116 protein-coding genes and 3 pseudogenes (2 of these 119 cut by a window edge) are annotated in these 110208 nt (G+C 67.1%); 63 read left to right on the plus strand and 56 right to left on the minus strand.

Annotation, left to right across the window (positions count from 1 at the left end):
- The 3 genes from BM066_RS00265 to BM066_RS00275 form a co-directional block, all read right to left on the minus strand.
- Positions 1-423: the 5' portion of a winged helix-turn-helix domain-containing protein gene (locus BM066_RS00265; RefSeq protein WP_218150877.1), read on the minus strand. 276 nt of this gene lie to the left of the window's left edge; the window shows 423 of its 699 coding nt (coding positions 1-423); the start codon lies at positions 421-423; its stop codon lies beyond the left edge, outside the window.
- Positions 424-653: 230 nt separating this feature from the next.
- On the minus strand, positions 654-1634 hold the full coding sequence (locus tag BM066_RS00270) for a FecR family protein (RefSeq protein WP_089923338.1): 981 nt from the start codon (positions 1632-1634) through the stop codon (positions 654-656).
- On the minus strand, positions 1631-2095 hold the full coding sequence (locus BM066_RS00275; RefSeq protein WP_177218333.1) for an RNA polymerase sigma factor: 465 nt from the start codon (positions 2093-2095) through the stop codon (positions 1631-1633). The genes BM066_RS00270 and BM066_RS00275 overlap by 4 nt, the downstream gene beginning before the upstream one ends.
- Positions 2096-2547: 452 nt before the next feature.
- On the opposite strand from BM066_RS00275, the gene trbB (BM066_RS00280) reads away from it, so the two are divergent.
- The 12 genes from trbB (BM066_RS00280) (at position 2548) to BM066_RS00335 (ending at position 12408) form a co-directional block, all read left to right on the plus strand.
- A complete protein-coding gene (gene trbB, locus BM066_RS00280) occupies positions 2548-3456 on the plus strand; it encodes a P-type conjugative transfer ATPase TrbB (protein WP_089923681.1) in 909 nt (302 codons plus the stop codon).
- A gap of 50 nt (positions 3457-3506) precedes the next feature.
- On the plus strand, positions 3507-3863 hold the full coding sequence (locus tag BM066_RS00285) for a TrbC/VirB2 family type IV secretion system protein (protein ID WP_089923686.1): 357 nt from the start codon (positions 3507-3509) through the stop codon (positions 3861-3863).
- The gene (locus BM066_RS00290; RefSeq protein WP_089923346.1) at positions 3863-4129 is read left to right on the plus strand and encodes a VirB3 family type IV secretion system protein; all 267 of its coding nucleotides are present in this window, start codon (positions 3863-3865) and stop codon (positions 4127-4129) included. The genes BM066_RS00285 and BM066_RS00290 overlap by 1 nt, the downstream gene beginning before the upstream one ends.
- 3 nt (positions 4130-4132) lie before the next feature.
- The gene (gene trbE / locus BM066_RS00295) at positions 4133-6580 is read left to right on the plus strand and encodes a conjugal transfer protein TrbE (RefSeq protein ID WP_089923348.1); all 2448 of its coding nucleotides are present in this window, start codon (positions 4133-4135) and stop codon (positions 6578-6580) included.
- A 1-nt stretch (position 6581) separates the two neighbouring features.
- Positions 6582-7280 carry a P-type conjugative transfer protein TrbJ gene (gene trbJ, locus BM066_RS00300; protein WP_089923351.1) on the plus strand — a complete coding sequence of 233 codons (699 nt, stop codon included), beginning with the start codon at positions 6582-6584 and terminating at the stop codon, positions 7278-7280.
- Positions 7277-7510, plus strand: a complete 234-nt coding sequence (gene trbK-alt / locus BM066_RS00305; RefSeq protein WP_089923354.1) for a putative entry exclusion protein TrbK-alt — start codon at positions 7277-7279, stop codon at positions 7508-7510. Before trbJ (BM066_RS00300) ends, trbK-alt (BM066_RS00305) begins: the two co-directional genes overlap by 4 nt.
- Complete coding sequence (trbL, locus tag BM066_RS00310) at positions 7507-8796, plus strand: P-type conjugative transfer protein TrbL (RefSeq protein ID WP_089923357.1); 1290 nt, start codon at positions 7507-7509, stop codon at positions 8794-8796. Before trbK-alt (BM066_RS00305) ends, trbL (BM066_RS00310) begins: the two co-directional genes overlap by 4 nt.
- A gap of 3 nt (positions 8797-8799) precedes the next feature.
- Entirely contained in the window at positions 8800-9486 is a 687-nt protein-coding gene (trbF, locus tag BM066_RS00315) for a conjugal transfer protein TrbF (protein WP_089923360.1), read from the plus strand.
- The gene (locus BM066_RS00320; RefSeq protein WP_255367428.1) at positions 9483-10271 is read left to right on the plus strand and encodes a TrbG/VirB9 family P-type conjugative transfer protein; all 789 of its coding nucleotides are present in this window, start codon (positions 9483-9485) and stop codon (positions 10269-10271) included. The genes trbF (BM066_RS00315) and BM066_RS00320 overlap by 4 nt, the downstream gene beginning before the upstream one ends.
- The gene (locus BM066_RS00325; protein ID WP_089923365.1) at positions 10268-11389 is read left to right on the plus strand and encodes a TraB/TrbI/VirB10 family type IV secretion system protein; all 1122 of its coding nucleotides are present in this window, start codon (positions 10268-10270) and stop codon (positions 11387-11389) included. Before BM066_RS00320 ends, BM066_RS00325 begins: the two co-directional genes overlap by 4 nt.
- Positions 11386-11607 carry a DUF2274 domain-containing protein gene (locus tag BM066_RS00330; protein ID WP_089923367.1) on the plus strand — a complete coding sequence of 74 codons (222 nt, stop codon included), beginning with the start codon at positions 11386-11388 and terminating at the stop codon, positions 11605-11607. The genes BM066_RS00325 and BM066_RS00330 overlap by 4 nt, the downstream gene beginning before the upstream one ends.
- Positions 11608-11775: 168 nt before the next feature.
- Positions 11776-12408 (plus strand): LysE family translocator, encoded by a 633-nt coding sequence (locus BM066_RS00335; RefSeq protein ID WP_089923370.1) that lies wholly within the window; start codon positions 11776-11778, stop codon positions 12406-12408.
- Positions 12409-12425: 17 nt separating this feature from the next.
- On the opposite strand, the gene BM066_RS00340 is transcribed toward BM066_RS00335, so the two are convergent.
- Positions 12426-12896: a cupin domain-containing protein gene (locus BM066_RS00340; RefSeq protein ID WP_177218334.1), complete on the minus strand. Its 471-nt coding sequence runs from the start codon at positions 12894-12896 to the stop codon at positions 12426-12428.
- 52 nt (positions 12897-12948) lie between these two features.
- Entirely contained in the window at positions 12949-13287 is a 339-nt protein-coding gene (locus tag BM066_RS00345; RefSeq protein WP_089923378.1) for a P-II family nitrogen regulator, read from the minus strand.
- Positions 13288-13597: 310 nt separating this feature from the next.
- Between BM066_RS00345 and BM066_RS00350 the strand changes: the two genes are divergently transcribed.
- The 6 genes from BM066_RS00350 (at position 13598) to BM066_RS00375 (ending at position 21193) form a co-directional block, all read left to right on the plus strand.
- Positions 13598-13879 (plus strand): hypothetical protein, encoded by a 282-nt coding sequence (locus BM066_RS00350; protein ID WP_089923381.1) that lies wholly within the window; start codon positions 13598-13600, stop codon positions 13877-13879.
- Between the two features lie 200 nt (positions 13880-14079).
- Positions 14080-16140 (plus strand): carbon starvation CstA family protein, encoded by a 2061-nt coding sequence (locus BM066_RS00355; RefSeq protein ID WP_089923386.1) that lies wholly within the window; start codon positions 14080-14082, stop codon positions 16138-16140.
- Entirely contained in the window at positions 16140-16355 is a 216-nt protein-coding gene (locus BM066_RS00360) for a YbdD/YjiX family protein (RefSeq protein ID WP_089923389.1), read from the plus strand. The genes BM066_RS00355 and BM066_RS00360 overlap by 1 nt, the downstream gene beginning before the upstream one ends.
- A gap of 721 nt (positions 16356-17076) precedes the next feature.
- The gene (locus tag BM066_RS00365; RefSeq protein WP_089923391.1) at positions 17077-17823 is read left to right on the plus strand and encodes a response regulator; all 747 of its coding nucleotides are present in this window, start codon (positions 17077-17079) and stop codon (positions 17821-17823) included.
- Positions 17820-18767 carry a cytochrome-c peroxidase gene (locus tag BM066_RS00370; protein WP_255367429.1) on the plus strand — a complete coding sequence of 316 codons (948 nt, stop codon included), beginning with the start codon at positions 17820-17822 and terminating at the stop codon, positions 18765-18767. The genes BM066_RS00365 and BM066_RS00370 overlap by 4 nt, the downstream gene beginning before the upstream one ends.
- Positions 18764-21193, plus strand: coding sequence for a two-component system VirA-like sensor kinase (locus tag BM066_RS00375; RefSeq protein ID WP_089923394.1), 2430 nt, complete (start codon positions 18764-18766; stop codon positions 21191-21193). Before BM066_RS00370 ends, BM066_RS00375 begins: the two co-directional genes overlap by 4 nt.
- A 370-nt stretch (positions 21194-21563) precedes the next feature.
- Here the strand turns inward: BM066_RS00375 and BM066_RS00380 are convergent, their stop codons facing one another.
- A complete protein-coding gene (locus BM066_RS00380; RefSeq protein WP_089923397.1) occupies positions 21564-22001 on the minus strand; it encodes a helix-turn-helix domain-containing protein in 438 nt (145 codons plus the stop codon).
- Positions 22002-22316: 315 nt separating this feature from the next.
- Here BM066_RS00380 and BM066_RS00385 point away from each other — a divergent pair, with 315 nt between their 5' ends.
- The 5 genes from BM066_RS00385 to BM066_RS00405 all read left to right on the plus strand — a co-directional run bounded on the left by BM066_RS00385 (position 22317) and on the right by BM066_RS00405 (position 26867).
- A complete protein-coding gene (locus BM066_RS00385; RefSeq protein WP_089923400.1) occupies positions 22317-22592 on the plus strand; it encodes a DUF1427 family protein in 276 nt (91 codons plus the stop codon).
- Between the two features lie 101 nt (positions 22593-22693).
- On the plus strand, positions 22694-24544 hold the full coding sequence (locus BM066_RS00390; RefSeq protein ID WP_177218336.1) for an amidohydrolase: 1851 nt from the start codon (positions 22694-22696) through the stop codon (positions 24542-24544).
- Positions 24545-24546: 2 nt separating this feature from the next.
- Entirely contained in the window at positions 24547-24975 is a 429-nt protein-coding gene (locus tag BM066_RS00395; RefSeq protein ID WP_089923694.1) for a DoxX family protein, read from the plus strand.
- Positions 24972-25673, plus strand: coding sequence for a YoaK family protein (locus tag BM066_RS00400; RefSeq protein ID WP_089923405.1), 702 nt, complete (start codon positions 24972-24974; stop codon positions 25671-25673). The genes BM066_RS00395 and BM066_RS00400 overlap by 4 nt, the downstream gene beginning before the upstream one ends.
- Before the next feature lie 225 nt (positions 25674-25898).
- Positions 25899-26867: a proline iminopeptidase-family hydrolase gene (locus BM066_RS00405; protein WP_089923407.1), complete on the plus strand. Its 969-nt coding sequence runs from the start codon at positions 25899-25901 to the stop codon at positions 26865-26867.
- A 47-nt stretch (positions 26868-26914) separates the two neighbouring features.
- On the opposite strand, the gene BM066_RS00410 is transcribed toward BM066_RS00405, so the two are convergent.
- Positions 26915-27559 (minus strand): response regulator transcription factor, encoded by a 645-nt coding sequence (locus tag BM066_RS00410; RefSeq protein WP_089923410.1) that lies wholly within the window; start codon positions 27557-27559, stop codon positions 26915-26917.
- Entirely contained in the window at positions 27543-29126 is a 1584-nt protein-coding gene (locus tag BM066_RS00415) for a PAS domain-containing sensor histidine kinase (protein WP_089923412.1), read from the minus strand. Before BM066_RS00415 ends, BM066_RS00410 begins: the two co-directional genes overlap by 17 nt.
- 352 nt (positions 29127-29478) lie before the next feature.
- On the opposite strand from BM066_RS00415, the gene BM066_RS00420 reads away from it, so the two are divergent.
- Complete coding sequence (locus BM066_RS00420; protein WP_089923415.1) at positions 29479-30078, plus strand: winged helix-turn-helix domain-containing protein; 600 nt, start codon at positions 29479-29481, stop codon at positions 30076-30078.
- A gap of 34 nt (positions 30079-30112) precedes the next feature.
- On the opposite strand, the gene BM066_RS00425 is transcribed toward BM066_RS00420, so the two are convergent.
- From BM066_RS00425 to BM066_RS00435, 3 genes are all read right to left on the minus strand, one after another.
- Complete coding sequence (locus BM066_RS00425; protein WP_089923418.1) at positions 30113-30919, minus strand: hypothetical protein; 807 nt, start codon at positions 30917-30919, stop codon at positions 30113-30115.
- Positions 30920-31129: 210 nt separating this feature from the next.
- Positions 31130-32116: an alpha/beta fold hydrolase gene (locus tag BM066_RS00430; protein WP_089923421.1), complete on the minus strand. Its 987-nt coding sequence runs from the start codon at positions 32114-32116 to the stop codon at positions 31130-31132.
- Positions 32117-32192: 76 nt separating this feature from the next.
- Complete coding sequence (locus BM066_RS00435; RefSeq protein ID WP_089923424.1) at positions 32193-32951, minus strand: alpha/beta fold hydrolase; 759 nt, start codon at positions 32949-32951, stop codon at positions 32193-32195.
- Between the two features lie 312 nt (positions 32952-33263).
- Between BM066_RS00435 and BM066_RS00440 the strand changes: the two genes are divergently transcribed.
- Both BM066_RS00440 and BM066_RS00445 read left to right on the plus strand, forming a co-directional pair.
- On the plus strand, positions 33264-33944 hold the full coding sequence (locus tag BM066_RS00440; RefSeq protein WP_089923427.1) for an isochorismatase family protein: 681 nt from the start codon (positions 33264-33266) through the stop codon (positions 33942-33944).
- 84 nt (positions 33945-34028) lie between these two features.
- Positions 34029-34355: a FecR/PupR family sigma factor regulator gene (locus tag BM066_RS00445; protein WP_089923430.1), complete on the plus strand. Its 327-nt coding sequence runs from the start codon at positions 34029-34031 to the stop codon at positions 34353-34355.
- On the opposite strand, the gene BM066_RS00450 is transcribed toward BM066_RS00445, so the two are convergent.
- The 4 genes from BM066_RS00450 to BM066_RS00465 form a co-directional block, all read right to left on the minus strand.
- On the minus strand, positions 34352-35131 hold the full coding sequence (locus tag BM066_RS00450) for a DUF6454 family protein (RefSeq protein WP_089923434.1): 780 nt from the start codon (positions 35129-35131) through the stop codon (positions 34352-34354). The two genes, BM066_RS00445 and BM066_RS00450, sit on opposite strands and share 4 nt — an antisense overlap.
- A 59-nt stretch (positions 35132-35190) precedes the next feature.
- The gene (locus BM066_RS00455) at positions 35191-38046 is read right to left on the minus strand and encodes a TonB-dependent receptor (protein WP_089923437.1); all 2856 of its coding nucleotides are present in this window, start codon (positions 38044-38046) and stop codon (positions 35191-35193) included.
- An 83-nt stretch (positions 38047-38129) separates the two neighbouring features.
- Positions 38130-39032, minus strand: coding sequence for a FecR family protein (locus tag BM066_RS00460; RefSeq protein ID WP_177218338.1), 903 nt, complete (start codon positions 39030-39032; stop codon positions 38130-38132).
- 111 nt (positions 39033-39143) lie between these two features.
- Entirely contained in the window at positions 39144-39731 is a 588-nt protein-coding gene (locus BM066_RS00465) for an RNA polymerase sigma factor (protein WP_177218339.1), read from the minus strand.
- Between the two features lie 190 nt (positions 39732-39921).
- Here BM066_RS00465 and BM066_RS00470 point away from each other — a divergent pair, with 190 nt between their 5' ends.
- Positions 39922-40809 (plus strand): alpha/beta fold hydrolase, encoded by an 888-nt coding sequence (locus BM066_RS00470; protein ID WP_089923445.1) that lies wholly within the window; start codon positions 39922-39924, stop codon positions 40807-40809.
- 9 nt (positions 40810-40818) lie between these two features.
- On the opposite strand, the gene BM066_RS00475 is transcribed toward BM066_RS00470, so the two are convergent.
- From BM066_RS00475 to BM066_RS00495, 5 genes are all read right to left on the minus strand, one after another.
- Complete coding sequence (locus BM066_RS00475) at positions 40819-41142, minus strand: hypothetical protein (RefSeq protein ID WP_089923448.1); 324 nt, start codon at positions 41140-41142, stop codon at positions 40819-40821.
- A 116-nt stretch (positions 41143-41258) separates the two neighbouring features.
- Entirely contained in the window at positions 41259-41843 is a 585-nt protein-coding gene (locus BM066_RS00480; RefSeq protein ID WP_255367430.1) for a pyridoxamine 5'-phosphate oxidase family protein, read from the minus strand.
- A gap of 73 nt (positions 41844-41916) precedes the next feature.
- Complete coding sequence (locus BM066_RS00485; RefSeq protein ID WP_089923697.1) at positions 41917-42348, minus strand: OsmC family protein; 432 nt, start codon at positions 42346-42348, stop codon at positions 41917-41919.
- Between the two features lie 94 nt (positions 42349-42442).
- Positions 42443-42907: a nuclear transport factor 2 family protein gene (locus BM066_RS00490; RefSeq protein WP_089923454.1), complete on the minus strand. Its 465-nt coding sequence runs from the start codon at positions 42905-42907 to the stop codon at positions 42443-42445.
- Positions 42908-43033: 126 nt separating this feature from the next.
- On the minus strand, positions 43034-45055 hold the full coding sequence (locus tag BM066_RS00495) for a M13 family metallopeptidase (protein ID WP_089923457.1): 2022 nt from the start codon (positions 45053-45055) through the stop codon (positions 43034-43036).
- Positions 45056-45329: 274 nt separating this feature from the next.
- Between BM066_RS00495 and BM066_RS00500 the strand changes: the two genes are divergently transcribed.
- Entirely contained in the window at positions 45330-45536 is a 207-nt protein-coding gene (locus BM066_RS00500; RefSeq protein WP_089923460.1) for a hypothetical protein, read from the plus strand.
- 263 nt (positions 45537-45799) lie between these two features.
- On the opposite strand, the gene BM066_RS00505 is transcribed toward BM066_RS00500, so the two are convergent.
- The 3 genes from BM066_RS00505 to BM066_RS25740 all read right to left on the minus strand — a co-directional run bounded on the left by BM066_RS00505 (position 45800) and on the right by BM066_RS25740 (position 48500).
- Positions 45800-46372 carry an OsmC family protein gene (locus tag BM066_RS00505; RefSeq protein WP_255367431.1) on the minus strand — a complete coding sequence of 191 codons (573 nt, stop codon included), beginning with the start codon at positions 46370-46372 and terminating at the stop codon, positions 45800-45802.
- A 150-nt stretch (positions 46373-46522) separates the two neighbouring features.
- Complete coding sequence (locus BM066_RS00510; RefSeq protein WP_089923465.1) at positions 46523-48268, minus strand: recombinase family protein; 1746 nt, start codon at positions 48266-48268, stop codon at positions 46523-46525.
- A 16-nt stretch (positions 48269-48284) separates the two neighbouring features.
- Positions 48285-48500, minus strand: coding sequence for a hypothetical protein (locus BM066_RS25740; RefSeq protein WP_143093611.1), 216 nt, complete (start codon positions 48498-48500; stop codon positions 48285-48287).
- 198 nt (positions 48501-48698) lie between these two features.
- On the opposite strand from BM066_RS25740, the gene BM066_RS00515 reads away from it, so the two are divergent.
- Positions 48699-49640 carry a glycosyl hydrolase gene (locus BM066_RS00515; protein WP_255367436.1) on the plus strand — a complete coding sequence of 314 codons (942 nt, stop codon included), beginning with the start codon at positions 48699-48701 and terminating at the stop codon, positions 49638-49640.
- On the opposite strand, the gene BM066_RS00520 is transcribed toward BM066_RS00515, so the two are convergent.
- From BM066_RS00520 to BM066_RS00525, 3 genes are all read right to left on the minus strand, one after another.
- The gene (locus BM066_RS00520; protein ID WP_089923470.1) at positions 49637-50230 is read right to left on the minus strand and encodes a hypothetical protein; all 594 of its coding nucleotides are present in this window, start codon (positions 50228-50230) and stop codon (positions 49637-49639) included. The two genes, BM066_RS00515 and BM066_RS00520, sit on opposite strands and share 4 nt — an antisense overlap.
- Before the next feature lie 31 nt (positions 50231-50261).
- A complete protein-coding gene (locus tag BM066_RS25745) occupies positions 50262-50450 on the minus strand; it encodes a hypothetical protein (RefSeq protein ID WP_143093612.1) in 189 nt (62 codons plus the stop codon).
- Between the two features lie 274 nt (positions 50451-50724).
- Entirely contained in the window at positions 50725-52299 is a 1575-nt protein-coding gene (locus tag BM066_RS00525) for an endonuclease NucS domain-containing protein (protein WP_089923474.1), read from the minus strand.
- Between the two features lie 140 nt (positions 52300-52439).
- On the opposite strand from BM066_RS00525, the gene BM066_RS00530 reads away from it, so the two are divergent.
- Entirely contained in the window at positions 52440-53465 is a 1026-nt protein-coding gene (locus BM066_RS00530) for a hypothetical protein (protein WP_089923477.1), read from the plus strand.
- A gap of 2 nt (positions 53466-53467) precedes the next feature.
- Here BM066_RS00530 and BM066_RS00535 read toward each other — a convergent pair whose 3' ends face one another.
- From BM066_RS00535 to BM066_RS00550, 4 genes are all read right to left on the minus strand, one after another.
- Complete coding sequence (locus BM066_RS00535; protein ID WP_089923480.1) at positions 53468-53680, minus strand: hypothetical protein; 213 nt, start codon at positions 53678-53680, stop codon at positions 53468-53470.
- A gap of 2 nt (positions 53681-53682) precedes the next feature.
- The gene (locus tag BM066_RS00540) at positions 53683-54054 is read right to left on the minus strand and encodes a hypothetical protein (protein WP_089923483.1); all 372 of its coding nucleotides are present in this window, start codon (positions 54052-54054) and stop codon (positions 53683-53685) included.
- Positions 54047-54334, minus strand: coding sequence for a hypothetical protein (locus BM066_RS00545; protein WP_089923487.1), 288 nt, complete (start codon positions 54332-54334; stop codon positions 54047-54049). The genes BM066_RS00540 and BM066_RS00545 overlap by 8 nt, the downstream gene beginning before the upstream one ends.
- A 182-nt stretch (positions 54335-54516) precedes the next feature.
- Positions 54517-54849 carry a hypothetical protein gene (locus tag BM066_RS00550; RefSeq protein ID WP_089923491.1) on the minus strand — a complete coding sequence of 111 codons (333 nt, stop codon included), beginning with the start codon at positions 54847-54849 and terminating at the stop codon, positions 54517-54519.
- Positions 54850-55157: 308 nt separating this feature from the next.
- On the opposite strand from BM066_RS00550, the gene BM066_RS00555 reads away from it, so the two are divergent.
- The 8 genes from BM066_RS00555 (at position 55158) to BM066_RS00590 (ending at position 60102) form a co-directional block, all read left to right on the plus strand.
- A complete protein-coding gene (locus tag BM066_RS00555; RefSeq protein WP_143093613.1) occupies positions 55158-55496 on the plus strand; it encodes a hypothetical protein in 339 nt (112 codons plus the stop codon).
- Positions 55465-57024 (plus strand): adenine nucleotide alpha hydrolase family protein, encoded by a 1560-nt coding sequence (locus BM066_RS00560; RefSeq protein WP_089923497.1) that lies wholly within the window; start codon positions 55465-55467, stop codon positions 57022-57024. Before BM066_RS00555 ends, BM066_RS00560 begins: the two co-directional genes overlap by 32 nt.
- A gap of 105 nt (positions 57025-57129) precedes the next feature.
- Positions 57130-57492: an MmcQ/YjbR family DNA-binding protein gene (locus tag BM066_RS00565; RefSeq protein ID WP_089923499.1), complete on the plus strand. Its 363-nt coding sequence runs from the start codon at positions 57130-57132 to the stop codon at positions 57490-57492.
- Between the two features lie 13 nt (positions 57493-57505).
- Entirely contained in the window at positions 57506-58174 is a 669-nt protein-coding gene (locus tag BM066_RS00570; RefSeq protein ID WP_089923502.1) for a hypothetical protein, read from the plus strand.
- A 232-nt stretch (positions 58175-58406) separates the two neighbouring features.
- A complete protein-coding gene (locus BM066_RS00575) occupies positions 58407-58730 on the plus strand; it encodes a hypothetical protein (RefSeq protein ID WP_143093614.1) in 324 nt (107 codons plus the stop codon).
- A gap of 110 nt (positions 58731-58840) precedes the next feature.
- Entirely contained in the window at positions 58841-59266 is a 426-nt protein-coding gene (locus BM066_RS00580) for a nuclear transport factor 2 family protein (protein ID WP_089923507.1), read from the plus strand.
- Positions 59267-59365: 99 nt separating this feature from the next.
- Entirely contained in the window at positions 59366-59629 is a 264-nt protein-coding gene (locus BM066_RS00585; protein WP_089923510.1) for an ECs_2282 family putative zinc-binding protein, read from the plus strand.
- Between the two features lie 5 nt (positions 59630-59634).
- Positions 59635-60102: a hypothetical protein gene (locus BM066_RS00590; RefSeq protein ID WP_089923512.1), complete on the plus strand. Its 468-nt coding sequence runs from the start codon at positions 59635-59637 to the stop codon at positions 60100-60102.
- A gap of 14 nt (positions 60103-60116) precedes the next feature.
- On the opposite strand, the gene BM066_RS00595 is transcribed toward BM066_RS00590, so the two are convergent.
- Both BM066_RS00595 and BM066_RS00600 read right to left on the minus strand, forming a co-directional pair.
- Entirely contained in the window at positions 60117-61565 is a 1449-nt protein-coding gene (locus BM066_RS00595; protein WP_143093615.1) for a DUF6035 family protein, read from the minus strand.
- Positions 61566-61611: 46 nt separating this feature from the next.
- Positions 61612-62340: a hypothetical protein gene (locus BM066_RS00600; RefSeq protein WP_089923519.1), complete on the minus strand. Its 729-nt coding sequence runs from the start codon at positions 62338-62340 to the stop codon at positions 61612-61614.
- 88 nt (positions 62341-62428) lie between these two features.
- Between BM066_RS00600 and BM066_RS00605 the strand changes: the two genes are divergently transcribed.
- Complete coding sequence (locus BM066_RS00605; protein ID WP_089923522.1) at positions 62429-62923, plus strand: hypothetical protein; 495 nt, start codon at positions 62429-62431, stop codon at positions 62921-62923.
- A gap of 230 nt (positions 62924-63153) precedes the next feature.
- A complete protein-coding gene (locus tag BM066_RS00610) occupies positions 63154-63486 on the plus strand; it encodes a DUF3768 domain-containing protein (RefSeq protein WP_089923525.1) in 333 nt (110 codons plus the stop codon).
- A gap of 138 nt (positions 63487-63624) precedes the next feature.
- Here BM066_RS00610 and BM066_RS00615 read toward each other — a convergent pair whose 3' ends face one another.
- From BM066_RS00615 to BM066_RS00635, 5 genes are all read right to left on the minus strand, one after another.
- Positions 63625-64098 carry a hypothetical protein gene (locus BM066_RS00615; RefSeq protein ID WP_018062472.1) on the minus strand — a complete coding sequence of 158 codons (474 nt, stop codon included), beginning with the start codon at positions 64096-64098 and terminating at the stop codon, positions 63625-63627.
- Positions 64089-65720: a hypothetical protein gene (locus BM066_RS00620; RefSeq protein WP_018062473.1), complete on the minus strand. Its 1632-nt coding sequence runs from the start codon at positions 65718-65720 to the stop codon at positions 64089-64091. Before BM066_RS00620 ends, BM066_RS00615 begins: the two co-directional genes overlap by 10 nt.
- A gap of 28 nt (positions 65721-65748) precedes the next feature.
- Positions 65749-66087 carry a hypothetical protein gene (locus BM066_RS00625; RefSeq protein WP_018062474.1) on the minus strand — a complete coding sequence of 113 codons (339 nt, stop codon included), beginning with the start codon at positions 66085-66087 and terminating at the stop codon, positions 65749-65751.
- Between the two features lie 133 nt (positions 66088-66220).
- A complete protein-coding gene (locus BM066_RS00630; RefSeq protein ID WP_018062475.1) occupies positions 66221-67021 on the minus strand; it encodes a hypothetical protein in 801 nt (266 codons plus the stop codon).
- 2 nt (positions 67022-67023) lie between these two features.
- On the minus strand, positions 67024-67533 hold the full coding sequence (locus tag BM066_RS00635; protein ID WP_018062476.1) for a helix-turn-helix domain-containing protein: 510 nt from the start codon (positions 67531-67533) through the stop codon (positions 67024-67026).
- 328 nt (positions 67534-67861) lie between these two features.
- Between BM066_RS00635 and BM066_RS00640 the strand changes: the two genes are divergently transcribed.
- The 4 genes and pseudogenes from BM066_RS00640 to BM066_RS00650 all read left to right on the plus strand — a co-directional run bounded on the left by BM066_RS00640 (position 67862) and on the right by BM066_RS00650 (position 69882).
- A complete protein-coding gene (locus BM066_RS00640; protein ID WP_018062477.1) occupies positions 67862-68131 on the plus strand; it encodes a hypothetical protein in 270 nt (89 codons plus the stop codon).
- 331 nt (positions 68132-68462) lie between these two features.
- A pseudogene (locus BM066_RS26745) lies at positions 68463-68753 on the plus strand (ParB/Srx family N-terminal domain-containing protein); the annotation flags it as partial.
- 57 nt (positions 68754-68810) lie between these two features.
- Positions 68811-69467: pseudogene (locus tag BM066_RS26750) on the plus strand (type IV secretory system conjugative DNA transfer family protein); the annotation flags it as partial.
- 7 nt (positions 69468-69474) lie between these two features.
- Positions 69475-69882 (plus strand): hypothetical protein, encoded by a 408-nt coding sequence (locus tag BM066_RS00650; protein WP_018062479.1) that lies wholly within the window; start codon positions 69475-69477, stop codon positions 69880-69882.
- A gap of 5 nt (positions 69883-69887) precedes the next feature.
- Here the strand turns inward: BM066_RS00650 and BM066_RS00655 are convergent, their stop codons facing one another.
- From BM066_RS00655 to BM066_RS00660, 3 genes are read right to left on the minus strand one after another with little or no spacing between them, the layout of a single operon-like run.
- Entirely contained in the window at positions 69888-71798 is a 1911-nt protein-coding gene (locus BM066_RS00655) for an AAA family ATPase (protein WP_177218340.1), read from the minus strand.
- The gene (locus BM066_RS26275) at positions 71795-72310 is read right to left on the minus strand and encodes an ABC-three component system middle component 5 (RefSeq protein ID WP_018062481.1); all 516 of its coding nucleotides are present in this window, start codon (positions 72308-72310) and stop codon (positions 71795-71797) included. The genes BM066_RS00655 and BM066_RS26275 overlap by 4 nt, the downstream gene beginning before the upstream one ends.
- Positions 72303-73517: an ABC-three component system protein gene (locus BM066_RS00660; RefSeq protein WP_177218341.1), complete on the minus strand. Its 1215-nt coding sequence runs from the start codon at positions 73515-73517 to the stop codon at positions 72303-72305. Before BM066_RS00660 ends, BM066_RS26275 begins: the two co-directional genes overlap by 8 nt.
- 227 nt (positions 73518-73744) lie before the next feature.
- Between BM066_RS00660 and trbB (BM066_RS00665) the strand changes: the two genes are divergently transcribed.
- The 13 genes from trbB (BM066_RS00665) to BM066_RS00725 all read left to right on the plus strand — a co-directional run bounded on the left by trbB (BM066_RS00665) (position 73745) and on the right by BM066_RS00725 (position 84074).
- Complete coding sequence (trbB, locus tag BM066_RS00665; RefSeq protein WP_049801152.1) at positions 73745-74656, plus strand: P-type conjugative transfer ATPase TrbB; 912 nt, start codon at positions 73745-73747, stop codon at positions 74654-74656.
- A gap of 87 nt (positions 74657-74743) precedes the next feature.
- The gene (locus BM066_RS00670) at positions 74744-75052 is read left to right on the plus strand and encodes a TrbC/VirB2 family type IV secretion system protein (RefSeq protein ID WP_018062484.1); all 309 of its coding nucleotides are present in this window, start codon (positions 74744-74746) and stop codon (positions 75050-75052) included.
- Positions 75052-75306 (plus strand): VirB3 family type IV secretion system protein, encoded by a 255-nt coding sequence (locus tag BM066_RS00675; protein WP_018062485.1) that lies wholly within the window; start codon positions 75052-75054, stop codon positions 75304-75306. Before BM066_RS00670 ends, BM066_RS00675 begins: the two co-directional genes overlap by 1 nt.
- 3 nt (positions 75307-75309) lie before the next feature.
- Positions 75310-77751 carry a conjugal transfer protein TrbE gene (gene trbE / locus BM066_RS00680; protein ID WP_018062486.1) on the plus strand — a complete coding sequence of 814 codons (2442 nt, stop codon included), beginning with the start codon at positions 75310-75312 and terminating at the stop codon, positions 77749-77751.
- Positions 77748-78452: a P-type conjugative transfer protein TrbJ gene (gene trbJ / locus BM066_RS00685; RefSeq protein WP_018062487.1), complete on the plus strand. Its 705-nt coding sequence runs from the start codon at positions 77748-77750 to the stop codon at positions 78450-78452. The genes trbE (BM066_RS00680) and trbJ (BM066_RS00685) overlap by 4 nt, the downstream gene beginning before the upstream one ends.
- Positions 78449-78679: a putative entry exclusion protein TrbK-alt gene (trbK-alt, locus tag BM066_RS00690; protein ID WP_018062488.1), complete on the plus strand. Its 231-nt coding sequence runs from the start codon at positions 78449-78451 to the stop codon at positions 78677-78679. Before trbJ (BM066_RS00685) ends, trbK-alt (BM066_RS00690) begins: the two co-directional genes overlap by 4 nt.
- Positions 78676-79905 (plus strand): P-type conjugative transfer protein TrbL, encoded by a 1230-nt coding sequence (gene trbL, locus BM066_RS00695; RefSeq protein ID WP_018062489.1) that lies wholly within the window; start codon positions 78676-78678, stop codon positions 79903-79905. Before trbK-alt (BM066_RS00690) ends, trbL (BM066_RS00695) begins: the two co-directional genes overlap by 4 nt.
- 2 nt (positions 79906-79907) lie before the next feature.
- The gene (trbF, locus tag BM066_RS00700; RefSeq protein WP_018062490.1) at positions 79908-80594 is read left to right on the plus strand and encodes a conjugal transfer protein TrbF; all 687 of its coding nucleotides are present in this window, start codon (positions 79908-79910) and stop codon (positions 80592-80594) included.
- Positions 80591-81358 (plus strand): TrbG/VirB9 family P-type conjugative transfer protein, encoded by a 768-nt coding sequence (locus tag BM066_RS00705; protein WP_026176635.1) that lies wholly within the window; start codon positions 80591-80593, stop codon positions 81356-81358. Before trbF (BM066_RS00700) ends, BM066_RS00705 begins: the two co-directional genes overlap by 4 nt.
- Positions 81355-82488 (plus strand): TraB/TrbI/VirB10 family type IV secretion system protein, encoded by a 1134-nt coding sequence (locus BM066_RS00710; RefSeq protein WP_018062491.1) that lies wholly within the window; start codon positions 81355-81357, stop codon positions 82486-82488. The genes BM066_RS00705 and BM066_RS00710 overlap by 4 nt, the downstream gene beginning before the upstream one ends.
- Positions 82485-82709 carry a DUF2274 domain-containing protein gene (locus tag BM066_RS00715; protein WP_018062492.1) on the plus strand — a complete coding sequence of 75 codons (225 nt, stop codon included), beginning with the start codon at positions 82485-82487 and terminating at the stop codon, positions 82707-82709. The genes BM066_RS00710 and BM066_RS00715 overlap by 4 nt, the downstream gene beginning before the upstream one ends.
- Before the next feature lie 20 nt (positions 82710-82729).
- Positions 82730-83011, plus strand: coding sequence for a Rossmann-fold NAD(P)-binding domain-containing protein (locus BM066_RS00720; RefSeq protein ID WP_018062493.1), 282 nt, complete (start codon positions 82730-82732; stop codon positions 83009-83011).
- Between the two features lie 70 nt (positions 83012-83081).
- The gene (locus BM066_RS00725; RefSeq protein WP_026176636.1) at positions 83082-84074 is read left to right on the plus strand and encodes a fumarylacetoacetate hydrolase family protein; all 993 of its coding nucleotides are present in this window, start codon (positions 83082-83084) and stop codon (positions 84072-84074) included.
- A gap of 422 nt (positions 84075-84496) precedes the next feature.
- Here the strand turns inward: BM066_RS00725 and BM066_RS00730 are convergent, their stop codons facing one another.
- The 3 genes from BM066_RS00730 to BM066_RS00740 form a co-directional block, all read right to left on the minus strand.
- Positions 84497-86683: a TonB-dependent receptor gene (locus tag BM066_RS00730; protein WP_026176637.1), complete on the minus strand. Its 2187-nt coding sequence runs from the start codon at positions 86681-86683 to the stop codon at positions 84497-84499.
- Positions 86684-87091: 408 nt separating this feature from the next.
- Positions 87092-87805, minus strand: a complete 714-nt coding sequence (locus tag BM066_RS00735) for a FadR/GntR family transcriptional regulator (RefSeq protein ID WP_177218343.1) — start codon at positions 87803-87805, stop codon at positions 87092-87094.
- A gap of 134 nt (positions 87806-87939) precedes the next feature.
- Positions 87940-89478: an FAD-dependent monooxygenase gene (locus BM066_RS00740; RefSeq protein WP_018062497.1), complete on the minus strand. Its 1539-nt coding sequence runs from the start codon at positions 89476-89478 to the stop codon at positions 87940-87942.
- Positions 89479-89671: 193 nt separating this feature from the next.
- Between BM066_RS00740 and BM066_RS00745 the strand changes: the two genes are divergently transcribed.
- Both BM066_RS00745 and BM066_RS00750 read left to right on the plus strand, forming a co-directional pair.
- A complete protein-coding gene (locus BM066_RS00745; RefSeq protein WP_018062498.1) occupies positions 89672-90334 on the plus strand; it encodes a TetR/AcrR family transcriptional regulator in 663 nt (220 codons plus the stop codon).
- Between the two features lie 172 nt (positions 90335-90506).
- Positions 90507-91264, plus strand: a pseudogene (locus BM066_RS00750) (IS5 family transposase).
- 13 nt (positions 91265-91277) lie between these two features.
- On the opposite strand, the gene BM066_RS00755 reads toward BM066_RS00750, so the two are convergent.
- The 8 genes from BM066_RS00755 to BM066_RS26280 form a co-directional block, all read right to left on the minus strand.
- Positions 91278-91970: a TetR/AcrR family transcriptional regulator gene (locus BM066_RS00755; RefSeq protein WP_018062501.1), complete on the minus strand. Its 693-nt coding sequence runs from the start codon at positions 91968-91970 to the stop codon at positions 91278-91280.
- Positions 91971-92041: 71 nt separating this feature from the next.
- On the minus strand, positions 92042-94183 hold the full coding sequence (locus BM066_RS00760) for a malate synthase G (protein ID WP_018062502.1): 2142 nt from the start codon (positions 94181-94183) through the stop codon (positions 92042-92044).
- The gene (locus BM066_RS00765) at positions 94180-94896 is read right to left on the minus strand and encodes a fumarylacetoacetate hydrolase family protein (RefSeq protein ID WP_018062503.1); all 717 of its coding nucleotides are present in this window, start codon (positions 94894-94896) and stop codon (positions 94180-94182) included. Before BM066_RS00765 ends, BM066_RS00760 begins: the two co-directional genes overlap by 4 nt.
- Entirely contained in the window at positions 94893-95792 is a 900-nt protein-coding gene (locus BM066_RS00770) for a dihydrodipicolinate synthase family protein (protein ID WP_143093617.1), read from the minus strand. Before BM066_RS00770 ends, BM066_RS00765 begins: the two co-directional genes overlap by 4 nt.
- Before the next feature lie 17 nt (positions 95793-95809).
- A complete protein-coding gene (locus BM066_RS00775; protein ID WP_018062505.1) occupies positions 95810-96280 on the minus strand; it encodes a cupin domain-containing protein in 471 nt (156 codons plus the stop codon).
- Between the two features lie 18 nt (positions 96281-96298).
- Complete coding sequence (locus tag BM066_RS00780; RefSeq protein WP_018062506.1) at positions 96299-97411, minus strand: zinc-dependent alcohol dehydrogenase; 1113 nt, start codon at positions 97409-97411, stop codon at positions 96299-96301.
- Between the two features lie 207 nt (positions 97412-97618).
- On the minus strand, positions 97619-99328 hold the full coding sequence (locus BM066_RS00785; protein ID WP_018062507.1) for a GMC family oxidoreductase: 1710 nt from the start codon (positions 99326-99328) through the stop codon (positions 97619-97621).
- Positions 99325-99753, minus strand: coding sequence for a GlcG/HbpS family heme-binding protein (locus BM066_RS26280; protein ID WP_018062508.1), 429 nt, complete (start codon positions 99751-99753; stop codon positions 99325-99327). The genes BM066_RS00785 and BM066_RS26280 overlap by 4 nt, the downstream gene beginning before the upstream one ends.
- 163 nt (positions 99754-99916) lie before the next feature.
- Between BM066_RS26280 and BM066_RS00790 the strand changes: the two genes are divergently transcribed.
- Positions 99917-101266, plus strand: a complete 1350-nt coding sequence (locus BM066_RS00790; RefSeq protein WP_018062509.1) for an MFS transporter — start codon at positions 99917-99919, stop codon at positions 101264-101266.
- Positions 101267-101341: 75 nt separating this feature from the next.
- Here the strand turns inward: BM066_RS00790 and BM066_RS00795 are convergent, their stop codons facing one another.
- Positions 101342-101830 (minus strand): MarR family winged helix-turn-helix transcriptional regulator, encoded by a 489-nt coding sequence (locus BM066_RS00795; RefSeq protein ID WP_018062510.1) that lies wholly within the window; start codon positions 101828-101830, stop codon positions 101342-101344.
- Between the two features lie 252 nt (positions 101831-102082).
- Positions 102083-102376 (minus strand): hypothetical protein, encoded by a 294-nt coding sequence (locus BM066_RS00800; protein ID WP_026176640.1) that lies wholly within the window; start codon positions 102374-102376, stop codon positions 102083-102085.
- Between the two features lie 535 nt (positions 102377-102911).
- On the opposite strand from BM066_RS00800, the gene BM066_RS00805 reads away from it, so the two are divergent.
- Positions 102912-105155, plus strand: a complete 2244-nt coding sequence (locus BM066_RS00805; protein WP_018062512.1) for a TonB-dependent receptor — start codon at positions 102912-102914, stop codon at positions 105153-105155.
- Between the two features lie 54 nt (positions 105156-105209).
- Here BM066_RS00805 and BM066_RS00810 read toward each other — a convergent pair whose 3' ends face one another.
- The 3 genes from BM066_RS00810 to BM066_RS00820 form a co-directional block, all read right to left on the minus strand.
- Positions 105210-106556, minus strand: a complete 1347-nt coding sequence (locus BM066_RS00810; protein ID WP_049801157.1) for an amidohydrolase family protein — start codon at positions 106554-106556, stop codon at positions 105210-105212.
- A 105-nt stretch (positions 106557-106661) separates the two neighbouring features.
- Complete coding sequence (locus BM066_RS00815; RefSeq protein ID WP_018062514.1) at positions 106662-107810, minus strand: alpha/beta hydrolase; 1149 nt, start codon at positions 107808-107810, stop codon at positions 106662-106664.
- Positions 107811-107882: 72 nt separating this feature from the next.
- Positions 107883-108602, minus strand: coding sequence for an SDR family oxidoreductase (locus BM066_RS00820; protein WP_026176641.1), 720 nt, complete (start codon positions 108600-108602; stop codon positions 107883-107885).
- Positions 108603-108902: 300 nt separating this feature from the next.
- On the opposite strand from BM066_RS00820, the gene BM066_RS00825 reads away from it, so the two are divergent.
- Positions 108903-109709, plus strand: coding sequence for an amidohydrolase family protein (locus BM066_RS00825; protein ID WP_018062516.1), 807 nt, complete (start codon positions 108903-108905; stop codon positions 109707-109709).
- 39 nt (positions 109710-109748) lie between these two features.
- On the plus strand, positions 109749-110208 hold the 5' portion of the coding sequence (locus BM066_RS00830) for a universal stress protein (protein ID WP_026176642.1). 20 nt of this gene lie beyond the right edge of the window; 460 of the gene's 480 nt are visible here — the first part of the coding sequence; its start codon is at positions 109749-109751; the stop codon falls past the right edge of the window.

Here is a 110208-nt window from a genome sequence, read left to right on the forward strand (position 1 = left end):
CGTTCTCGCCACGGCGATGGCAAGCGACGCCGCGCTATGCCCCAGGTCATCGATCACGAACATCAGGCGCGAGACCGTCACGGCCTGGAGCCTGGCCTGCGCTTCATCGAGCCCAACCGCGCTTGCGGGCGACACGGATTGGGCGCCAGTCTTGGCAAGGTTTGCGCGTGGACCGGGCGCATCGCCGTCCCGCACCGTAGCGACGAACCTGTAGCCGCGGCCGGTCACCGTCCCGATGTAGTCCGGTTGCTTGGCGGGGTCGCCAAGCGCCTTGCGCAAAGTGGCGATATTCACCTTGAGATTGGCTTCGCCGACGAAGGTGTCAGGCCAGACGCGGGCGATCAGTTCCCGCTTCGAAATCAGTTCGCCGGGGCGCTCGACAAGGACTGTCAGAAGCTCCAGCGCCCGGGCGCCGATCGCCAAGGGGACGCCATCTCGACAAAGCGACTGTCTATCGGGCCTCAGAAGATAGGGGCCAAAAGCAAAGGCGCGCGGTGAGCTTCGACCAGGAGAACGGTCGCTGACAGGATCGGCCCCCTCCGCGGCATGAGGGCGAACAAGATCGAGAACTTCGGCGGATTGTACGGACATGGAACCTCTCCGCCCGCTGAGACGTCGGTCCCTCGCAAACCCGTACGTTGAGCGCGAAGTTTTTAGCGGGCGGGGCGCAGGATGATGCCGGTCTTATCCTGATCGACCTCAAGCGGGTGGATCGCGGCGATGGCGTCGGCGAACCCGCGCGCGTCGTCGATCGGGAAGCGCCCGCTGATCGGCAAGGCCCCGATCCGCGAACCCATCAGCCGGATCGGAGGTCCGCCGTACCGGTTGATTTCGGCCACGGCCTCGTCCAATCGCGTCTGGCGAAATTCCAGATAGCCGTAACGCCAGGCCATGGCCCGATCCGGATCCACCGGCTTCACGGACCCCGCCGCGCCAGTCGGCGCCTGGTATTGCTCGCCGGGGCGCAAAGTCACTGTGCGGGCGCCTTCGCCGATCGACACCGCGCCATCTTGCAAGGTGACGGTCACCAGGCCCGCCGGATCCCGTCGAACGGAAAAGCGCGTGCCGATGTCGGTCACCGTCTTGTCGGACGCTCTGACGAGGAAGGGGCGCGCCTTCACGGCGGCGACGTCGAAATAGACTTGCCCGTCCAGCACCGTCACGCGTCGCGCTGTTTCGTCGAAGCGGATTTCGATCACCGTATTGCGATCCAAGGTCGCCAGCGTGCCGTCCGGCAGCCGTCGATCGGTGCGCTGCGTGTGCGCCGCCAACATCTGGACGACGGGCGAGGCCTGTTGCGGCGCGCGGCTGGGCGACAGGTGGCGCCAACCCATAACCCCGCCAAGAACAGCGGCGGCCACAAGCGATGCGGCGATCAATCCCCGCCAAGCCGCCTGGGCAGGCTCTGGCTTGGCCGCCAGCGCCTGGGCCCGCATCACCTCGAAGAGGTCGCCACCCACTTGGTCGAAACGCGCCCAATCGGTGAGCGCCTGCTCCCACGCCCGGGCATGGGCGGGCGAAGCGGCCAGCCAGTCGGCGAGGGCCTTCTCATCGGACGTCGACAGGCCAGCGTCGCGACGCACGAGCCAGTCGGCGGCCTCATCCCGTAGTTGGGAGGGGTCGATGACGTTCATCGCAAGGCCTCCATGCGGGACAGAAGATGGCGCGTCGCGCGCTGCATGTGCTTTTCCACGGCGCTGACCGACAAGCCCAGACGCCGTCCAATGAGCGCGATGGGCAGTCCTTCCACACGGCGCAGAATGAAGATTGTCCGGCTGCGCTCTGGCAGCTCCAGGAGAATCCGGCTCGTCAACTCCAGAGCCTGCTGGCTGATCAGCAACTCTTCGGCTCCAGGTGTTGAGGGCGCGTGGCGTTCGGCGTCGAACTCCTCGTGCTGGTCCGAATGACGCACATTGCGGCTGCGCATCCGGTCCTTGAGCACGCTCGAGGCCGTTTCAAACACGTACGCCTGGAAATGATCCAACTCGTTCGTGCCGCCACGTTTGATGATCCGGAGGAAGACGTCTTGAACCAAGTCGTCGACCTCGTTGGATGGCGCTCGCCGCGCGAACCAGCGCGTGAGGAGCGGGCGCAAGACGGCCGTCTTAGCCCCCAACCCATCGCCCGACCGCCTGTCGTCTCGCATCACACCCCTCAGCGGGCGCAATTGTAACGGGCCGTGGTTTGGCTCGCCAGTCCGCGATGAGCCGTCACGAGCCATGACCGCGACTGTCCCGTGTCATGATTTTCGGGCGTGCGCCCGTCGGGGGCGTTCTGGGCGCGAACCTTTACCGCTTTTTACCGCAACCCGATGCTGGCGGCGCCCTGGGAGACCTGGGGCAAAGCCTCAACGGACCTCCGAAGGGTTGATGACGGCGGGTGTCGCGCGCCGGGCGATGTCCCGGACATTCTCTTCGGCGCCCGAAGGGTCTCTTCCAGGACAGGCTGTTGAAAGCCGTCCGAACGCGGTCTTCTTACTCGTCCCCGAAGCCAACGGGGACCGACATGGACCAGCCCGACACCCTCGACCTCTCCCGAAGCGAGCGCATGCTCCGCTCGGCGCTTGGGCCCTTGCTGCTGGCGCGCCTGGCCGACCCGGCCGTGGCCGAGCTGATGGTCAATCCCGACGGCCGGGTCTGGCTGGACCGCCTCGATACGGGGCTGGTCGACGCCGAACTGCGCGTTGCGCCCGCCGACGCCGAGCGCGTTCTGCGCCTTGTCGCCCATCACGTCGGCGTCGAAGTCCACGCCGCGAATCCACGGGTCTCGGCCGAGCTGCCGGGGACGGGCGAGCGGTTCGAGGGGCAAATGCCGCCGGTCGTCACCGCCCCGACCTTCACGATCCGAAAGCCGGCGCGTCAGGCCTTCACCCTCGACGACTATGTCCGGGCCGGCGTGATGAGCGTCGAGCAGGCGCTGGTGCTGTGGGAGGCCGTGCGCGAGCGACGCAACATCCTGGTGGCGGGACCCACTTCCAGCGGCAAGACCACCCTGGTCAACGCGCTGTTGGACAAGGTGGCCGAAACCGCCGACCGGGTCATCCTCTGCGAGGACCTGCGCGAGCTGCAATGCGCCGCGCCGAACCTGGTGGCGCTGCGCACGATCGAAGGCGTCGTGAGCCTCACCGACCTCGTCCGCTCCACCCTGCGCCTGCGTCCTGACCGGATCATCATCGGCGAGGTGAGGGGCGCCGAGGCCCTCGATCTCGTCAAGGCCTGGGGTACGGGGCATCCCGGCGGGATCGGCACCCTGAACGCCGGCTCGGCGCTCGGGGCCCTGCTACGCCTGGAGCAGCTGATCCAGGAAGCGGTGGTGACCGTGCCGCGCGGCCTGATCGCCGAGACCATCGATCTGATCGCGGTCCTCGCCGGCCGGGGCCGACAGCGACGCCTGATTGAACTTTCGCGCCTGGAAGGCGTGGCGCCCGACGGCGCCTACCAGCTCAGCCCCGCCTGAGATCTCGCCCCTAAGCCCCTGAAATCTCGAAAGGAGATGGTCTCGTGTTCATGAGCCTTGCCCTGTCGCGCGCCTGTGGTGCGCGCCATCCGCTGCCGCGCGTCCGACCCTGGCTGCTGAGCGGCCTGTCTTGCGCCCTGACCCTGCTATCGGCGCAAGCCTACGCCGCGGGCTCCTCCATGCCTTGGGAGGAGCCGCTCCAGAAGATCCTGGAGTCGATCGAAGGCCCCGTCGCCAAGATCATCGCCGTCGTCATCATCATCATGACGGGCCTGGCCCTGGCGTTCGGCGACAGCACCGGCGGCACGCGCCGGCTGATCCAGATCGTGTTCGGCCTGTCGATCGCCTTCGCCGCGTCGAGCTTCTTCCTGTCGTTCTTCTCGTTCGGCGGCGGGGCGGTCATCTGATGGCCGGTGATCGCGCGACGAGCTTCGCCGCCCCGGTGCACCGGGCGCTGACCGAACCGGTCCTGCTGGCCGGCGCGCCGCGCGCGATCGCCTTGGTCAACGGCACCCTGGCCGCGGCCCTCGGCGTTGGCCTGCGGCTCTGGGTCATGGGCCTGGTGGTCTGGCTGGCCGGACACGCCCTGGCGGTCTGGGCCGCACGACACGATCCGCTGTTCTTCGAGGTCGGCCGTCGCCATGTGCGACTGCCAGCCCGCCTGGAGGTCTGAGCCATGCTCGATCTTCGGGACTATGGCCGATCCGGCGCCCGGCTTTGCGACTATCTGCCGTGGGCGGCGCTCGTCGCCCCGGGTGTCGTGCTGAACAAGGATGGGGCCTTCCAGCGCACCGCCAGTTTCCGCGGGCCCGACCTCGACGCGGCCGGGGACGGGGAGGTGGCCGCCGTCGCCGCGCGGGTCAACAGCGCCCTGCGTCGGTTCGGCTCCGGCTGGGCGCTCTTCGTCGAGGCCCGCCGCGATCCGGCCATGGCCTATCCCGACAGCGTCTTTCCCGATCCCGTCTCGGCGCTGGTCGATCACGAGCGTCGCGCCGCCTTCCTCGAGGAGGGGGCGCATTTCGAAAGCCGCTACTACCTGACCCTGGTCTACCAGGCGCCGGCGGACCAGACCGGATGGCTCGCCGGTCTCTTCGTCGAGGGGCGAACCCAGGCGAGCACCGACTGGCGGGCCGAGCTGACCGGCTTCATCGACCGCACCAACCGGCTGCTGGCGCTGATCGGGGCGATCACGCCGCACGCGGCGTGGCTCGACGATGCGCAGACCCTGGCCTTCCTGCATGGGGCGGTCACGTCCCGCCGCCAGGCCGTCCGCGTCCCTGAGTTTCCGATCGCGCTGGACGGGCTCGTCGCCACCGAACCGCTCGACGGCGGCCTCGAACCGCGCCTGGGGGCGGCGCACCTGCGGGTGATGACCCTCGTGGGGTTTCCGTCGGCGACCACGCCGGGGATCCTCGACGAGCTCAATCGTCTGGCCTTCGCCTATCGCTGGACGACCCGGGCGATCTTTCTCGACAAGGCCCAGGCCCAGGGCCTCCTGGCCAAGATCCGGCGTCAGTGGTTCGCCAAGCGCAAGTCGGTCGCCGCCCTCCTGCAGGAGGCCCTGACCCAGCAGCCGGCGGCGCTCGTCGACAATGACGCGGCCAACAAGGCGACCGAAGCGGACCTGGCCCTCCAGGACCTCGGCGGGGACGCGGTCGCCTATGCCTTCGTCACCACCAGCCTGGTGGTCTGGGACGAGGACCCCGCGCGGGCCAACACCAAGCTGGCCCTGGCCGAGAAGGTCATCACCGGACGCGACTTCACGGTGGTGCGCGAGCGGGTTGGGGCGGTGGAGGCCTGGCTCGGCTCCTTGCCCGGCCAGGTCTACGCGAACGTTCGCCAGCCGCCGCTGTCGACCCTGAACCTGGCGCACATGGCGCCGCTGTCGGCGGTGTGGGCAGGGCCCGAGCGCAACGCTCATCTGGCCGGTCCGCCGCTGCTCATGGCGCGCACCGAGGGCTCCACGCCCTTTCGGCTTTCGCTGCATGTCGGCGATGTCGGTCACACCCTGATCGTCGGGCCCACCGGCGCCGGCAAGAGCACGCTTCTGGCCCTGATGGCCCTGCAGTTTCGGCGCTACGCCGGCGCCCGCGTCTTCGCGTTCGATTTCGGCGCCTCGATCCGCGCGGCCGCGCTCGGCATGGGCGGCGCCTTCCATGACCTGGGCGGGGCGCTGCGCGACGCCGAGCGGCCCGCCGTCGATCTCCAGCCCTTGGCGCTCATCGACGCCGAGAGCGAACGCGTCTGGGCGGCTGGCTGGATCGAGGCGATCCTCGTCCGCGAAGGCGTGTCGGCGACGCCAGCCGTGCGCGAGCATGTCTGGGCGGCGTTGCAAAGCCTGGCCAGCGCGCCGGCGCGCGAGCGGACGCTGTCGGGGTTTTGCGCCCTTCTGGCCAGCCGAGAGCTCAAGCACGCCCTGGCGCCATACTGCCTTGGCGGCGCGTTCGGCCGCTTGCTCGACGCCGAGCAGGAAACCCTCGGCGAGGCGCCCATCGAGGCGTTCGAGACCGAAGGTCTCCTGGGCACGGCCGCCGCGCCCGCGGTGCTGGCCTATCTCTTCCACCGGATCGAGCGACGGCTCGACGGAAAGCCGACCCTGATCCTCGTCGACGAGGCCTGGCTCGCCTTGGCCGACGCGGCCTTCGGCGCTCAGCTGCAGACCTGGCTGGGGACAGTTCGCAAGAAGAACGGGTCGGTCGTCCTAACCACCCTGTCGCTCGTTCAGATCGAACAGAGCCCGATCGCCCATGCGGTCATCGAGCTGTGCCTGACCCGAATCTTCCTGCCCAACGCCTGGGCCCTGGATCCGATCGGTTCGGCCGCCTACCGCCGGTTTGGCCTGGGCGATCGCCAGATCGAGCTGATCGGCCGCGCCACCCCAAAGCGTGACTACTACGTCCAGTCGCGAGATGGCGAGCGCCTCTTCGAGCTGGGTCTGGGGCCCGTGGGCCTGGCCTTCACCGCCGCCGCCTCGAAGGCCGATCAGGCCCTGATGGCTCAGCTCCTGGCGGCGCGTCCGCCCGAGGGCTTCGCTGCGGCCTGGCTGCGCGCCCGCGGTCTCGACTGGGCCGCCGACCTTCTTCCGTCCCTCACGCCGCCGTCCTTCATCGAAGAGGAGCGCTGACATGCGCCTACGCCGCCGCCGTTTCCTGGCCGCCGCCATGCTGAGCCTGGCCCTGCCGGCCGCGCCAGCCCTGGCCCAATTCACGGTCTTCGATCCGACCAACTACGCCTCGAACGTGCTGCAGGCCGCCCGCGCGCTCGAGCAGATCAACAACCAGATCACCGGCCTGCAAAACCAGGCGCAGATGCTGATCGGCCAGGCCAAGAACCTGGCCAGTCTGCCGTACTCGTCCCTGGCCGCCCTGCAGGGACAGATCGCCCGCACCCGCGCGCTCCTGGGGCAGGCTCAGCGCCTGGCTTACGACGTCGGCGCCATCCAGGCGGCCTTCACCCAAGCCTACGGCGCAGCGGGCGTGTCGGCGACCAACGCCGATCTCGTGGCCCGGGCCGACGCGCGCTGGGCCAATTCGGTGGCCGGGTTCGAGGACGCCCTAAAGGTTCAGGCCGGCGTGATCGGGGGGCTGGACGACACCACCGGCCAGATGTCGAGCCTGGTGACCGCCAGCCAAGGGGCGAGCGGGGCTTTGCAGGCCGCCCAAGCCGGCAACCAGCTCCTGGCCCTTCAGGCCCAGCAACTGACGGGCCTGACCGCCCTGGTCGCCGCCCAAGGCCGCGCCCAGGCCCTGGAGGCCGCCGATCGCGCCGCCGCGCGCGCCGACGCCAAGGCCCGCTTCGCGCGCTTCATGGGACGCCAGCCGTGAGGGCCGCCATCGTCTGGGGCCTGGTGCTCTGGATCATCATCGCCGCGGGCGTGGTCACCGCCCGTCATGCGCCGCCACGCGCCGTGGCCGCGAGCGCCGCCTCCGATCGCGATCCGACCCTGACACGGTGCCAGACCGCCGCCGTCCAGGACGGCGGAGGGGGCGATCCGGGCTGCCGAGCGGCCTGGCGCGCCGCGCGCGAGCACTTCTTCGGAAAGCCGGGCCGATGAACGACATCGGCGTCATCGACACCTTTTTCGACACCTTCAACCGCATGATCGACGGGGGCTTTGGACTGCTGGGCGGCGACGTCGCCTCGCTCTCCAACCGCCTGGTGGCCATCGACGTGACCCTGGCGGCCCTGATGTGGACCCTGGCGGCGGGCGAGGACGTCCTGGCCCGCCTCATCCGGAAGGTCCTCTATGTCGGCTTTTTCGCGTTCCTGATCGGCAACTTTCAGGCGCTCGCGACGATCGTGTTCAAGAGCTTCACCGCGCTTGGCCTGACGGCGACGGGTGCGGGGCTGCCGGCCGATGAGATGTTGCGGCCGGGGAAGTTGGCGGCGCTGGGCGTCAGCACGGGCAAACCGCTTCTGGAGGCCGCGGCCGACCTCTCCGGCTGGCCGGGGGTCTTCGAGAACCTCGTGCAGATCCTCGTCCTGCTGGTCGCCTTCCTGCTGATCCTCATCGCCTTCTTCGTGATGGCGGTTCAGGTCTTCGTCGTCCTGATCGAATTCAAGCTGGCCACCCTGATCGGTTTCGTCCTCGTGCCCTTCGGGCTTTTCGGACGCACCGCGTTCCTGGCCGAAAAGGTCCTGGGCGAAGTCCTGGCTATGGGCGTCAAGGTCATGGCCCTGGCCGTCGTGGTCGGCATTGGCTCGACGCTCTTCGACCAGTTCTCGGCCACCTGGGTCGATGGCCAACCGACGCTGGAACAGGTCCTGGCCCTGGTGCTGGCCAGCCTGGTGCTCGTGGGCCTGTCGATCTTCTGCCCCTCGCTGGCCGCCGGGCTGATCTCCGGGGCGCCGCAACTGGGCGCCGGCGCGGCCGTCGGCACGGGTCTGGCGGTCGGCGGCGCCGCCATGGCCGGCGCGGCCGGCGCCCAGATGGCCGCCGGCCAGGGGGCGGCCCTATCGCGCGGCGTCGCCGCTGGTTTCGGCGGCGCAGCCGGCGGCGGGGGCAAACCGCCGCGCGGCGGCATGAACAAGCTCGACGACGGCGACGGTCCGACCGGTAGTCCCAAGAGCCCGGGCGGCCCCGACACGCCGGGTCCGCGTGGTCCCTCGTCCCCCAATCCCGGGCCCTCCGGCGCCGGCCCCTCGGCGCCGCCGAGCGGCTCGGGCGGCGGCGCCAACGAGACCGGTCAGGGGCCTTCGCCAGCCGCGACCGCGCCGGATTGGGCGCGGGACCTCCAACGCCGCCAGGCTCTTGCCCATGGGGCCGGCCTGGCGGCTCACAGCCTCGCGAGCGGCGATGCGGCCGCCAGCGGCGGCGCCCCTTCCTTGTCGGAGACCTGATCGATGAACCCTTTCAAGGGACCGCCGAAGTATGGCGCGACGCCCGCGCCCGAAACACCCTACCGCCAGGCCGGCCAGGCGTGGGACCGACAGGTGGGCGCCGCGCGCGCCCAGGCTGGGTCGTGGCGCCTGATGGCGATCGGCCTGCTAGCCTTGTCGGGCGGCCTTGGCGGGGGGCTAGTCTGGCTGTCGGCGCAGGGCACGGTCACGCCCTGGATCGTCGAGGTCGATCGCCTCGGCCAGGTCCAGGCCGCGGGCCCGGCGGTGCGCGGTTACGCGCCCACCGACGAGCAGGTCCGGGCCTCATTGCGACGCCTGATCGAGCAGGTGCGGTCGATCTCGAGCGACGCCGTCGTCGTCGGCCAGAATTGGGATCAGGCCTATGACGTCGTCGAAGGCGACGCCGCCCGCTTCGTCACCGAGTTCGCCAACGCCATCGATCTCAAGGGGCAGATCGGCAAGACCCAGGTCAGCGTCGAGGTGACGAGCGTGCTGCGCGCCTCGCCCAAAAGCTTCCGAGCCGCCTGGATCGAGCGCCGTTTCGTCGACGGGCAGCTGCAGGCCACCGAGCGCTGGTCGGCCATCCTGACCGTCGAGCTGCGCCGGCCCAGGACCGATCAGGAGATCCTCGCCAACGGCCTGGGTGTCCACGTCACAGCTATCAACTGGTCTCGGGAGGGCGGAGCATGACGATGCGCTCCTTGATGGTGTCGGCGGCCCTGGCGGCGCTCGATAGCGTGAGCGGGCAGGGCGTCCAGGCCGCGCCCCGTGAGCGTCAACCGCAGGCCGGGGCGCCCGTGGAGTTCAAGTTCGTCCCCGGCGGCCTTTATCCGGTGTTGGCCGCGCCTGGCCGGATCACCGCCATCACCCTGGAGCCGGGCGAGACCCTCAGTCCCACCAACCCGATCGCCGCCGGAGACACCGCCCGCTGGGTGATCGGCGACACGGCCAGCGGCGAGGGGCGCGTTCGGCGCGTCCAAGTGCTGATCAAGCCGACCCTAGGAAGCCTCTCCACCAACCTGGTGATCAACACCAGCCGCCGGACCTATTTCCTGGACGTGCGCGCTTCCGATCGCGCCTATCTCACCGAGGTGCGGTGGCGATACGGCGACGCGGTCCCGTTGGTCGCCGCGCCGCCCGCGCCGCTGGCGCCGGCGCGCGCGGAGGTCAGCGCGGGGCCGCCACGTCTGAACTTCGCCTACCGGATCACCGGATCTCGCGTCCTGCGTCCGGTCCGGGTTTACGACGACGGCGTGCGAACAGTGCTGGAGTTTGGCCCGCGCATCGCGATGGCGGACCTGCCGCCGCTCTACCGGCTGGCCGCGAACGGCAAGTCCGGCGAGCTGGTCAATTACAGCGTCGATGGCCGGACCCTCCGCGTCGACGGCCTTGTCGAGCGGGCCGAGCTGCGTTTGGGCCGCAAGGGCCTGGCCCGCCGCGTACGGATCGAGCGTCTGGCGGAGGCGGGCCAATGAGCGGGCCGGTCGACGACGAGCAAAAGGCGATCGCCGAGCGCTTGAGCCTGCGGGCGCCGGGCCCGGCGGTCACCCGGGTGTCGCGCAAGGCCTTGCTCGTCCTTGGGGGAACGGCCGCCGTGGCGCTGGGCAGCGCGCTGATCTGGTCAACGCGGGCGCCGCCGCGCAAGGCTCCGCCGCCGCCGCCCGCCGCCACACCGCGTCCGCCGGAGAAGATCTCCAGCCTCCCCAAGGACTATCTGCATCGCGACACGCCGCCAGCATTGGGGCCGCCGCTGCCGGGCGACCTCGGACGGCCGATGCTCAGCGCCTCGCGAGCCGCCGCGAGGCCCGAAGCCGACCCGATTTCGGCCTTGCCGGTCGTCGCGCCGCCGCCGGTGGTGGCCTCGCCCGCAGCGCAAGCGCGCTTGGCCGGGCGCGTCAGCGGCCTGTTCCTGACGGTGAGCCAAGCCGATCACGGGGCGGTGGCTGAATTGAGGTCCGACGCCTCGCCGACGGCCGGCGCCGATCCGCGCACCACCAGTCCCGAGCGGCTCCAGGCCCCGGCCTCGCCTTACCTGCTCCAGGCCGGGGCCATCATTCCCGCCGCCTTGATCACCGGTTTGCGCTCGGATGCGCCCGGCGTGGCGATCGCCCAAGTGACCCAGGACGTGCACGACAGTCTGGGCGGCGGCCACCTGCTGATCCCCGCCGGGGCCAAGCTGATCGGCGAGTACGCCACGACGACGATCGCCGGCCAGAGCCGCCTGGGCGTGGCCTGGACTCGGCTTATCCTACCCAGCGGGGCGTCCATCATCCTCGATAAGCTCCCGGCGGCCGACTCCCAGGGCATGGCCGGTCTCGAGGATGGCGTCGACCGCCATTGGGGCCAGGTGTTCGCCGCGGCCGGGCTCAGCACCGTCCTGGCGATCGGGGCAGAGACCGGCGCGGACGGCGATAGCGAGCTTATCCGGGCCCTACGGCGCGGATCGAGCCAGGCGGTCAGCGACGTGGGTCAGCAGGCGGTCGGACGTAGTCTCGCCCTGGCCCCGACCCTGACCATCCGACCGGGCGCGCCCCTTCGGGTCCTCCTGACCCGAGACCTCGTTCTTGAACCCTATGCGGGAGGCCGCCAATGAACCGGCTCAAAATCACCGGCATCGAGGACGATACCCCGGTGAAAGTCACCTCGGAGGTGCCGGCCGCCGTGCACCGCGACCTGATTGACTACGGCAAGGCGATGGGCGAGGGCGGCGGCAAGGTGGTCGAGCCCGCCAAGCTCTTGCCCGAGATGGCGCGTCTGTTCATGGCTTCCGACCGTGGGTTCGTGCGGGGTCGCAAATCGCGCCGACCCTGAAACGGTGGGGTGAGATCGGCGATCGTGCCCGGCTACGCCTGTAACCGAATGACCGCCCGGCGAAGCGCCAATGTAAGACGCTGCTTCCATCTTCCCGGACCGGCAAGAGGGCCGGGGAGGCCACGACCCTGAGCCTCGCCGCCCTCGATCCATGACGGGACGAGAGCGATGATGGACCCACACGTGCTGGCGGCCTTCGCCGGCGTGGCCTTGGTGCTGACGATGGCGCCGGGCCTGGACACGGCCATGGTGCTGCGCACCTCCGCCGCGGAGAGCACCCGCAACGGCGTGATGGCCGCCTTTGGGATCGGCGCGGGCTGCCTGCTCTGGGGTTTTGCCGTCGCCCTGGGTCTTGGCGCGCTCCTGGCCACCGCGCCCATGGCCTTCGTGGCCCTTAAGTGGGCTGGGGCGATCTATCTCGTCTGGCTTGGCCTGAAGCTGCTGATCAAGCCACGCGGGTCGGGCGGTGATCCGCTTCCGGCTCGCGCCGCGCCTGAGGTTTCGCAATGGGCCGCTTTTCGGCGAGGCTTCACCACCAACATCCTCAATCCGAAGGTCGGGGTTTTCTACATCACCCTGCTGCCACAGTTCCTCCCCGCTAACGCCACGGGCGTGGCGCCGGCCCTGCTGCTAGCCGGCATCCACGTCGCCCTGGCCGTCACCTGGTTCACAATCCTCGCCGGCGGCGCGGCCGTGGTCCGGAAGATCCTGCAACGTCCGCCGGTGGCGCGCGGCCTCGACCTGGCGACCGGCTGCGTCTTCGTCGGCTTCGGCGCCAGCCTGGTCTTGGCCAGTCATTAGGCGGGCGCCCCGAGGCCTCACGGATCGACGCGCAGGACGGTGTTGGCCGCGGCTGGCGGCGTCAGGTCGATGACCAGAAGCTCTACGGCTTGGGCCTCATGATTGCGCGCGGCGTGCCATTGGTCGATGTCTTCGGCGATGGCCTCACCGGCCTTGAAAACCCGCGCGCGGCCCGTTTCGAGATTGGTCACCGACAGTCTGCCGGACAGGACATAGCCGATGCGGACAAACGGGTGCTTGTGGGCCGGGAGCGCGGCGTGGGCGGCGATATGGTATCGCGCCACCGTCACTTCCAACGGACCTGGCGGCAGGACGATCGAGCCGCCCGAGGTGGTTGTCGCGCTGCGCATTAGCGTCTCGACCTTGACCCCCGAGGGGGCGGCGTCGGGCGCGGCCATGCTGGGCGCGGCGACCAAGGCAACGGCGATCGCCGAGCGCGCGCCGAGACGAAGGGCGGCCCAGAAGGCCTGGAAACGGCGACTTGCCATGCGGATCTCCATGATGCGGGGGGCGCCCGAGGCGGGCGCGCCAGGGGATGTTTCAGAGGGCGGCCAAGCCTGTTTCGCCGGTGCGGATACGCACGGCCGACTGGACGTCCAGGACAAAGATCTTGCCGTCGCCGATCCGGCCGGTGGCCGCCGCGTCCTGCACCGCGGCCAGCGCGCCCTTGAGGGCCGAGGCGGGGACCACGGCCTCGATCTTGATTTTCGGGATCAGCGCGACTTCGTACTCCGCGCCGCGATAGATTTCGGTCTTCCCCATCTGGCGGCCGCACCCGCGGACCTCGGCGATCGTCAGGCCCTCCGCGCCGGCCATGACCAAGGCTTCGCGCACAGCGTCCAGCTTGAAGGGTTTGACGTAGGCGACGATCATTTTCATGGGCGTGTCGCGGCCCAAGACCGCGCTCCTGTTCCAAGACGCTGGCGTGGCCGGGCGCCGGCGTGGCGCGACCACGGTCAAGCGGTAGGGAAGGGGCGATACGGCTCGGTTTCGTCACCGCGCGTTTCGACTACGACCGTAACCGAGCCGGCCGCCGACAGGATTGGCGACAACGGCTGTAGCCAATCGGCGCCCCGTTGATTGCGCCTGTAACCCAGACGCCCGCCCAGGACGGCGACGAGCGTCTAAGGGACGAGTCCCACAACCTTCGCCGCCCAAACCGTGGCGGATCGTCTCTCCAGGAGCTCCCATGTATCGTTTCGCCAAGCGCGCCCTGATCAGCGCATGTCTCGTGGCCGCCATCGCCGCGCCGCTGTCCGGCATGGCGGCGACCTCCGTTGTCCGCGACGCGCGGCAGAACACCTGCAAGCTGGTGAGCGCGCCGTTCGCCGCCCACAAGACGCCCTATCGCACGAGCCAGTATGTTTGCGGCGGCGTGACCTACGCCGTGTCCGATCCGCGCCTGTCCCAAGCCGTGGTCGATGCGCGGGTCCAGGCCGACGGCCGCCCTGGCCGCCTGGTCGCGCGCTGAGGCGACCGCGCCGGGCCTGGAGCCAGGTCCGGCGCTCGCGCGGTTCCTCCGTCGCTAATGTGACGCCGCGCGGAATCGTGATCGAGTGCCTCAGAGCCTCGGCCGTTCGGCCGAAGGCGACAGGATCAGGTCGCGGGCGGCCGCCCGCGGCGCCGGCGATCGGTCCGCTCCGGCGGCCCGACAAAACAGAAGAACCAGCCATGACCAAGTTGCTTCGCAGCCACGCGCCTTGGATGGCGCTCGCCCTTGTCGGCGCGCTCGCCCTGGGGGTTCTCGCCACCGCGCGCGGCGAGCACGTCAATGCGCTGTGGGTGGTGGCCGCGGCTCTGTCGGTCCACCTCGTGGCCTATCGCTACTACAGTCGCTACATCGCCAGCTCGGTGATGCGGCTCGAGGCCGGACGGGCCACGCCGGCGGTACGGCGTAACGATGGCCTGGATTTCGTGCCGACCGACCGACGGGTGCTGTTTGGTCACCATTTCGCGGCGATCGCGGGGGCCGGTCCCCTGGTCGGTCCGGTGCTGGCGGCCCAGATGGGCTACCTGCCGGGCGTGCTGTGGATTCTGGCGGGGGTGGTGCTGGCCGGGGCGGTGCAGGATTTCATGATCCTGTTCATCTCGATGCGCCGCGACGGGCGCTCGCTGGGCGAGCTGATCCGCGCTGAAATGGGGATTATCCCCGGCATGGTGGCTCTGCTGGGAGCCTTCATGATCATGATCATCATCCTGGCGGTGCTGTCGCTGATCGTGGTCAAGGCGCTGGTCGCCAGCCCCTGGGGCGCCTTCACCGTAGGGGTGACGATCCCGATCGCGCTCTTCATGGGGATCTACACCCGCTTCTTGCGGCCGGCCCGGATTGGTGAGGTTTCGCTGATCGGCTTCGTCCTGTTGATGGCGGCCATTGTCTTTGGTCAGTCGGTCGCCCATTCGCCGCTGCTGGCGCCGCTGTTCACCCTGACCGCGACGCAGCTCTGCTTCGTGCTGATCGGCTACGGCGCTGTCGCCTCGGTCTTGCCGGTGTGGCTGCTGCTGGCGCCGCGCGACTATCTCTCGACCTTCCTGAAGATCGGCGCGATCGGCGCCCTGGCGATCGGCATCGTGGTCATGGGGCCGGACCTGAGGATGCCCGCCCTGACCCGGTTCATCGATGGCTCCGGCCCGGTGTGGTCGGGACCCCTCTTCCCGTTTCTGTTCATCACCATCGCCTGCGGCGCGGTCTCCGGCTTCCACGCCTTGATCGCCTCGGGCACGACGCCCAAGCTGATCGCCAAGGAAACGGACGCGCCCCTGATCGGCTATGGGGCGATGCTGGTGGAGTCGTTCGTGGCGATCATGGCCCTGGTGTCGGCCTCCATCATCGACCCGGGCGTTTACTTCACCATGAACAGTCCGCCGGCCGTGGTCGGGACGACCGCGCAAAGCGCATCGTCAGCCGTCGGGGGGATGGGGTTCCCGATCGCGGCCGCGACCATCAGTCAGACCGCCCAGGACGTCGGGGAAACGACGATCATCTCGCGGGCTGGTGGCGCGCCGACCCTGGCCGTGGGGATGGCCCAGATCTTCTCCCACGTGGTCGGCGGCAAAGCGATGATGGCCTTCTGGTACCACTTCGCCATCCTGTTCGAGGCGCTGTTCATTCTGACCGCCGTTGACGCCGGCACGCGGGCCGGACGGTTCATGCTCCAGGACCTTCTGGGGACCTTTATCCCGAGATTCCGCGACACCTCGGCCCTGGGCCCCAGCCTGATCGCGTCGGGCCTGTGCGTCGCGGCCTGGGGCTATTTCCTCTACCAGGGCGTCACCGACCCGCTCGGCGGCATCAACACGCTGTGGCCCCTGTTTGGCATCTCCAACCAGATGCTGGCGGCCGTGGCGTTGATCCTGGGAACCGTGGTCATCTTTAAGATGAAGCGCCAGCGCCACGCCTGGGTGACGATCGCGCCGGCGGCTTGGCTGATCGCGTGCACCCTGACGGCGGGGGCGATGAAACTGTTCTCACCGCTGCCGACCGTGGGTTTCCTGGCGCACGCCCGCGTCTATTCGGCGGCGATCGCCGAGGCCAAAGTGCTGGCGCCGGCCAAGTCGATGGCCAACATGCGTCAGATCGTGCTCAACGACCGGATCAACGCGGTGCTCTGCTCGATCTTCATCCTCGTGGTCGCGTGTATCCTGCTCTATGGCGTGCGCGCCTGCCTGGCCGCCCTGCGTCGGCCCGATTGGACGGCCCAGGAAACGCCGGACCCGCTGGCGGCGGCCGAGTGATGGCGGCGGTCTGGAAAGAGCGCCTGATGTCGGCCGGCCGCTGCCTGTGCGACAGCGCCCGGCTTATGGTCGGGGTGCCCAACTACGACGTCTATGTCGCGCACGTGGCCATGACCCATCCGGGCCAGGCGCCGATGAGCTATGAGGCGTTCTTTCGCGATCGCCAGCAAGCCCGCTACGGTGGGGGCGGCAAGGGCGGCTTTCGCTGCTGCTGAGGCAGGAGCGGCCTGCGCGGCGGGTCGCGCCGACGATCGCAACAGCGGTAACCGAAGCGGTCGGCTTGATGACGGCTGTAACCACTAGGGCCGGTTTAAGGCCAGGCGCATGAACTAAGACCAAGCCTCCAGGCCGCCCGTCGCAAGGACGCAAAGCGGCGATGTTCGGAGCGCCGATGTCTCGTCGATGTGGTTCCCTGCCGACCTTCTTGGCGGTGATCGTGGGCGTGGTCGCCCTGCCTTTGACCGCGGCCGAACGGCTTGCCGATGGCCACGCGGCTCCAGCCTGTAAGACGCAGGATCGGCTCGCGGCGCCGCCGCGGCGTCCTGCGAAAGGCGCCGTGACCTGCGCCGTTGCGGATCGGGCCAAGCCCGTCCAGCCAAGCCCCGCGCCGCAAACCGAGGGGCGTCCGGGGCCGTCGCACAAGGCCTGGTTCGATGACTATCGCGTCAGGGGCGCCGGGCTGATCGAGCGGTAGCCCCAAGTCTTTCCAGACCTTACCGAAATTTACGCGCCCGACCGCAGGCGCCGCGCTAAGCCCTGTCCCTGGCCACCGCAAACGCCACGCCAACAGGCCGTGAGGAAGCCGGGGGCCGGGCGCGCCAAGCCTTCCGCTACGGAGCGGTGTCGGCCCATCGCCCAGCCGGAGGAGCCGACGCCATCGCCACCGCGCCGCCGCCAGGCGCCGGTGACATCACCCGACCGCCGCGAGGACCCGCCATGTCGACGACCTTTCCAGCACCCAGCGTGGTCGCTGCTCCGGCGAAGATCCTGATCGTCGACGACGATCGCGCGATGCAGGCGATGCTGAGCGAGTACTTCGCCAACAACGGCATGAAGCCATCGGTGGCCGCCAATCGCGCGGAGATGATCGATCGGCTGCGCGCCGAGCCGCACGCCGTCATCCTCGATCTGAAGCTGGGCGAGGACGATGGTCTGGATCTCCTGCGCCTGATCCGCACGCAGTCGGACGTGCCCGTGATCATCACCACCGGTCACCGCCGCGAAGAGATCGATCGTGTCGTGGGCCTGGAACTGGGAGCGGACGACTATGTCACCAAGCCCTTCAGCCCCCGCGAGCTCCTGGCCAGAGTCCGGGCGATCCTCAGGCGCGGCGGCGCGGGCGTGGACCTCAAAAGGGCGAGAGGCCGCAATCGGATTCGGTTCGGCGCGTGGGAATTGGACCGGGGCGGTCACACCGTCCGCCGGGGCGATGAAGAGCCCATCCTCCTAACCAAGGGCGAATACGGTCTGCTGCTGGCCTTTCTCGAGGCCCCCAACCGACCGCTCTCGCGCGAACATCTGCTGCGCGCCACGCGGGTTCATGACGACGTCTTCGATCGCTCGATCGACGTCCAGATCCTGCGGCTGCGCCGCAAGCTTGAATCCGATCCCAGCGATCCGCGACTGATCGAGACGATCCGTGGCGTCGGCTATGTATTCCGATCCGTTGTCGAGGCGCCATGAAGGGGATGATCGCCCTGGGCGCGTTGGCCATGGCCGCCGCGGTCGCCGCGGACGCCTGGCCGCGTGACGATGCGGAAACGATGGTCCGGCACGAGACTGGACAGGCCTTCAGGCCGGTCGCGACCAAGGTCCTGTCCAGGCGCGAGGCCGCCCAGGCGAGGTTGGGGGAGGCGCTCTTCGCCGATCCGAGACTGTCGGGGAAGGGGACGCGCGCTTGCGTTAGCTGCCATGATCTGGCGACAAACGGGGCGAGCGCGCGCGCCAACGATCTGGCGCCGGACGGACGGGCGCTCGCCTTCAACACCCCAACCGTGTTCAACGCCGCCACGAGCTTTCGTCTGAACTGGGAAGGGCGCTTTCGCAGTCTCGAGACCCAGGCGCGACGCTCGATCGAGAACCCGGCCATCATGGGGGGCGACCCTGGCGTGGTCGCCAGCCGGCTAGGCGCCGATCCAGCCATCAGGAGCCAGTTCGTCGCCGCGTTCGGGCGCGATCCCAACGCCGAGGACGTGGCCGCGGCCCTGGCCCGTTTCGAGACGACGCTGATCACCCCGGACGCGCGTTTTGACCGCTACCTGCGCGGTGACACCGCCGCCCTGGAACCCCAGGCGTTACGCGGCTACCGCCTCTTCCAGTCGGCGGGATGCTCGTCCTGCCACCAGGGCGTCAATATCGGCGGCAACCTCTTCCAACGCAGCGGCGTCTTTCACACCCTGACCGACCCGCGCGCGCCGATCATGCGGGTGCCGTCCCTGCGCAATGTCGAAACGACGGCGCCCTACTTCCACGACGGCAGCGCCAGGACCCTCGAGGACGCCATCCGGGCCATGGGGCGAAGCCAACTCAATCGCGTGCTGACCCCCGCCCAGGTCGACGATATCGCCGCCTTTCTGCGCAGTCTCACCGGCCAGTATCGCGGCCGGAGCGTCAGGGCGCGGGAATGAAGCGGACCTTTCCCCCTGTCCTGGCCCTGTTCGTCATCCTCGTGCTGACGGCGTTGCTGCGCAACGGCATGCAGCCGGGGCCCGGGGAGGTCGACACCATGCAGCGGGCGCTCGATCGTTTCGAGAACGCCCAGCACATGCTTCGGCGCGACGTGATCAGCGTTCGCGCTGGTCTCCTGCGGTCGTACGATCCGATCGTCGAGGACGTCGATGCGCTCTATGCCGCCCTCGCGCCGCTGGACCGCATGGCCCAGACGCCGGCGAACAAAGCGCTGATCGAGGATCTGCAGGCTTCGGCCCGCCGCCAGGAGGCGCTGACGGAGGCGCTGAAGAGCGACAGCGCCCTGTTGCAGAACAGCCTGGCCTATTTCAGCACGCTCAGCGCCAGCGACGACCTCTTCGATCAGGCCAATGTCGAGGCGGGACGGTTGACCGGCGCGATGCTGCGCCTGACCCTCAACACCTCTTCCGACACCCAGGCGCTCGTTGACCGGCGCATCGCCGACTTCGCCGCGGGGCCGGGGCGGTCGGGACGGGACCGTGAGGCGCGGGCGGTGCTGCTCAGCCATGCCAGATTGCTGCGCCAATTGCTCCCGGAGACCGACGCGCGCCTGACCGCGCTCTTGGCCGAGGACGACGTCGCCGCCCGCGCCCAGCTCAGGGCGTGGATCAGTCACGAACGGGTCCGCGCTGAGACGCGGGCGCAGCGCTATCGAAACGCCCTCTACGCCACCGCGGTGCTGTTGACGGTCGTCCTCGCGGGCCTGGGTGTCAGGCTCGCGGTCCACATGGCCAATCTCAAGCGTCGAGGCGCGTTCGAGCGAGGCCTTGCCGAGATGTCGGCGGAGATCGTCGCGGCCCGCCCCGAAGAGGTCAAGGCGCGCTTCGATAGCGGTCTGGCCCGGCTTGCGCTCCATGCGCAGGCCGATGCGGCCTTCCTGTTCGGGGAGGGGGACTACGGCTGCGCCCGGATCTGGCCCAGGCCCTATCAGGGCGCGGATCCTGACTGGGCGCCCGCCGCTCGCGCCTTGGCCGGCCTGGCCCAGCGCCGGGCCGACGGCGTCTTTCGCGGCGCCGCGACCTGGCCCTGGCCGGAGGGACAGGACGCCGCGCCCCGGCGGGCTAATATCGTGGCCATGGTCCTGGTCAACGAGCACGGGGATCACTGTGTCCTTGGCTTCGCCCGGTTCGAGGGACGCGTCCAGATCCGCGACGCCGACTTGGGGGTCATGCGTCTGGCGCTCGATGTGCTCGCTGGCGGGGTGCGGCGCTCACGCATGGAGCAGCAGCGTTCGGCGCTCGAGGTGCGTCTGCAGCAGGCAGGCCGCACCGAGGCCATCGGCACGTTCGCCGGCGGGATCGCGCACAACTTCAACAACATCCTGAGCGCGATAGCGGGATATGTGGAGATGGCCTCGGCGATCCCGAAAACACCGCGCGCCGTGACGCGCTATGTCGAGCAGATCGGCGTCGCGGTCGGGCGCGCGCGCCGGCTCGTCGACCTAATCCTGCTCTACGGCGCGCGCTCGAGCCCCGTTCGCCAGCGCGTGGATCTTCGGGCCTTGCTCGGCGAAAGCGTCTCTTTGCTCAGCGCCGCCCACGGTCAGACGGCGACCTTCGCGATCGAGGCTGGCGAGGAGGACTACCGAGTGCTGGGGGATCCGTCTCGCCTGCAGCAGATCATCTTGAATCTGGCGTCAAACGCGGTGCAGGCGATGGGCGGCAATGGGCAAGTGGCGCTGACGCTTGGCCGACGCGTGAACCGAGCGCCCGTTGAGAAGACCAGCGGGGTTCTGCTGGCCGGCGACTATGTGGTGCTTTCCGTCGTGGATCACGGCGTGGGCATGTCGGCCGCCACGCGGTCGCGGATCTTCGAGCCGTTCTTCACGACGCGCCCCGAAGGCAATGGACTGGGCCTGGCGACGACGGCCGAGACCGCCCGCGAATTGGGGGGCGCGGTCAATGTTCGTTCGGTGCTCGGGAGCGGTTCGACCTTCGAGGTCTGGCTGCCCGCCGGCGGGCAGGCGCCGGTGGGCGCGGTATCGGCGCCGGGGCGCGGCGAGACGGTCCTGCTGCTGTCGGACAGCGAGAGCCTGTGTCAGGACGAGGAGCGGATCGCCGCGCTCGGCTACGAGCCGGTGGGCTTCGTCGAGATCGAGCGCGCCATCGCCGCCTTGCGCGCCTGGCCGCAGCGCTTCGACGCCATGGTGGCGCGCACCAACCGGGCCGAGTGCGCGATCGCGCTGCGCCAGGCCGCGCCGGCGCTGGGGCTCATCCTGCTCTCGGACACGCGCCTGCGCGCCAACGCGCCTCTGCGGACCCTAGCGGCGTCCTTGCCCAATAGCCGGCTGCTGTCGGGATCGCTGACGGCCACGGACTTGGCTGAGGTCATCGCTCAGGCCCCGACGGCGACGGGCGGCGTATGAGGTTGTCGATGCATGAGAGACAGGCCGCGCCGGCATGAAAAATGGCGGCGGGCTTGCAGTCCCGCCGCCGTCTCGGCAACGCCTCGAGGGGTCCAGGTTCCAGCGTCGAACGCGTAGATCGGGGGGAATACGCGTCCTTTGCCAAGAAGCCCGAGGCCGCACGCTCGCGATGCGGCCTCTAAGTTACGCCTGGCCTACGGGGGGAGGGCCAGGCTGGGCGAACGCTTCGACCTTTGGGGGCAAGCCGCGCGGAGCGGCAAGGGGTCGGCGTTTCTTCTGGTTATCTTTCGGCTGCGCGGCCCTGGCGGGCAACGCGGGGATGATTTCAGCGGTAACGTCCCGCGTACTGAGCCATGTCGATCGTAGTGCGCTAGCACGACCCCATGACTTCGACCTGATGGCCAAGCGCCGCCATCCGCCGCCACTTGGACGGCGTCGAGCCGGTGACGTCGCCGAAGGTGCGCGTGAAGTGCGCCTGGTCGGTGAAGCCGCAGGCCAGCGCTATCTGGCAGAGGCTCGAGGATGTCTTGGTCATCATCGCCTGAGCGTGCTCGATCCGGCGACGGGCCACGAACCGGGAGAAGGTCAGGCCGAACGACTGTCTGAACCGGCGGGAGAAATAGCCGGGGCTGAGCTTGGCGTGCGCGGCGGCGCCGCGGATTGACAACCGGCCGGCCAGGTCGCCGTCGATGTAGTCGCGCACGCGTCGCGCCTGCCAGGGCAGGAGGCCCTCCCATTGGGACGGGGCGGCGGGGATGAGGGCCATGACGTTCGCGCCAGGGCCGGCGGTGAGTTCGATCTGCGCCATGCGCTGTCTCCACTGGCTAAGGTGTTCGCCAATGAGACTAGGCGCAGATGCGCGAGCCGACGCGTAAAGCTCAGTAAAGGGTCGTCAAGCGTGGGACTAGGGTGGTCTGGTTCCCGCGTTTTGAAGCTTGATGCTTCGAAAATGCTCGACTTTTCTTTCAGTCACCGCCGGGTGGGTGAGGCACGCGAACAACCAATCCATTCAAGCTGCGGGGGCGTCGGCGAGCGAAGTCTAACGTCTATCGACGCGTGGCCGTCACGCCACGACTGGCCATGCCCTCGTAAGCGCGCGGGGGACGCACATAAGGAGACCGCCATGAAGCCCTACCTGCTCTCGCTCGGCGCCGGGCTCCTCGTGGGCGTGATCTACGCTTTGCTGGGGGTGCGCTCGCCCGCGCCGCCCGCCATCGCCCTGCTGGGCCTGATGGGCATGCTGCTGGGCGAGCAGGCGGTCCCAATCGCCAAGCGCCTGATGACCAGGGCGCCGGTCGTGGCCTACCTGAAGACACCCGAATGCGCCGGCCAGGTCCTGGGATCGCAAGCCGTCGCCGGCGATGGTCCCGAGCCCAAGTCGCCAAGTGATCAGGCATGAACCCGCTCGACCGCCTCCCGCCAAATCGCCGCCAAGCCGTCGCCCTCGGCGCGGCCTTCCTGTCCAGTTCCGCTTTCGCCCAGCCCCGGAGGGCTAGCCCCATGACCGACCTGCTCCTCGTCAACGGCAAGTTCACGACCCTCGATCGTGGCAACCCGCGCGCCGACGCGGCGCTGGTCCGCGACGGCAAGTTCGCCGCCGTCGGCGAAGAAGGCGAGGTCCGCGCCGCCGCGGGCCCGAACCCGACGATCATCGACCTGAAGGGGCGCCGGGTGATCCCGGGCCTGATCGACAGCCACATGCACATCATCCGTGGTGGGCTGAACTACAACATGGAGCTGCGCTGGGACGGCGTGCCGACCCTGGCCGACGCCATGGCCATGCTGAAGAAGCAGGCCGCCAACACCCCGCCGCCGCAATGGGTGCGCGTCGTGGGCGGTTTCACCGAGCACCAGTTCGTCGAGAAGCGCCTGCCGACCCTGGACGAGATCAACGCCGCCGCGCCCGAGACGCCGGTGTTCATCCTCCACCTCTACGACCGCGCCCTCCTGAACCGCGCCGCCCTGCGCGCGGTCGGCTATACCAAGGACACGCCCAACCCGCCGGGCGGCGAGATCCAGCGCGACGCCTCGGGCGAGCCCACCGGCCTGCTGCTGGCTCAACCGAACGCCACCATCCTCTACGCCACCCTGGCCAAGGGCCCGAAGCTGCCGGAGGAGTACCAGCTGAACTCCACGCGCCACTTCATGCGCGAGATGAACCGCCTGGGCGTGACCGGCGTGATCGACGCCGGCGGCGGCTTCCAGAACTATCCCGACGACTACGAGATCATCGAGAAGCTGCACATCGACGACCAGCTGACCCTGCGCATCAGCTACAACCTCTTCACCCAGAAGCCGAAGGCCGAGCTGTCGGACTTCCAGTCGTGGTCCAAGCAGGTCAAGCCCGGCCAGGGGGACGACAAGTACCGCCACAACGGCGCGGGCGAGATGCTGGTCTATAGCGCCGCCGATTTCGAGGACTTCCGGGTCGCGCGGCCCGAGATGCCGCCGAACATGGAAACCGACCTGGAGCCGGTGATCCGTCACCTGGCCGAGCAGCGCTGGCCCTGGCGGCTGCACGCCACCTACGACCAGACCATCGACCGGGCGCTGGACGTCTTCGAGAAGGTCAACAAGGACGTCCGCTTCGACGGTCTGCACTGGTTCTTCGACCACGCCGAGACCATCAGCGAGCGCAACATCGACCGCATCGCGGCTCTGGGCGGCGGCATCGCCGTGCAGCACCGCATGGCCTATCAGGGCGAATATTTCATCGAGCGTTATGGCGCCAAGGCCGCCGAGCGCACCCCGCCGATCGACAAGATGCTGAAGGCCGGCGTGCCCGTCGGCGCGGGCACGGATGCCACCCGCGTGGCCAGCTACAATCCGTGGGTCTCGCTGAACTGGCTGGTGACCGGCAAGACGGTGGGCGGCACGCGCCTCTATCCGCCGGCCAATCGCGTCGACCGCGAGGAAGCCCTGCGCCTGTGGACCACCGCCAACACCTGGTTCTCGAACGAGGAAGGCAAGAAGGGCCAGATCGCCGTCGGCCAGCTGGCGGACCTGGCCGTGCTCAGCGACGACTACATGACCGTGCCCGAGGACGAGATCCCGCACCTGTCGGCCGTGCTGACCCTGCTGGGCGGCAAGGTCGTCCATGGCGAAGGCGACTTTAGCAAGCTCGCGCCCGTCCTGCCCCCGCCGATGCCCGACTGGTCGCCGGTGCGCACCTTCGGCGGCTATCAGAACCGCTCGAAGCGCACGGCGCTCGCGATGGCCAGCGCCTGCGGCTGCGCCAGCAGCTGCAACGTCCACGGCCAGGACCACGCCTCGGCCTATACCCGCGAGGCCCCAACCAGCGATGCGCGCTCCTTCTGGGGCGCCATGGGCTGCGGTTGCTGGGCGGTCTGATCATGACCCCCTCGACCCAGACCCCGCGCTTCGTCGACGCCATCCTCGACTGGCGGCCCACGGCGCACATCGCCCGCCTGGCCCTGGTCAGCGCCTATCTGCTGGGCGCGGCCGTCAAGGCCAGCGACTTTCCCGGCGCCGTGGCCGAGCAGGCCCACTTCGGCATGAGCCCGCCGGCCTTCTGGGCCGCGCTGACCATCGCCGTGGAGATCGTCGGACCAGTATTGATCCTGACCCGTCGCTGGCTGTGGCTGGGCGCGGGTATGCTGGGCGTCTTCACCCTGCTGGCGGCCATCAAGGCCAACGCCTTTTGGGCGATGGCGGCGGGTCATGACCGCTTCATGGCCATGAACGCCTTCGTCGAGCACATCGGGCTGATCGGCGGCTTTGTTCTAGTCGCCCTGCTCGATCGCAAGGCGCGCGCCGCATGAGCCCTCATCCGACCTGGTTGACGGTCGCGACCAGCGTCCTTCTGGCCCTGGTCGGCGGCTATGTCGACGTGGTCGGCTTTGTCCTGCTGTTTGGCCTGTTCGTGAATCACGCCACCGGCAACCTCGTCATGCTGGGCGTGTCGCTCGCCGGCGAAGGACAGGGATTGGCCCTGAAGCTCCTGTCGCTTCCAACCTTCATCATCGCGGCGGGTGTTACCTACGCCTGCGTCCGCCGCCGCCACGATCGGGGGCAGGGGAGTGAGGCGCTCATTCTGCTGCTGCAGGCCGCGATGCTGGTGGTGTTCGCGCGACTCCTAAACAACGCACTGCCCGCCGCCCGGCCCGACGATGCGGCCGTGATCCTGGCCGGGCTGGCTGGCGTAAGCGCCATGGCGATCCAGAATGTCGGCGCGCGCGCGGTATTCACCCAGATGGCGCCCACCACGATCATGACCGGCAATGTCACGCAGATCGCCATCGATCTCGTTGACCTGCTGAGGTCTCGAAAGGCGATCGAGCGCAATCTGATCGGTCGCCTGATCAAGACTTGGCCCCCGGTCGCGGGCTTTGCGGCGGGCGCGGTCGCCGGAGCCTTCGGCGTCGTCAGGGCTGGGGCATACAGCCTCCTTCCCGCCGCCGCGATCGTCGCGGTGCTGGGCGGCCTCTATGCCAGCGCCCCGCGCGCCGCGCGCGCCTGAACGCGCTTGGCGGGCGCGACGTCGGATGCGCGACGGCGATCGTCCAGGTTCGCCGCTTCGCCGGTGAGCTTGGCGTCAGTTAGCGGCGATGCAGGTCCCGTCCGGCGTCGCTGGCGATTTGCCGCAACGTATTACAGCTGAAACCAAACAGCCGTTGCGACTGAAATGGCCGCGAAGATAGACCCCAAGCCGCGCAGTTGCGCGTCAGTGACGGGAGTATGGACCATGACGAACACAGGTTTCACGCGACGCGGGACCTTGAAGGCCGGGGCGGGTCTCTTGGGGACCGGCCTCGTCGCCACGGCGGCTCCGGCCTTGGCCGGCATCCCTCAGACGGAGGGCTTCGCCACGGTCCCGGGCGGAAGGGTCTACTGGCGAAAATTCGGCGCGGGCGGCAAGGCGCCGTTGCTCACCCTGCACGGCGGGCCAGGCTCCTCGCACCAATATCTCTTGCCGCTTCAGGCCCTGGCCGACGAGCGTCCCGTCATCTTCTATGACCAGCTCGGATGTGGCCGCGCGGACGCCCCGGAGGACGATGACGCCTACTCGATCCAACGCTCGGTCGAGGAGGTGGACGCCGTTCGCGCCGCGCTGGGCCTCGATCAGGCCGTGTTGCTGGGGCACTCCTGGGGTGCGCTGCTCGCCGTCGAGTATCTGTGCCAGGGACGGGGCAAGGGCGTTGATCGCTTGATCCTCAGCGGCGCCATGGCCAGCATTCCCCAGGCCGTGGCCGGCTTCGAACGCCTCTTCGCCACCATGCCCGACGGCTGGGGCGACAAGATCCACGCCCTGGAGAAGGCGGGCAAGACGGGCACGCCGGAATACGGCGAGCTGGTCCAGAAGTTCTACGACACGTTCGTGCTGCGGGTTCCGCCCAGCCCCGAGGTCGTGGCCACCTTGGAGTCCCTTGGGAAGTCTCCGGCCTACCGCGTCCTCAACGGACCCAACGAGTTCACCATCGTCGGCAAGATCAAGGACTGGGATCGTCGCAAGGATCTCAAGGCGATCACGCAGAAGACCCTGATCACCACGGGCGAGTTCGACGAGGTCACGCTCGACTGTCACCAGACGCTGCGGGATGGCATCGCGGGCAAGGCGCGCCTGGCGGTCATGACCGGCTGCTCGCACCTGACCATGAACGAAAAGCCGGCGCAGTATAACGCCTTGCTGCGCGGGTTCCTGAACGAGGCCTAGAGCCTTCGCGCCGGCGGCGGGGGTCCCGCCGCCGGTTCGCTTCGAGTCTAGAGCGACTGGGCGGCCTCGGCCTTGGACAGCTGGTCGGCCATCCGCACCAGCTCGGGCAGGGAGTCGGCCTCCATCTTCTTCATGACCTGGCTGCGGTGAAGTTTGACGGTGGCCTCGGTGATGGCCACGCGATCGGCGATCTGCTTGTTGAGCAGCCCCGTGGCCACCAAAGCAAACACCTGCTTTTCTCGCTCCGAGAGCGTGTCGTAACGCTGGCGCAGGGTCTCGTCGCGCGTCGCTTCAGCCCGGCGCTGATGATCCTGGGCCAGGGCGCGATTCACCGCTTCGAGAAGATCCTGTTCCCGCACCGGTTTGGGCAGGACGTCGACGGCGCCGGCCTTCATCGCCCGGACCGCCATCTGAACGTCCACATGGCCGCTGATCATCACCACCGATTGAGCCGCGCCGCTTCGCGCCAGGGCTTCTTGGAACTCCAGGCCGCTGCGCCCCGGCAGACGAATGTCCAGGACGATGCAGCCGGCGCGCTCCAGAGCGCCCGCGTCGAGGAACTCCTGCACCGAGCCATAGATTTCGGTCACCAGGCCTACCGACTGGAAGAGCCCGTGGAGCGCCTCGCGAATGCTTTCGTCGTCGTCGATGACGGCGACGATCGCCTTTCCAGTTTTAGCGATTGACGACATCGGCGTCGGTTCCTTCCGCCAGAGGCAGGGTAAAGCTGAAGACGCTTCCACGCGCGCCATTGTTGGCCGCCCAGATCCGGCCGCCATGGGCCTCGATGATCGAGCGACAGATGGACAGCCCCATGCCGATACCCTCGGCCTTGGTGCTGAAGAAGGCGTCGAACAGACGCTCAGGGTCATCCTCTCCAAGCCCTGGCCCCGTGTCGGTCACGCTCACGATCGCGTCGCGCCCGCAGACCTGCGCCCGCACCGTCAGGCGTTGCCCGCCGGTGGCGCCGGCCATGGCTTCGAGCGCGTTCATGATCAGGTTGAGGATCACCTGCTGCAGCTGCGTGCTGTCGCCGCGGATGGCGAGGTTCTCGCCGATCTGCATCTTGGCCACGACGCCGCGTCTGGCCAACTCGCCCTGCAGGAGGTCGAGCACGACTGGGATCACTTGATCCAGTTGCAGCCGGTCCAGGCGCGGGGCGGACTTTCGCGCCAAGTTGCGCAGGCTGGTGATGATATCGCCCGCCCGGTGGCCGTCGCGGACGATCCGGTCGAGCGCTTGCCGGGCCATCGGAATATCGGGGGTGTCACCGTCCAACCAGCGCAGCGACGCGCTGGCGTTCATGACGATCGCCATCAGGGGCTGATTGACCTCGTGGGCGATCGAGACCGCCAGTTCGCCCATGGTCGTCATCCGCGTCACGTGCGCCAACTCAGTCTGGCTCCGGCGCAGTTCCTCCTCGGCGCGCTTTCGGTTCTCGATGTCGACATTGATGCCGAACCACTGGGTGAGCTTGCCCGCGCTGTCGAAGAAGGGGCTGACCCGCCACAGGAACCAGCGATACTGCCCGTCGGCGCGGCGGATGCGGGTCTCGGATTCACCCGGCTGACCCGACTGCAGGATGCTGACCCAGGTTTGCATCACCAGATCGCGGTCGTCCGGGTGAATGTAGTTCAGGAAGCCGTAGCCGATGATGTCCTCGAGCGTGGCGTCGGCGCCGGCGTATTCGAAGAACGTCTGGCTCCAGTAGGTGATATTGCCTTGCGCGTCGGCCCGCCAGGTCAGGCCGGGGATGGAGGCGATGATCTGCTGAAGCTGTCGCTCGCTCTCGCGCAGGGCGGCCTCGCTGTCGCGCAGGGCGTCGCGTCCGCCTTTGCGGTTCTCGATGTCGATATTGACTCCGGCCCATCCGATGAGCTTGCCCGCCTCGTCGAGCGATGGGCTGGCGCGGAACAGCATCCAGCGATAGACGCCGTCGGCGCGCCGCAAGCGCACCTCATGCTCGACCGCCTGGCCCTTGGCCAAGGCCGCCGCGCGCGTGCTCAAGAGGCCCTCGACATCTTCGGCGTGGACCGCGTCCAGCCACCCGCCCGCCAGGGCCGCGTCTAGGCTCTGTCCGATATAGTCCAGATAGGGCTGGCTCAGGAACGTCATCTCCCCGTCAGCGTCGGTCGACCAGACCAGTCCGGGCACGGCGTTGATCAAGCGACGCAGGTCGCGCGCCTCCCGATGGAGATCGGGCGGACCACCGGAGTGATCCAGGTCTTGATGGCGCTGTTCCACGCTCTGATCTTTCATGGGCCGATGGATTGAGGGGACGAGCGCCAACGTCTCTGGGGCGTGATCCAAAGCTATCGCGATCGCCGCGGCGCATCCACCTCACCAAGGTCTAGGCGGACTCGACTTTAGGTGAGGAAGACCTGACGACCCCGCTGCTGCGGGGGCGTGAGCGGACACGGCGTTGCCGCCCTAACCGCCGCGAGGGAACCCGGTGCGCCCTTGCGACGCCGAAATCCCGCAAATGAAGGATGCGACTAGACTAAGGTCGAGTCCGTCACGTCCACGGTCGAGAACAGCGCGACCATGGACGAATTGAACCCTGCCGACGCAGCGGCCTAAGCCTAGGGGGCACAACCCAAGGAGGCCGCTGATGACCCACGCTCCGACCTACGCTTTTGGTGAATACCTGTTCATTCCGCGCCGGCAGCTTCTGCTGAAGAACGGTGAGGCGGTGCGGATCGGCTGTCGGGCTCTTGATCTGCTCGAGGCGTTCGTGCGGCGCCCAGGCGAAGTCCTCAGCAAGCGCGAATTGCTCGAAGAGGCTTGGCCGAACATCACGGTCGTCGAGGGCAATCTGAAGGTTCACATCGCCGCCCTTCGGCGCGCGCTCGACGATGACGCGGACCTGGCGCGCTACATCGCCACCGTCAATGGCCGTGGGTACCGGTTCATCGCGCCGGTCGTGGTCAGCGACGCCTCGGCGACCCCGACGGGGAACGCGCCGCCGGCGATCACGGCCGAAGCCGCGCCCACCTCCGTTGGCCAACTGGAGGAGCGCTTCCAGGACATCGTCGCTTTGCTGGCCCAGACGATGCGGTCGACCGTGCTCGACCTGCCCTGCGAGGCGGGGATGGGCGATCTGCGCGCCCAGCCACGTCGAGTCTTGTTCATCGAGCTGACGCCACGCGACGAGGCTTGGATCGACGACATGTTCGCTCGGCGTCAGCCCATGCTGTCGGCGCTGCAGTAGGTCGCAACGCGGTCGAGCAAGGACGTCGGACGGCCTAGTACTCCCAGGGCTGACTGGCGTCGCGAAGCTCGCGCATCTCCTCCAGCGTCCGCTGGATGGGCCTGAAGTCCATCATGTACATCGGCATTTGCCATCCGTCGGCCAGGACGGCGACATGCTTATCGGCGGCCCGTCCTGTGATCAGGCCCCTGGCGTTGAGCGCCTCGAGGGTCGCCTGCAGCAGATCCCCGGTTTCCGACCAGCAGCGCTCGCCTTCGAAGGTGACCGCGCCCCAGATTTCTTCCAGGATCGCCAAGCCCTCGGCTGTGAAGAGCCCGAGGGCTTCCAGCGCATCGACGACCCGGTAGGCCAGGGGATCGAAGGCAAAGGGACCAAAACCTGGCGCCCCGGGCGCGTGCCACACCAGGTCGGTGTCCTCGTCGCCGGCGATATCCGCATAGAGCAGAGCCTCGCGCCGCCAGATCATCTGGTTGGGCAGGATGTACTCGCCATAGTCGCCCTCCAAGTCGTGGGAGGGGCGATGGCTATCGACGTAGTCTTGCAGCTGAGCCGCCGAAAGCGGCTTCCACGACTGGGCGTCGGCATAGATCAGCCGCGCCAGGTGACTGTAGAAGGCCGCCATCATCGGCCCGATGCGGCTGGCCTTGAGCTTCGCCGGGCAACGGGCGATATCGACCAGGATCAGGATCTTGGCGACCTCTTCGAGCGCGTGTCCTTCCAGGATCTCGGCCTCGCGCGAAAACCCCTTGAGCGCCTGGGACGCGGTGAGCAGGGATCGGGCGCTGTCGAGGATCACGGGCAAACCCTCGGCGATGAAGGCCATCCGGGCCTGCGCGTCCATATTGGCGAGCCGGCGGCCCTGCCGAAATCCAATCTCCCGAATATCCGTCGTCTGAGGCAAGGCGCGTTCTCCAAGGGATCACATCCTGCCAGCCAGCAAGATCCATGTCGCCAGTCCGCGGGTCCCTGTTGTCCCGCCGAACTTAATTCCAAACAGGCGAAGGCCGCGACGCCGGAGCGCCGCGGCCTTGCTCGTCGTTGAGGCGAGGTCTTACTTGGCGACCTTGCGATCCAGGAAGTCGTGGATCAGCGGCGCCATCTCGCTGAGACGATCCTCCAGGGCGAAGTGGCCGGAGTCGAGAATGTGGATCTCGGCCTTGGGCAGGTCGCGCAGGTAGGGGTGAGCGCCTTCCTCGGGGAAGATCTTGTCGTTCTTGCCCCACACGATCAGGGTCGGCGGCTGGAAGTCGCGGAAGAACTTCTGGAAGTCCGGATAGAACGGCACGTTGGAGCCGTAGTCGCCCAGCATGTCCAGTTGGACGTCGCGGTTGCCCGGACGGTCGAGCAGGGCCTGGTCGTGGACCCAGTTGTCGGGGCTGATGCGCGAGACATCGCCCATGCCGTCGGTGTACTGGAACTTGGTGATGTCCAGGGTGACCAGACCGTTCAGGGCGTCACGGTTCTTCTGCGAGCGGTCGCCCCAGTAGACCTTGATCGGGTCCCAGAACGGCGACTGCAGGCCCTCGGTGTAGGCGTTGCCGTTTTGGACGATCAGGCCGCTGACGCGCTCGGGGTGCTTGAGCGCCAGGCGGTAGCCGATCGGGGCGCCGTAATCCATGACGTACATGGTGTAGCGCTTCAGACCGAGCTGGCCGACCAGCTTGTCCATAACCTCGGCCTGGTTGGCGAAGTTGTAGGCGAACTTCGTGTGGTCCGGCGCATCGCTCTGGCCGTAGCCCGGATAGTCGGGCGCGATGACGCGGTACTTGTCGGCCAGCAGTGGGATCAGGTTGCGGAACATGTGCGACGAGGTCGGGAAGCCGTGCAGCAGCAGCACCACCGGACCGTCCGCCGGACCGGCCTCGCGATAGAAGACCTTCACACCGTCGATGGTGGCGGTCTTGTAGTGGATCACCGGCGGGGCCGGGCGGGTGGCGGCGGCCTTGGGGGCCGGGGCGGCCATGGCTTGCGGCGCGGCCAGATTGGCGGCGGTGAGCGTGATGGCGGCCAGGGCCACGGACGTGAGCAGGCGTTTCATGGATATCTCCTAGGGTTTTCAGGGGAGGGGAAGGAGCCTCGCCGCGGTAGGCGCGGCGAGATCGTCTGGTCGGCGACTACTTGGTTTCGTCGGCCGCCATCGCGATGAAGTCGGCGACGTATGCGGGCTTGGAGAGCATCACCGCATGGCTGCTCGGGGTTTCGACGAGCGTGGCCTTGGCCCGCACCGCCATCGCGCGTTGGGCCGCCGGCGGGATCATCAGGTCCTGCGTCGCCAGGAGGTAGTAGCTGGGCTTGGCCTTCCAGGCCGGCGCGGTGATCTTGGCGCCCACCGCCCCCAGGCCCCACGGCACCTGCGAAGCGGCCATGAAGTGGGTGACCTTGGGATCGACGTCGGCGGCGAAGGCCGAAGCGAACTTGGCCGGGTCGATCTGGATGAAGCCGTCCTTGGGCGGCAGCAAGGGCGCGGGCGGCGCGCCGGGGACGGGCGTGCTGGCCAGCTGCAGGACGGACTCGCCGGCGTCGGGCGCGAAGGCGGCCAGATAGACCAGGCTCTTGACCTTGGGATCGGCGCCGGCCTCGGTGATCACCGCGCCGCCGTAGGAGTGGCCCACCAGGATGACCGGATGCCGAGCCTGAGCGATAGCTTGGCGGGTCGCCGTCGCGTCGCCGTCCAGCGTGATGGTCGGGTTCTGGACGATCAGGACCTCGTAGCCCTTCTTCTCCAGCAGGTCGTACACCGGACGCCATCCGGAGGCGTCGACGAAGGCGCCGTGGACCAGGACGATGGACACGGGCTTTTCGGCGGCGAAGGCCGAATTGGCGGACGCGGCGGCGGCCAGGGCCGCGATCATTCCAACGAGGGGGCGTTTCATCATGTTCTCCATGGGGCGACCGAGCCCGAGGTGGGCGTTGGTCACTAGGAATAGTCCCTTGGAGAAATTTGTGGGGTTAGGCGTGGTAAAGGGCGGTCAAGGGATGGGATGGGGAGGCATAGCTGGTCCAAAGAGGACTGTAATGGCGTGGCACGGAGGGTCTATTTAAGAGTCTTGATTTGGTCGCATGGAGGTAATACCGGGATTTACAGCGCTTTACTGGCAAGGGGGCGCGAAGCGGGTGATGGTCGATTTGCGCGGGGCGTCCTTGGTGGTCGTCGGCCGCGGCGCGATTCATTCGAGGAAAACCCCATGACCACGTCGTCGAACACCAAGACCAGCGTCCTGCCCACTGGCGGCGGCGCGGCGCTGATGGACCCGTCCGATGCGGCGATCCTGCTGCTGGATCACCAATCGGGCCTGTTTCAGACCGTCAAGGACATCCCGGTCGCCGACCTTCGCCGCAACGTTGAGATGGTCGCTCGCTTGGCGACCCTGCTGAACATTCCGGTGATCACGACCGCTTCTGAGCCGACCGGCTCGAACGGGCCGCTGATGCCCGAGATCCACGAGCTGGCGCCGCACGCGGTCTATGTGCCGCGCAAGGGCGAGGTGAACGCCTGGGACAACGGCGACTTCGTCGAGACGGTCAAGGCGACCGGCCGCAAGACCCTGATCATGGCCGGTGTCTGGACCAGCGTCTGCGTGATGTTCCCGGCCCTGGACGCGGTGGCGGCCGGCTATGAGGTCTATGCCGTGGTCGACGCCTCGGGCGATCCCAGCGAGATGGCCTCGCGCACGAGTCTCGCCCGCTTCGTCCAGGGCGGGGTCAAGCCGACCTCGACCAACGCGCTGCTTAGCGAGCTCCACCGGACCTGGGCCCGCCCGGAAGCCGCCGAACTGGCCAAGCTCTACGGCCTGGCCGCGCCCAACTACGCAGCGGTGATGGAGAGTTTCCAGAAGGCCCAGGCCGTGGCCAAGGCCAGCGCCTAGCCGCCGTGGGCGGACCCCGGCGGGGACCTCTCCCCCAGCCTCGCCGGGGTCACCCGGGCCTGAGGGATGCGTTGAGCGCCCCACTTGGAGGTGCTCGATCCCTTTCTCTTCTTATCTCCTAGGGCAGCCATGACGGACGAAACGCTTCGTACCGACGCCGCACGGGAGCGCGCCATTCTCCGGGAGGCGGCGCGTTGGCTGGCGCGGGAAGACGTGGGTACGGTCGACCAGGAAGAATTCGACGCCTGGCTGGCGGACTCTCGCCACGCTCTGGCCTATGCCCGCGTGTTGGACGCCATTCGCTGGGCCACGCTGGCCGCTCAAGAACTCCATGGTCAAGATCCATCGGCGATCGAACGCCTTGTCGAGAGCGTCTCCAAGCCGGTCTCGAGGGATCGCGACGAGGTTTAGCGGCCCGTGAGTTTGAAGTGGAACATTCGGCTTGGGCCATCCTCAGGCACAAGGTAAAGGTCGCGGCCCCTGAGGGTCATGCCTTCCTCCGTGTACCGGATGCCCCGATCCGTCGGGCCCGCCGCGCGGCTGTCGACCAGCTTCATCGAGGGCCAGGCGAACCAGTCGATGGCGCCGGCCTTGGGGCCCAGAGCGCCGGACCCGACCAGCTTGCCGCGCTCGAACTTCATGTCTTGATAGCGGGTCGGGGCGGGGTTCTTGACCACCCGAACCTGCCGACCCTGCCGGTCGAACACATAGAGCAGCCGGCTGTCCCAGTTGCCGGCGACCAGGCCACGCCCGGACGCCGCCACGCAGCCCAGATGGTCGGCGACGGCGATCTTCCGGCGGATGGTCATGGTTTGCTTGTCGATCTCGACCAGGACGGCCGAGCTATTGGCTCTGTACTCCGCCACCGGCGCCCAGATCGACCCGCCGTGCATCGCCATGCCGCCGGGGTGGTAGCGGACGCCGTCGGTGATCTCGAGCCGACGCTGGAACTTGCCGCTGCGCCGATCGAACTGGTGGATGTAGCCCTTGTGCGCGCGGGTATCGACGGACGTGACCCAGATGTGCTGGGCGTCCAGGTCCATCCCCTGGACGTGGAAGAGCTCGCCGTCGAGCGGCAGAACATCGACGAGCCGGGCGCGCTCGATCGCCGGGACGGACTGGGCCGGCGCCGCGCCGGTCAGCAGCAGAAGGGCCGCCGCTGCGGCCAGGACGCGGTCTCGGATCATCAGGTCTTCCAAGCAAAAAGGCGGGGCCGGTCTGAGCCGGCCCCGTAGTCGTTGGGGAACTAGAAGGTGGTCAACTGGAAACCCAGCCAAACCGTGCGGCCGTTGTTCTTGATCTGGTAGGCCGGGCCGTAGTTGGTCACGCCGTAGCGGTCGGTGATGTCCTGATCGAGCAGGTTGCGGCCCTCGACCATGACCCGGAAGTTTCGGCTCACCTGCCAGCTGGCTTGCAGGTCCAGCAGCGGGTCGTACTTAGTGCGCCGGTCGTTGGCCGGGTTGTAGCTGAGGCTCGGGACCGACGACTGTTCCTGCAGATAGAGGTTCGCCGCGAACGGACCCTTGTTGTAGGCCAGCGAGGCGTTGAAGAAGTGGCGTGGCGCGGCGTCGACAAGGCGGGTGTCGCTGGGCGGCACGCCGCCGCCGCCGTTGATCGCCGTGACCTGGTAGACGAGATAGTCGTAGGACAGGGTCAGGCCCAGATTGCCCAAGCGCGCCGGGATCCACGGCAGCTGCGGATCGGACCAGACGGCTTCCAGGCCGCGGACCTTGCCGTAGACTTTCTTGCCGTTCACCTCGCGGACGTTGCTGGTGTAGGTGATCACCTCGCGGATGCCGTCGGCGCCGATCGACTGGCTGCTGCTGCTGGCCGATATGTCGCGCAAGTCCTTGGCGAAGGCGCCGAACGAGAGGTAGGCCGAGCGACCGTAATAGTACTCGGCCGAGGCGTCGAAATTGGTCGAGCGGATCGGCATCAGATAGGGGTTGCTGTAGCTGATCGAGCGCGTGACCGGCACGTCGTAGCTGGTGATCAGGCGGCGCGAGGCGCTGTTGATCGCCGGCCGCTCCAGCGTCTTGGTGAAGGCCCCGCGCAGCTTCAGGTTCGAGGTCAGGTCGTACGAGCCGTAGGCGCTGGGCAGCACGTGCCAATAGTTCTGCTCGTAGTGGCCCTGGATGTAGCGGCCCACGGTGTCGGGCTCGTACTGATCCAGCTCGCGATGGGTGTGGGCGGCGCGGACGCCGGCCGACAGGCGGGCGCGATCCCAACCGTACGAGACGATGCCGTAGCCGACGCCGACCTCTTCGGAGCCGTTGAAGTTCTGGCCGTAGCTGTCGGCCGGGTCGGCGGCGTAGAGGCGGTTGGCGTCGGGCGAGTGGGTCCCGCGCGTGTTCACCAGGTTCAGGAAGGTGTCGACATTCCAGTCGACCGGCTGGAACTGGGTCAGGCTGGACGCGCCGGTGACTTCCGACAGCAGGACGCCGCTGGTGGGCAGGACGCGGGCATAGCCGCGCTGGACGTTGCTGCGGTCCAGGGTCTTGAGCTGAGCGCCGGCCTTGAAGCCCAGGCCCTTGTCGGTCAGGTCCATGTTATGGGCGTAGTCGATGCGCGCGAAGTAGTTCTGGTCGCGGCTCAGGGTGTCGCCAACCGTGACCTTGGAGTTCAGGCGGTAGTTGGCTGGATTGCCGGTCAGGGCGTTGGCGCCGGGCGTGAAGGCCAGTTCGTCGTCGCCGAACGTGTAGCCGACCGGCGTGGTCAGAGCGCTGGAGGCCAGCACGAAGCCGCTGGTGGCGACCGAGCCGGCCAGCACGCGGTTGTAGGTCACGCCCAGGCGGACCGACAGGCTGTCCTTGTCGCTGATCGCATAGTCGCCGCCCAGCTGGACGATGTGGTCCATCAGCTTGGGATGGCCGGCGTTGAAGCCGTAGGTCGACGAGGCGGCGTTGAACTGGCCGGCGTTGGCCGTCGGGTTGCTGACGCCGGCCGCCGAGACGGTGACCGTCGCGGTGCGCTGCTCGGTGCGGAAGTCGTGCTCCAGATAGAAGTATTCGCCGAACAGCGAGAGCTTGTCGCTGGGCCTGTAGTCCAGGCGCGCCATGGCTGAGACGCGCTGGCTGGCGCTGTAGGTCTCGCCCTTGGTCAAGGCGCCGTTGGGGACCAGGGTCCCGTTGATGCTGCTGAAGCTGGCGACCGAGACGGCGTCCTGGCGCGAGCCGAGGCGGTCGAGGCTGGCGCCGACGGCCAGGCCCCACTTGCCGGCGTCGTCCAGGCCGCCCTTCCAGGAACCGGCCAGGCGCACCGGCCGGCGGGTGTCCATGACGCCGTCGTCGCGGTTGTTGGCGCCGACATAGGCGCGGAAGTCGGCGACGTGCTGGCCGCCGCTGTCCAGGCCGCTGATCGTGGTCAGGGCCACGTGGGCGGAGTTGGCGTTCTCGTCCAGGTCCGGCGTCACGGTCGAGGTGACGGTGACGTTCTTGATGAAGTTGGCCGACAAGAGCTCGGTGGAGGTGGCGCGCGAGCCGTTGACGTAGTCGGTCAGCAGCACCCCGTCGATCGACTGCGAGGCCGCGGCGTTGTTGAGGCCGCGGATCTGGACGTAGCGGTTCTCGCCGCTCTGGGTCTCGTTGCGGCGCACGCCCGGCAGGCGGGCCAGGACATCGGAGACGTCGAGATTGGGCAGACGCTGGATTTCCAGCTGGGTGATGGTGTTGACCACCGTGTCGCTGCCCCGCTTCAGGTCGCCGGCGCGCGGGCCGCTGGTGACGATGATTTCCTCCAGGGCCGTAGCCGCGTCGGCGGCGAGCCGAGCATCGTCCCGACCGGCGCCGGCCTGCAGCATGATCATCTTGCCATCGTCGCTGACGATGCTGAGATTGGAGCCGGCGATGAGCTGGGTCAGGGCCGCGCGGGGCTCCATCGTCCCCCGGACGGCCGGCGAGCGCCGTCCGGCGGCCGCTTCGCCCGGGAAGAAGATCTGTACGCCGGCCTGGCGGGCGAACTGATTGAGCGCCTCGCCCATCGGCTGGGCCTTGATGTCGAAGGCGCGTTCGGCCGCCACGCTGACGGCCGGAGCCGCCACGATCGCGGACGTGACAAGGAGCGCCGCGAAAAGCGGCGTGCGTGCATGAGCACCACGGTTCATGGCTTTGAAATCCTCTGGCCAGGCGCTCTTTGCGCCCCCCTACCTCCAAGGATGGTCGGCGACGAAAACGCCTCCAAATCAGCTCAGGAATTTTTTCGCGACAGCAGCATCGCCTGCTGCGACGGCGTCACGCGGACATTCATCGTCGTCTCCAGCGCCCGCAGGAAGGCGCTGGGGTCGTCGGCCACGAACCGCCCGCCGACCCGCAAGCCGCTGAGCTGCGGGTCGGCCAGGACGATCTTGCGCGTCAGGTGGCGGTTGTATTCCTCGATGGCGCTGGACAGCGGCTCGTCCACGAACAAGATCTCGCCGCTGCGCCAGGCGAGGGTCGCGGCGATGTCCTGCTCGGACAGCGGCCGCGCCAGGGGGCGCTCGGGCGTCAGGGCCAGGGCGGCCGGGCCGTGAACCGGCGCGGCGTTCGAGCCCTCCGCGCTAGCCTCACCCTTCAGCACGACCAGATCCAGGAGACCCTCGCGCAGACGGGCGTTGTAGCGGCCCGGTCCGAGCAACGCGCCGACCACGCCGCCCTTGAGGTGGACTGGGCGCGCGCCGGCGGTGATGTCCAGGGCGATCTCGCCGCGTTCCAGCCAGAGGCGAAGGCCCTGATGATCCGCCTTCCAAGACGCGGCGCTGTCGGTGTTGAGCGTCAGGCCGCCGGCGTCGGCGAGGTTGACGTGGCGCATCCCGCCGACCGGCGTGGAGGCGCGATCGCGCGCATTGACCTTGCCGGCGATCAGCGCGCCGCCTCCGAGCGAGAACACGGCCAACCCTGCCGCGATCGCGCCGCGACGGGTCGGGTCCAGCTTGCGGGCGCGTTTCACGGCGGGGGCTTCGGCGCCGTCGGTCGTGACGCGGCGCGCGGCCTCGGAGACGCGAATGAACGCCAGGGCGTGGCGGGGATCTTCGGCGCGCCAGCGTTCGAAGGCCGCCTCGTCCAAGGTCCCGAGGTCGGCGCGCGCCAGCCACTGCGCGGCTTCACGCAGCACTGGATCGTCTCCGGCCTTTTTCGAAGCTCGCGGCATTTCGAACACGTCCGGGGTCACCCTTTCATCCGCCTATCTTAGGAAGATGTTTGGGCGCGCGAACGCCACCACATTTCAGGAGCGCTTGGTCGAATTTTTTCGGCGGCCCTCATCCGTCTTGGCCGGACGATCTTCCAACGGCAGGGCAGGGGTCGGAGCCAGCGCCTTGGCGACGAGATAGTGAGCGCGCGCGAGGCGCTTTTCCAAGGTGGAGGGGCTGACGCCCAAGTGTTTGGCGATCTCGCGCGGCGAGCGCTCTTCGATGCGCCGCATGACGAAGACGCGGCGGCAGCGCTCGGGCAGGTCTTTCAGCGCGGCGTCCAGCTGGGCCAGCTGCTCGCGGCCGGAAAGGACCCGAAACGCGTCGGGGCTCTCGTCGACGACGTCGAAGTCCTCGGCCAGGGTCAGTTGCTCGAACCGGGCGATCTTGGCGCGACGCAGCTTCTCGAACGCCAGGTTGCGCATCATGCGCAGCAGATAGGGGTGGGGCGCCTCGATCTGGGCCCAGCCCTCCACGGTCAGGAGACGCGCGAAAGCTTCCTGCACCAGGTCGCGCGCCGCGTCCGGATCGTTCACCAGCTTGCGCGCCGAGGCCAGCAGCATCGGCTCGAGCGGCAGGATCTGGTCCATAAACCATTGGTCGATGGGGCGAAGGTGCGACAAGGCTGGGCCGTCCTGCATCGGGTTGGCCGTGGCTAGGCGCGATCGGTGTCAGGCGCGTGACAGTTTGACGATTGTTTCAGTGAGCCATCGTCGATGGCGCACCCACGACTTCACCCAGCCTTACAGCGCTTTACTGTCGTCGCCGCGCTGATCAGATCATCGTCGAGGGGCTCCAATGAAAGGATCCCCGATGCCGAAGCTCAATCCGTCCGAGATCGTCCTGCGACGCGCCGATGTCGGCGACGTCTCGATCTTCTATCGCGAGGCCGGAAGCCGTGAGCACCCGACGATCCTCCTGCTGCATGGCTTTCCGACCTCGTCCCACCAGTTTCGCCACTTGATCCCACACCTGGCCGAGCGCTTCCACGTGGTCGCGCCCGATCTCCCGGGCTTTGGCTTCACGACAGCGCCTGAGGGGTTCGAGTACAGCTTCGCTAGCCTGGCCAGGGCGATGGAGGCTTTTACCGACGCCATCGGGATCAGCCGCTACGCCCTCTACACCTTCGACTACGGCGCCCCGGTCGGACTGCGCCTGGCGCTCGCCCGGCCGGGCGCGATCACGGCGATCATCTCGCAGAACGGCAACGCTTACGAGGAGGGGCTTAGCGACGGCTGGGCGCAGACCAAGACTTTCTGGGCCGATCCGTCCGCGGCCAATCGCGAGTCCATGCGGGGGATGTTCACCCTTGAGGCGATGCGCTGGCAGTACACCCATGGCGCGCCGGACGAGACCCAGGTGGCGCCTGAGGGCTACTGGCTAGACCACGCCTTGATGTCGCGGCCGGGGAACGCGGACATTCAGCTGGGGCTGATCGCCGACTACGCCAACAATGTCGCGCTCTATCCGCGCATCCACCAGTATTTCCGCGAACACCAGCCGCCGCTGCTGGCCGTCTGGGGCGCCAATGATCCCTTCTTCCTGCCGGCCGGCGCCGAAGCCTTCAAGCGCGATCTGCCCGACGCCGAGGTGCACTTCCTCGATACCGGGCATTTCGCCCTGGAGACGCATGCGGGCGCAATCGCCGGCTACATCCAGGACTTCATGGGCCGGCTGCGGCCCGAGCGCGTCCGGCCCTAGAGGTCGCGTCTAACGCGGCGCCGGCGGCGCGACCCAGCCGTCGGCGTTGTCGATATAGGCCTTGCGGCTGGCCTTGTCGTACAGGCAGAGCTTGGCGTTGTTCGAGCCGCGAGACCGATCCGACACGAGCATGGCCACTTTGCCGACCCGATCGTCGAACCCGATGACCGGTGAGGGCCGAGCGTTGCGGTAACCGGCGGCCGCCAGGCAGCTTCGGGTGACCCGCTGATTAAACTCGGCCCAGGCGCTGGGGCTGGACGCTTGCACTGCGCTCGCCGTCATCGACGCGGCGGTCACGCAGGCCAGCACGATCAGGTTCGTTTTCAGATGCATAAGTGTTCCCAAGGATGAGCGCCCCGCTCGGCTGACAAAACGTCCGTCACCCTGGGCGGTTTCTAGACGCGGCCAGCGACCTGTGGACAAGCCCGCTCGCCGAGCCGCACCGGCGCTTAGCCTTCGGCCGTTATGCGTTCGCGCAGCGCGCGGTTTTCAGCTTCGAGCGCCTCGATCTTCTGATGCAGGGGCTGCACGGCGCGGGAGATTTCGGCCTCGGTGAAACGCGGGACGATGTGCTGCGGGCAGTTCCAGTCGAAGGCCGCCAGACGGAGCTTGAAGATCCGCTCGGGCCGGGCTCGGTAGGTCTCATCGGAGACCCGCTCGAGCAGGCCAGGTTCGGCGTCGAGGGCCAAGCGCTCGACATGCGCCAGGATCTTCAATCTGGCGCGGCGGGGATAGTCGACCAGGATCAGCGCCACGCGGTCATTGGCGTCCAAGTTGCCGACGCTGATGTACTGGCGATTGCCGCGAAAATCGGCGAACGCCAGCGTGGTCTCGTCAAGGACCTTCAGGAAGCCGGGCGGACCGCCGCGGTATTGCACGTAGGGCCAGCCCGTCTCCGAAACGCTGGCCATGTAGAAGCTGTCGCGCGCGGCGATGAAGGCCTCCTCGTTTTCCGTGAAGGCCTCCATCTGTCGATCGACCTGGCCCGGCGTCCACAGGTGGTCGACGCCCATTTCGGCTTGGGCGGCTTTCACGCTCGCCGAGGTCGCAAGATCAAGGAAGCTGTACCGGCTCACAAGGAGGCCCTCCTGGCTCTGAGCGTCTGAGCTATTCGACCAAGGCCGCGTCTAGGGTGATTTCCGCGTTCAGCAGCTTCGACACCGGGCAGTTGGCCTTGGCGCCGGCGGCCAGTTTCTCGAAGGTCGCTTGGTCCGCGCCGGAAATCCGGGCCTTCAAGGTCAGATGCGAGGCGGTGATCGCGTAGCCGCCGTCAACCTGTTCGAGCGTGACCTTCGCGGACGTGTCCATCTGATCAGCCTTCAGGCCGGCCTCGCCGAGAACCAGCGACAGCGCCATGGTGAAGCAAGCGGCGTGGGCCGCGCCGATCAGCTCTTCGGGATTGGACCCGGGCTGGCCCTCGAAGCGGCTGGCGAAGCCGTACGGATAGGTTTGCAGAGCGCCGCTCTCGGTCGAGATCGACCCCTTGCCGTCCTTGATGCCGCCGCTCCAGGCGGCCGATCCGGTTCTAACGATCTTCATGGTCTTCTCCTCGTAGGTCACATCGATGTCGCCAGGGGACCGTCTGGACGTCGCCTGGAGGGGACTGGTCGGGCTCGCGCTCGGCTGCTGGGGATCAGAAGCCGAAGGCGCTCAGACCGGGATGATCATCAGGCCGGCGTCCCAGGGGCCAGAGAAACGCGCGATCGGCCTCCGAAATCGGGTGCTCGTTGATGCTGGCGTGACGCGTGTGCATCAGGCCTTCGGCGTCGAACTCCCAGTTCTCGTTGCCATAGGCCCGGAACCAGTGGCCGCTGTCATCACGATACTCGTAGGCGTACCGGACGGCGATGCGGGCCCCCTCGAACGCCCACAGCTCCTTGATCAGCCGATAGTCCAGTTCCTTGGCCCATTTGCGTTGGAGGAAGGCTTCGGCTTCCGCCCGGCCGTGGAGAAACTCGGCGCGGTTGCGCCAGCGGGTATCGACCGTATAGGCCAGCGAAACTTTCGCCGGGTCGCGGCTGTTCCACCCGTCTTCGGCCAAGCGGACCTTCTCGATGGCGCTCTCGCGCGTGAAGGGCGGAAGCGGGGGTCTGGGCATGGAAGTCTCCGAAGAATCTGCGGCAACAAGTTGATGGCGCGCATCTTCTCGGCTCTTCCACCAGGCTTATTGTAGAAACTGGCAATGCTTCGCTGGCGCGCGACGATGGCCGCGCGCCAGCCGGGCTCACCAGATGCGAACGCGCTGGTCTGGCGACAGGTAGAGCTTGTCCTTTGGCTCGACCTTGAACGCGGCGTACCAGGCGTCGTTGTTGCGCATCGCCCCATTGGCCCTGAGAACTGAAGGGGCGTGCGTGTCGATCGCGGCCAGCTGCCGGGCGACATCCTCGCGAAGCTTGGTGCGGCGGGTTTGGGCTTGCGCCAGGAAGAAGCGCTGGTCGCCCGTCAGTCCGCCCAGGATCGGAGCCGGACCCGTTCGGGCCACATAGCGCTGGTAAGCCAGGTGGGCGGCTTCCAGGCCGCCAAGGTCGGCGATGTTCTCGCCGAGCGTCAACGCGCTGTCGACCTTCAGCCCTGGCAGGACGTCGTAGGCGCCGTACTGCGCTTTGAGAGCGGTGATCCGTTGCGCGAAGGCCGCCCTCGAGGCGGGGCTCCACCAGTCGCGCACCCGCCCTTGCGCGTCGTAGCGGCTGCCCTGGTCGTCGAAGGCGTGACCCATCTCGTGGCCTAGGAAGACGCCGATCGCCCCATAGTTCACGGCAGGATCGGCGGCTGGGTCGAAGAACGGCGGCCGCAACAAGCCCGCCTCCAAGGTGATGCTGTTGGCGGCCGCGTAGTAGTAGCCATTGCCGCTCACCGGGTTGACCGGATAGTCGGGCGGATTGGCGGTCGCCAGGCTTTGGCGCTCTCGCTCGCGCCGGAAACGCGCCAGTCGCACGACGTTGCCCAGAAGGTCCGTCCGATCGATGCGAAGCGTTGAATAGTCCGCCACCTGGCCGGCCGAGCCGATGCGCGCCGTCAAGGTCGAGAGCTTTTCCAGCGCGCCGACCTTTGTCTGCGCATCCATCCAAGGCGACTGCTCGATGCGGATCCGGAAGGCCTCCTTGACGTCGTCAAAGATGGTTCGGACCTGCCGCTCGGCTTCCGGGGGGAAGTAACGCGCCACGTAGACTTGGCCGACGGCGTCGCCCATCCACTCTTGGTTCATTAGCGTGACGCCACGTCGCCACCGCGCGGGCGGCGTTGTCACCCCCGTGAGGGTCTTGGCGTAGAAATCGAAGCGGGCGCTGGCGAAGGCGTTTGGCAGCACCTCGGCATGATCACTGAGGAACCGGTAGGCCAGGTAATCGGCCCACAAGGAGACGGGCTGACTTTCGGTCAGGGCGCCGAGCGCACGAAGCGCGTCGACGTCGCTGACCAACACTTCGGTCGCGCCTTCGAGTCCGGCCGCCTTCAGCAATTGCGGCCAGTCCCATTGTGGCAACTCGGCCTGCAGCGTAGCGAGCGTGACGGTCCGGCTGCGGCTGTCTTCACGCTGCTCGGCCCGGGTGCTTTGCGTACGGGCCAGGGCGACCTCGAGGGCGAGGATCGCCGTGGCTCGGGCGTGAGGATTGGCGTATCCGCCAGCGGCTAGGATTCTTTCGATGTAGACGAGATAGTCCCGCCGGATGGCGACGTAGCGGGCTTCGTCATTGAGATAATAGTCGCGAGGCAGGCCCAGGGCGCCTTGCGATACGGTGACGATGTTGCGGGTCGGCTCAGCGGGATTGGCGCTCACGCCGAGCGCGATCGGTGCGCTGTAGTCGATGTCCGCCATTAGGCCTTGGACGGCTTTGGCGGACCTGACGTCAGCGATCCTGGCAAGGTAGGGCGCGGCAGGGCGCAGCCCGTGCATCTCGATATCCGACTGCGCCATCCAGCTGGCGTAGAGATCGCCGATCCGACGACCGTTCGTGTCGGCCCGGCTCGACTTCGCCAGGTCCTCCAAAAGAACCCGGACGCGTTCCTGGCTTTCGCGGGCGAGCGTCGGCGCCACGCCAACGGCGTCCGTGTCGCCGGCGATGGCTGTCCGGGAGGACCATCCGCCATTGGCATAGCTCCAGAAGTCGTCGCCAGGCCAAGTGGCGGTGTCTCGTGCAGTAAGATCGATGCCGAAGGCGCCAAATTGCGGCCCCTCGGCCTTGGGCGCGGCAAGCGTGGGCAGTGGGGCCATGGCCGCCAGGGCGAACGCGAGAACACGAAACTTCATCTTCACTCCAAACGGTCGCGCGCCTTCCAATGCCAAGGCGGCCCTTGCGGCGGACGACCGTTTAGCGAGCGGGTCGCTCGATCTTGAATGAAAAAGCCGTAAGGCGGGAAGTTTCGCGGTTTGCCAGGTAATCTGCGACGGTCGGTGCTCAAAGACGGGGCAGGGGTGAACCCATCGCCGTTATGTTGCCATTGTTGGGTAACTTTTGCCGACGAAAAGTCAGCTGGTCCGGCTCTGCCTTCTCAACCGGCGGTGTTGCGGTTAGGCTTGGACGATGCGCAAGTCCCCCAAGCCCTTGGATGATGTCGATTGGGAAGAGGCCTCCCAGCACCTCATCGGCGCTTTCCCGGGGGTGACGCTGGGCGAGGTTGTCGAGCGCGCCGAAAATGCCGCGACAGTCCTCGACCTGATGCGCAAGCCCAGAGAGGCCGAGGCGATGCGCCGGAGCGCGGCTCACATCCGAAAGAAGATGGCCCACTAAGGGGAAACAGTGGCGACGCGACGGGCGTCCGAGGGTCAGTTGGCCTCGGCGATTCCGGATCGTCGGAACGCTTCAACCTTTGCGCCAAGGTCAGCATCGGCTTCCTCCGAGAAGGGACCCAATTGACTGAGCTTTCCCATCAGGTCCTTCAGGTCCTTCCGGATCAGGCCGGCGGTGATGCTCTGGCCCCGGAGCGAAAGCCCCAGGTCAAATCCATCAAACGGTCGCTGGAGTCGTCGAACGCGATGGCCTTGACCAGTGACTCAGCTGCTCGCGCTTGTTCCGCAAGCTTCACTCTTGTCGCGCATGTGTAGCCCGGAAACGCCTTCTTCACCGGAGGCCGCCGGCGAGACGAACCGCGTTACGACGTCTGCGCCGCGGTCGAGCGTCTGGTGGACGGGGCACTTGTCGGCGATCTCTGCCAATCGAGCGCGTTGCGCGTCGTCTAGGTCGCCGGTGACGGCGACTTCGCGAGTGAAGGTGTCGCGCGCGTTCAGGCTGCCGCGCGTGTGGGTGACCTGGACTGTCACCTCTTCCAATGGCCAAGCCTTTCGGCGCGCGTAGAGCCGAAGGGTCATCGCGGTGCAGGCGCCAAGTGCTGAGGCCAGGAGATCGTAAGGGTCTGGGCCGGAACCCATTCCGCCGAATGCGACGGGTTCGTCAGCGAGGATGTGAACGCCGGCCGCCAGAATGTCGACTTGGAAGAGACCGACCCCGGTCTCGCGAACAACGATAGGGTCTTTATCGAGATGGGTCTGAGGAGCGTCGGACATCTTGGCTCTCGGCTTGTTGAAGCAGGGTTCGGCGCCGGGCGGTGAATGCACGGCTTCCAGCACTGTAAGCCGTATTCATTCAGGCTGAGGTAATATGGGGTAAGGGGCGGTAAGACGTAGCGCTGCCGCTAAGCTTGGCCCTTATTCCGATCCTCGCATCGAGAATGACGAGGTCCGCAGGATTCCCCTTAATTCTCAAAATGGATTTTTATTTCAGGGCACGTTGAGCGCCCCACGTTTGCGCGTGAAAAACGGGCTTTGGCCACGGCGGGTTCTCGGTAGTGGAATTATTCCTCTGTAGTACTCACGCCTTCCCAATAGAGCGCGCCATTCCCGTACAAAACCGGGCACCGCTAGAGCCGCCGATTCCACGCCATTGTTCGACGCCAAGGTTCTGAGCAACTCGACCTTCGAGCCGCAGATTTTGGCCTCGAACGGGGAGACCAGTTCCACCTTCTGGGCGACCGCGCGTATCAGGTCGCGGCGATAGGCGCCGTTATCGTCCCTGAACATCTCCCGTGTCGCTTCCGAGAACCGTCGGAGGAGATCTGGTGTCAGAGCGGGCGTGATTTTATCGATCGCGGCGGCCGCCCGCTCGGCGTCGCCCAGAGCTGCGTCGCGCTGCGCCTTCAGCGAAGCGACTCTCTGCTTGAGAGAGCCATCGGTAAGATCGATCAGGCCCTCTTCGATCGAAAGATAGAGGCGCTGGAGTCGTTGGTCGGCTTCGGTCGCCAGCTTGCGCAAATCCGCGACGTGGCGGTGGCGCTTCTCGATCCAGTCGGAGCGGCGGTCGATGATATTGTCCATCATCGTCGCTAGGCGCTGTGGATTGAGCAGGCGATTTTCCAGGTGATCGATGACCGAGGCGTCCAGCAAATCCATGCGTACGGACAGGCCTTCGCATCCGGCCTCGCCTTGGCGGGCCTTGGTGCAGCACGTGTAGTAGCGATACGCGCTCCCCTTACCAGTGCGCAGTGTCATGGCCCTGCCGCACAGGCCACAGAAGCAGATCCCGCCCAAGAGGATCGGGCTGCTCACGAAGCGCGGCGCCATGGCCATGGGATTGCGCAGCGACATCGCCCGCTGCACCGCGTCGAAGGTTTCGCGATCGACAAGGGGCGGAACGGGCATAACGACGCGCTCCTCGTCGTCCTTGTGTTCCTGCGTGGCCCAATGCCGGCTGTTGAACACGTGCTCGCCAATATACGAGGTGCGCGTCAGGGTGTGATGGACGGTGCCGACGCCCCAACGACCCCCTCCACGCGTTCTGATCTGATGGTCGTTGAGATAGTTAGCGATCGACTTGACGCCCATCGGTCCGCTGCCGTCATGGCCGTGGAGCGCCAGCCGGAAGATAGAGCGCACGGTCTCCGCGCCGATCGGGTCAATCTCGAGCCTCTTCTTGATGCGCTCCCCACGTTGTTCTGCGGCGACGACGCGATATCCAATCGGTGGATGGGATCCGTTCCAGAAACCCTGGCGCGCGTTCTCCTTCATGGCCCGTAAGGTGTGCTTGGCGTTCTCCCGCGACTGGTACTCGTCGAAGAGGTTCATCATCTGCCGAACCATCACGCCCATGGGATCGTCTCCGACCTCCTGGGTGATCGAGACGATACGGACCCCGTTCTTGGCCAGCTTGCGGGCGTAGAACTCGAACAGGAACTGGTCGCGGAAAAACCGCGAGAACGAATGGACGAGGACGACCTGGAACGGCGGGGGCTTGGCCGACGCCGCGTCGATCATCTGCTGGAATGCTGGCCTGCGATCATCAGTGGCGGAGTTGCCGGGCTCGACGAACTCCTCGGCGACGGGCCAGCCCTTGGCCTGGCAGTAGGCTCGTAGCTGGCGCCCCTGGTCGGGAATGGAGAGGTCGCTCTCGGCCTGCCGGCCAGTCGAAACTCGAAGATAGAGCGCCGCGCTGGGCACGGCGGGCGGAGGAGGTGTCTTACGCTTGGCCATCTATTTTCCCTGGGGATCAGGGCAAGGGTCCGAGTAATTCGGCCAGCACCTTCTCCAAATACGCCTCGGTGATCCGCAGCTCGGCTTCGGTGATCGGCACGAAGGCTGGCCAGTCATCCGAAACCGAAGGCGCTATCGCCGCTCGGCACGAAGGTGAGACGATCGAAAGGGCTGGTGTTGGTAGTTCCATCGGCAAATAATCGTAGAGGTCGGCCAGGGCGTCGGGATTCACCTTCGGTCGAGCGCGAGTCATGGATCATGGACGCGCTGCGAGGCGACGCGGGGCAAGGCCCGGCGGCGGCTCGTCGTAGAAAAGCTTACAGTCGGCGGACATTGGCGGGGCTGCACGGTGGTGTCGTTTCGGCGCGGGGAGGTCGAAATGGACGGAGCGCTCAGTCGAAGGGCGTCCTTAGGGGCGGGTTTGGCGCTGGTGACGACGCCGACCATCGGCTGGGCGAGTCCGCAGCCGCGCCGGCTCAGCAATCCCAAGGCCTCGGCCGAAGCGCGCGCGCTCTACGCTTATCTATGGTCCCTCTACGGCCGAAAGACTTTGACCGGCCAGCAGGAGGGCGTGGCCCGTCCCGGTGTCGAGTTGGACTACATAGAGAAGGTCACCCGCCGGCAGCCGGCGATCCTGGGCCTGGACTACATCGAGCCGCGCCTGAACGCCGGGGTCAATGAACGGGCCATCGCCTGGCATCGTTCGGGCGGCATCGTCACCCTATGTTGGCACTGGGGCGCGCCGGACATTGGTCCTGGCTACGACAATTCCAAGAAGGACTTCGACCTTGTCGCCGCCCTAAGACCGGGGACGCCGCAGAACCTCGCCTTGCATCGCGATCTTGCGCGGGTCGCCGACCTTTTGTCCGTGCTGCGGGACCACAGGGTGCCGGTCCTCTGGCGACCGCTGCACGAGTTCAGCGGAGATTGGTTCTGGTGGGGCAAGCATGGCCCCGAGGCGTTCAAGGCGCTTTGGGCGCTGATGTACGACACATTCGCCCGCCAGCGCGGCCTGGATAATCTGATCTGGGTGGCCGGCTGGGCGGGGCAGAATGTCGATCCGGCTTGGTATCCGGGGTGCGATCGGGTCGATGTCGCCGGGGCCGACATCTATGCCGATGGCCACGGCGTCCTGGCTCCGATGTTCCAGGCGGTGAAGGCGATCGTAGGCGAGGCGACGCCCATCTGCCTGCACGAGAACGGTCCCATACCTGACCCCGCGCTGCTGGGGCCCGAAGCCGACTGGCTCTGGTTCATGACCTGGCACACGCGCTGGCTCATGGATCCTGGCCAGAACGATCCGGAACGCCTGAAGGCCTACTACGCGTCGGAGCGTTTTCTGACCAAGGACGAGTTGAAGCACTCGATCTAGATGTCGTCGTGGCTCTGGGCAGCCTGCTTGGCCTTTCGCTCAGCGATTCGGGCCAGGGAGCGGGTCAGATAGTCCTCGGTCGAATGATCGGGCGTGGCGTGCGCGGGGGCGAGCTTCAGCTCCTTGCGGAGTGTCTGGGCCGCACCGAGGGCCTGAAGGCCGAGTTTTACGGCGGTTTCGGCGATGAGCTGGGAATGGTCCCACTGGTCGGCGAACTCGGCGTCGGCGGTGATCATGGCGCCGGCGTCGGACCGGGCGACGCGGAAGTGCAGGACCTTGGTGGTCAGCGCCGTTCCCAAAGCCTGCCAGGCGATGTCGGCCGGATAGTCCTGCAGCTTTGGAAGGCCGCTGGGCAGTTCGCCCGCGCTTCCGCGTGAGGACCGGTAGTTGTCGAAGTCACCGTAGGTGCCTGCACAATCGCCGACGAACTCTTCCAACATCAGCGCCAGGCGGAGCGCGGAGAACGCCGCCGCCTTGTCGTTGGCCAACTTTTCGCGCCACCATGGTGCGCCCTGGGCGATCAGGCCGCTGATCACGCCGCCGATGACCGACGAGCCCAGCAGCAGTCCGATGAGGGTCTTGGTGTCCATGGCCCACCCTAGCTAGGCTGTGGTCTGGCGATCAATGGAGCAGCGGCAGGACCACTTTCACCGCCACCAAGAACAGTCCAGCCATTCCCAAACGGGCGGCCAATGCGACGCCCTTGCCGGTGCCTTCGATCTTGATGACGCCGAGAATGCTGACCGTGACGCGGTCTCGCGCCGCCGTTGGTGGCGGAGGAGGGGTCTTCGGCGGGAGCGGAAGGTTCACGGACGGATTCCTCAGCAAGATTGAATTGCGGAAATCCCTTCGGGTATGGGGGGCTGATCGGGCGTCCGGGTCAAGACCGTCTTGTTGTGGAGCAGCGGATGCAACAGGCGGGCTGCAGGGGGTCTACGGACCGCTTTTTCCACTTTCGCCTTTTCTAAGTCATTGAATTTGAACAAGATGCAATAGACTGATTTTCCTGAATTTGGCTGTGGATAAGCCTTCGATAGCTCACGGGAAAATAGGTGGCGCCGATTTTCGTTGACCCAGAGGACGGTCAGTCCGACTCCCGTCGCGTGCCGGGCGGACCGATCGGAGTGTCGCTGAAGATCGAGACGACCTGGTCGACATAGCCTGGATTGGCGTCGATGAAGTGCCCGATAGGCGGTCCTGCTGGTCCAGTGAGCAAAGCCCAGGTCCAGGCTCCGGCCGCGTCGATCGTGAAGGTCTGAACGCAAGGCCTGAATCCCAAATCATACAGGGCCTGTTCGTGACGTTCGTCATCGACGGCGCTGAAGCACGACCACTTGGCCCACTCGATTGATCCGTAGGACCTGACGATGTCGGCGCCAGCGTTGTCGGGATGGGTGACCTGATCCCATCCCCAGAAGCCGGCCAGACCGCCGACAGGCTGACCGTCGATAGTGACGCCGATTTCGAAGCTGGACCCGCTTGCTTCAGGATGAAAATGCGCCTGGTAGATCAGGTAGAAGGGATTGCGCGCGTCCGAGGCTTGGAAGTGAAAGACGGCGCGGGGATCGTGGGGCTGGGCCAGATAGACTTCCACCGCCTCGACCCACGATGGTGCGAAGCCGATGAACTTCAGGAAGGCCGCGACGCCGCCTCTCCAGGAAGGGGCGATACGCTTCGTCAGCGTTCGGCGGAAACGGTAGCGATTGGAGCGGGGCGTTGCGGCCTGTCCCGACGTCGCCTTCAGCTGCTTGAGGATGCGGCTCTCTGTGTTGAGGACATCAACCTTGGGCCAGTCGCCGAACCGAACCAGGCCGGCGGGAACGCAAACCAATTCAAGGTTGGCGATCTTCTCAGGCGTACCCCGCATTGCTTCCGCGGTGGAGAAGCAGTCGTCGGGGTAGCTCTCGTCGGCTAACCACATAAGGGCGTCCGTTTCGGCTTCCCATCCCGGAAATGCGTAGGGCGCCAGATGCCCGATCGGCTCTCCGGTGATCTTCGTGAGTTGTTCTTCATCCCCCAGTCTCAGGCGCCAAAGGCACGCGATCGCCTGGTAGGGCGCCGTCTCGGGCGACATTGCATCGAGCTTAAGGATTGCCAGGCGAATGAAAGGTGTTCGCGCCGCGCGTTCCTCGATGGCCTTGAGATGGCTGTCTCGCCGGTCGGCGGAGGGGTATTGATACAACGACACTTCGGGCGACAGCTGCGGTTGGTCGGAGATCGGGAGCAGGTCCACGTTCTCGTAGGCCACGCCGTTGGCCACTCGGATCGGGCGTAGGCCTTCTACGTGGACGCCCGCCGTTGCGGCGAAGAACGAGAACGGCAACCTCAGTTCGTGCCATTCGGTCGACAGCACGATGCAACGGATGGCTTCCTTGGGAATGCGGGCCTCGTTGATCAGCAGCGAGACGTATTTGGCCAACTCGTTCAGCGTCGAGCGGGCGCTGCGGTCGCTGCGCTTGAGTTCGATGACCACCACGTGGTCGAACTGATCGAGGGCGACGATATCGATCCGTCCACCGGCCCCGCTCGGATTGGGAAGCTCGTACTCGATCTTGGTGAGCGTCAGCCCTGGCTCCAGGGTCTCCAATCGCTCGGCGACGTAGTCGCGCAATTCAGCTTCGGTCTGGAACAGGCCGAGCACCGGCGGCTGCATCGACATGAATGGCTCAACCTCAAACACCTCGGCGCCGCGTGCAATAGTGTTCGCCAGTCTAGGTTGAGGCGCAATATGGTTTCGTTCACCACGCCTATGCTGAAATTGAACTGGGGCCTGACATTCAAACGACCTCTCCCGAACCGGTGATCGAAGAGACGGCGTTCCCAGACGCGCTCGCGATCCTGCCCAGCGACACCTACGTATTCGACATGGCCCCCGGCGCGACCGAAATGAGCTTGCGGATCGTCGGGCAGCGCAAGCTCAACAACGGTGTCGGAGTCACGGCCGTCGACCTCGGGCTTTTGGCTTTCGACTTCAAGGGCACTTCGCTGGGTGGCTTTCGTCGTCTGCGATCGAACAGCGGCCTCGTTCCCGAGGCGGTGATGGACAACGAAGACGCCATGTTGCGGCTTCAGACCGACAGGTTGCGCGTAGCTGTGTTCGTGTCCGCCTGCATCTACGGGACGCACGCCAAGGCCAATCACTCCACCATCCGAGGCGCTGTATTGCCGGGCCTGGATGATGTCTTCAGCTACGCTCAGGTTCGGGATGGGCGGCTGGGGCTGGCGCAGTTCGAGCTGGAACGATTGCTGGCCAAGATGCGCGAGCGAAAGAAACTGCTCGACCAACGCAAGCTTCATAGCGCCTCGATTAGCCTGGAGACCCTGACTCAGGCGCTCGATCTTGCTGATCGATTGCTCGCCAGCGTCGCGCAATACGAGACCACCGACCCGGTGACGCTCATGGTCCTGAGCTACCAGGCCATGGTGCTGCACGGCTTGCAGCATCCAGGGCCAAGTATCGCGGTAGCTGCGGTGGTGCTGGAAGCAGCGGTCACCGAGTTGCTTTATGCGCTGGGTCTGGTCGAAGGCCGGCCCGCGCGGCTGCCGCTGCTCGATCCGGCGCCGGCGCCGATGTCGCGAAGCCGGGTCAAGACCCTGCGGTTCAATGGCGCCTTGGGCGAGCTGAAGGAACTTGGCGTGCTGGACGCCTATCTCGTCCAACGGATCGATGCGGTCCGCAAGGCGCGGAACGACTTCATGCACGAGGCCAAGGCGCCCGGCCCAAGGCAATCTGGCGATGCGCTCACCGCCGTTCGCGATGTCTTGCGGATCTGCACCGGCGAGCGTGGCTTCGAACTCAACACCGGCTTTGCCTACCGCTGTTGATCCTAGATCAACGCATCGACATCGATTTGGCCCTCGCGGCCCCGCGCGCCGCATCGGCTGCAGCGGAGTTTTCCGCGGATCGTGTGGGGCTGGGTGTGGCCGCCGAGATTGGCCACGGCTTTCTCGCGTGACCAGACCACGCGGTTGCCGCAGCGTCGGCAGATGATGGTGAGGGGCGACTTGATGCGGGCCAGGATGGGCCAGATGGCGGCCATGGTCAGCGGCGACCCGGCCAGCCATAGCCGTAGTCGGTCGGATTGAGGCCGGCATCGATCAAGGTCTCGATCAGCGCCCATCTGGCTCGATCGGGATCGGCCGGCGTCATCAGGCCCGAGAACGACAGCGCCGGCATCCGGCCCGGGCAGCGCGGGCAGCTCACCTTGGCCTGGATCTGCGGCATGGTCAGGTTCAGCAGCTTGCGGGCACGGCCCAGCATGACGTCGCGCCGCCAGGTCTTGCTCGACCCACAGTACTGGCAGCGGAAGGTGATCTCCCAGCCGCGCTCCAGGGCATCGACCAGACGCGCCTTGTCGAACGGCGCGGCGATCTGGGCGGCCTTGCGGCGGTCGGCGTCGCTGGGCTCAGGCACGGGGCGGCTCGACCTGGCGCACCGCGCGCCAGTAGGACCAGGGCTTGGCGATCACCAACTCGACCAGGAACCAGGCTTCGTCGCCGTCGAACGGCGGTACGTGTTCGGGATTGAGGAAGGTGACGCTGGACCTGCGGTTCTTGCGGCCGCCTGGAAAGGTAAAGTGCAGTGTGCGGCGAACCTTCTTGCCGTCGATGACGTCGTTGAAGGTATGGCGCGTCAGCTTCTCGACGGCCTGGCGATGGATCCGTTCAGGTTTCGGGGGTGGGGCGTGCGGCATGGCGTGATCCGGGCGCAGGGGCTCGATCCCGGCCGGGAGCGTTCCGGGCAGGCGGCGGGCGATGGCAATTAAATGTTCTCTAAATGTTCTCGTTCTGCCGAGCGATTTCGTCAATCGTCCGCAGGTCGAGCCGTCGGCGACGTCCACAGGCCGTCCACGGATTTCGGAGACCGGATTGGCGGCTAGGCGACCTTGCGGACCGCAGGCTGATCGACCAGGGCGGTGACCTTGCGCAGGCACGGATGATCGGCGGTCAGGCGCTGGGCCAGCGGGAGCAGGGCGGTCAGCACACGGGCGTCCCGGGCGCACAGTTCGGCGGTCAGGTGAGCGACCAGCGCCAGGTCCGGTGCGGCCATGCGGCGGCGTTGTTCGATCAGCCGGTTCAGATAACGGACGCCGCCGTACCGCGGATAGCTGGCGATGACCGCATCGACCTCCTGGGCGAGGTCGGCGAGCCGCCGCGCGACCCCGGCGGCATGGGCCGCCCGGATGAAGGTCTCCAGGTCCTTGGACATGGATTAGGCTCTAGGCGGAGGGACTTAAGGCCAAGTTTCGCCAACGGCGGGTCGGCCAAAAATGGGGACGGGCAACAGACTCTATAAGGTGAGCCACCGGCGGGCACGCTCGGTCCCGCCGCGCGCCCTGGCGGGCGCCGCCTCCGCTCGCGGCTCCTACGGGCGCGCCCCTGCGGGCAGGCTTTGGCCTGCCGCCGGCGGCTCGGCGCCGCTTCCCGACACGCGCTTTGCGCGGTCTCCTTGCAGTCTCCATCATCATGGACGCTCGCTGACGCGCGCGCGCCGGACGTCGCGCCGAGGCGGTAGACGTGACCAGGTCGGCCCGCCACTATCGGCGCGACCAGGAGGGGCGCATGGACATCACGGTTTTGGCTTCGACGGACGAGGTGCGCCGCGTCCTGGAAGAGGAACTCGGTCCCGACGCCCTGGCGGGACTGGCTATCAGCGACGCGCCGCAGGATCCGTTCGCGCCGGCCGAGCGGGGCGAGGCCCTGACCCTGGCGGCCCTGGTGACCTGGACCGCCGGCGCCGTTGCTGGCGGGGTGGTCGGCAACGCCGCCTATGACGCCCTCAAGGCCGCCGCCGCGGCTCTCATCAAGCGCTTCGGGGCCCAACGTGTGGTCGTGGAAGAAGAACCCGAGGCCTGATCCGTTCGAGCCGCAGCCGCGCCGCGAGGACACCCACGGCGCGCGCTACTGGCCCGACACCCTGTTCGTCGACATGTCGGCCTATCCCGAAGAGGTCCAGGCCTTCGACGGCTCGGCGCGGGATCTGGTCGAGACCGGTGACTTGGGCATCTTCGTCGCCATCGCCGCGCGGATGCACGAGCAGACCCACTGGGTCCAGACCATCGGTTCGACCTTCGGCCGGTTCCTGGCTCGCAACCGCGTCCTGACTGGCGACCTGGCCTCGGCGATCCTGACCACGGCCACACCACGCGAGCTGGACTTGCTGCGCGCGGCCCGCCGCTCGGGCGTGGCCCCCGCCGAACGCAGCCGTCAGGGCCAGCTGAAGCACAGCCTCGGCTATTCGACGACCTTGCAGTCGCTGTTCGATCACTGGTGGGCCAGCGTGGCCTTGGAGCACTTCCTGGTCGACGGCGGCCAAGACCTCCTGGGGCCAATCCCGCCGGCATTCCTGGTCGGCCTTGGCCTGCGCTACGCGGCCTGCGGTGACGACCTGGCCAGCGTCTTCAACGCGCCCGATGACGGGTTCATGCCCGCCACCCGCGCCATGGGGCCGACAGGGGAACTGATCCTGGACAGATCGCGCGATGGCCTGACCGTGCGCCATATCGAGGAGGGCGCGGCGATGGTGGTCCAGCACCTCTTCACCGCCCGCCAGAAGAACCGGCTGCCGCAGGCCCGCTACACGGCCTTCGCCAGCCAGGCCCTGGCCTGGACGCTGACGCGCTTTCTGGACCAGCGGCACAGTCTCTATACCGAAGCCGTCACCCAGTTCCTCCGCGCTGGCGTGCAGGGCGATGACCAGCGCGCCCTCGAACTCTTCCTGCTGGTCTGCGACCTCGCCCTCAATCCGGCGATCCCGGACGACGGTGGTGGCCTGGGCGCGGACTGGGACGACTTTCACCCGGTGCGGCGCTTCCAGCGGCTGGTCGCCGTCCTGGATGGCTATATGCCGGGCCAGGCCGCTGCCGACGGCGCCCCATCGGCCGACTGGTGGACGACGGAACGGGCGCGGCTGATCGCCATGACGGGGATGTCGGATGGCGCGGGCTCGGGCGTCTTCAGCCAGGGCGGCACGGAGGCGTTCAATCCGCTGGGCGAGCCCGGCCGCTTCCAGCGACGCTTCCTGGGCGAGGCGGCCGCGCGCCTGGACGCCCTGCGGCGCGTCTACCCCGCCGCCGGCGCCAGTCCGCTGCACGCGGCAGACCCCGACGAGGTCGGGTTCATGGCCATGCTCGATGCCGGCGAAGGACCTGGCTACGACCCGCCCTTGCTGATCAAGACCGGGGGCAGCGGCGAGCCGTCCTCGATCTCCGAAGCGCTGTTCGCCCGGGCGACCCTGGCCGGGGCCTCGCGCCGCGCCCTGCACAGCTGGATCGCTCGGCCAGGGCCATTGGTGTTCCTGGGTCTGCCCAGCGACGAGCCCGGTCAGCGCGCCCGCGACCCGGCGACCCAGCGTCTGGCCGAGGCTTTCGGCGTCGAGGTCTGAGCGTTCGCGCGGGGCATCGACCGTTCCTGACGTAGGGCGCCGTCACCTTTGCGACCGGGGCGCGACTCATGGACATGAAGGGCGTCGCTCCGTGCGAGGATCGTTATGACGCCTGAAGCCTTCACCGATCTTGCCGGCCGCCTGGGGCCTGGCGTCCAGGTCCGACACGTGCTCGACGCCGTCCAGTTCCGCATCGGCGACAAGGCCTTCGCCACCCTGGGCTGGCCGGCCGCCGGATGGGCGGTGGTCAAGCTCAGCCGCAAGGACCAAGCCAAGGCCATCGCCCAGAGCGACGCGGTCACCGTCGAGCCCGGGCGTCGGCGGACCACCGGGGTGACGCTGGTGCGCCTGCAAGGCGTGGACGAGGGGCTGATGGCCGAGATGCTGGCTGCGGCGTTCGGCGAGGTCTATCGGCAGGCCGGGCGGGGACGCGCGGTGGTCGAGGGGCGCCAGGTATTGGCCGGGTAGGGGAGGACGCACCGTGGATCTGGCTGAGCGTTTCGCGCAGGGCGGCAACCATCGCGGCATGGCCGGTCCGGGCTATGGCTCCGATCGGGGGCGGTACGACTGCATGGTCGAGATCAATCCCTGGACGTCAGAGGCCGAGGCCCTGACCGCCATGCTCTATCGCGGCGTCATCGTTTCGGCCTGGGGGTTCATTGAAACTCACCTCAACGAGACGGCCATCCGCTGTTCGTGGCATCCGGCCTACACGCCGATCGCGGCCAAGTACCCGCGCATCCTCCACGACCGCCTGCAGTACTTGCGCAACGTCCTGGCCGCGCCTGGGCCGCTTGAGGCCTACCAGGGCTTCGCTCAAAGCTTCCTGGACCGCTTCGCCGCCGGTGCAGCCTTGCGCAACACCATGGCGCACGCGCGGATGGACCATCAGCCGATGATGGGGATCCGGTTCACTGAAGTCGGCCGGTTCGACGGCGACCTTCAGCACCGCTACACGCGCTACCGGCTCGAGGACCTGGCGGCCATGGCTCGGCGCGCGACGCGATTGAGCCGGCTGTGTCAGCGAACGATCGCGTGGATCAACCAGAACGGCCTGTTGCCGCGCGATCCCGAGGCGGCCGCGGCGCTGATCGCGGCCAACGCGGCCACAACCACGCCGGAGATATCCGAACCGCCTTCGGCCGCCTAAGTCGTGACGGTACACCTTGACGAGCCTTTGCCTTGAACCACCCGCAGCGCCATAACGGCACTAACTCAAAGGTGGTGGTGGGTAAATGATTCGCGCGGTCTCGACGGTGTCCCTATTGGTGCTGGTGTCAGCCTGCGGGCAGTCGTCGGACACGTCCGCCCCGGCCGCGCCGGCGTCCACGCCGACAGCCAGCGTCCCGGTCCCGGCCTTGAGCGCTGCGGACTTGGGGCGCGTGTGTCGAGCGACGATCGGCGCCCTGAACGGCCGGGACCCTGGGATCATCCAGGTCTCCAGCGTCGAGGACGGCATGGCCTATGTCAGCTACGTCCGGCCCGACGACGGAAAGGTCTGGAAGAGCCGGTGCAAGGTCGACGGCGAGCAGGTCGTCTGGGCGGCGATGGACCTGTCCGGGCCGGGCAGTGGGCCGGGACGGTGGCGCAACGATCCCGAGGACGAACACATCACCTACGTGATCGCCGGACCGACCGTCACCATTAAGATGCGCTACAGCGACGGATCAGGGGACGAGCACGCCTACCAGATCGACCCGAGCTGATCCGGGCGACCTGCGGCGTGGTGGTTACCGCTCTGTCGTGAGTTTTACGATGCGATCCATCCGGCGCGTTCGAACGCCGGAATCCTAGAAGAACAGTAAGGGAGAAGGGCATGGCCCGCGAGCAGGCGCAGCAAACCTTGGAGACCTGGCACGATCTGCTGGAGAAGCGCGAGTTCGATCGCCTCCGGCCGATCGCGGCCGACACTGTGGTGTTCCGCTCGCCCGCCTTCTTCACGCCCTATCCCGGTATCGAGCCGCTGGTCCATATCCTCTCGACGGTCAACACCATCTTCGAGGACTTTGCCTATCATCGCGAGTTCTGGACCAACGGGGATGATGCCGTAATCCTGGAGTTCAGCGCCCGGGTCGGCGACAAGAAACTCAAGGGCATCGACATCATCTCCTTCGACGAGGCCGGCAAGATCCGCGAGTTCGAGGTGATGATCCGACCGGCCAACGCCGCCGTGGCCCTGGGCGAGCTGATGGCCGCCAGGGCCGGACCCCGTTTGATGACGCTGCTGGGCAAGGCCGGCTAACCGGGGAGGGGGGCGGCCACCCGCAAGAACGGGTCGTGAACATTTCCTTGCTTGCGCGAAAGGCTGTGCTCTACTTCTGGAGTAGAAGGGATAGCGCGCATGAGTCTCAAGGATCACAGCCGATCGATCGGACTAAGATGCTCGACGTGTGGCGGCGCCGATTTCAAGCGGGACCCGGCGCTGGACGATGGTCCCATCGAATGCGCTACGTGTGAGCGGGTTTTCAGCCGCGACGAACTGATCCGCGAAAACGGCGAGATCATCGACAACGCCGTGGATGAGGTGAAGACCGAAATCGTTGCGGACTTCAAAGCTGAGTTGCGCAAAGCATTTCGCGGCTCGAAATTCATCAAGATCAGATAGCGACCTTGAAACTCACGCCGGCGGACATCATCGCGCTTTTCGCGCTAGGCATTGCGGCCTGGTCACTTGTGCAGACCATCCGCTTCAACCGTCGCCAGGAAGAGTTCGAAAAGACGAACCAGCGCTTGAACCTGCTCCTGATCGAAAAGGAGCGGGCGGAGTCGTCTGACCAGATCCGGGCCGATATCGGGGCCAGCTTCTACCGGGCGGGGAAGAACAACTATCGCCTCAAAATTTTCAATCGCGGCAAGGCCGCCGCTTGGAACCTGCGCGTGGAGATCGTGGACGACGGCGACTTGCTGATCGAGAGCGAGTTTCAGCGCAAATTTCCCGTTCCCATTCTTGAGCCCCAAACCAGCGTCGAACTGATTGCCGCCGCCCATTTCGGCTCGGCCAGCCGCGCCCACCTCAAGGCGATCTGGGACGACGCCAGCGGAACCCAGCGGTCCAAGGAGCTTCACCCGACGCTCTGATCGGGGAGGGGGATCTATGCTGCCGCCAGGCGACGCATCGCTCCTAGAGTGGCGGCCGTCTCCGGGAAGAGAAAGCGGATCGTCTCCAGCTCAATCTCGTCGGCCCGGTACTTGGAAAGCGCCTCGTCGTCGAGCCGCTTGAGCCCAGCAGCCCTGTCCTGCCATTTGCGGCTACGGTCTTGCGAGCGCAGCGTCTCGATATGCCCGGACTGACGCAGCAGCTGGCCGAAGACGAGCAGCAGGTCAGGATGCTGGTCATAGAGGTGATGGGCCACCTGGACGAGTGAGCTGAAATTCCAACCCGACACCTCTCCGCCAAGCGCGGTGCGAACGACCCGGAGCCATCGCTGCAAATTGCTGCGCCGCCAGGGCGAGCTGGGGAAGGGCACGCCAAACTCCGCTAGACGAAGGGCAAAGCCGGTCCAAATGGCGGTTCGCTCTTCCGGACCGCCGCCGCCTTCCTCCAGGTCGAGATAGGTCAACAAGTCTTCGCGCAGCGCCAATCGTCGAGATTCCGTCGCCGCGGCCAAGCGCGCCTTTGCGGCGTCCCGTGCCGCCGCCTCCAATCCTTCGACGTCAACCAAGAAGGCCCGCTGGCCCGCCGTATCCAGCACCAGGTCGGTGAACGGCACCCGCTTGCGATCCCAAGCGTCGGCCTGTCCCACGCCGCCCGATCGCGGCTGGCGATACCAGCAATCGACGACGAACCGCCCCTGGGACCGTGAGGCCGCCGCCGTGTCGTCGTCGATGACCAGGACGTTGGAGTTGTTCGGAAAGACGATGTCGTCTTCCGTCATCCGGCGACTATCTGGATCGAAGGTCGCTAGGATCCAGACAAGCAGGCCGCCCACCTCGCGATAGAACACCCGCCTGGCGGCCACGACGGATAGGAAGGTCGTGCTCAGCTGCCCTTCGAACGCTAAGCCCAAACCAGCCAGACGCGCGCTGACATCGGGGCGGCGTCGTCCGACCTCGCCGCGCCAGGTCTTCTCGATCGCTACGGCCTCGAAGGCCGGGTCTGCTGCCAGAGAATCCGCGATCAGGCCTTTGAGCCTCTGATGGGCCGGACTTTCGCGCAGACCCTGATATTGCCGCGCCCGGATTTCCTCGGCCGTCAAGGTCGAGCGGGTGACGGCCGGGCACGATCCGTCCTCGCGCGTGTGACGGAAGAAGAAGGCCTTCAGGTGATTGCACACTAGGTAGACCGGCGTTGGACACTGATCGCAGATCAGCTGCGGGGCGCCTTCCCGCAGGCTTTCCCGCAACTCCATCCGCCATTTGACCGCGTCCTCATGGGTCAGGCTCTCGACCAGCTCGCGCGCAGAGAGGACTTCACCATCCACCAACCGGATCACGGCGGGGATCTCCGGCTTTGGAACCATGCGCGCCCTGGCCAGCGCGGGTATCGTGACGCTTCTGCCTTTCTCCACGGCCTTCCCCCAACCTTCGTCATGCAAGGTCAACAGTTGAACACGTCAAGGACGGTCGCAACGCGCTGATGCGCTCGGCTCAGATCTGCGTCGAAGGCTCCAAATTCAGGGCGGATGTGGACGGCGCGCCCGGCCAGAAATATCGCGCGACCCCCAACACACCCCGCAACGGTCGTCGTTCTCCAACCTCAGCCTCGACGTCCATCAGCAGCAGCTCATAGGGCTTTTCGAAGTCGACGAGCTGGCCATAGGCCATCGGAAAACCGGTCCCCACGAACGCGATGCGGACGTGATCGTTGGCGCCCGCCGACACCGGCAGCGCCAGGAAGCCGCCAGCCTCCTCGGGGGCGAAGTTCCAGCGCAGAACCGTCTTTCCACGCCGCTGGCGAAGCTCAAGCCGGGCGGTGTCGAACCGTAGCGTTGTCGTTCGCCGGGTTCGGGACAGGTTACGCTGGATGACAAGATTGACTTGAGCACTTTCAAGCACGGTGAGCCCACGGATCACCTCAACGGCCGCGGTGGTGATGTGCAGCTGCGGCCGTTGGCGCAGCCATGGTCCCAGTCGCCACGGCTGCCTGGGCCACCAGGGACGGGGGACCTGCGCGTTGAGCGCGCTCCAGCCTCGCCGGGCCCATGCGGCCAGGCTGAGGGCCAGCGCCACACCGGCGATCACCGTGGCCGCTTCGCGGGGCGGCTTGGGCAACAGGTCGGGCACAAGGTGATCGAGCACGAACCAGCAGGCCGCCAGCACGGCCGAGGGGGTCGTCCACTTGGCGACCAGGCTGTTGGTGGTGCGGCTTTCGGTCATGCCCCAGTCTCTTCGCGCGGGTGTGCTCAACCATTGCGGAAAACCGGAAACGCCGCCATCGGAAGCTTCACTTTGGTGGAGATCGAATATGTGGCTGAAGCTCTTGGAAGGCGTCTGGAATCTGTTCGTCCTGGCCATCATCATTAACTGGGTGGCGGATTGGAGCAGCGGTCCGGTCAAGGGTGTGCTGCGTAAGAAGGTCAACAGTCTGGTCGGCTTCTGGCGAGAGGTTCGACTTGGCGCCATGGCAAGAGAACTTGTTCGGCTTGAGCGGATTCAGCGGCGTCCTGAGATCGCCCTGGCCGACATGCTGATGGCGATGTTCGTGTCCGTCGTCGGGGGCGGCTATGCGATCATCATCGTGGTGGCGGCCAGCTACGCCCGTCTGGCCCATGGTGATGCGCGGCCAGACATCGTGCTCGTCTTGGGCGGTTGCTGTCTGGTCTTCTGCGGCATGCAGCGTGCGATCGGCGCCCAGGGCCAGCTTCTCAAAGCCGAGAGCAAGATCAGACATCTTAGAGCGAAGGCCCTGAAGCGCGGCTGGGATTTGGACGATGCGGTGGTAGGACTGAAGGACGACTAAGTCCGCCATCGGTCAGCGGGGGCTTGTCTCCGGCCACCTCCGTGGCCGCGTGGCTTAGGGCTTCGCCCTCGGCGCGCTTCGGATCGCCTTCCGCCCAGCTTCGGCCCCTTCGGGTCCTGCAGCCGGGTCCCCGCGAAGCCGCCCCTCCGCTTGCACATCCAGCCTCGCCGGCGGGCGCCGGGTTCGAGCGCGCCTTTTGCGCTCGAACCCGTCTGCCCAAGGAGGCTTTCATGACCGAGGAAGACCATGCCGCCGCGATCGCGGCCCTGAACGATGCGTGCCGCGCCGAGCCCGGCGCGGGCTGGATGCTGACGGTGGGGGTGCGAACCCTGCCGGAGGCCGCGCTGGCCGAAGTCTTGTCTAGGGTGACCACCTTCGCCGACTTCTCCGAGGACAATGACCCGCACGGCGAGCGCGACTATGGGTCGTTCAAGGTCGGCGGATCGCGGTTCATCTGGAAGATCGACTACTACGACCTCGACCTCGAAAAGGCTTCGCCCGATCCCGCCGACCAGGCCGTGACCAAGCGAGTCCTGACCCTGATGCTGGCCGAGGAATACTGAAGCGGCCGGACCGGGGCGGCCCAGCCGCCCCGGTCTTGGGCTAGGCGGGAAAGGCCTATAGCCAAGCTTGGCGCCGCGCGCCGCCGCTTTGGCGGCGGCGCGACAGGAACCCGGGCCGCCGTTGAACCGCGCCTTGGGTCAGGCCAGGGAAAATTGAACGTTCAACATCGAGCTGAGGGGCGCATGGATCACCCGGGTCGAAGAACCGTCCTGCACGACCTTGAACCCGTGTCGCATGTACCACCCGATCAGGGCCTCGGGCGCATGGTCGAAAGGACGGCTTGTGTCCCAACCGCGCGGTTTCATGGCGTTCGGCTGGCCGATGAGGACGACCCGCGCGCGCCCACACATCCTGGTCAAGGCGTCCAGCAAATGGCCACCATCGCCGACGACATCCGACATAATCATGTTGAGCCAGACCGCGCGCTGATCGGCGACCCACTTTCCGTCCAGGCCCTGGTAGGCGCCGAACTCCAGCGAGGCGAGCGCGCCCCGCACGTGATGCGACCTGCGCAATGTCACGGGCTGATTGGGGAAAATGTTGAAATAGACCTCTTCCGGAGTCGATTGAGCGATCCAGAGGTCTTCAAATTGCTGCAGGGTTAGGGGCACGGAGGCGAAACCAGCAAGTTCTTGCGGCAGAACAGCATCGCCGTCAGCATCACCCTGGCCGCTTCGTGCAACGCTTCGTCCGTCAAGACGGCCATCCCAGCATGCTGACCCGTGTTCCGATAGAGCACTGCTTTCAGCATGACTTGGGCGACGCCGAGGTCGGCGTCCGTCGAAGCGAGGGCGTCGATCGCGATGAGTTGGTCAGCGAACGGGGCCTTGTCACCCGTCAGCCCCCGGTTGGCGGTCAGCAGCGCATGGACGCCTGGAACCTGAGCCCAGTAGCGGTCGAGCTTCTTCATCAAGGTGCCGCTGTCGTCACAGCCGGCTTCGCGTAGCAGCGCGTTGACCAGGTGTTCCAGTGTCGTGGCCAAGGTCTCGACTTCCTTGGCGAGCCCTGCGTGGTCGATCGGCCCGTCGCCGAACTGATGCTTGAGCATCGTTTCAATCGCCAGGTGCAGTCGCCATTGGTCATTGCGCTCCAGCCAGTCCAGCAGGTCGCCGGCGTTAGCGTCGACCAGGCTGAGCGACGCCGAAACCGTGGGAGCCTTGGCGATCACCGACGCCTTCAAGGACAGTTCGGCGCGATCCCGCGCTTCCTGGGCCCAGTCGGGGAAGATCACGTCCAGGGTGTTGGCGAAGTGCCCCGTCACCCGGCCGACCTCTTCCGCGAGATCGGCGAAGGAGATGTCGTAGGCCACCATCGTTAGACGGGCGGCAAGACCGACCTGGCGCTTATATTCGGCGGCGATCTCACCCTGACCTCGACGGGTCTTTTCGTCCCAGCGTTCGCAAAGATAGGCGATGAAGGCCTTTAGCTTGGCGCGATCGGCACCCAGGTCCCGCAGGATCGCCTCGGCGGTCGCCCGCTGGAAGGTCAGCAGATCGCTACGCTCAGCGTCGGTGAAGCGACGAGCCTCGCCGCTGCCGGCCAGGGCGAAGGCGGTGACCTTGCGGCTCCGCGCCACTTCCAGCATGGCGGCGGCGTCGAAATAAGCCGCCCAGCCCAGACCGTCGCGCAGGCCGCGTGGCCCCTCGAAGGAGGCCTGGGAATACAGGCGATCCTGCGGCAGTGTCGCAAGCTCGCCGTCCAACGCGAGCGCCATAAGGGCCGGGTCACGCGTATCGAAGACGATGCGAATGCCCATCTCCAGGGCGTCGGCGACGAGAAGCGCCTGCCAAGCGTGATAATAGGTGTCGACCGCGTCAGCGACGCCGAAAGGCGTGGCGCGAACGCCTTCGATCATCGTGGTGAAGCTTGACCATGGACGAAAGGTTTCGGTCGAGAACGTCTTGGTCGCCAGTGACCCGCCCGGCGCCGAGGCCTCGCCATCGAGAGGATGGGGCAGGGGCGGGTCGCTGTTGAAACGGTTCCATTGTCTGAGCGCACCTGCCAAAGCGGCCGACTCGTCCCGCTCGGCTTCGGTGACGGGCGCCGGCGGGGTGCCCCCGCGTTCCTCGATCACAAGCGATCGTGGCCAGTCGACACGGGCGGCGGGCGCGACAAGTCCGACGCGCTCCAGGAACTCCAGGAGCCCGTCCTGGAACACGTTGGGAGTCAGACGAAGGTCGGCCAGCAGGGCGCCAAACGACTTTTGATCGAGATAGCGGATGCGGTTGGTCATCGGGATGATCTTGAATCAGGAAGAAGGGCTAGCGGCGAGGCGTAGCGGAAGCCGATCGCCGCAGCCGACCGATGTGCTCATCGGCGATTTTTGTGGCGTCGCGCACGATGGTGTCCCGCTCTGCCTGGCTTCTGAGATAAACGCCGTCGTTTATCGAGACGCTGTCGAAGCCGTTGTCGTCGAGGGCCCGTTGGATAGCGGCCGGCCAAAATGGATCCCATCGGCGCCCCGGCATCCTGTTGGCCCGACGCGTGGGGATGCGGAAGGTGAATTGCTCGGCATGTGCACGGGCCGCTGCGAGGTGTCGCTCTCGCACCTCGGCATAGGCGGGGTCATGCTCGATCCAGATGCGCTTGGTCAGGCTCAACTCCGCCTCCCTGTCGATCCGTGCTCAGTTGCGTTGGCAAATGGCGACGCTTGAAATTTAGGAAGTCGATGGGCGACATCCAGGCGCCTCCTGGCCGGCGTTTCTTGCGGCGACCCAAGGGGCCGGCTGGGCGCTAGCCGCCGTGGAACAGGGTCCACAGCTTCCAGCCGCCCGTTAGGACCGTCAGGACCGGCGCGGCGATCGTGCAAGCCAGGATCACCGGGTTGCTCTTCAGCCACTGGACGACGCCGCCGGCCGCGCCGATCCGGTCGGCGAGCGAAGCCTGCGTCTTCAAGGTGTCCTCGTTGGCCTTGGTGGCCACCGCGTACAGCAGGTCGATCCGATTGTGCAGCGAGCGGTCCACGACCTCGAAGTCACCGCGCTCCAGCGCCGCGGCCTGTTCGGCGCCATCGACCAGGTGCTTGGTCACCAGCCGGTTGCGGTCGGCTAGGCTGCGCAGGCGGTTGTCCTGAGCGGCGTAGTTGTCGCCGTAGAGGTCGATCATGCGGGCGGCCAGGTCTACGCGGAACAGCTCGGGGATCTTCACCGGCCGGCCGCCGAGGCGGCGGTAGCGGTTCTCCAGCGCGGCGAAGCCGAAGGTGGAGTCGCGCATGTTCCAATGCAGCCAGTATGTGGCGGCCACGTGGCTGCTGACGAAGGCGTAGAACGCCTTGAACATCTCGCGTTCCGCCTGATCGAGTTCCTGCGGCGTGGCCTTCACCGGATCGACGCCGGCCCGCCGGAGCATGGTGCTCACCTCGAAGCTCTGGGTCACGCCGCTGCCCAGGTTGCGCGCGGCGATCGCGGTCACCCGGCGATCGGGCTTTTCGAAGCCTTCGCAGGCGTAGTGCACCACGAACGCGTGGGCGCGGGAGGCCATGGCCCGGGCGATTTCTTCACGCGCGGCGGCCCGGCGGGTCAGGGTCGTGGTCATGGTCAGGCCTCCTTCGACGTGGCCTTCTTGGGCGCGGTGCTGCGCACGGCGCGGCTGCGTTCGCGCTCAGCCTTGGCCTCGGCCTCCTTCAGCGCCTTGGTCGCCGCCTCCAGACGCGCGACCAGGGGGCGAAGGTCATAGCGGTTCGAGGTCTGGCCGCCGTGGCCCCGGTAGCGGGACTCCGACAGGATCAGACCGGCGTCGACCAGCTTTTTGATAGAGCGCTGGATGGTCTTCTCCGACACGCCCAGCAGCCTGGCCAGCTTGGCTTTCGAAGGCCAGGGCATGTCGCCAGGCTTCCACCACAAGTCGATCAGGATCACCAAGACCGCCAGCTCGTTGGCTTCGATGCCGAGGCTGGGCAGGGAACGGAGCAGAACCGAGGGCACGACCGTGAAGCCGGTGTCGAGGCTGGTCTTCCACTTCTGGCGCAGGATCTTCTCGACCTCGGCCTTGGGCAGGCGCGGGGTCAGTTGGATGATGTTATTGTCGTCGTCGTCTTCTTCAGTCATCTCGATGTTTCCAAAAAGCAGTTGCGTTGGACACCAAGATGCGGAAAAACTTCCCGTGTTTCCAGGGCTCCGCCGATATTTAGCCGGGTCAGATTTGTCCCTGGGGGTGGGACATTTTCGTCTCCCCGGCCAGGTCGTCCATGTCCCTCGAATAATGATCCATGCGCCAGTATCCGCTGGCGAACGATCCCCATTATGCCCAGACCCCGGGTCAATTTGACCTGGGGGTGAGGTGTAGAACAAGTGTTTGAATGGGGCGCGTGGTCCAGACCGCCGTGATCCGTCGAAAAACGACATACGCCGCCCATGAAACCGCTATGGTCTATCCATGGTCCCGCTTCAGAGTTTCACCTTCGTCTGTCTCGCCGACAATCAGGTGGCCACATATGTGGATGTCCAGGAGTTGGCGCCGGCCGCGGTTCGCCAGCACGCCATCCAGCTTCTGCGTGAACATGCCAGCGCCGCCACGATCGAAGTGTGGCGCGACGACGTGGTCTGGGAAGTGGTCGGCCGTGACGGGGTGCGTGCGATCGCTGGCGGGCGAGAGGCCGCCGAGCCGGCATCCGACGAGACCGCATCCACCGCGGCGGCGGTCTGACCTGAACGCGCCTGCGGTCGGTGCGATGCCTCACCGATACGACGCGGCCACCCCCTAACCCATGTTCGTGATCGGCGCGCTCGCTTGCGATCGCGTCTTCCTAGACGGCCGGCCCTTAGGCCAGCCGGCGTGCTGGGGCTCTGCCCCCAGCGCACTCCGGATCGGCTTCCGCCCAGCTTCGGGCGTGAGACGGCGACCGGACAGGTCGGCAGGAACGCCCTGCAGCCGGGTCCCCGCGAAGCCGCCCCTCCGTTTGCCCCCCGGTCTCGCCGACAGGCGCCGGGTTCGAGCGCGCCCTTTGCGCTCGAACCCGTCAGCCCAGGAGGCTAAAATGACGACCTCACAGACCGCCGCCGTCGCCCAGCAAGGCGAAGTGCGAGACATTCCCCTCAACCGCCTGAAGGCCTCGCCCAAGAACGTCCGGCGCGTGGGCCACCCGCCGGAGGTGATCGAAGAGCGCGCCGCCTCGATCAAGGCCAAGGGCGTGTTGCAGCCCCTCGTGGTCGAACCCGAGACCAAGGGCGGCCAGCAGACCGGCTACTATCTCGTCAGCATCGGGGAGGGGCGTCGCCAAGCCCTGCGCCTGCTGGCCAAGCGCAAGGTCTTGGCCAAGACCGTGCCGGTGCGCTGCGTTGTCGACACGGTCAACGACCCCTCCGAGGTCTCCCTGGACGAGAATATCAGCCGCGAGTCCAACCAGATCGCCAAGGCTTACGGCGAGAACAATTCTATCCTGGACAACTGCCATGTCCGGGTCGCCTTCGCCACGAACGACGAGCGCACCGCACGGCGGATCAGCGACAGCCTCGGCACCGCCACCGAGATGCGGGCAATGAAGAACTACGCCGGGCATCGGCTCTCTCCATGGCTCGGCCATTTGATGGTCAGCCGCCAGGAAACCGCCCGTCCGCTGCTGACGCCCGGCGAGGTGATGCAACTGCCGCCCGACCAGGCCGTGGTCCAGGTGTCGGGACTAGCGCCGATCCGGGCTCAGAAGATCCGCTACTACGCCGACCCGCGGCTGGCCGAACGTGTGCAGGCGCCACCAAGGGATCTCTCGGCGATCTCGGCGGATACGCCCACGGAATGGGCCCAGGTTATCGAAGGCGCCAGCGGCAAGGCCCGGTCAAGCGAGGGTGGCGACGAGGGCGGGCTGAAGCTGGAGCCGGAGCTGCCCGGCCTGGAGGATCCAGCGCCGACCACGCCGCCAGACGAGGCACCCTGGTCCGAGCCCGAAGATGGCGACGACGAGTCCCAGCAGGCCGAGCAGGCCCGCCGCTTCCGCTCGGCGGCGCGTCAGGCCGCGCTCGATCCTGATGACGGAATCCCGCTGTGAGGCCGCGATGAAGGTTCAGACCAAGGTGTTCCTGAGCCGCGACCTGTCGCTGGCTCTGGATGCGGCAGCGCGGAGAATGCGCCGCTCCAAGTCGGAGATCATGCAGGCGGCCCTGGCTTCGTTCCTGTCAGCGGATGGCGATGAGGCCAAGGAGGCGGCGGTTGTGCGTCGGCTTGATCGGATGAGCCGGGAGCTGGAACGGATCCAGCGCGACGTGACGATCTCGAACGAGGCGGTGGCGCTGTTCGTCAAGGCGTGGCTGACGGCGACGCCGGTGCTGGCCGAAGCCGATCAGCGGGCGCAGTCGGCCAAGGGGCAGGAGAGGTATCTCGGCTTTCTGGAGGCGTTGGGCAGGCGATTGGAGACTGGCAAGCTGCTGCGCACGGAAGTCCCGGTGGAAAGTTCAGTCAGCTGACGCCTTCATTTCACGTCGAGCGTGTGTCGCGCCTGCGAATACTCTCCGCCGACGACGTAGGGGCTTCCCGCTAGTTCAGGAGCGATCTTCGACGTCGAAAAGATAAGTTGGTGGTCTACCTTCGCGGCCGCGCTTTCTTGCAAAATAATCCGTTGGAAGTTCCAGGATCTCTCCGGGACCATCCCCTTGTCTTCGATATTGTCCATCAGCATGAAGCGGGGGAGGTTGAATTTAGGATCATTCAATGAGGTGACGAACAGACTGAGAAGAAAGCCGTTTTTCAAGACAACCATGCCGCTCGCGCTGCCTACCCGATTTTTGTCTCCATTAATGGCGATCCAGTCATCAGCGAAATCGAAAGTAACGGAGTCGATGTCACCGAAGTCGCTATGCTCGTGTAGGTCCCGATCTAGTATGTCCTTCAGGTTCTCCGAGATCGCCGTGTAGGCGATCGCCTTTCGTCGTTGTTGAGCGGTCTCGGTCGCAGAAATCTTATCCTTCATTTCTACGATACGTTCGTTTAGGCGTGCCTTCTCGGTCGTAAGCCTGTCGATTTCTTGTGCAAGTGTTTGCCTTTGTTCGAGTTGCGCAATCTGGCTATCGAGAAACCCGATTTGGCGGCTGACGTCGGCCAGCATGTTCTCGAACTTCGAGGATGCGCCGCGTCGTCCCAACTCACTTGCCGAAAGCGCCGTCCGTAGAGCTGTGTTGGCTGATCTCAGGCGCGACTTGAGGGAGATAAGTTCGGCCTCACGAGATTCTTGAAGGCTCCGGGACTCGTCAATCTGCATTTGCAGATCGAGCTTCACCGCGAGTGCGCGACTCTCGTCTTCGCCTTCGGTCCGGGCCTCGCCGCAAAGGTGGCAAGATTTATCACTGTGCTCGTGAGTTGCCGCTAACGGTGAGAAGCAAGATGGGCAGAATTCGAAACGCACGGCTCCCAATGCGAAGAAAGTAGAAGCGGCGTCGTCGAACTCATCGATTGCCAGAGAGAGGTGATCGATAAACTGATCTGCATCGGTTAGTTCGAACTCAAGCGTCTCGATTTGATCCGTTAGGTTCGCAACGAGCGCCTTTGCTGTAGCGAGTTCTTTCCGCTGCCGCTTCACGAGTTGATCGGCTTCGGCGCTCGAAAATGCCTCCTCCGCGCGCTCCAGGAGGTCGTCCAGCTGGGCCTGCAAGGTTGCTCGGCGATGATTGGATTCGAGCAGTGCTGCCGTGATTTGTTCTCCCAACACATTGTCGCCATGGCTGCTGGCGATGGCGATGAGGCTGCGAAGGCGAGTGGAAACTTCAGAGTATTCCTTTTCCCGTTCGCGAAGGAAAAGCTGTAGGGCGTATAGGTCATAGCCGCCGAGGCCGCAGAGCAGATCGCCGACTGCTTGGCGCGTCTGCCAAGTGTCGAAAGTCTCGACGCGGAATATACGCTGGATAGGCGTCAACTGATCCGAGTACAGTACTCGGAGAAGCTGGTGCATCGTTATATTGCTCACCCCGTCGCTAATAGCCTCCGGTATCCCGATGGCATTGAATAGGACTTGGCTGAAGCTATAACCGTTGTCAGGCCGGCGGTAGGGGAAGGTCTCCCAGGTCCGCATATCCGCTGAAACGGCCTCGTCGTAGGAACCGAAGTAGATTTGCATCGGACGTCCGCCTGTATCAGAGACGTCGCGACGGATGGTGATTATTGATTTTCCCGCCGTGATTTCGGCCAGTACATAGGTCGCCAGTGCGGCTTCCTTGCGCCATTCCTTGAGGTCGCCGCCAAGTGCAAAGTAAATAAAATCGGCGATCGTGCTTTTACCCGACCCATTTGAGCCGTGTATAATGTTCACGCCTGAATGAAAGACCTCATCATAGAGGATGTTCTGGTTGCGATGTACACTAAGGCGATTGATTTTGAGAAGACCGGTCACGCGGCTATTGCCCGAGTAGGGAGGCCCGCTTTGCGATAGACGCTGTTGGCGCCCCGCAACGGCAAGGTCGAGAACGATTTGACAAGGAAATTGGTTATTCCACCGTCGGTGCTGTTTCTCTCCAGCGCGCGGTCTTTGAGCTGTTCTGGGAGCAGTGACAAATCGATTGCCAGCAATCCCTGTTGCATCTGCAGTGGAGACGCGAGCCCGCGAGCTGCGAGTTGGGCTACGGCTGAGTTTTGATAGAGCCTCAGATCCTGAAATACGGCTGCGGGGCTCGGTAGGCGTATGAAGATCTTTTCCGGACGTGGAATATCGAGCGCCCGAAAGGCCGCTTTCACCTCTTGCGGCATCGAAGTGCGATGCAGGAGCGGCGGGTAAAGAAGGAACATGTCTAGGATACGCGCGCGCTCAAGCTCCAGCGGAGCACCGTTGGCGATGACCAGCCGGATGAGCCGAAACGCGCAGTGGTAGGCGTCTCGCGATGAGTGCCAGACACGAAGATTAGCCATTGTCCCAGCTCACATGGCAGTTGCCTGCCAAATAGTAGAACGCGCTATCGACAAGCCCGGACGTACCTTCTCCGCCGTCCGCGTCATGTGCCTTCAGGCAGGGATCAAGCACCGACTCCTGGAGAGCGTGGTCAATCGTGGCGCCGTCAGTGCCGTCGGCGATGAGCGGACCGACGTATCGTCTGTATCTCGTCTCGATGTTCGACATCAGCCGGGTGTATTGTCGAACCGCCGATGGCTGGGCGATGTTGCGTTGGAGCGTCATGCTGAAGCGCTCCTTCTGCTTTTCAGCCCAAACGATCTCGGCTTGCCTGCCGGTCGCCGTCAGTTTTTCGGCCAGCGTCCGCCTATCGGAGGGCGCTTGGGACGTGAAGGCGTTGTACTCCGATTCAATAACCGCATCGCCACCTCCGCCGGAATCGTCCGAAGCGGCCGTGGTGGCGAGTAGGTCGGTGATCACCGTCGAGATCGACTGATAAAGCTGGGCGTCTCGATCGACCAACTTCGTGATGGAAATGTGGTCGGCTTGGATCGCTACTGGATCGCATCCAAGAACGTTGGGGTTCGCTGTTGTCTGGTCGACGACCAAGACAGTCTTCGTCTTCTCGACCTCATAGTAACATTCCACATTGAGTTCAGATTTTCCGGCCCAGTTGCTGAACCAGATGCCCAGGTCCACCAACTGGTCGCCACCGCGCTCGAGTTCGCGAATGGTCTTGGTCGTGGCGAGCCCAATGATGCGGTTCACCGCCTTGGCAAATTCAGCGCCTTGATGCGGCGTGGCGATGAAAATGACGCCGACGGTGCTGCGTCCAATCGCCTTGTGTCGCTCGCTCGAAGCATCGAGCGACTTCCTGAGCATCTGCTTGACGATCAGGCCGCCCAGGCTGTGGGTGATGAAAAGGATTGGGCGGCCCCGTGAAGGGCGGCTTGCCAACCGGTCGAGAAGGATCGTGGCGCGATCGGCTAAGCTGGCGCCGCCGCCCTTCATGAACGACGAGAAGACTGAAGAGTCGTATCCAGCCGAATAGACGTTCGCGGCCGGGAAGTCGGCGGCTAACCAGCTAGGCCAGAATTCCCCGTTGGAGTGCGTCCACGTACCCTTCAGATCGCCGGTCAGCCCATGGACGAAGATGATGTCCACTGGCGCATTGGCGCAGGGCTTTTCGCGGGCGCCCGCAACGTATTCGAGTTTTGAATCGGACATAAGACCCCCAGGTAGAGCACAGCTTGGGGGGCGCCCTATGTCAAGTTGTGGCTTGTCCGCAGTGGGGCCTCCCGCCGTTCTCCTGCCTTTGCCGCCGTTTGTACGACGCGCCGATTTGGCTGTTGAGCCAGGGCAAAACCGGGTCTTCTTACTCATCCCCGTGAGAACAACGGGGATTGGCCGTGCAGGCTTCCGACACCGACACCGCTCTGGACCGCAGCCGTCGCATGCTGCGCACCGCCCTGGGATCGCTGGTCCTGGCGCGGCTGGAAGACCCCGGCGTGGCCGAGGTCATGCTCAATCCCGATGGCCGGGTCTGGATCGATCGCTTCGACCAGGGCCTGGTCACCGCGGACCTGATGATCGCGCCGGCTGACGGCGAGCGGATCATTCGCCTTGTCGCCCACCATGTCGGTGTCGAGGTCCATGCCGGACAGCCACGGCTGTCGGCCGAGCTGCCCGGATCGGGCGAGCGCTTCCAGGGCCTGCTGCCGCCGCTCGTCGCCGCGCCCACCTTCTCCATCCGAAAGCCCGCCAGCCGTGTCTTCCGCCTCGACGACTATGTCCTGGGCGGGGTGATAAGCGATGGGCAGGCCGGGGCCTTGGCTGCCGCCGTCGCCGATCGCGCCAACATCCTGGTCGTCGGGCCGACCTCCAGCGGCAAGACCACCCTGGTCAACGCCCTGCTGGCCGAGGTCGCCGAGGCAGATGACCGCGTCGTCCTGATCGAGGACCTGCGCGAGCTGCAGTGCCCGGCCCGCAACCTCGTACCACTGCGCACTTCTGATGAGGCGGGCGTGGGCCTGGGCGATCTCGTCCGGGCCGCCCTGCGCCTGCGGCCCGACCGCATCGTGGTCGGCGAGGTGCGCGGCGGCGAGGCGCTCGACCTGGTCAAGGCCTGGGGTACGGGACATCCGGGCGGGGTGGGGACCCTTCACGCCGGCTCGGCCCTGGGCGCGCTGCTGCGTCTGGAGCAGCTGATCCAAGAGGCGGTCGTCACCGTGCCCCGCGGTCTGATCGCCGACACCATCGACGTCATCGCCGTCTTGTCTGGCCGCGGCCGACAGCGACGGCTCGTCGAACTGGCCCGTCTTGAGGGCCTAGGCCCGGACGGCGCCTACCGGCTCAAGCCGGTCTAAGCCGCCCCTCCCAAACCCCCGAAAATCTGGAGCTTTATGATGTCTGCTTCGCAGCATTGCCTTCGCGCGCGCCTGCTCGCCGGCACGATGTTCGATCGTCTGGGCCATCTGGCCCTTGCCGCCAGCCTGGCGCTGGTCGCCGCGCCGGCCCAGGCGGCCGGGTCCTCCATGCCCTGGGAGGAGCCGCTCGAACAGATCCTGGAGTCGGTCGAAGGGCCCGTCGCCAAGATCATCGCCGTCATCATCATCATCATGACCGGCCTGACCCTGGCCTTCGGCGAGACGTCCGGCGGGTCGCGACGGCTGATCCAGATCGTCTTCGGCCTGTCGATCGCCTTCGCCGCCTCCAGCTTCTTCCTGAGTTTCTTCTCGTTCGGCGGCGGGGCGCTGGTCTAATGGCCGGTCCCTACAGCGCGCCGGTCCACCGCGCCCTGGTCGAACCGATGCTGCTGGGCGGGGCGCCGCGCGCCCTGGCCCTGGCCAACGGCACGCTGGCGGCCGCCCTGGCCCTGGGCTTGCGGCTCTGGGTCCTGGGCGCGGCGGTGTGGTTCGCCGCCCACGTCCTGGCGGTCTGGGCCGCGCGCCACGACCCGCAGTTCGTCGAGGTTGGCCGCCGCCACGTGCGGCTGCCCGCCCGGCTGGAGGTCTGAGCCATGCTCGACCTTCGTGAGTATCGCCGCCGCGCGGCCGGGCTCTGCGATTTCCTGCCGTGGGCGGCCCTGGTCGCGCCGGGCGTCGTCCTCAACAAGGATGGTAGCTTCCAGCGCACGGCCGCCTTCCGTGGTCCCGATCTGGACAGCGCCACCGAGGTCGAGACCGGGGTGGCGGCTGCACGCCTCAACAGCGCCCTGCGCCGGTTGGGCTCGGGCTGGGCGATGTTCATCGAAGCCCGGCGCGATCCCAGCGACGGCTACCCCGCCAGCGCCTTCGCCGATCCGGTCTCGGCCCTGGTCGACGAGGAGCGCAAGGCCAGCTTCGCCGCCGACGGCGAACACTTCGAGAGCCGTTACTTCCTGACGCTGCTCTACCAGCCACCGGCCGAACGGGCAGGGCGGCTGGAGGCGGCCTTCATCGAGGGACGGGCCCAGCGGGGTCTGGACTGGCGGGCCGAGCTGGCCGGCTTCGTCGATCGCACTGACCGTCTTCTGGGGCTGCTGGAGGCCCTGATGCCTCAGGTGGCCTGGCTCGATGACGCCGGGACCTTGAGCTTCCTGCATGGGGCGGTGTCGACCACCCGGCAGCGCGTGGCCGTCCCCGAAACCCCGATGCAGCTGGACGCGCTGCTGGCGACCGAGGGGCTGACCGGCGGCCTCGAACCCCAGTTGGGTGCAGCGCACCTGCGGGTCCTGACGCTGACGGGCTTCCCGGTCGCCACCGCGCCAGGCCTGCTCGACGAACTCAATCGCCTGCCGATCGCCTACCGCTGGACCACCCGGGCGATCTGCCTGGACAAGACCGCGGCCAACGGGGTGCTGGCGAAGATACGGCGCCAGTGGTTCGCCAAGCGCAAGTCGGTCCTGGCCCTGCTGCGCGAAGCCCTGACCCAGGAGCCTTCGGCCCTGGTCGACAACGACGCGGCCAACAAGGCCTCTGAAGCTGACCAGGCCCTGCAGGACCTCGGCGGCGACGCGGTGGCCTACGCCTATGTCACCGCCACGCTGGTCGTCTGGGATCGGGACCCGGTCCGAGCCGACGCCAAGCTAGCCTTGGCCGAGAAGGTCATCCAGGGCCGCGACCTGACGGTGATGCGCGAGCGGGCAAACGCCGTGGAGGCGTGGCTGGGGACCCTGCCGGGCCACGTCTTCGCCAATGTCCGCCAGCCGCTGCTGTCGACCCTCAACCTCGTCCACCTGGCGCCGGTAAGCGCGGTCTGGGCAGGGGCCGAACGCAACGTCCATCTGGACGGTCCGCCACTGATGATGGCGACCGCCGCCGGCTCGACGCCGTTTCGGCTGTCGCTGCACGTGGGCGACGTCGGCCACAGCTTGGTCGTCGGTCCGACGGGCGCGGGCAAGAGCGTGCTCCTGGCCATGCTGGCCCTGCAGTTTCGACGCTATCCGCGCGCCCGCGTCTTTGCCTTCGACCATGGCGGCTCGATCCGCGCGGCGGTCCTGGGGATGGGCGGCGCCTTCCATGACCTGGGCGGGGTGCTGGCCGATACGGGAAGCGCGGTGGCCCTGCAGCCCCTGGCGCGGATCGATCGACGCGGCGAGCACGTCTGGGCGGTCGGCTGGCTGTCGGCAATCCTGAGCCGGGCTGGGGTGAACATCACGCCGGAGGTGCGCGGCCACCTGTGGTCGGCGCTGACCAGTCTGGCCGGCGCCCCGGTCCCGGAGCGGACCCTGAGCGGGCTTTGCGCGCTACTGGCCCCGCCGCCGCTCAAGCGCGCCCTGGAGCCCTATGTGGTCGGCGGCCCGTTCGGCGCGCTGCTCGACGCCGAGGGCGAGGCCCTGGGCGAGGACCGCATCCAGGCCTTCGAAACCGAAGGCCTGGTCGGCACGGCCGCGGCCGCCCCGGTGCTGGCCTACCTCTTCCATCGCATCGAGACGCGTCTCGACGGTTCGCCGACCCTGATCCTGGTCGACGAGGGCTGGCTGGCCCTGGACGACCCGGCCTTCGGCGAGCAGCTGCGCAAGTGGCTAAAGACCCTGCGCAAGAAGAACGGCGCGGTCGTCTTCGCCACCCAATCCCTGGCCGACGTCGAGGCCAGCAGCATCGCCGCGTCGCTGATCGAGCTGTGCCCCAGCCGGATTTTCCTACCCAACGCCCACGGCGCCGAACCGCAAGGCGCGGCCTTCTACCGGCGCTTCGGGCTCAACGGTCGCCAGATAGAGCTGATCGCCCACGCCGTCCCCAAGCGTGACTACTACCTGCAGTCGCCGCTCGGTGGGCGACTGTTCGAGCTGGGTCTTGGGCCGGTGGCCCTGGCCTTCGCCGCCGCCTCGTCCAAGGCCGACCAGGCTGCGATCGCCGACACGCTGAGCGCCTTCGGACCGGCCGACTTCGCCCGCGCCTGGCTCATCCGGCGCGGGCTGCCCTGGGCCGCCGAGCTGCTGGGCCCTGCTTCTTCCTTCCTTCCGGAGACATCGTCATGACCCTCCACCGCCGCGGCTTTATCGCCGCACTGGGTCTGGGGCTGGCCGTCGCGCCGCTCGCCCATGCCCAGTTCACCGTCTTCGATCCCAGCAACTACGCGCAGAACGTCCTGACGGCGGCGCGCACGCTGGAGAGCGTCAACAACCAGATCCGCTCGCTGCAGAACGAGGCGCAGATGCTGATGGGGCAGGCCAAGGCCCTGGCCAACCTGCCGTTCTCGTCCCTGGCCGCACTTCAGGCCCAGCTCACCGAGACCCGTCGGTTGCTGAGCCAGGCCCAGGGCATCGCCTATGACGTCTCCCAGATCCAGACCAGCTTTCGGCAGTCCTATGACGTCCTGAACGGTCCGGTCACGGGCGCGACCCTGGCCGCGCGCGCCGACGCCCGCTGGGATGCGGCGGTGGCCGGGCTGCAGGACGCCCTGAAGCTTCAGGCTGGGATCGTCGGGGGCTTCGGCGACAGCGCCAGCCAGATGAGCCAGCTCGTGGACGCCAGCCAGGACGCGATCGGCGGGCTGCAGGCCGCCCAGGCCGGCAACCAGCTGCTGGCGCTCCAATCCCAGCAGTTGGCCCAGCTCCTGGCCCTGACCGCGGCCCAAGGCCGAGCTGAAGCCCTGGAGGCAGCCGATCGCGCCGCGGCCCGGGCCGACGCCAAGGCCCGGTTCGCCAAGTTCATGGGCCGCGAAGGAAGCGGACAATGATCCGCGCGGTGGCCATGGCCCTGGCCGTGTGGATCGGGCTGATCGCCATCGTCCTGACCGCGCGTCACGAAGTTTCTGCGCCGGCCAAGCCGCCAGTCGCCGTTCAGGCCCGCCAGGACGAGCTGGCCAGGTGCCGGGCGATCGGGGAGGGCGCGGCCAACGACGCCGCCTGCCATGCCGCCTGGGCCAAGGCTCGGGCGCGCTTCTTCGGGAGGGACGCCTCGTGAGCGACCTTTCCGTCGTCGACCAGTTCTTCGACACCTTCAATCGCTACATCGACTCCGGCTTTGGGCTGGTTCACGGCGAGGTGTCGTTCCTGTCGGCCACCCTGGTGGCCATCGATGTGACCCTGGCGGCCCTGATGTGGTCCTGGTCCACCGGCGAGGACATCCTGGCCCGGCTGGTGCGCAAGACCCTCTATGTCGGCTTCTTCGCCTTCATCATCGGCAACTTCCAACGCCTGGCCGGCATCGTCCTGACGAGTTTCGCGGGCCTGGGGCTGAAGGCGTCTGGCGCCGGCCTCTCAGCCGACGATCTCCTGCGCCCCGGCAAGCTGGCCCTGACTGGGTTTTCGGCGGCCATGCCATTCCTCGAGGCCGCCTCGGATCTGACCGGCTTTCCGGCCTTCTTCGAGAACATGGTGCAGGCCGTCGTCCTGCTGGTGGGCTGGATCCTGGTCCTGCTGGCCTTCTTCATCATGGCCGTCCAGCTCTTCGTGACTCTGATCGAGTTCAAGCTGGTTACCCTGGCCGGCTTTGTGCTGGTCCCCTTCGGGCTCTTCGGCAAGACCGCGTTCCTGGCCGAGCGCGTGCTGGGCGGCGTGGCCGCCACGGGTGTCAAGGTTTTGGTCCTGGCGGTGATCGTCGGGATCGGCTCGACCCTCTTTGAGACCTTCCAGCAGCAGGCCGGCGGCGAGGCCCCGACCTTGGTGGAGGTGGCCGCGATGGTGCTGGCCGCCCTGGTTCTCCTGGGTCTTTCCATCTTCAGCCCTTCGGTGGCCGCGGGCCTTTTGTCAGGCGCGCCGCAGCTGGGCGCCGGCGCGGCGGTCGGGACGGGCCTGGTGGCCGGCGGTGTGGCCATGGCCGGCGCTGGGCTTGCCAGCATCGCGCTGGGGGGCTCGGCCAGCGCCGCGGCGGCGGCCGGCGGTGGCGCGGCTGGCGGTGGCCTGGGCGGCGGTCCGGCCGGTGGCGCGCCAAGCGGCGGTCCGACGCCGCCGCAACCGGGCGGATCCTCGCCCAGCGGAGCCGCGCCTCAGCCTTCGCCGAAGCCGCGCACCGACAATCGCGATCCGGGCGACGGCGGCGGTCAGCCCTCCGGCGGTGCCGAGCCGGACTGGGCGCGAGACCTGAAGACCAAGCAGGCCGTGGCGCATGGGGTGAGCCTGGCCGCCCACGCCACGGCTGCGGGCGACAATCACGGCGGCGGCGCTGCCCCCAAAATCTCGGAGGACTGACCATGAACCCCTTCAAGGGATCGGCGCGCTATGGCGCGACGCCGGCGCCGGAGACCCCCTATCAACGAGCGGGACAGGCCTGGGACGAGCGGATCGGATCGGCCCGTGTCCAGGCCGCCAACTGGCGATACGCCGCCCTGGGGTTGTTGCTGGCCAACACCGCCTTGTCGGGAAGTCTGGCCTGGCTGGCCGCCAGAGGATCGATCACCCCCTGGGTGGTGCAGGTGGACAAGCTGGGCGAACCGCGGATCGTCGCGCCGGCCGCCTTGGGTGCCAAGCCCGCCGACGCGGCGATCGCCTGGGCGCTGTCGCGGTTCATCGCCGACGTGCGCACCCGCTCAATCGATCCGGTCCTGATGCGCCAAGCCTGGCTCCGCGCCTACGACTTCGTCGAGGGCGATGGCGCGGCCACGCTGTCGGACTACGCCCGTCGCGCCGACCCGTTCGGCGAAGCCGCCCACACCCAGGTGTTGGTCGAGGTGACGAATGTGGTCCGCGCCTCGCCGACGAGCTTCCGGGTGACCTGGACCGAACAGCGCTTCACCGCCGGCGAGCGCGTCGGTGTCGAGCGCTGGGTCGCGGTCTTGGGCGTGTCGATCTCGACCCCGCGTACGCCGGAAGGCCTGAGGGCCAACCCTTTGGGCGTGCGCATCAACGCCATCGCCTGGAGCAAGGAGTTCGGGGCATGAAGAGCCTGGCCATCCTCATCGCCGCCTGGCTGTCGGCGTCCGCCGTCGCGGCCCAGGATGCGCGCCTGGCCACGCCGGGCGGCGCGCGCGACTACGACTTCGTGGACCAGACCGTCTATCCGCTGGTCGCCACGCCCGGCCGTATCACCGACATTGTCCTGGAGCCGGGCGAGACGCTGACGGGGCCGATCGCGGCGGGCGACACCGCCCGCTGGATCATCGCCGACAGCGCCAGCGGCTCTGGATCCACGCGGCGCATCCATGTGCTGGTCAAGCCGACGGTCGCGCCGCTGGCCACCAACCTGCTGATCATGTCCGACCGCCGCACCTACCATCTGGAACTGCGGGCCAGCGCCCGGACCTGGTTCTCCGAGATCGCTTGGCGCTATCCGCCAGTCGAACCGTCACCGGTGCCTATCCCGGCCGAGCCGATCGCACCCGCGGAGATCACCATTCCCGATCCGGAAGGATCGATCTTCGCTTACCGGCTCGAGGGGGATCAGGTCGCCTGGCGGCCCGCGCGGGTCTTCGACAACGGCCGGCGCACCTACATCGTCTTTGCGCCGAGCGCCGATCTCACGGCGCTGCCGCCGCTCTATCAGGTTGGTGAGGATGGCAAGGCCAGCGAGCTGATCGACTACCACGTCTTCGGTCGGACCCTGATCGTCGATCGCCTCGTGGATCGGGTCGAGCTGCGCCTGGGCCTGGGGCGCAGGGCCAAAGCCGTCCGCATCATCCGCACGGCCAAGGAGGCGACGCGATGAACGAGCAGCACCACCCCGATGCGGCCGACAGCCCCAAGACCCTGCGTCTTCGTGGAGACGCGCCGCCGGTCGCGAGGCTGTCGCGCCAGGCCCTGGCGATCGGCGCCGGCGTCTTGTCGACGACCCTGGTCGGAGCGCTCTTCTGGTCGCTCGCCGACCATCATAAGGCTGCGCCACCGGTCGCGCGTGAACCGGGGCCCGTGGCCCCGCCAGAGGGCGTGACCGCTCAACCGCGCGACTATCGCGCGAAGGCGACGCCACAGCTTGGCCCGCCCTTGCCCGGAGATCTGGGGCGACCGATCCTCAAGGCCCACAACCGGCGTTTCGACACAACCGCGGTCACCGCCACGCCCGCGCCGGACAGCGTTCCGGCCAGAGGCCCAGCCCCGTCGGCGCCGCGGGCGAGCGGCGCAACCCATGCCACGTCCGGCCTGTTCTTCGACGCGATGACCGATCGCAAGCCCCAGGCGGATCAAGCTGGCGGCGCTGCCGTCACGCCCGTCGTCCCGTCCGCGGACTCGCGCACGACCAGCCCCGAACGGCTGGCAACACCAGCCTCCAACTACATCGTGCTGGCGGGAACGAGCATTTCCGGCGCTCTGGTGACCGGGCTTCGGTCCGACGCGCCCGGCCTAGCGGTGGGGCAGGTGACCCGAGACGTCTTCGACGGGCTGGGGCGCGGCGTGCGGTTGATCCCGGCTGGCGCACGGCTGATCGGCGGGTACGACACCGAGGTCGCGTCGGGCGCGGCGCGGCTGCGGATCAAGTGGACGCGTCTGATCCTGCCCGATGGGCGCTCGATCGTGCTGGATGATCTGCCCGCCGCCGACGCACAGGGCTTTGCCGGGCTGCAGGACGGTGTCGACCGCCACGGCCGAGCCGTCGTTGGCGCGGCCGCGCTCAGCACCGTCCTGGCTCTGGGCGCCGAGGCCGGCTCCAGCAGCGACGACGCCTTGATCGAGGCCATCAGGCGCGGAGGGGCGAGGTCGGTTTCGGACGTTGGCCAGCAGGCGGTCTCCAAGAGCCTGGCCTTGCCGCCGGTCCTCACCGTGCGGCCCGGCGCTCCGATGACGGTCTTGCTGGCGCGCGATCTGGTTCTTGAACCCTACGAAGAGAAGGCGACCCGATGAGCAAGCTGAAACTGGGGCCGATCGAGGACGACACGCCGGTCAAGCTTGCCCTTGAGCTTCCTGCGGCGCTGCACCGCGATCTTGTCGACTACGCCAAGGTCTTGGCCACCGAAACCGGCGGCAAAGCGGTGGAGCCGGCCAAGCTCGTCGCGCCGATGCTCGCGCGGTTCATGGCCACCGACCGGGCGTTCGTGCGCGGTCGCCGGTCTCGCAGCGCCTAGGTCGAAGGTGTGAGGAGGCGTTGGTCCACGCCGCCCTGTTGCCGCGGGATCGACTTGGCGCGCGGCGGGCCTTCACCCTGCCGGCCCAACGGGTGTCGTTCGACGCCCTGATCGCGGCGCTGAAGCGACGCTATCCCCAGAGCCGGTCGACGGTCGCCTTCGCGCCCGACGCCGAGATCGAAGCCCAGTTCGCCCGGCAACCTGTCCTGACGACCGCCCTCGGCGACCTCCTGGGCTTTCGTCACGACGGCGATCTGGACGCTCTGGTCCGGCAAGCCCTGGCGCAGGCCGCGGCGTCATGATCGCCGTTCGACCTGGCCGGACGGGTCGTGTTGGCGACCACCCTCTGGGATGGAAACGAGGAACTCGCTCATGAAGCTCTCCACACTCGCCGATGGGAGCAGGGATGGCCGGCTGGTGATCGTCTCGGCCGACCTGACCCGCGCCATCGCCGCCGACGATATCGCGCCCACGCTGCAGGCGGCGCTGGACGCATGGTCCAATGTCGAGGCGGCCTTACGGGCGCGCTCCGATGATCTGGCGTCGGGTCGCGCCGCCGCCGCCTTCGACTATTCCCAGGCCCAGGCTCTGGCGCCATTGCCGCGCGCTTGGCAGTGGCTGGACGGGTCAGCCTATGAGAGCCATGGCGAGCTGATGCAGAGGGTCTTCAAGATGGATCCAACGCCCAAGGGAAGACCCCTTATGTATCAAGGGGTTTCCGACACCTTCTATAGCGCCACTCAAGACGTCGCCTTTCCCAGCGAGGACGACGGTATCGATTTCGAAGGCGAGTTCGGCGTCATTGTCGACGAGACTCCGATGGGCGTGACGGCCGAGCAGGCGGCGCGCCATATCCGCCTGGTCGTCCAGATCAACGACTGGTCGTTGCGGACCCTGGCCCCGGTCGAGATGAAAACAGGCTTTGGCTGGATCCAGGCCAAGCCGCCCTGCAGCATGGCCCCGCTGGCCGTCACGCCCGACGCGCTCGGCGCGTCATGGCGAGACGGCCGGGTCGATCTGCCGCTTTGCGTCGACTGGAATGGCCAGCGTTTTGGCGCCGCCGAGGGCTATCCAATGGCCTTTTCGTTTCCGCAACTGGTGTCGCACGCGGCGCGGACGCGCACGCTTTGCGCCGGCACCATCATCGGCTCGGGCACCGTGTCGAACGAGAATTACAGAGCCGTGGGGTCTTCGTGCATCGCAGAGCGCCGAGGGATCGAAATCCTCGACGAAGGCGCCCCGCGCACAGGCTTCATGCGGTTTGGCGATCGGGTGAGGATGGAGACCCGCATGCGCGACGGCAGTCCTCTGTTCGGCGCCATCGATCAGCAGGTCGTCGAGGCCGGCGTCGCCAGGGCGATCTGAGCGCGCCCCTAGGCCTGGTCGATGATGGGTTGGATGCAGGCCTAGGCCCGGGACCTCGACGCCGACGACGTCGCCGGCTTTCATTCCGGACGATGGTTCGCGCAAGCCTCGCGCGAGATCCTGCGCCGGACGCGGCGCCGGGATTGATCCCTGATCGAGCAGGACCTGGAGATTGGATTGACGCCTCTCACCGCGCTCCGCGATCGGAGTGGTTGGCGAGCGCGGCGATCAATGCGCCGGCGACCGCGTCGAGAATGAGCCTCAAGGCGCCGACCGAGCGGGCCTTGCCGCTGCTATTCGACGCCGCTCGTCGGATCGGCGCGGTTTTGGCGAGCCATCGCCGCGTCTGAAGCGGACGACGCCGCGCCGGACGGCGAAGAATGGCCCCGCCGCCGACCGGCAGGGCCTTGTCGGCGAACCGACTAGAAATGCATGCCGAGGCTGACGCCGTACATGCGCGGGGCTTGCGGCGTGGCCGAGTCGCCGGCCGTTGAGCGGGCGATGGTGGCGTAGATCTTCTCGTTGGTGAGGTTGTTGCCCCACAGCTTCACGTCCAGGTTCCCGCTCGGGGCGGTCCAGGTCAGCGAGCCATTGATCATTGTATAGCTCGGCTGCTTGGCGCCGTTCTGGGGGTCGAAGTAGTAGGTCGATCGGTACTGGGCGACCGCGAACAGCGACAGATCGCCCGTCCGCAGCGGCCAGGTGTACTGGGTGCTGAAGTTGACGGTCCGCTTAGAGGCGTAGGTCAGCTGCTTGCCCGAAAGTTCGATGGGAGCCAGGGTGAAGCCCCCCATGCCGCCGCTCGGATTGACGCTGGTGATCGGCACGGCCGTGTAGCCGGGGCCGCCCACGAACGAGGTGTAGGTCGGGTCCATCAGCGTGCCCGACAACTGCAGGGTCAGGCCCCGGAGCGGTTTGCCCGTGACCTCAAAGTCCACGCCCTTGATCTTGGCCGCGGCGGCGTTGGACAGGGTGTAGAAGCCGTTGACGAACTGCTGAACCTGAAGGTTTTTGTAGTCGTAGTGATAGGCCGCCAGGTTGATACGCAGTCGATGGTCGAGCCAGTCGCTCTTCAGGCCGCCCTCGACCGCGTCGATGGTCTCCGGCTTCACCGGGTCGGTATTGAGGCTGACCATGTTGAACACCCCGGCCTTAAAGCCGCGGCTATAGGTCAGATACCCCAGCACGCCCTCGGCGAAATCATGATCCAGCGAGACCTTGAAGGTCGGTTTGGAGAACTTGGCGGTTCGGGCTGAGGCGATCGTGCTGCCGGGCTGGGTGGTCTTGGCCAGGACGACGGGCGTAGCCAGGCGCAGGGTCTGGGAGCCTTGGGTCTCCCGATAGTCGACCGTGTCGCGCAGGCCGACGGTCACGCGCGTATCGTCGGTGAAGGAATAGGCGCCCTGGGTGAACGCCGCAAACGAGGTCGTGGTTTGGTAGACGTAGATGTCGACCGGGGCCAGCGCGCTGTAGCCGTAGCCCAGGAAGGTGATCGGGTTGTCCGTCGCCTTGTCGTGATAGAAGAAGCCGCCGAGGATCCACTTCAGCTTTGAATCGCTGGCGGTCGAGGACAGGAGCTGGACTTCCTGGGTGAAGGTCTCCGACCAGGGATTGGTGTCCAGGGCCTTCCAGTCGGCCGGTGTCCCGTCGCTATCGATGGGGCCATGCACCTCGGCCTTGCGGTAGGCGGTGATGCTGACCAGTTCGGCTGCGCCCAAGTCGTGCCAGACCTTGAGGCTGGCGCCGTACTGCCTGCTGTCGGAATAGGCCGGGCGATTGAGGTCGACGTTGTAGAAGCCGATATAGGTCGACAGGAACGGACCTGGATTGCCCGTCGCGCCGGGCGGCCGGAACGCCCCGCCCTCGACCGTGTTGCGGGCGGTGCCCACGTCCTGACGGTCCTTGGCGTAGTCGGCGATGAGGGTGACTTTGGTCGCGTCGGAAGGCGCCCAGACCCACTTGGAGCGAGCGGCGAAGTTCTTCGACGTGAAGACGTCGTCGCCGGTGTAGAGGTTCTTGCCCCAACCCTTTTTCTGGTTGTGGTAGTAAAGCGCCAGGTCGGCGGCGATATTTTCGGTCACGCCAGTCGTGCCGTAGGCTGTGGCGTCGATGGTGTTGTAGTTGCCGTAGCCGACCTTGGCGTCACCCGAACGGACGTGGCCCGGATCCTTGGTGGTGATCTGGATGACGCCGCCCGTGGCGTTGCGGCCAAACAGCGTGCCTTGCGGACCCTTGTCCACCTCGATCGCGGCGATGTTGTTGAACGAGAAGATGCTGGCGTACTGCGAGCCGATATAGACGTTGTCGACGTAGGTCGATACGGCCGCTTCCGAACCTGGGCTGGTGATGTTGGAGCCCACGCCGCGCAGGAACGGCGTGCCGGCCCCCGGGCCGACGCGACCGAAGGTCAGGCCCGGCGTGACCGTGGCCAGGTTGTCGACGCTGGTGATGCCTTGCTTCTCGAGGGCCTCTCCAGTGAAGGCGGTGATCGCCACGGGCACAGCCTGGGCCGATTCACTGCGCTTTTGCGCGGTGACGATGACTTCCTCGATCTGCTCAGCGGCGGGGGCCTTGTCCTGAGCCACAGCCGGCGTGGCCGCCAAACTCATCAGAAGACACGCCAAGGCGCATCCAGCCAGAAGCTGCGATTTCACGGATCTCTCTCCCCAATGCTTTTTTGTTCGCCGCTTGGGCGGCTCCAACCAATTCTTGACCACTTTGGTTTGGGGCGTCCAGATAAATTGTCCAAAGTGGTCTAATTTGGTGCGGGCTGGCGGGCGAGACGCGCGAAGCCGCAAGCCGCAAGCCGCAAGCCGAGGGCCAGGGGCGCTGGGTGATTGGGATTAGATCTTGATGCTAGGGAAAGGTCGGGCGGGCGGGCGCCAATGATTGGCGCCGCCCTGCCGGTTCGATCGATGGGCAGCCTGTCGCTACAGGCGTCATGGAGCGTCGAATGGGTTCGAAATGATTGGGGGCAACGCCGGTCCGCCTTGGCTCCTGGCGGCCCCCGCCTAGGGTCAGCCGGCTTCCAACTGGTCCAGGTCGAAGGTGGAATCGATCATCTGCGAGCGGGTCACCCCCAGATGCTTGCGCATGGCGAGGATGGCGGTCCGGGGATTGCGCGCTTCGATCGCCTCGACGATCGCCTCGTGCTCCTCGAACGAGTGGTAATCGCTCTTGGGGCCAGCATCTTCCTTCTGCAGGTTTCCCCACACCACGTAGCGGCGCACGCCGTTGAGCAGGCGCTGGAACTCGATCAGCAGCACATTACCCGTCGCTTCGGCCAGCTTGTTGTGAAACTGCCAGTCCAGGCGCGCATAGTCCTCCCAGCTGGCGGCCTTGCGCATGTTCCGGCACAGCTCGCGCAGTTCAGCCACCTGGGCCGGCGTGGCGCTGAGGGCGGCCAGGCCCGCCAGCTCCGGCTCGATGATCAAGCGCGCCTGCATCGCCGCCAGCGGGCTGGTCCGCGCGACGATATCGTCCTCGGTCGGAGGGTGTTCGGAAAGATCGGGGGCCAGGAAGGTGCCGCGTCCCACGTGCCGATTGATCAGGCCGTCGCCCTCCAGGACCGACAGCGCCTTGCGGATTTCCGCGCGGCTGACGCAGAACTGGGCGGCGAGATCCCGCTCCGGCGGCAGCTTGCGGCTCGGGCCGAGGTTGGCCGAGGTCAGCCAGCCGCGGACGGTCGACAGAAGATAAGGGCTTACCAAGGGCGGAATACGCTCGATCAATTTGGCCTCCATTGGTTGCGGACCTTAGGGGAGGCTGATGCAAAGCGAAAGCCAAGAGACGCCGGGCGGCTGGTCCCGCGACCTGGCCGCGGGGCAAGACAATCGAAAGATACCGGGCGCCAGGCCGCGCCGGGTCAAAGACTCGGGGCGACCCGCCGGATGATGTCCTTTAGCGAGGCCAGGGATTTGGGGCCGGCGAGGTGGGCGATGTAGCCGTCGGGCCGAACCAGAACGATGGCGTCATCCGACAGGCCGTAGGCCTTGCGGAACGTACCCTTGTGATCGACCAGCCGGTGGTCGAAGCCATACCTGTCCTCGGTGTTGATGGCGATGCGCTTGAGGCCGGCGCCGCGCCGCGGCCATCCGAGGGCGGCCAGGTCGCGCGCGGCCTGGTCGCCATAGGCGATCGCGGTGAACTGTGGTCCGGCCAGGCGCTGGAAAAGGCGGGTCGCCTTGCCGTTCTCCTTCAGGATGGCGTCGGGCGCGCGGTCGCCGGCGCTGAGGGCGCGTGCGTCCTGGGCCGAAGCGGCGACCAGCGGGCCGTCGCGGTAGGTGATCGCCAGCTGGGATTCGTCGCGGCCACGCTTCATCGCCGCCGGGTCGGCCGTGGCCAGTCCCTCGAAGTTCTTGGTCGCCAGGGCCAGGACGGCCTGGGCGACAGCGCGCCGCTCGGCCTGATAGCTGTCGAGCAGGATCGGATCGGCGCCCGCCAGCACCTGCGCCAGCTTCCAGCCGAGATTATAGGCGTCCTGGATGCCGGTGTTGAGCCCCTGCGCCCCGGTCGGCGGATGGACGTGCGCGGCGTCGCCGGCCAGGAACACCCGCCCTTGGCGATAGGCCTGGGCCAGGCGGATGTTCGGCCGGAAAACCGAACTCCACCGCACGTCGGTCACCGCGATCGACCGGGATTTGGCCCGGACCCGAATCCGTTCGTTGATCGCCTCGAGCGCCAGGTCCGGGGTCTCGCCGTCGCGCAGTCGGATCATCCATTGGAAGAGATCGGTGTGGGGGAGGGGGCAGGCGGCCATGAACTTGCCGGCCGGTCCTGGCCAGACGTGCCAGCGGTCGCGGGAAAGGCCGGAGGTCACCGCATCGACGATGATCATCCGGTCTTCCTCGTCGGTCGAACCGGCGAAGTCGATGTCCAGCGTTTGGCGCACCAGGCTGCCGCCGCCGTCGGCGCCCACCAGGTAGCGGGCTCGGACCGTCTCGGCCTGGCCCTTGCGGCTCAGCGTGGCCTCCACGTGATCGGCGGTCTGGCTGAGGCTCTTGAGCTCGGTGTCGAAACTGATCGTCTGGCCCGCCGCCCGCAAGCGGTCGTGCAGCGCCGGATCGATGTGGAACTGCGGGATGAGCAGCATGTTGGGGAAGGGAATGGCGGCGGTCGGCTTGGACTTGGCCATCATTCGCCAGGGCAGGACCAGAGGACCCAGATGGAGACCCACCAGCGGATAGGGCTCGGCCGCCGCGGCGATGGCGTCATAGACGCCCAAATCCTCCAGGACCTCAAGGCTGCGGGGCTGCAAGCCCTTGGCGCGTGAACCGTCGAAACTGTGGGCGGCCTTGTCGATGATCCGAAAGCGCAGGCCGCGCCGCGCCAGATCGATTCCCAAGGCGCTGCCGGTGGGGCCGGCGCCGACGATCAGCACATCGAGCATGTCCGAGGTGGTCATCTGAAGGCTCCACGGTTCGCCCGAAGGCGGCGGTATTGGACACGGGAGTGTGGACCAAAGGCCATTCCCGAATTATGGATACGGTGTATCCGAAACTATCGAGCCTGGCAATTGGACGCCATGCGTTGAATCGGCGCACAGGCGATGGTCTGAGACGCAAGCGGGTTGCGCTGAGGCGCTGGCGGAGGCGAAGGTGACGAACGATCCGGCCAAGACGGCGGGCAAGCGACGGGGGCGTCCGGCCCTGTCGGTCGAGCGCATCGTCTCGACGGCGGTCGAGCTGGTCGACGCCGAGGGTGTGGAGGCGCTGTCGATGCGGGCCCTGGCCGACAAGCTGGAGTCAGGCACGGCGACCCTCTATCGGCACTTCGGCAACAAGGTCGACCTGCTGGCGGCGATCATCGAGGCGCTGCTCGGCGAAATCGACCTGGGCGAGGACGCATTCGAGAGCCAGCCCTGGGAGGAGGGACTGCGGGCGATGGCCAGCCGCATGTCCACGGCCTTGCGCCGGCACCCGGGGGCGGCGAGGCTGCTCGCCGACGTCATGCCGACCGGGCCCACCGCTATGCGCCTGCGTGAACGGTCCCTGGCGATGCTGCTGCGAAACGGCTTTCCCCCGGACCTGGCGGCCAAGGCCCACGCTACCGTGGCGCGCTACGTACTGGGCGCCGTCGTCCTGGCCGCCGGCCCTGGGCTTGGCGCGGACCAACAGACCCAGGCCGTGCATCTGGAGGCGATCGACGCCGCCCGTTTTCCGGCCACGGTCCAGGTCGCGCCGGCCCTGCCGATCTCCGAAGCCGATGAGTTCGCCTTCGGCCTGGACTTGATGATCGCGGGCCTGCGCGCCCGTCTCTGAGGATCTTCCGACGGCCTTTGAGCGCGCGACCAGCTATCCTGCCAAGGCGCGCCGAGGCCCGCTGCGCCCAATCCCGCAACCGCGCGGGGACTAGGGCCAATCGACATTCAGGATTCTCATGAGTTGAGATGTCTGATTCATAGGGCTGCGTTCGATGGACGGAGCCCTTCTCATGTCGGCTAAGCGCTACGAATTGAACCAGACGCAATGGGAGCGGATAGCTCCGTTGCTGCCGGGCAAGGCCGGTGATCCCGGGCGCACGGCGCAGGACAACAGGCTGTTCGTCAACGGCGTGCTCTGGGTGCTGCGGTCCGGCGCGCACTGGCGCGACCTCCCCGAACGCTATGGCCTCTGGAAAACGGCCCACAAACGGTTCAGCCGCTGGTCCAAAGCCGGTGTCTGGGATCGGGTGTTCGCCGACCTGATCAAGGATCGGGACAACCAGTACCTGATGATAGACAGCACCCTGGTTCGCGCTCACCAGCAGGCCGCGACCGGAAAAGGGGGGCCTCGGATCAGGCTCTGGGGCGCTCCCGAGGCGGACTGACCACCAAGATCCACATGGCCGCCGACACTCTGGGTCGGCCCGTCCGCTTCCTGCTGACCCCAGGCCAGAGCGGCGACGCCCCGGCTGCGCCCGCCTTGATCGCCGGCTTCCAGCCAAAGGCCGTGCTGGCCGACAAGGCCTACGACTCCAACGCCCTGCGCAAGATCATCGCCGACCTTGGAGCCAAGGCCGTCATCCCATCAAACCGCACCCGCAAGGTGCTCATCGCCCACGACGTTGAGGCCTACCGCGCCAGGAACCGCATCGAGCGCTGCTTCTCCAAGCTCAAGCACTTCCGGCGCTTCGCAACCCGATACGATCGCAGGACTGTCCACTTCCTAGGCTTCGTCTTGCTCGCCGCCGCTATGGTCTGGATGCGCTGAATGTCGATTGGCCCTAGGCCGTCGCGGGGGCCGCCGCGGGGGCCGGCGTGCGGAAGAACAGGCGCTCGCAGGTGGCGATGTGGGCGTTGATCGCCGCCTCGACGTCCGGGCGCGTTCCGGTCAGCAGTTCGATCTCCCGGGCCGACCGATAGGGGCTCGTGGCGGCGCCCAAGAACAGATAGAGCAAGGTCAGAGCATCGCCCTCGACGAAGCGTCCCTCCGCCTGGGCCTGGGCGATCAGGCGCGTGGTTCGGCCGACCGTGGGGCCGACGTGATGGGTGACGAACCAGGTCAGCCGATCCGAAGCCTGGGTGTTCTCATGCGTCAGCAGCCGGAAGAAGTCGGGGTTCTCGGCGCAAAAGCGGATGTAATAGTCGAAGTCGCGGCGCAGGCGAGCGGCGGCGTCTTTCGACGACCTCGAACGCGACGAGCCGACGCCACGCCGGGTGTACCAGCTGACGACTTCCCGAACCGTCTCGTACCAGAGCTGTTCCTTGTTGCGGAAATGATAGAGGACCAGCGAGTGCGGCACCTGCGCGGCGTCGGAGATCCCGCGTGTCGTGGCCCCGTCAAAGCTTCGCAGCGCAAATTCCGACAGGGCGGCCTTGATGATCTTCAGGCGCGTGTCGACGGTTCGTTGCTGCTTGCGGCGACGAACAGGCGCGGGCTTTTCACCGCTGACGTTCTCGATCTGCTCCGTCGTCAAATCCGCACCCCCAGGAAAGGGGGCGCAGATTTGCACGGGAATGGGACCGAACGGAAGCCGGCGCGGCGTCCTCAGCCCTGGGGCCGGTCGGCCTTCGATCCCAGCCGGGCGGCGTGAAGCGCCGGCTCGGTATAGCCGTTGGCCGCCTCGGCGCCTTGGAAGATCAGGGCGCGCGCCGCGGCGACGGCGCGATGGGCGGCCAGGTCCAGAGCCATGGGGCGATAGGCCGGGTCCAGGGCGTTCTGGTCATCCACGACCTCGGCCATTCGAAGGATGGAGGCCTCGATGGCGTCGGCCGTGATCACGCCGTGCGCCAGCCAGTTGGCCAGGATCTGGCTGGAGATTCGGCAGGTGGCGCGGTCTTCCATCAGGCCCACGCCGTCCAGGTCCGGCACCTTCGAGCAGCCGACGCCCAGGTCCACCCAGCGCACGACATAGCCGAGGATGCCCTGGACGTTGCTGTCGATCTCCCGCGCCAGGAACGACGGCGACCAGCCGGTCGGATCCGCGATGGGCGCGGTCAGCAGGCCGTCGATCGGCGTCCGGCGGCTGGCCAGTTCGGCCTGGCGCGCGAAGACGTCGATGCGATGATAGTGCAAGGCGTGCAAGGTCGCTGCGGTCGGGCTGGGCACCCAGGCGGTGGTCGCGCCGGCTTGGGGATGGGCGATCTTCTGGACCAGCATGCCGGCCATATCGTCGGTCATGGCCCACATGCCCTTGCCGATCTGGGCCCGGCCGGAGAAGCCGCAGGCCAGGCCCGCCTCGACATTGCGCGCCTCGTAGGCTTGGAGCCAGGCCGCGGCCTTCATGTCCGGCTTGGCTAGGACCGGTCCCAGGCGCATGGCCGTGTGGATCTCGTCGCCGGTGCGGTCGAGAAAGCCGGTGTTGATGAAGGCCACGCGGTCTTGGACCTCGGCGATGACGGCGCGCAGATTGACGCTGGTGCGCCGTTCTTCATCCATCACGCCGATCTTCAGCGTCTTGGGCTCAAGACCCACCGCCTGCTCGGCGGCCTCGAACAGGGCGTTGGTGAACGCCGCCTCCTCGGGACCATGCAGCTTCGGCTTGACGATATAGACCGACCCCTGGGCGCTGTTGCGCCGCTCGCCCCACACGTCGTGGGCGGCGATCAGGGCGGTGACCACGCAGTCGACGACGCCTTCGGGGACTTCCTGGCCGTTCAGCCGCGCCAGCGGCGTCGACATCAGCAGGCCGACATTGCGCGCCAGCATCAGCGAACGGCCCTTGAGGACGAGGTCGCCGCCATCGGGGGCCGTGAACCGGCGGTCCCGAGCCAGACGCCGCTGGCGCGTGCGCCCGTCCTTCTGGAAGCTGGCGACCAGGTCGCCCTTCATCAGGCCCAGCCAGTTGCGATAGACGCCGATCTTGTCGCCGACGTCCACGGCCGCCACCGAGTCCTCGAAGTCCATGATCGCCGAGCCGGCGCTTTCCAGGATGATGTCGGAAACGCCGGCTCGGTCGCGCCGACCGATGGGGCTGTCGCCGTCGACGTGCAGGATCAGGTGCAGGCCGTTGTTGCGCAGCAGGATCTCCGTCGGCGCCTCCGGCTCGCCCGACCAACCCGCGAATTGGGCCGGGTCGCAGAGCCCATGGCCGTCAGCAACCAAGCGCTCGCCGACCACCTGGTAGGCGCTGACGTCCTTGTGGCTGGCCCCGTCGAGCGGGAACACTTCGTCGAGGAACGCGCGGCACCAGGCGATCACCTGATCGCCGCGCGCGAGGTCGAAACCCGGCCCCCTGGCCTGGCCCGGCAGGGCGTTGGAGCCGTAGAGGGCGTCATAGAGGCTGCCCCAACGGGCGTTGGCCGCGTTGAGGGCGTAGCGGGCGTTGTCGACCGGCACGACCAGCTGCGGCGCCGCCAGGGCGGCGATCTCCGGATCGACGTTGGTCGTGCCGATCGTGAAGGGTGGGGGCTCGTCGACCAGATAGCCGATCCGCCGCAGAAACTCGGCCTCCTCGGCCGGGGACGGCGCCTGGAAGGCAAAGCCTTTGTTGCGTGCGTCGATCAGGTGCTGCAGCCAGTCGCGCTTGGCCAGCAGCTGGGCGTTCATCGGCGAGAAGCGGGCGACGATCCGGCTGAACGCCGCCCAGAAGACCTCGCCTTCGACCCGAAGGCCCGGCAGGACCTCCTGGTCGATGAACGCCGTCAGGGCCGGGTCGAAGGTGACGTCGGGAGACTGGCCTTGGCTCATCCGTGAGCCCTCGTCTTCGCCAGGCCCTGATGGGCCAGATAGGTCACGCAGAGCGATGGCGCCGCTTGGCTCTCGGCTTCCAGGATGTCGCCCGGCAGAACCGGCCCCACGCCCGCGGGCGTGCCGGTCAGCAGGATGTCGCCGGGCGCGAGCCGCACTAGGCGCGACAGCGCCGCCAAGCACTCGCCGACCGACCAGATCATGTCGTCGAGCCGGCCCGACTGCCGGACCTGGCCGTTAACCTTCAGCAGGATCGCGCCGCGAGCCGGTTGGCCGTTGGCGCGTCGCAGCGCGCCGATCGGGCAGGACTGGTCAAAGCCCTTGGCCATGTCCCAGGGACGGCTCTTGGCCTTGGCCTCGGCCTGCAGGTCGCGCCGGGTCATGTCGAGCGCCAGGCCGTAGCCGAACACCGCCTCCAGCCCCTGGGCCGGCGTCAGGTTCTCTCCGCCGCCGTGCAGGGCGACGGCCAGTTCGACCTCGTGATGCAGGTCCTGGGTCTGGCTCGGAAAGGCCAGGATGCCGCCGCCCGGCGCCACGGCGTCGGACGGCTTACCGAAGAAGAACGGCGGCTCGCGCTCCGGATCATGACCCATCTCGCGGGCGTGGTCGGCATAGTTGCGGCCCACGCACCAGATACGGCGAACCGGAAACAGGAGGCTCTCGCCCTCGATCTGGATCGCGGGCGCGAACGGCGGGGTGAAGGCGAACGTCATGCGGCCGGGCTCGCCACGCTCAGGGCGTCGAACCGCGCCTTCAGAAGGCTCCACTGTTCCTTGGTCAGCGGCGCGAGCGGCGCCACCGTCCGGCCGTGGTCGGCGACGCCGGTGGTATGGGCCACCAACGCCTTGATGCCCGGCACCAGGGGCAGGCCGTCGAACAGGGCGCGCACCGCGACCGCCCGCTTGAGAGCGGCTTGATCGCCGTCGCGATAGGTCAGGGCGCAGTCTGGCGAGTTCAGGTTGGCGGTGGCCGAGATGCAGCCGGCGTAGGGACCATCGCCGCGCGCCGAAAGCAACGTGCCCTCATTGGACGGGAAGACGTCGAAGCTGGGGGACAGGGCGGCGATCTCGCTGGCGTAGGCCAGGTCGCCCGAGGAGTCCTTTAACCCCGCCATGCGCTCGCCGAACAGGGTGAGCAGGGTGGCGACCAGATCGCGGCTGTAGAGGGTCCCCGACAGGGCCGGGAAATTGTAGAGATAGATCGGGATCGCACTGGCGGCGGTCGCCTCGACGATGGCGTCGAACACCCGCACCACGCCCTCGTCGGTGATGGGCTTATAGTAGAAGGGCGGCAGGACCAGGGCGCCGGCGAAACCCAGACGGCCGGCTTCGTGGCTCAGGGCCACCGCGTCGGCCACGGCGGCCGCGCCCGTGCCGACCATCATCCGCGACAGAGGCAGGCCCGCATCGGCGGCCGCGTTCATCACCGACAGCCGCTGGGTCAAGGAGAAGGAGGTGGCCTCGCCAGTCGTCCCCAGGACGTTGAGGCCGTCGCAGCCGTTGGCCAGGAGGTGGCGCGCGCGATCCACGAACCGGGGCAGATCGGGCTCATGGGCGGCGGTGACGGGCGTGGTGATGGCGGCGATCACGCCGCGAAGTCTCTGGGTCATGGTCATTCCAGGGCGCGTTAGGCGGTCAAGGCCGGATCGGGCTTGAGGCGGAAGTCGTCGGGGATCTCGATCGGCGGATTGCGCGCGTTGTCGAGGAACTCGACGGTCACGAAGATCAGGTCGGTTTCGCCGACGTTCTGGATCGCATGGACGAAGAAATCGCCCTCGCCATGCTCGAAGTGGCGGGTCTCGCCGGCATAGTGGTGGACGTCTACGATCCGGCCGTCCTGGTAGTAGCCGCGCGCCACGCCGGGGGTGGGGGTGGTCCAGAAGTAGTCCAGCACGTGCCGGTGGAAGGTCAGCCAGCCGCCGGGCGGCAGGAACAGATGCCAGACGCGGACGCGGTCGGTTTCCGAGACGAGAACATTGCCGACGCCGCCGCTGAACTGGTTGGCCTCGAACTCGGCGCGAAGTTCAGGCGCCCAGTGGGCAAGCGGATCCTCGGGCGGACCGGGCGGCGCGATCTCGACGATCTTGTGGGCGCTCATGGCGGGCTCTCCTGCGGCTCAGTCTTGCGGTCGCACGACGACCTTGATCGCGTTGTCGACGCGCTCGCGGGCGTAGCGGAGCGCTTCGGGCAGCGCGCTCAGGCCGAAGGTGTGGGTGTGGATCAGGGTGGCGTCGAACCGGCGCTGGGCCATGAAGGCCATGGCGCGTCGCACCGCGCTCTTGCCCTCGCCCCGGATGCCGTAGACGTAGACGTTGTTGCGCACCGCGTGCGGCAGGTCGACGGTGACGGGGACGTGCGGAAAGGCGGCCAGGCAGATCTTCCCGCCGCGGTTGACCATGCCGATCGCCTCGTTGATCGAGGCCTCGGTGCCCGCGCAGTCGAGCACGAAGTCAACACCGCCGGGGAACAGGCGACGGACGGCGGCGACCGCGTCCTCCTCGCGAGCATTGATCGTCACGTCGGCGCCGAGCTTGGCGCCGATCGCCAGACGGTCAGGGCGCGTGCCGGTGAGGATGACCGTACCGGCCCCCAGCGACTTGGCGACAGCCGCGGCCAGCAGGCCGATCGGACCCGGGCCGAGGATGGCGACGCTGTCGCCGGCCAGAAGGCCGCCCAGTTCGGTGAAGCCGTACATCGAGGTGCCGGCGGTCACCACCAGCGCCGCCTCCTCGTCGCTCATCGTGTCGGGTACGCGCACCAGCGTGTTGACGTGGTTGACTGCGTACTGGGCAAAGCCGCCGTCGGTGGTGAAGCCGTTGGCCCGGTGGCCCTTGTCGTTGCCCTCGTAGTTGGCGCCGTAGTTCAGGCACGAGGTGTACATGCCCTCGCGGCAGCGACGGCAACGGCCGCAGCCGGCGTGAATCTCGACGGTCACGCGATCGCCGATCGCCCAGTCGTCCACGCCCTCGCCGAGCGCGGCGACGACGCCCATATATTCATGGCCCGGGGTGAAGTTCTTGTTGAACGGGGCGCCGCCCTGGATCAGGGCCGGCGGGCCGTCCTGGATCACTTCCAGGTCCGTCGCGCAGACGGCGACGGCGTCGATCCGCACCAGGACCTCGGCGCGGCCGGGCTGGGGCACCGGCTTGTCGACCAGTTCGAGCTCGGTCGGATCCTTGAGCACCCAAGCCTTCATCGTGGACGGCGGCGCCAACATGGAGTCGTTCATTTCGAAGCCTCGACAGGCTTGGACCATTCCAAACCAATATAACCAAAGTGGTCATTAAGGGTTGAATTGGCTTAGCGGCAAGCCCTTTCGGTCGGCTGCGCTCGATTTTGTGGTGTTTGGGCTCGCACCCATGTTCCAAATTGGTCGCGGAAAGGCGCGCCCGGCACAGGGGCCGGGCGCGTCGCCGAATCTGTCCGAAGGCGGGCTCTAGGCCTGCGCTTCTAGGATCGCCGCTGAGAGTTTTTCAGCGATCATCAGTACCGGCAGGTTGGTGTTGCCGCGCGGCGTTGTGGGCATCACCGAAGCGTCGGCGACCCGCAGGCCGTCGAGCCCGATCACGCGGCCCTGCGGATCGACGACGGCCAGAGGATCCTCGATCGCGCCCATCCGGCAGGTCCCGCTGTGATGGGCGATCGGCGTGACGTTGGCGCGGATGTAGTCGGCGACGGCGTCCTTGTCGGACAGCAGTTCGGCCAGGCCGCCTCCCGGGGCGCCCATATTGCCGATCACCCAATCGCCAAGGCCGGGGACGAGGTCCATCAGCGTCGCGATCGCGTGGGTGCGCATGCGGTTCATCGGCGTGACGGCATTGAACCGAGCGGCGTTCTGCAGGCGGCTGGCGGCGACCGGGCGGCCGATCAAGCAGGCGACTTCCGGCGCGGTGACCAGAGCCAGCGCCCGGTGCAGGCCGTCGGCCAGTCGGCTCTGGTCGAGCGCCGAGCCCAGCAGGTTGAATTCCACCAGCGGCGCGGGCCCGCCGTCGGGCGGCAGGCTGACGCTCCCGCGCGAGGCCGGCGCCATGATCAGCGGACTGAAATTGGCGATCCGTCGCGCCACCGCGTGCCAGGACGCCCGGCTGCTCAAGGCCAGCGCCATGTCCGACTCCACCCCGCCGGGCAGGCCCGAGCTGTAGCGGAAGATGGTGTTGTTGTGGTTGCGCTGCGGCCGACGCTGGACGCCGGCCTTGCGCAGATGCGCCAGCACCACCAGGGCGGCGTGATTTTGCAGATTGGTCCCGACGCCGGTTCGCGCGTGGCGCACCTCCACGCCATGAGCCTTCAGTTGGGTGGGGTCGCCGATGCCTTGGCGCAGCAGGAAGTCGGGCGTCAGCAGCGCGCCCATCGTCACGATCGTCTCGCGCGCGCGCGCGACCAGGTCGCCCTCGAGGGTGCGGACCCGAACGCCGGTGACCTTGCGCCCGTCGAGCGTCAAGGCCTGGGCCTGAGCCCGGGCGACGATCGTCAGGTTCTTCCGCGCCCGAACCTCTCGGGTCAGATAGGCCGTGGCGCTGCTGGTGCGATGGCTGGTCGGGCCTGCGATGGGCAGGGCGCCGTGGCCGTCGCGGAAGTCGCCGTTCATGTCGGCGATGAAGGGCGCGCCCGTTCGTTCGGCCACCTGGTTGGCGGCCTTGGCCAGGGGCGGCCAGTCGTGCATCCGGTGTCGCCGGATCTCCGTCGGCCCGGCCCGGCCGTGCAGCGGCCCGTCGAAATCCAGGTCGTTTTCGAGGTCCCGGAAATAGGGCAGGACCGCGTCCCAGCCCCAGCCCCGCGCGCCGGCCGCTTCCCAGCCGTCATAGTCGGCCGGCACGCCCCGCAACATGATCATGCCCATGATCGAGGACCCGCCGCCCATGACCTGGGCATGGAGCAGCGGGTTGGCCGGCGAGTCCGAGAGCGTCAGGGCGTGGCCCCGTATCGGCCAGCGATAGGCCGGATTGACGTAGGAGCTGGGATAGGGATCCAGGATGTCGGCCGGCACCGCCTCAGGCGGCGTGTCCAAGCCCGACTCGATCAGCAGGACCCGATTGGTCGAGCGCGCCGAAAGCCGATTGGCCAGGACGCAGCCTGCGGTGCCCCCGCCCAGGATGACGTAGTCGTAGTCCTGGACGGCTGGCGTTGTCGCCGCTGCGCCGCTCAATGGCCCAGGCTTTCCAGAAGCCGCCGCACCCCGGCCTCCGCGCAGGCCATGTCCTGTTGCGGCGAGCCGGAGGACACGCCGATCCCGCCGACGGTGACCCCGTCGATCGTGATCGGCAGGCCGCCGCCGACCACGGAGATCCGGCCGCCCAGAGCCGTGTGGATCCCGAAGACCAGATTTCCCGGCACGCAGGCGGCGTTGTATTCGTGCGTGCCCTTGCGCGCCGAAGCGGCGGTGAAGGCCTTGTCGGTGGCCACCTGCACCGAGTGCACCTTGCCGCCATCCATCCGCTCGAAAGCGATCAGCGTGCCGGATTCGTCGACCATGGCGATGCACATCGGCATTTGGATTTCCAACGCGTGGTCCCGCGCGCCGGCCAGGGCCAGGCGAGCCTCTTCCAACGACAGTCTCTGGATTTGCAGCATTCCCGTACGTCCTCGCGATAAGGCGTCATCTTATATTGACCGAAGTGGTCAAAATAGATACGAAGCCAGCCGAGGCGCAATAGGGAGAAAACTCCCGGCGACCTGGCTTGGAGCGGCGCGAGAGACGTCCGCCCGGGCCACGACAGCCTCGGGGAGGTCGAATATGGAATTCGTCAAGGGCGGCGCGGAGAAGAGCGCCTATCCCAAGAAGCGCTCGGCCTGGCTGGGCGCGGCGGTGTTGACGCTGGCGTGCCTGCTGGCCTTCGCCGACCGCAACATCATCAACCTCTTCATCATCCCCATCCAACGGGACCTGGGTTTCAGCGACACCGAGATCAGCCTGCTGATCGGCTTCGCCTTCGGGGTGTTCAACGCCGTCTTCGGCCTGCCGGTCGCCCGCTGGGTCGACGGCGGCACGCGCAAGCTCGTCGCCGCGACCGGCGTGGCGGTGTGGAGCCTGGCGACCGCCGGATGTGGCCTGGCGGGCAACTTCTGGCAAATGTTCCTGGCCCGCGTCGTCGTCGGGGCCGGGGAATCGGCGGTCATGCCTTGCGGCGTTTCGCTGATCGCCGACTATTTCCCGCCCGCGCGCCGCGGGGCGCCGATGGGCGTCTTCTATGGCGGCATCTTCGTGGGCGGCGGCGGCGCGATGCTGATCGGCGGCCTGATCTGGAAGCATATCGGCGACCGGCTGGTGACCGTGCCCCTGCTGGGCGCGATCCACTCCTGGCAGCTGATCCTGATGATCCTTGGAGCCTTCGGCCTGGCCGTCGTTCCCCTGCTGCTGCTGCTGCGCGAACCGGCCCGTCTCGACGGCGGCAGGCTGGTGGAGACGAGCGGCGTCCCGATCGGCGTCGTGGCCCGATACTACGCCCGGCACGCACGCACCCTGGTCGGCCACAATCTCGGCTTCTGCCTGCAAAACTTCGTGCTGCACGCCGGCAGCGCCTGGCTGCCGACCCTGCTGGTGCGGACGCAAGGCTGGAGCATCGCCCAAGCCGGCGCGACCTTCGGTCTTCTGACCCTGGCTCTCGGCCCGGTCGGTTCGATCGTCGCGGGCCTGCTGGCCGACCGGTTCATCAAGGCCGGACGCTTGGACGGCAAGTTGCTGGTCAGCATCATCGCCTCGCTGATCTGCTGCGCCTGCTGCGTGACCGTCGCGTTCAAGCCTGGGGCGGGCGTGCTGGTCCTGGCGCTGGCCTGCTTCACCTTCTTTGGGACGTTCGGTCTGCCGCTGGCTCCGGGGGCCCTGCAGGACATCATGCCCAACGCCATGCGGGGGCAGGCGGTGGCCATCTATGTGGGCGTCACCAACCTGATCGCGGGCGGACTGGCCGCGACCACCGTGGCGCTGATCACCGAGCATGTCTTTCACGACAAGGCCAAGCTGAACCTCTCGTTCGGCCTGGTCGGCACGGTCGCCACCCTGCTGGCTGCGCTGCTGCTGGCCGGGACGCTGTCGGCCTACCGGCGCACGGTCGCCGAGCTTTCTCAGGCCGCCCAAGCGGCCTGATCGACTTCCTCCCTGGGAGCACCTGGGCGGGCCGATGGCCCGCCCGTTCTTTTTGGCGCCCATGACCATCTCGACCTAGGCGTCGTCGGAGTCGGGCGCCGCGGGCGCTGGCCCGCCGCGCATGCCTTCGGCCAACCTGCGCGTCAGCCGCACCAGAGCATCGAACTCTTCGGCGCTCCAGTCCTTGAACAGCTCCAGCGCCATGCGCTCGCGGGCGCGGTCGACCGCATCGGTGGCGAGCTTGCCCTGCCGCGTGATGACCGCTTCGCGCACCCGTCGATCGACCGCGCCGGCCTGTCGCTGGACCAGGCCCAGCGCCTCCAGTCGGGCCACTTGGCGGCTGACCGTGGTGTGGTCGCGTCCGACCCCGCCAGCCAGGTTGCCGACGCCAATGGGGCCTAGACGCTCGATTGCGACCAGGAGAGGGAACAGGGCCCGCTCGAGTTTGAGGCCCGCCGCCTCCAGCATGGCCGCGTCGCGCTCGGGCTGGTTCATGGCGCTGACCAGTTCGATCAGCGATCGGTGCAGCGACGGAAGAAACTCGAGGATGTGCCTGTTTTGCATAGTGTTTGTCGGCATCAGGTCGCCTTGGGGCGGGTAGCGCTTGCTTGATCGTCTAAAGCCCCATGGCTGTGATGGCCGGTGCAACAGGCCGTTCCGCGACCCCGGCGGGCGCCGTCGTCGTCCGCGGCCAGCCGGAAGGCGAGCCTCCCGTCCGACCAGGTCACGACGTCGCCTCTCGAAAACGTCGTGCGCCCCAAGACGAAACCGCCCCTTTCCGCGACGGGAAGGGGCGCTTTGCGTCCAGGGACTTGGTTAGGCGCGGGCGCCGTCCACCTTGGCGTTGCCGAGCATGCCCAGTTTGACCTTACCGGCCGCGGCGTCTCCGGTGAAAGTCACTTCGAAATCCAGGGTCAATGGCATGGGGTTGGTGATCTTGCTGGTCCAGCTCAAGGTCGGACCGTTGACGACGCCTTCCACGGCGGCCTCGCCCATTGGCCCGCGAGCAGAGCCCGTAAAGGCCGAGCCTTGCTCTGTGATGTCCAGGTCGAGCTGTCGCGGCCCCATGGGTGAGTGAACGACCAGCTTCCATTTTCCGTCGGCGGACATGTCTTGCTCCTTCTGGCCGCGCAGGATCGGCGACCTTGTTGATGGCCTTAGGCCGGCGGCGGCCGAGGCCACGGTCCGTGACGCCCCAGCGCCAGGAAGGCGTCGGTGACGAGCACGGGGACGCCTCTCCTGACGTGAAGGGGGCGATCTGGATGGCGCGGCCGCCCGTCACGTCTCCCTCGCCGGCCTTGAGGACCAAAATGGTCTATATGGGTTGGATAATGGTCGCGCAAGTTCGCGGCTCGTCGATTTTTCGGACGACTCGACGTTTCCCTTGATCTCCTAGCCAAGGAAAGCTGCTGAATCTTCATTCAAGCGCCGAATTTCGGCGATCTTGCTGAGTCTTCGCCGCGCGCGCACGCCTGCAGCTCACCGGGCCGATCTCGGTCTTGCTCTCATCGCGGTCGAGCAAGATCGTTCGTCAAATGGCGGCGCGAGACGCAGGTTGCCCTTGTCGCTCCAACCTTAATGGTATTGATTGGTCTTTATTGGTCCAAGAGTGTCAATCAATCCCGGGACCAAAGGGAGGAAGAACATGAACCATCGTGCAGCGACCCTGCGCGCGGCGCTGATCGCCGCCTGCAGCCTGGCGCCTCTGGCGGCCGTGGCGCAGACTGGCGCACCCGCGTCCAACCGTGGCGGCCAGGCCGAAGCGATCGAGGAGGTGGTCGTCGTCGCCCGAAAGCAGGGCGAGACGCTGCTGGACGCGCCAGCCACCATCAGCGTCCTGCAGGAGCGCGCCGTCCAAGCGGCCAATATCACCAGCGCCACACAGCTGTCGGGGATCGTGCCCGGACTGGTGATCATGCAAGGCACGGCCGGGGCTTCCGCGGCGGTTCGCGGTCTGGGCTCGACCTCGGCCGATCCGGGGATGGAGTCTTCGGTGGCGACGTTCCAGGACGGCGTCTATCTGGGCCATCCGCGCGACTACACCATGCCAGTTTATGACGTCGCCCAGATCGAACTGATCAAGGGCACCCAGTCGACCCTGCTGGGCAAGAACACCAGCCTCGGCGCGGTCTCGATCATCAGCCGCAAGCCTAGCGGAACCTTCGGTTACGACGTGACCGTGACCCATAGCGACGGCATCGGCGGCAACCGCCTGGAGGCCGGCGTCGACGCGCCTCTGGGCGGCGGGTTCGCGCTGCGATTGGCCGGCGTCGTCAACGACGAAGGCGGCTACGTCCGCAATCTTTACCTCGGCGACAAGGAGCGGCGGATCAATGACAGTTCGGGCCGGCTGGTCCTGACCGGCCCGTTGGGCGAGAAGGCCGATCTGACCTTCCTCTATCAGCATGACGACCATCAGACCGATGGTCACTACATGGAGCTGCTCAGCGACCCCAAAGGGGTCGTCTCCGCGCGGGCGGCGGCCCTGGGCCAGACCAATTTCGAAGCGGTGGGCAACGACCGTTCCTATAGCGGCGCTGATGGCGTGGCCGGCGGCGCGGCCGGACCTCCCCAGTTCGACAACCAGAAAGGCGATCGCGCAACCCTGGTCGCCGTCGCCGAGGTCGGGCGTAACACCCTGACGGCTCAGTCGGCGTGGGTTGAGTGGAATTCTCGTCGCGCGATGGACCTGGATTTTACGCGGGCGCAGCTTCTGGACTTGTACGATCACGAAAAGAACTACGTCCTCTCCCAGGAGATCCGCCTGGCCTCGCCGCCCACCGACCGACTGTCCTGGTTGGCGGGCGTCTACGGTTACAGGAACAACTGGCGACTGGTGCGCGCGGTCAAGGCCCAGACGGCCGGCGGCCTATTCCCGTTCCTTGGCTCGGCCGCGGGCGACCTTCTGGTGCGGACTGAAGCCTGGTCCGCCTTCGGCTCGACCCGTTACCAGCTCTCCGATCGCTTCACCTTGTCGGCGGGCTTGCGCTACACCGACGAGGACAAGACACCGACCTATCAGCGCGCTTCCACCGGATTCTTCGCGTTGGCCAGCCAGTCGCCGAGCCTGGCCAAGACGACCCTGAAGACGCGGACGGCCCGCAGCCTCGATGGCGATCTGGGCGTGCAGTTTCGGCCCAACGACAGGACCATGCTCTATTTGACCTGGTCGAAGGGCAGCAAGAGCGGCGGCTTTCAGAGCAGTCCGACCACTCTGGGCGCGGCCGAGTATGACGATGAGACCGCCTACACCACCGAACTGGGCGCCAAGTTCGATTTGGCGCGACGCGGCTATCTGACCGCAGCTCTGTTCGACACGCGAGTCGATGGCTTCCAGGTCAGCCGCACGGCGGTCGTCGATGGGGTCGCCCAGTTGGTGATTTCCAACGGCGATATCGGCGCTCGCGGCGCCGAGTTCAGCGGCTCGTGGCAGGTGACCCCGAAGCTGACGCTCAATGGCGGCGTCGTCTATTCCGACGCCAAGTTCACCAAGGACTTCGGCGCGAGCGGCGCGTTGGTGGCCTACAAGAACATGCGAACCCCGCGCGCGCCGGCATGGTCCGGCTCAATGAACGCTCGCTACCAGACAACGCTCGGCGACCGGCTGAGCCTACGGATCGAAGGCTCGGCGGCCTACACCGGCGACGCGGATCTGCAGTTGCGGTCGACCGATCCGCTGGCTCCCATCGCCAAGGCCCATACCCTTTTGGATGGCCAGGTCGCCATCGCCGACAAGGCGCGAGGATGGGAGCTGGCGCTGATCGGCACAAACCTCGGCGACAAGCGGTTCGCGACGTTCGACACGGCGGTCACGGCTGGCGCAGGCGCCTATTACGGGACCCTCAACCGCCCGCGCGTCATCGCCCTGCAACTGAAGGTCTCGCGCTAAGCGCCGGCCAGGTCGTGACGTTGGGGCGTCGCGACCTGGCCTTGCGCAGCGCGATCAAGCCTGGAGGCGGCGGATCGGCAAGTTGGCTGCGGCGGCGATACGCGCGCCAGAGGCCTCAAGTTCGACCCGCAGGCTATCGAGGGCGCCATAGAGCAGGCGGCCGGCTTGCTTGCGCCAGACACCGCCGATCATCACCGCCTCGATATTGGCCAGGCTCGCCTGCAGGGCCATGGCGGTCGGATCGTTGTTCGGCCACAGGTTCAGAGCCCTCGCGTCGATCATCACCAGGTCGGCTTGCTTGCCAGGCTCCAGAGAACCGATCCGGTCCTGAAGGCCCAAGGCGCGCGCGCCCTCGATCGTGGCCCAGGCCAGGGCGTCCCCGGCGGTCAAGCGCGCCGGCGGCGGGTCGTCGGGGGCCGCCCGAAACGCTTCGTAGTCCTGTCCCCTGACATGGGCGAGAGCCACGCGGGCGGCGATCAGAAGCTCACCGGAAATGCCGGTCTCGATGTCGATTCCCAACGAAGGGGCCGCGCCCAGCGCCCTCAGCTTTCCAGTGATCGGAAAGCCGTGGCCGTCGTTCAGCTCGACCTCCGGCGTGATGGTGAAACTCACGCCGACATCGATCAGTCGCTTGAGCAGGTCGGCGTCGATCTGGTTGGCGTGCACGAAATTGGCGTGGGGGCCCAGGAGGCCTTGGTCGAACAGGCGCGTCCAGACCTCGGGCGGACAGGGCGGACCGCCGCTGTGGTGCATCGAGATCACCAAGCCCCGATCACGCGCGAGGCTCAGGTCGGCCTGGGCGACGTCGAACGGCGAGTAGAGCGGCCCGGGCGCGGCAAGGCCAAGGGTTAGAAGGCCGTCGTCGGCGAAGGCCGGTTTCGCCAGCAGGCGGTCGACCTCCGTCGCGGGGTGAGGGCCGGCGTCGTGAGGACCACCGCCGCGCGGCACGCCATGGAAAAAGACCGCGCGAATCCCCGCGTCGGTCAAGGCCTCTACCGCGGCGTCGGCGTGGCCCGGCGTCGCGGCGTTGTGGCACCAATCGCCCAGCGTGGTGGTCCCGCAAGCGATCTGGTTCAAGGCGCCGGCAAGCGTGCCCACATGAAGGTCGGCTTCGGTGTAGAGGGGCGCGGCCGCGCCGTGAATCCAGACCAAGTACTCCAGAAGGTTCCAATCGGCGGAGACGCCACGAAGACCCGATTGCCAGGTATGCATGTGGGCGTTGACCAGGCCGGGAATGATGATGCGGCCGACGGCGTCGATCTCCTCGGCGTCGTGAGCCGCTAGGTTTTCGCCGAGCGCGATAATCCGCGAGCCCTCGATAAGAATGTCCGTCGCGCCGGAGTTTGGCGCCGCCGGCGGCGCGGCGATAACCAGTCCGCCGCGAATGATCGTGCGCTTCACGGTGTCTCCTCCTGTCAGCGGCGAGACTTGAGCCTCGGCGCGGGCGGCCACTTGCGGGCCATCTCCAACTTCAAACCAATATGGGTTCGCGGCGGCTCGCCTGCATCAGGCCCGGGTCAGGCGCGACGTCAGCCAGTCGCCGATCAGGGCGTGCTTGTCGTCGGAGTGATTGTAGAGACAGTGATCGCCATCCGAGTAGATCGCCATCGTCTTGTCGGTCGAGGCGGCGCTGTTGAAGAGGTGCGTGGCGTCCATCTTGCTGATCAGCGGATCCAGTTCGCCATGGACGATCAGAAGCGGGCAGCGGACGGGGTTCTCGGGATCGACCGGCTTGACGGTTTGCCAGATGGCGTCGACCTCGGCCTCGCCGACATCGCCACAGTGGGCGGTGATGCGTTGATAGGGCACGGGCATGGTTTTGGCGCCGATCGGCAGACTGGTGCCGCCGTTGTCGCAACAGGCCAGGATCCTCGGCTCGTTGGCCGCCAGGTGGATCGCGAAAGAGCCGCCCATGCTCAGACCCACCGTCGCCAGCGGCAGGCTCTCTTCGTGTTCAAAAACGTCGATCACGTCGCGATAGGCATCTAGCCAGTTGCGGCGCAGATAGGTGCCCAGCACCATGCGCGTCTCGCCCTGGCCCGGCTGGTCGATCAGGATGGCCTCCATGCCCAGCGCCGACAGCGTCGTGCCCATCTCGCTGAAGTCCATCGCCCAGCCTTCGACGCCGCCGATGACGATGACCCTCGCCAGGGCCTTGTCCGTCTTGGCCGGATAGCGCCAAAGCGCGACCGGTCCGGCCCGCGTGTCGATTTCCCGACGGAAGCGGTCGTCAGTGATCGCCGCGGCCTCGGCATAGAGCTGGGCGGCGCGGCGGTAGATGTCGTAGCGCTCGTCGGTGTTGGTCAGCATCATCATCTGGCTCATGCGGATCAAGGCTGAGGCGCGGTAGAGCCGATTGGCCCGCGTCACGGCCGAGGGCGGCGCGATCTCGCCGGGAGGCGGCGCCAGGCATTCCTCCGCCAGATTGGTCGCGACGGTCTGCCAGCGTTCGCCGAAAGCCACCCGCGCGCGCAACTCCACCGCGTCCGCATGGTGGACGCCATAAGCCATCAGGCGCTCAACCGAAAACTGGCGCAGACCGGCCTGCGACTCCTGTGGCAGCTTGGCGATGACTTCGTCGGTGATCAGGTCGTTGCGCCTGTTGGAGAATGCGCGTGTCCAAATGCCGGTGTCCGCCGCCTGAAGCGTGTCCATGCCAAAACCTCCCATACTCGTTTCAAACTGAATGAAGTCCGTTCGTGGACGGCCCTGGTCAGGGCTGTCGGTTCACGCGATGGCTCCGCCGCCGTCGACCGACAGGGTCGTTCCGGTCATGAAGGGGTTGGTCGCGGCCAGGAAGATCGCGGCCGCCACATCCTCCGGCGCGCCGATCCGTTTGGCGGGCAAGCGCTGGGCCGAAGCGGCGAACATGGCCTCGCGCGTCTCTTGCGGCAGTCCCGACCACAGCGGCGTGGCGATGACGCCGGGCGAGATCGCGTTCACCCGCACAGGCGACAATTCCAGGGCCAGGCCCCGGGCCAAGGCCTCCAGGGCGCTGTTGATCGCCCCTTGCAGCACCGCCGCCGGCGAGGGCCGTTGGCCCAGAACCCCGGAGACGAAGGTCAACGATCCGGCCGGATTGATCTTCACCGCCCGCGCCACCTGGTAGGCGCCCCAGAACTTGCTCTCCATCGCCGCGCGGGCGTCTTCCATGGACAGGCCGGACACCGAGCCGGCCTTGGCCTGGGCCGCGCTGATGACGACGTGATCGAAGGGCGGTTGCGGTCCGAGCACGGCCTCGACGGCGGCGTTGTCGCGGATGTCGAAGGCCAGGGCGACAGCGCCGATGTCCTCGGCGGCGCGTTGCAGACGCTCGCTGGCCCTCGCGGCGGCCAGCACCGTCGCTCCGGCGCGGGCGAACCGGATTGCGGCGGCTTTGCCAATGCCGCTGCTGGCGCCCACCACCAGGACCCGTGCGCCCCGCAGATCGGTCTCGATATCCGTCACGACAGCATCCTTCCCTACGCGCCGACGGCCGACCATGCCCCGCGAGGAGGCCCTCAAGGCCTGTGGGCGCGGGAGGTTGCGCCATTCTCTACCAAGCGGCGCCGCTGAAGATCGGCGCATCTTGGCGTTTTCGTCTTCTAAACGCCGTTAAGACCTCGCTTGTCAAACCAATTTCCAACCAATAGAACCATTTCGGTTGCGAGAGCTCTGCGAACGGGCTGTGGCGACCACCGTTCAGGCTGATCTCTCGCCAGCGCGGCTGGCGAAACGCCCCAGCCCACTAAGGGAGGAAGTCCGCCCATGCTCATCGTCGACTCCCAAATCCACCTGTGGACGGGCGATCAGGCCCCACCGCACCATTGGCGCGCGCCCTATCGGGCCGAGCAGGCCTTGCGCGACATGGACGAGGCCGGCGTCGCGCGAGCGGTGGTCTGTCCGGCCATCTGGGACGTCGACGCCAACGCCTATTCCGTCCAGGCGGCGCAGGCCCACCCCGACCGCTTTGCGGTCCTGGGCTGGTTCGACCTGGATCGGCCGGCCGATCCTGCCTTCGTCGAACAGTTCGTCGGCCAGGCCGGGATGCTTGGCCTTCGGTTCGTGCTGTTCCATCCCGCCCAACTGGAAGCGCTGGCCAGCGGCGGCCTGGACTGGATCTGGGGCGCCGCGCACGACCTGGCCTTGCCGGTCGGCTTCATCGCGCCGCCGCAGGTGTTCGGGGACGTCGCGCGGATCGCCCGCCGCTACCCGCGCATGCGCCTGCTCCTGGATCACATCGGCATCGCACACTGGGAAAAGGCGCCCGACGTCCTGGCGCGGCTGGACGAGATCCTGGCGCTGGCCAACGAGCCGAACATCGCCGTCAAGGCCTCGGCCACGCCCTGCGTGGCCACCGACGCCTATCCGTTCGAAAGCATCCATCCGATCCTCAAGCGCACCTTCGACGCCTTCGGACCTCAGCGAACCTTCTGGGGCACCGACTACACGCGCCTGACCTGCAGCTGGAGCGAAGGCGTGCGGCTCTTTACCGAGGCGCTCCCATGGCTGAAGGGAGAGGATCTGGACTGGGTGATGGGGCGCGGTGTCTGCGAGTGGATCGGCTGGCGCTAGCCGCCAGGCGCAATCCTTCGACTCAGCGAGGACACGCCCATGTATCAGAGGATCGTCCTGGCGTTTGACGGAACACTTCAATCTCGGGCGGCGCTTCGGGAAGGGGCCTTGCTGGCCTTGCGCCACCAGGCGGCGGTATGGCTGCTGTCGGTGGCCGACAACGCCCTGGCGGCGATGGCCGAAGGCGTGCAGCCAGGCGGCGCCCAGCAGGTCGTGCAAGAAAACGAAGCGATCATGGCCGAGGGTTTGGCCAGACTTCGAGCCCTCGGTCTCGAAGCCCATGGCCATGCGGCGCGCGGTGATCCGGGGCCAACGATCGGCGCTTTCGCGCGGGAGATCGGCGCGGACCTGGTGGTGTTGGGCCATCGTCAGCCCAGGTTCGTCGAGCGGTGGTTGGGCCTTGGCTCGGGCGCGTCAGTCATGAACCGGGTCGATTGCAGCCTGCTGATCGCCCGCCGCATCATCAGCGATGAAGCGTTCGCCGCCGCCGCGGCGAGGG

Origin of the sequence: Caulobacter sp. UNC279MFTsu5.1 (assembly GCF_900114015.1) — a bacterium.
Lineage (GTDB): Bacteria > Pseudomonadota > Alphaproteobacteria > Caulobacterales > Caulobacteraceae > Caulobacter.

Coding starts and splice junctions, on each gene's coding strand:
- BM066_RS00270 (WP_089923338.1), bottom strand. CDS start 1,634: ATGAACGTCATCGACCCCTCCCAACTACGGGATGAGGCCGCCGACTGG.
- trbB (WP_089923681.1), top strand. CDS start 2,548: ATGCTCCGCTCGGCGCTTGGGCCCTTGCTGCTGGCGCGCCTGGCCGAC.
- BM066_RS00285 (WP_089923686.1), top strand. CDS start 3,507: ATGAGCCTTGCCCTGTCGCGCGCCTGTGGTGCGCGCCATCCGCTGCCG.
- BM066_RS00290 (WP_089923346.1), top strand. CDS start 3,863: ATGGCCGGTGATCGCGCGACGAGCTTCGCCGCCCCGGTGCACCGGGCG.
- trbE (WP_089923348.1), top strand. CDS start 4,133: ATGCTCGATCTTCGGGACTATGGCCGATCCGGCGCCCGGCTTTGCGAC.
- trbJ (WP_089923351.1), top strand. CDS start 6,582: ATGCGCCTACGCCGCCGCCGTTTCCTGGCCGCCGCCATGCTGAGCCTG.
- trbL (WP_089923357.1), top strand. CDS start 7,507: ATGAACGACATCGGCGTCATCGACACCTTTTTCGACACCTTCAACCGC.
- trbF (WP_089923360.1), top strand. CDS start 8,800: ATGAACCCTTTCAAGGGACCGCCGAAGTATGGCGCGACGCCCGCGCCC.
- BM066_RS00320 (WP_255367428.1), top strand. CDS start 9,483: ATGACGATGCGCTCCTTGATGGTGTCGGCGGCCCTGGCGGCGCTCGAT.
- BM066_RS00325 (WP_089923365.1), top strand. CDS start 10,268: ATGAGCGGGCCGGTCGACGACGAGCAAAAGGCGATCGCCGAGCGCTTG.
- BM066_RS00330 (WP_089923367.1), top strand. CDS start 11,386: ATGAACCGGCTCAAAATCACCGGCATCGAGGACGATACCCCGGTGAAA.
- BM066_RS00335 (WP_089923370.1), top strand. CDS start 11,776: ATGATGGACCCACACGTGCTGGCGGCCTTCGCCGGCGTGGCCTTGGTG.
- BM066_RS00340 (WP_177218334.1), bottom strand. CDS start 12,896: ATGGCAAGTCGCCGTTTCCAGGCCTTCTGGGCCGCCCTTCGTCTCGGC.
- BM066_RS00345 (WP_089923378.1), bottom strand. CDS start 13,287: ATGAAAATGATCGTCGCCTACGTCAAACCCTTCAAGCTGGACGCTGTG.
- BM066_RS00350 (WP_089923381.1), top strand. CDS start 13,598: ATGTATCGTTTCGCCAAGCGCGCCCTGATCAGCGCATGTCTCGTGGCC.
- BM066_RS00355 (WP_089923386.1), top strand. CDS start 14,080: ATGACCAAGTTGCTTCGCAGCCACGCGCCTTGGATGGCGCTCGCCCTT.
- BM066_RS00360 (WP_089923389.1), top strand. CDS start 16,140: ATGGCGGCGGTCTGGAAAGAGCGCCTGATGTCGGCCGGCCGCTGCCTG.
- BM066_RS00365 (WP_089923391.1), top strand. CDS start 17,077: ATGTCGACGACCTTTCCAGCACCCAGCGTGGTCGCTGCTCCGGCGAAG.
- BM066_RS00370 (WP_255367429.1), top strand. CDS start 17,820: ATGAAGGGGATGATCGCCCTGGGCGCGTTGGCCATGGCCGCCGCGGTC.
- BM066_RS00375 (WP_089923394.1), top strand. CDS start 18,764: ATGAAGCGGACCTTTCCCCCTGTCCTGGCCCTGTTCGTCATCCTCGTG.
- BM066_RS00380 (WP_089923397.1), bottom strand. CDS start 22,001: ATGGCGCAGATCGAACTCACCGCCGGCCCTGGCGCGAACGTCATGGCC.
- BM066_RS00385 (WP_089923400.1), top strand. CDS start 22,317: ATGAAGCCCTACCTGCTCTCGCTCGGCGCCGGGCTCCTCGTGGGCGTG.
- BM066_RS00390 (WP_177218336.1), top strand. CDS start 22,694: ATGACCGACCTGCTCCTCGTCAACGGCAAGTTCACGACCCTCGATCGT.
- BM066_RS00395 (WP_089923694.1), top strand. CDS start 24,547: ATGACCCCCTCGACCCAGACCCCGCGCTTCGTCGACGCCATCCTCGAC.
- BM066_RS00400 (WP_089923405.1), top strand. CDS start 24,972: ATGAGCCCTCATCCGACCTGGTTGACGGTCGCGACCAGCGTCCTTCTG.
- BM066_RS00405 (WP_089923407.1), top strand. CDS start 25,899: ATGACGAACACAGGTTTCACGCGACGCGGGACCTTGAAGGCCGGGGCG.
- BM066_RS00410 (WP_089923410.1), bottom strand. CDS start 27,559: ATGTCGTCAATCGCTAAAACTGGAAAGGCGATCGTCGCCGTCATCGAC.
- BM066_RS00415 (WP_089923412.1), bottom strand. CDS start 29,126: ATGAAAGATCAGAGCGTGGAACAGCGCCATCAAGACCTGGATCACTCC.
- BM066_RS00420 (WP_089923415.1), top strand. CDS start 29,479: ATGACCCACGCTCCGACCTACGCTTTTGGTGAATACCTGTTCATTCCG.
- BM066_RS00425 (WP_089923418.1), bottom strand. CDS start 30,919: ATGGACGCGCAGGCCCGGATGGCCTTCATCGCCGAGGGTTTGCCCGTG.
- BM066_RS00430 (WP_089923421.1), bottom strand. CDS start 32,116: ATGAAACGCCTGCTCACGTCCGTGGCCCTGGCCGCCATCACGCTCACC.
- BM066_RS00435 (WP_089923424.1), bottom strand. CDS start 32,951: ATGAAACGCCCCCTCGTTGGAATGATCGCGGCCCTGGCCGCCGCCGCG.
- BM066_RS00440 (WP_089923427.1), top strand. CDS start 33,264: ATGACCACGTCGTCGAACACCAAGACCAGCGTCCTGCCCACTGGCGGC.
- BM066_RS00450 (WP_089923434.1), bottom strand. CDS start 35,131: ATGATCCGAGACCGCGTCCTGGCCGCAGCGGCGGCCCTTCTGCTGCTG.
- BM066_RS00455 (WP_089923437.1), bottom strand. CDS start 38,046: ATGAACCGTGGTGCTCATGCACGCACGCCGCTTTTCGCGGCGCTCCTT.
- BM066_RS00470 (WP_089923445.1), top strand. CDS start 39,922: ATGCCGAAGCTCAATCCGTCCGAGATCGTCCTGCGACGCGCCGATGTC.
- BM066_RS00475 (WP_089923448.1), bottom strand. CDS start 41,142: ATGCATCTGAAAACGAACCTGATCGTGCTGGCCTGCGTGACCGCCGCG.
- BM066_RS00485 (WP_089923697.1), bottom strand. CDS start 42,348: ATGAAGATCGTTAGAACCGGATCGGCCGCCTGGAGCGGCGGCATCAAG.
- BM066_RS00490 (WP_089923454.1), bottom strand. CDS start 42,907: ATGCCCAGACCCCCGCTTCCGCCCTTCACGCGCGAGAGCGCCATCGAG.
- BM066_RS00495 (WP_089923457.1), bottom strand. CDS start 45,055: ATGAAGTTTCGTGTTCTCGCGTTCGCCCTGGCGGCCATGGCCCCACTG.
- BM066_RS00500 (WP_089923460.1), top strand. CDS start 45,330: ATGCGCAAGTCCCCCAAGCCCTTGGATGATGTCGATTGGGAAGAGGCC.
- BM066_RS00510 (WP_089923465.1), bottom strand. CDS start 48,268: ATGGCCAAGCGTAAGACACCTCCTCCGCCCGCCGTGCCCAGCGCGGCG.
- BM066_RS00520 (WP_089923470.1), bottom strand. CDS start 50,230: ATGGACACCAAGACCCTCATCGGACTGCTGCTGGGCTCGTCGGTCATC.
- BM066_RS00525 (WP_089923474.1), bottom strand. CDS start 52,299: ATGTCGATGCAGCCGCCGGTGCTCGGCCTGTTCCAGACCGAAGCTGAA.
- BM066_RS00535 (WP_089923480.1), bottom strand. CDS start 53,680: ATGGCCGCCATCTGGCCCATCCTGGCCCGCATCAAGTCGCCCCTCACC.
- BM066_RS00545 (WP_089923487.1), bottom strand. CDS start 54,334: ATGCCGCACGCCCCACCCCCGAAACCTGAACGGATCCATCGCCAGGCC.
- BM066_RS00550 (WP_089923491.1), bottom strand. CDS start 54,849: ATGTCCAAGGACCTGGAGACCTTCATCCGGGCGGCCCATGCCGCCGGG.
- BM066_RS00565 (WP_089923499.1), top strand. CDS start 57,130: ATGACGCCTGAAGCCTTCACCGATCTTGCCGGCCGCCTGGGGCCTGGC.
- BM066_RS00580 (WP_089923507.1), top strand. CDS start 58,841: ATGGCCCGCGAGCAGGCGCAGCAAACCTTGGAGACCTGGCACGATCTG.
- BM066_RS00585 (WP_089923510.1), top strand. CDS start 59,366: ATGAGTCTCAAGGATCACAGCCGATCGATCGGACTAAGATGCTCGACG.
- BM066_RS00600 (WP_089923519.1), bottom strand. CDS start 62,340: ATGACCGAAAGCCGCACCACCAACAGCCTGGTCGCCAAGTGGACGACC.
- BM066_RS00605 (WP_089923522.1), top strand. CDS start 62,429: ATGTGGCTGAAGCTCTTGGAAGGCGTCTGGAATCTGTTCGTCCTGGCC.
- BM066_RS00610 (WP_089923525.1), top strand. CDS start 63,154: ATGACCGAGGAAGACCATGCCGCCGCGATCGCGGCCCTGAACGATGCG.
- BM066_RS00620 (WP_018062473.1), bottom strand. CDS start 65,720: ATGACCAACCGCATCCGCTATCTCGATCAAAAGTCGTTTGGCGCCCTG.
- BM066_RS00630 (WP_018062475.1), bottom strand. CDS start 67,021: ATGACCACGACCCTGACCCGCCGGGCCGCCGCGCGTGAAGAAATCGCC.
- BM066_RS00635 (WP_018062476.1), bottom strand. CDS start 67,533: ATGACTGAAGAAGACGACGACGACAATAACATCATCCAACTGACCCCG.
- BM066_RS00640 (WP_018062477.1), top strand. CDS start 67,862: ATGGTCCCGCTTCAGAGTTTCACCTTCGTCTGTCTCGCCGACAATCAG.
- BM066_RS00650 (WP_018062479.1), top strand. CDS start 69,475: ATGAAGGTTCAGACCAAGGTGTTCCTGAGCCGCGACCTGTCGCTGGCT.
- BM066_RS26275 (WP_018062481.1), bottom strand. CDS start 72,310: ATGGCTAATCTTCGTGTCTGGCACTCATCGCGAGACGCCTACCACTGC.
- BM066_RS00660 (WP_177218341.1), bottom strand. CDS start 73,517: ATGTCCGATTCAAAACTCGAATACGTTGCGGGCGCCCGCGAAAAGCCC.
- trbB (WP_049801152.1), top strand. CDS start 73,745: ATGCTGCGCACCGCCCTGGGATCGCTGGTCCTGGCGCGGCTGGAAGAC.
- BM066_RS00670 (WP_018062484.1), top strand. CDS start 74,744: ATGTTCGATCGTCTGGGCCATCTGGCCCTTGCCGCCAGCCTGGCGCTG.
- BM066_RS00675 (WP_018062485.1), top strand. CDS start 75,052: ATGGCCGGTCCCTACAGCGCGCCGGTCCACCGCGCCCTGGTCGAACCG.
- trbE (WP_018062486.1), top strand. CDS start 75,310: ATGCTCGACCTTCGTGAGTATCGCCGCCGCGCGGCCGGGCTCTGCGAT.
- trbJ (WP_018062487.1), top strand. CDS start 77,748: ATGACCCTCCACCGCCGCGGCTTTATCGCCGCACTGGGTCTGGGGCTG.
- trbK-alt (WP_018062488.1), top strand. CDS start 78,449: ATGATCCGCGCGGTGGCCATGGCCCTGGCCGTGTGGATCGGGCTGATC.
- trbF (WP_018062490.1), top strand. CDS start 79,908: ATGAACCCCTTCAAGGGATCGGCGCGCTATGGCGCGACGCCGGCGCCG.
- BM066_RS00705 (WP_026176635.1), top strand. CDS start 80,591: ATGAAGAGCCTGGCCATCCTCATCGCCGCCTGGCTGTCGGCGTCCGCC.
- BM066_RS00710 (WP_018062491.1), top strand. CDS start 81,355: ATGAACGAGCAGCACCACCCCGATGCGGCCGACAGCCCCAAGACCCTG.
- BM066_RS00715 (WP_018062492.1), top strand. CDS start 82,485: ATGAGCAAGCTGAAACTGGGGCCGATCGAGGACGACACGCCGGTCAAG.
- BM066_RS00725 (WP_026176636.1), top strand. CDS start 83,082: ATGAAGCTCTCCACACTCGCCGATGGGAGCAGGGATGGCCGGCTGGTG.
- BM066_RS00730 (WP_026176637.1), bottom strand. CDS start 86,683: ATGAGTTTGGCGGCCACGCCGGCTGTGGCTCAGGACAAGGCCCCCGCC.
- BM066_RS00740 (WP_018062497.1), bottom strand. CDS start 89,478: ATGACCACCTCGGACATGCTCGATGTGCTGATCGTCGGCGCCGGCCCC.
- BM066_RS00760 (WP_018062502.1), bottom strand. CDS start 94,183: ATGAGCCAAGGCCAGTCTCCCGACGTCACCTTCGACCCGGCCCTGACG.
- BM066_RS00765 (WP_018062503.1), bottom strand. CDS start 94,896: ATGACGTTCGCCTTCACCCCGCCGTTCGCGCCCGCGATCCAGATCGAG.
- BM066_RS00770 (WP_143093617.1), bottom strand. CDS start 95,792: ATGACCCAGAGACTTCGCGGCGTGATCGCCGCCATCACCACGCCCGTC.
- BM066_RS00775 (WP_018062505.1), bottom strand. CDS start 96,280: ATGAGCGCCCACAAGATCGTCGAGATCGCGCCGCCCGGTCCGCCCGAG.
- BM066_RS00780 (WP_018062506.1), bottom strand. CDS start 97,411: ATGAACGACTCCATGTTGGCGCCGCCGTCCACGATGAAGGCTTGGGTG.
- BM066_RS26280 (WP_018062508.1), bottom strand. CDS start 99,753: ATGCTGCAAATCCAGAGACTGTCGTTGGAAGAGGCTCGCCTGGCCCTG.
- BM066_RS00790 (WP_018062509.1), top strand. CDS start 99,917: ATGGAATTCGTCAAGGGCGGCGCGGAGAAGAGCGCCTATCCCAAGAAG.
- BM066_RS00795 (WP_018062510.1), bottom strand. CDS start 101,830: ATGCAAAACAGGCACATCCTCGAGTTTCTTCCGTCGCTGCACCGATCG.
- BM066_RS00800 (WP_026176640.1), bottom strand. CDS start 102,376: ATGTCCGCCGACGGAAAATGGAAGCTGGTCGTTCACTCACCCATGGGG.
- BM066_RS00805 (WP_018062512.1), top strand. CDS start 102,912: ATGAACCATCGTGCAGCGACCCTGCGCGCGGCGCTGATCGCCGCCTGC.
- BM066_RS00815 (WP_018062514.1), bottom strand. CDS start 107,810: ATGGACACGCTTCAGGCGGCGGACACCGGCATTTGGACACGCGCATTC.
- BM066_RS00825 (WP_018062516.1), top strand. CDS start 108,903: ATGCTCATCGTCGACTCCCAAATCCACCTGTGGACGGGCGATCAGGCC.